The 115343-nt window shown below is 68.4% G+C and carries 100 protein-coding genes, 2 tRNA genes and 1 riboswitch (2 of these 103 cut by a window edge); of the genes, 42 read left to right on the top strand and 60 right to left on the bottom strand.

The genetic code is table 11. From position 1 onward, the window contains the following. The 4 genes from trpC to HD592_RS06410 form a co-directional block, all read left to right on the top strand. Positions 1-367, top strand: partial view of an indole-3-glycerol phosphate synthase TrpC gene (trpC, locus tag HD592_RS06425; RefSeq protein WP_184452663.1) — the final stretch only. It extends 518 nt beyond the left edge of the window; the window shows 367 of its 885 coding nt (coding positions 519-885); its start codon lies beyond the left edge, outside the window; it ends in the stop codon at positions 365-367. A gap of 9 nt (positions 368-376) precedes the next feature. After that, positions 377-1351, top strand: coding sequence for a prolipoprotein diacylglyceryl transferase (gene lgt, locus HD592_RS06420; protein WP_184452661.1), 975 nt, complete (start codon positions 377-379; stop codon positions 1349-1351). Positions 1352-1360: 9 nt separating this feature from the next. Beyond that, positions 1361-2806 (top strand): pyruvate kinase, encoded by a 1446-nt coding sequence (gene pyk, locus HD592_RS06415; RefSeq protein WP_184452659.1) that lies wholly within the window; start codon positions 1361-1363, stop codon positions 2804-2806. 248 nt (positions 2807-3054) lie between these two features. After that, positions 3055-3270, top strand: a complete 216-nt coding sequence (locus tag HD592_RS06410) for a hypothetical protein (RefSeq protein ID WP_184452657.1) — start codon at positions 3055-3057, stop codon at positions 3268-3270. 64 nt (positions 3271-3334) lie between these two features. Here the strand turns inward: HD592_RS06410 and HD592_RS06405 are convergent, their stop codons facing one another. Together HD592_RS06405 and HD592_RS06400 are read right to left on the bottom strand one after the other, a co-directional pair. Continuing rightward, a complete protein-coding gene (locus HD592_RS06405) occupies positions 3335-3523 on the bottom strand; it encodes a hypothetical protein (protein ID WP_184452655.1) in 189 nt (62 codons plus the stop codon). Between the two features lie 40 nt (positions 3524-3563). Next, entirely contained in the window at positions 3564-4157 is a 594-nt protein-coding gene (locus tag HD592_RS06400; RefSeq protein ID WP_184452653.1) for an ANTAR domain-containing response regulator, read from the bottom strand. A gap of 64 nt (positions 4158-4221) precedes the next feature. Between HD592_RS06400 and HD592_RS06395 the strand changes: the two genes are divergently transcribed. Further along, positions 4222-4295: transfer RNA gene (locus tag HD592_RS06395), tRNA-Leu, on the top strand. A gap of 52 nt (positions 4296-4347) precedes the next feature. On the opposite strand, the gene HD592_RS06390 is transcribed toward HD592_RS06395, so the two are convergent. Continuing rightward, entirely contained in the window at positions 4348-4830 is a 483-nt protein-coding gene (locus HD592_RS06390; protein ID WP_246429996.1) for a PaaI family thioesterase, read from the bottom strand. A gap of 19 nt (positions 4831-4849) precedes the next feature. On the opposite strand from HD592_RS06390, the gene polA reads away from it, so the two are divergent. The 6 genes from polA to HD592_RS06360 all read left to right on the top strand — a co-directional run bounded on the left by polA (position 4850) and on the right by HD592_RS06360 (position 15694). Beyond that, positions 4850-7564 carry a DNA polymerase I gene (polA, locus tag HD592_RS06385; protein WP_184452651.1) on the top strand — a complete coding sequence of 905 codons (2715 nt, stop codon included), beginning with the start codon at positions 4850-4852 and terminating at the stop codon, positions 7562-7564. Positions 7565-7726: 162 nt separating this feature from the next. Further along, positions 7727-9166: a 30S ribosomal protein S1 gene (gene rpsA, locus HD592_RS06380; protein ID WP_184452649.1), complete on the top strand. Its 1440-nt coding sequence runs from the start codon at positions 7727-7729 to the stop codon at positions 9164-9166. A gap of 92 nt (positions 9167-9258) precedes the next feature. Next, entirely contained in the window at positions 9259-9984 is a 726-nt protein-coding gene (gene coaE, locus HD592_RS06375; RefSeq protein WP_184452647.1) for a dephospho-CoA kinase, read from the top strand. A 19-nt stretch (positions 9985-10003) separates the two neighbouring features. Next, positions 10004-12067 (top strand): excinuclease ABC subunit UvrB, encoded by a 2064-nt coding sequence (uvrB, locus tag HD592_RS06370; protein ID WP_425503121.1) that lies wholly within the window; start codon positions 10004-10006, stop codon positions 12065-12067. A gap of 215 nt (positions 12068-12282) precedes the next feature. Beyond that, positions 12283-13296, top strand: a complete 1014-nt coding sequence (locus HD592_RS06365) for a TerC/Alx family metal homeostasis membrane protein (protein ID WP_184452643.1) — start codon at positions 12283-12285, stop codon at positions 13294-13296. A gap of 28 nt (positions 13297-13324) precedes the next feature. Continuing rightward, positions 13325-15694, top strand: coding sequence for an HAD-IC family P-type ATPase (locus tag HD592_RS06360; RefSeq protein ID WP_184452641.1), 2370 nt, complete (start codon positions 13325-13327; stop codon positions 15692-15694). 33 nt (positions 15695-15727) lie between these two features. Here the strand turns inward: HD592_RS06360 and HD592_RS06355 are convergent, their stop codons facing one another. Continuing rightward, positions 15728-16009: a YciI family protein gene (locus tag HD592_RS06355; RefSeq protein WP_184452639.1), complete on the bottom strand. Its 282-nt coding sequence runs from the start codon at positions 16007-16009 to the stop codon at positions 15728-15730. Positions 16010-16075: 66 nt separating this feature from the next. Continuing rightward, positions 16076-16393 (bottom strand): YciI family protein, encoded by a 318-nt coding sequence (locus HD592_RS06350; protein WP_184452637.1) that lies wholly within the window; start codon positions 16391-16393, stop codon positions 16076-16078. Positions 16394-16477: 84 nt separating this feature from the next. Here HD592_RS06350 and uvrA point away from each other — a divergent pair, with 84 nt between their 5' ends. Further along, positions 16478-19336 (top strand): excinuclease ABC subunit UvrA, encoded by a 2859-nt coding sequence (gene uvrA, locus HD592_RS06345; protein ID WP_184452635.1) that lies wholly within the window; start codon positions 16478-16480, stop codon positions 19334-19336. A 19-nt stretch (positions 19337-19355) separates the two neighbouring features. On the opposite strand, the gene HD592_RS06340 is transcribed toward uvrA, so the two are convergent. From HD592_RS06340 to glnA, 4 genes are all read right to left on the bottom strand, one after another. Continuing rightward, the gene (locus HD592_RS06340) at positions 19356-20060 is read right to left on the bottom strand and encodes an SDR family oxidoreductase (protein WP_184452633.1); all 705 of its coding nucleotides are present in this window, start codon (positions 20058-20060) and stop codon (positions 19356-19358) included. After that, positions 20060-21970 carry an AMP-dependent synthetase/ligase gene (locus tag HD592_RS06335; protein WP_184452631.1) on the bottom strand — a complete coding sequence of 637 codons (1911 nt, stop codon included), beginning with the start codon at positions 21968-21970 and terminating at the stop codon, positions 20060-20062. The genes HD592_RS06340 and HD592_RS06335 overlap by 1 nt, the downstream gene beginning before the upstream one ends. Beyond that, positions 21967-23805 carry an AMP-dependent synthetase/ligase gene (locus tag HD592_RS06330; protein WP_184452629.1) on the bottom strand — a complete coding sequence of 613 codons (1839 nt, stop codon included), beginning with the start codon at positions 23803-23805 and terminating at the stop codon, positions 21967-21969. Before HD592_RS06330 ends, HD592_RS06335 begins: the two co-directional genes overlap by 4 nt. 181 nt (positions 23806-23986) lie before the next feature. Then, positions 23987-25411: a type I glutamate--ammonia ligase gene (gene glnA, locus HD592_RS06325; protein ID WP_184452627.1), complete on the bottom strand. Its 1425-nt coding sequence runs from the start codon at positions 25409-25411 to the stop codon at positions 23987-23989. 245 nt (positions 25412-25656) lie between these two features. Here glnA and gltB point away from each other — a divergent pair, with 245 nt between their 5' ends. From gltB to secG, 11 genes are all read left to right on the top strand, one after another. Next, positions 25657-30210 carry a glutamate synthase large subunit gene (gene gltB / locus HD592_RS06320; RefSeq protein WP_184452625.1) on the top strand — a complete coding sequence of 1518 codons (4554 nt, stop codon included), beginning with the start codon at positions 25657-25659 and terminating at the stop codon, positions 30208-30210. Continuing rightward, on the top strand, positions 30203-31660 hold the full coding sequence (locus tag HD592_RS06315) for a glutamate synthase subunit beta (protein ID WP_184452623.1): 1458 nt from the start codon (positions 30203-30205) through the stop codon (positions 31658-31660). The genes gltB and HD592_RS06315 overlap by 8 nt, the downstream gene beginning before the upstream one ends. 57 nt (positions 31661-31717) lie before the next feature. Beyond that, entirely contained in the window at positions 31718-33751 is a 2034-nt protein-coding gene (uvrC, locus tag HD592_RS06310; RefSeq protein ID WP_184452621.1) for an excinuclease ABC subunit UvrC, read from the top strand. Between the two features lie 18 nt (positions 33752-33769). Further along, complete coding sequence (gene purT, locus HD592_RS06305) at positions 33770-35008, top strand: formate-dependent phosphoribosylglycinamide formyltransferase (protein WP_184452619.1); 1239 nt, start codon at positions 33770-33772, stop codon at positions 35006-35008. Continuing rightward, entirely contained in the window at positions 35005-35958 is a 954-nt protein-coding gene (gene rapZ, locus HD592_RS06300) for an RNase adapter RapZ (RefSeq protein WP_184452616.1), read from the top strand. The genes purT and rapZ overlap by 4 nt, the downstream gene beginning before the upstream one ends. Beyond that, entirely contained in the window at positions 35958-36962 is a 1005-nt protein-coding gene (locus HD592_RS06295) for a gluconeogenesis factor YvcK family protein (RefSeq protein WP_184454507.1), read from the top strand. Before rapZ ends, HD592_RS06295 begins: the two co-directional genes overlap by 1 nt. Before the next feature lie 14 nt (positions 36963-36976). Further along, a complete protein-coding gene (gene whiA / locus HD592_RS06290) occupies positions 36977-37960 on the top strand; it encodes a DNA-binding protein WhiA (RefSeq protein WP_184452614.1) in 984 nt (327 codons plus the stop codon). A gap of 197 nt (positions 37961-38157) precedes the next feature. Beyond that, on the top strand, positions 38158-39165 hold the full coding sequence (gene gap / locus HD592_RS06285; protein WP_184452612.1) for a type I glyceraldehyde-3-phosphate dehydrogenase: 1008 nt from the start codon (positions 38158-38160) through the stop codon (positions 39163-39165). A 118-nt stretch (positions 39166-39283) separates the two neighbouring features. Further along, positions 39284-40474: a phosphoglycerate kinase gene (locus HD592_RS06280; RefSeq protein WP_184452609.1), complete on the top strand. Its 1191-nt coding sequence runs from the start codon at positions 39284-39286 to the stop codon at positions 40472-40474. 3 nt (positions 40475-40477) lie between these two features. After that, the gene (tpiA, locus tag HD592_RS06275; protein WP_184452607.1) at positions 40478-41254 is read left to right on the top strand and encodes a triose-phosphate isomerase; all 777 of its coding nucleotides are present in this window, start codon (positions 40478-40480) and stop codon (positions 41252-41254) included. 139 nt (positions 41255-41393) lie between these two features. Beyond that, positions 41394-41639, top strand: coding sequence for a preprotein translocase subunit SecG (gene secG, locus HD592_RS06270; protein WP_184452605.1), 246 nt, complete (start codon positions 41394-41396; stop codon positions 41637-41639). Positions 41640-42125: 486 nt separating this feature from the next. Here the strand turns inward: secG and HD592_RS06265 are convergent, their stop codons facing one another. The 3 genes from HD592_RS06265 to tkt all read right to left on the bottom strand — a co-directional run bounded on the left by HD592_RS06265 (position 42126) and on the right by tkt (position 45845). After that, on the bottom strand, positions 42126-42710 hold the full coding sequence (locus HD592_RS06265) for a hypothetical protein (RefSeq protein ID WP_184452603.1): 585 nt from the start codon (positions 42708-42710) through the stop codon (positions 42126-42128). A gap of 226 nt (positions 42711-42936) precedes the next feature. Continuing rightward, positions 42937-43563 (bottom strand): DUF6318 family protein, encoded by a 627-nt coding sequence (locus HD592_RS06260; protein WP_184452601.1) that lies wholly within the window; start codon positions 43561-43563, stop codon positions 42937-42939. A gap of 203 nt (positions 43564-43766) precedes the next feature. Next, a complete protein-coding gene (tkt, locus tag HD592_RS06255) occupies positions 43767-45845 on the bottom strand; it encodes a transketolase (RefSeq protein WP_184452599.1) in 2079 nt (692 codons plus the stop codon). A 173-nt stretch (positions 45846-46018) separates the two neighbouring features. Here tkt and HD592_RS06250 point away from each other — a divergent pair, with 173 nt between their 5' ends. From HD592_RS06250 to cmk, 7 genes are read left to right on the top strand one after another with little or no spacing between them, the layout of a single operon-like run. Beyond that, the gene (locus HD592_RS06250) at positions 46019-46969 is read left to right on the top strand and encodes a tyrosine recombinase (RefSeq protein ID WP_184452597.1); all 951 of its coding nucleotides are present in this window, start codon (positions 46019-46021) and stop codon (positions 46967-46969) included. Between the two features lie 14 nt (positions 46970-46983). Continuing rightward, the gene (locus tag HD592_RS06245) at positions 46984-47847 is read left to right on the top strand and encodes a ParA family protein (protein ID WP_184452595.1); all 864 of its coding nucleotides are present in this window, start codon (positions 46984-46986) and stop codon (positions 47845-47847) included. Next, a complete protein-coding gene (locus HD592_RS06240; RefSeq protein WP_184452593.1) occupies positions 47831-48664 on the top strand; it encodes a segregation and condensation protein A in 834 nt (277 codons plus the stop codon). The genes HD592_RS06245 and HD592_RS06240 overlap by 17 nt, the downstream gene beginning before the upstream one ends. Then, positions 48657-49229 carry an SMC-Scp complex subunit ScpB gene (scpB, locus tag HD592_RS06235; RefSeq protein ID WP_184452591.1) on the top strand — a complete coding sequence of 191 codons (573 nt, stop codon included), beginning with the start codon at positions 48657-48659 and terminating at the stop codon, positions 49227-49229. The genes HD592_RS06240 and scpB overlap by 8 nt, the downstream gene beginning before the upstream one ends. After that, entirely contained in the window at positions 49226-49975 is a 750-nt protein-coding gene (locus tag HD592_RS06230) for a pseudouridine synthase (protein ID WP_184452589.1), read from the top strand. The genes scpB and HD592_RS06230 overlap by 4 nt, the downstream gene beginning before the upstream one ends. Continuing rightward, the gene (locus HD592_RS06225; RefSeq protein WP_184452587.1) at positions 49972-51111 is read left to right on the top strand and encodes a prephenate dehydrogenase; all 1140 of its coding nucleotides are present in this window, start codon (positions 49972-49974) and stop codon (positions 51109-51111) included. The genes HD592_RS06230 and HD592_RS06225 overlap by 4 nt, the downstream gene beginning before the upstream one ends. 35 nt (positions 51112-51146) lie before the next feature. Then, positions 51147-51878, top strand: coding sequence for a (d)CMP kinase (cmk, locus tag HD592_RS06220; protein WP_184452585.1), 732 nt, complete (start codon positions 51147-51149; stop codon positions 51876-51878). A gap of 25 nt (positions 51879-51903) precedes the next feature. Here the strand turns inward: cmk and HD592_RS06215 are convergent, their stop codons facing one another. Next, entirely contained in the window at positions 51904-53079 is a 1176-nt protein-coding gene (locus tag HD592_RS06215; RefSeq protein WP_184452583.1) for an aminotransferase class I/II-fold pyridoxal phosphate-dependent enzyme, read from the bottom strand. Between the two features lie 56 nt (positions 53080-53135). Beyond that, on the bottom strand, positions 53136-54995 hold the full coding sequence (locus HD592_RS06210) for a glycoside hydrolase family 2 protein (protein ID WP_184452581.1): 1860 nt from the start codon (positions 54993-54995) through the stop codon (positions 53136-53138). A gap of 110 nt (positions 54996-55105) precedes the next feature. On the opposite strand from HD592_RS06210, the gene HD592_RS06205 reads away from it, so the two are divergent. Next, a tRNA-Pro gene (locus HD592_RS06205) sits at positions 55106-55179 on the top strand. 290 nt (positions 55180-55469) lie between these two features. On the opposite strand, the gene HD592_RS06200 is transcribed toward HD592_RS06205, so the two are convergent. The 3 genes from HD592_RS06200 to HD592_RS06190 form a co-directional block, all read right to left on the bottom strand. Next, positions 55470-57116 carry an ABC transporter permease gene (locus HD592_RS06200; RefSeq protein ID WP_184452579.1) on the bottom strand — a complete coding sequence of 549 codons (1647 nt, stop codon included), beginning with the start codon at positions 57114-57116 and terminating at the stop codon, positions 55470-55472. Beyond that, entirely contained in the window at positions 57113-58039 is a 927-nt protein-coding gene (locus HD592_RS06195; protein ID WP_184452577.1) for an ABC transporter ATP-binding protein, read from the bottom strand. Before HD592_RS06195 ends, HD592_RS06200 begins: the two co-directional genes overlap by 4 nt. A gap of 123 nt (positions 58040-58162) precedes the next feature. Next, positions 58163-58666, bottom strand: a complete 504-nt coding sequence (locus HD592_RS06190) for a methylated-DNA--[protein]-cysteine S-methyltransferase (RefSeq protein WP_184452574.1) — start codon at positions 58664-58666, stop codon at positions 58163-58165. A gap of 153 nt (positions 58667-58819) precedes the next feature. Here HD592_RS06190 and HD592_RS06185 point away from each other — a divergent pair, with 153 nt between their 5' ends. From HD592_RS06185 to HD592_RS11910, 3 genes are all read left to right on the top strand, one after another. Beyond that, positions 58820-60205 (top strand): ferredoxin reductase family protein, encoded by a 1386-nt coding sequence (locus HD592_RS06185; RefSeq protein WP_184452572.1) that lies wholly within the window; start codon positions 58820-58822, stop codon positions 60203-60205. A gap of 150 nt (positions 60206-60355) precedes the next feature. Then, positions 60356-60496, top strand: a complete 141-nt coding sequence (locus tag HD592_RS12600; protein WP_184454505.1) for an FMN-binding protein — start codon at positions 60356-60358, stop codon at positions 60494-60496. Next, on the top strand, positions 60489-61343 hold the full coding sequence (locus tag HD592_RS11910) for an FAD:protein FMN transferase (RefSeq protein ID WP_407822373.1): 855 nt from the start codon (positions 60489-60491) through the stop codon (positions 61341-61343). The genes HD592_RS12600 and HD592_RS11910 overlap by 8 nt, the downstream gene beginning before the upstream one ends. A 52-nt stretch (positions 61344-61395) precedes the next feature. On the opposite strand, the gene der is transcribed toward HD592_RS11910, so the two are convergent. Then, the gene (der, locus tag HD592_RS06175) at positions 61396-62868 is read right to left on the bottom strand and encodes a ribosome biogenesis GTPase Der (RefSeq protein WP_184452570.1); all 1473 of its coding nucleotides are present in this window, start codon (positions 62866-62868) and stop codon (positions 61396-61398) included. Positions 62869-62931: 63 nt separating this feature from the next. Next, positions 62932-64515, bottom strand: a complete 1584-nt coding sequence (locus HD592_RS06170; RefSeq protein ID WP_184452568.1) for a UDP-N-acetylmuramoyl-L-alanyl-D-glutamate--2,6-diaminopimelate ligase — start codon at positions 64513-64515, stop codon at positions 62932-62934. Between the two features lie 81 nt (positions 64516-64596). Here HD592_RS06170 and pepN point away from each other — a divergent pair, with 81 nt between their 5' ends. The 7 genes from pepN (at position 64597) to HD592_RS06135 (ending at position 71012) form a co-directional block, all read left to right on the top strand. Beyond that, a complete protein-coding gene (gene pepN / locus HD592_RS06165) occupies positions 64597-67152 on the top strand; it encodes an aminopeptidase N (protein ID WP_184452566.1) in 2556 nt (851 codons plus the stop codon). Continuing rightward, positions 67149-67988: a DUF881 domain-containing protein gene (locus HD592_RS06160; RefSeq protein ID WP_154477617.1), complete on the top strand. Its 840-nt coding sequence runs from the start codon at positions 67149-67151 to the stop codon at positions 67986-67988. Before pepN ends, HD592_RS06160 begins: the two co-directional genes overlap by 4 nt. 1 nt (position 67989) lies before the next feature. Then, positions 67990-68322: a small basic family protein gene (locus HD592_RS06155; RefSeq protein WP_184452564.1), complete on the top strand. Its 333-nt coding sequence runs from the start codon at positions 67990-67992 to the stop codon at positions 68320-68322. A 1-nt stretch (position 68323) separates the two neighbouring features. Further along, positions 68324-69085 (top strand): DUF881 domain-containing protein, encoded by a 762-nt coding sequence (locus HD592_RS06150; protein WP_184452562.1) that lies wholly within the window; start codon positions 68324-68326, stop codon positions 69083-69085. Between the two features lie 78 nt (positions 69086-69163). After that, positions 69164-69592 carry an FHA domain-containing protein gene (locus tag HD592_RS06145; RefSeq protein WP_154477623.1) on the top strand — a complete coding sequence of 143 codons (429 nt, stop codon included), beginning with the start codon at positions 69164-69166 and terminating at the stop codon, positions 69590-69592. Further along, complete coding sequence (ftsR, locus tag HD592_RS06140; protein WP_184452560.1) at positions 69589-70347, top strand: transcriptional regulator FtsR; 759 nt, start codon at positions 69589-69591, stop codon at positions 70345-70347. The genes HD592_RS06145 and ftsR overlap by 4 nt, the downstream gene beginning before the upstream one ends. Before the next feature lie 155 nt (positions 70348-70502). Further along, positions 70503-71012: a MerR family transcriptional regulator gene (locus HD592_RS06135; RefSeq protein WP_221437964.1), complete on the top strand. Its 510-nt coding sequence runs from the start codon at positions 70503-70505 to the stop codon at positions 71010-71012. Between the two features lie 69 nt (positions 71013-71081). On the opposite strand, the gene HD592_RS06130 is transcribed toward HD592_RS06135, so the two are convergent. Then, complete coding sequence (locus HD592_RS06130) at positions 71082-72596, bottom strand: Hsp70 family protein (protein ID WP_184452556.1); 1515 nt, start codon at positions 72594-72596, stop codon at positions 71082-71084. A gap of 78 nt (positions 72597-72674) precedes the next feature. After that, positions 72675-73454 (bottom strand): phosphatase PAP2 family protein, encoded by a 780-nt coding sequence (locus tag HD592_RS06125; RefSeq protein ID WP_320657598.1) that lies wholly within the window; start codon positions 73452-73454, stop codon positions 72675-72677. A 217-nt stretch (positions 73455-73671) separates the two neighbouring features. Between HD592_RS06125 and HD592_RS06120 the strand changes: the two genes are divergently transcribed. Then, positions 73672-74037 carry an RNA polymerase-binding protein RbpA gene (locus HD592_RS06120; protein ID WP_184452554.1) on the top strand — a complete coding sequence of 122 codons (366 nt, stop codon included), beginning with the start codon at positions 73672-73674 and terminating at the stop codon, positions 74035-74037. Positions 74038-74125: 88 nt separating this feature from the next. Here the strand turns inward: HD592_RS06120 and lnt are convergent, their stop codons facing one another. The 39 genes from lnt to pafA form a co-directional block, all read right to left on the bottom strand. Further along, on the bottom strand, positions 74126-75769 hold the full coding sequence (lnt, locus tag HD592_RS06115; protein WP_320657597.1) for an apolipoprotein N-acyltransferase: 1644 nt from the start codon (positions 75767-75769) through the stop codon (positions 74126-74128). Continuing rightward, positions 75766-78525: a DEAD/DEAH box helicase gene (locus tag HD592_RS06110; RefSeq protein WP_184452552.1), complete on the bottom strand. Its 2760-nt coding sequence runs from the start codon at positions 78523-78525 to the stop codon at positions 75766-75768. The genes lnt and HD592_RS06110 overlap by 4 nt, the downstream gene beginning before the upstream one ends. Next, complete coding sequence (locus tag HD592_RS06105) at positions 78522-79460, bottom strand: helix-turn-helix transcriptional regulator (protein ID WP_184452551.1); 939 nt, start codon at positions 79458-79460, stop codon at positions 78522-78524. The genes HD592_RS06110 and HD592_RS06105 overlap by 4 nt, the downstream gene beginning before the upstream one ends. Continuing rightward, complete coding sequence (locus HD592_RS06100; protein WP_184452549.1) at positions 79453-80379, bottom strand: WYL domain-containing protein; 927 nt, start codon at positions 80377-80379, stop codon at positions 79453-79455. The genes HD592_RS06105 and HD592_RS06100 overlap by 8 nt, the downstream gene beginning before the upstream one ends. Positions 80380-80417: 38 nt before the next feature. Next, a complete protein-coding gene (gene hisG, locus HD592_RS06095; RefSeq protein WP_184452547.1) occupies positions 80418-81263 on the bottom strand; it encodes an ATP phosphoribosyltransferase in 846 nt (281 codons plus the stop codon). A gap of 7 nt (positions 81264-81270) precedes the next feature. After that, positions 81271-81534, bottom strand: a complete 264-nt coding sequence (locus HD592_RS06090) for a phosphoribosyl-ATP diphosphatase (protein WP_184452545.1) — start codon at positions 81532-81534, stop codon at positions 81271-81273. A gap of 61 nt (positions 81535-81595) precedes the next feature. Next, a complete protein-coding gene (locus tag HD592_RS06085) occupies positions 81596-82621 on the bottom strand; it encodes an ABC transporter substrate-binding protein (RefSeq protein WP_184452543.1) in 1026 nt (341 codons plus the stop codon). A gap of 10 nt (positions 82622-82631) precedes the next feature. Further along, positions 82632-83405, bottom strand: a complete 774-nt coding sequence (locus tag HD592_RS06080; protein WP_184452541.1) for an ABC transporter permease — start codon at positions 83403-83405, stop codon at positions 82632-82634. Positions 83406-83457: 52 nt separating this feature from the next. Further along, positions 83458-83582: riboswitch (FMN riboswitch) on the bottom strand. Between the two features lie 66 nt (positions 83583-83648). Continuing rightward, positions 83649-84311 carry a ribulose-phosphate 3-epimerase gene (rpe, locus tag HD592_RS06075; RefSeq protein ID WP_154477641.1) on the bottom strand — a complete coding sequence of 221 codons (663 nt, stop codon included), beginning with the start codon at positions 84309-84311 and terminating at the stop codon, positions 83649-83651. Positions 84312-84349: 38 nt separating this feature from the next. After that, positions 84350-85819 carry a transcription antitermination factor NusB gene (locus tag HD592_RS06070; RefSeq protein ID WP_154477643.1) on the bottom strand — a complete coding sequence of 490 codons (1470 nt, stop codon included), beginning with the start codon at positions 85817-85819 and terminating at the stop codon, positions 84350-84352. Further along, positions 85819-86760 (bottom strand): methionyl-tRNA formyltransferase, encoded by a 942-nt coding sequence (gene fmt, locus HD592_RS06065; protein WP_184452539.1) that lies wholly within the window; start codon positions 86758-86760, stop codon positions 85819-85821. Before fmt ends, HD592_RS06070 begins: the two co-directional genes overlap by 1 nt. Before the next feature lie 32 nt (positions 86761-86792). Continuing rightward, on the bottom strand, positions 86793-88754 hold the full coding sequence (locus HD592_RS06060) for a primosomal protein N' family DNA-binding protein (RefSeq protein ID WP_184452537.1): 1962 nt from the start codon (positions 88752-88754) through the stop codon (positions 86793-86795). 37 nt (positions 88755-88791) lie between these two features. Further along, entirely contained in the window at positions 88792-89394 is a 603-nt protein-coding gene (locus tag HD592_RS06055) for a vitamin K epoxide reductase family protein (RefSeq protein WP_229770359.1), read from the bottom strand. Beyond that, positions 89391-90584, bottom strand: a complete 1194-nt coding sequence (gene metK, locus HD592_RS06050) for a methionine adenosyltransferase (RefSeq protein ID WP_184452535.1) — start codon at positions 90582-90584, stop codon at positions 89391-89393. The genes HD592_RS06055 and metK overlap by 4 nt, the downstream gene beginning before the upstream one ends. Then, a complete protein-coding gene (gene coaBC, locus HD592_RS06045) occupies positions 90581-91804 on the bottom strand; it encodes a bifunctional phosphopantothenoylcysteine decarboxylase/phosphopantothenate--cysteine ligase CoaBC (protein ID WP_184452533.1) in 1224 nt (407 codons plus the stop codon). Before coaBC ends, metK begins: the two co-directional genes overlap by 4 nt. A gap of 3 nt (positions 91805-91807) precedes the next feature. Beyond that, positions 91808-92074 carry a DNA-directed RNA polymerase subunit omega gene (gene rpoZ, locus HD592_RS06040; RefSeq protein ID WP_154477649.1) on the bottom strand — a complete coding sequence of 89 codons (267 nt, stop codon included), beginning with the start codon at positions 92072-92074 and terminating at the stop codon, positions 91808-91810. Between the two features lie 45 nt (positions 92075-92119). After that, positions 92120-92677: a guanylate kinase gene (gene gmk / locus HD592_RS06035; RefSeq protein WP_154477651.1), complete on the bottom strand. Its 558-nt coding sequence runs from the start codon at positions 92675-92677 to the stop codon at positions 92120-92122. 28 nt (positions 92678-92705) lie between these two features. Then, positions 92706-93017 (bottom strand): integration host factor, actinobacterial type, encoded by a 312-nt coding sequence (gene mihF / locus HD592_RS06030; protein ID WP_154477653.1) that lies wholly within the window; start codon positions 93015-93017, stop codon positions 92706-92708. Positions 93018-93102: 85 nt separating this feature from the next. Then, entirely contained in the window at positions 93103-93948 is an 846-nt protein-coding gene (pyrF, locus tag HD592_RS06025) for an orotidine-5'-phosphate decarboxylase (protein ID WP_184452531.1), read from the bottom strand. Further along, complete coding sequence (gene carB, locus HD592_RS06020; protein WP_184452529.1) at positions 93945-97244, bottom strand: carbamoyl-phosphate synthase large subunit; 3300 nt, start codon at positions 97242-97244, stop codon at positions 93945-93947. The genes pyrF and carB overlap by 4 nt, the downstream gene beginning before the upstream one ends. After that, positions 97244-98440: a glutamine-hydrolyzing carbamoyl-phosphate synthase small subunit gene (gene carA / locus HD592_RS06015; RefSeq protein ID WP_425503085.1), complete on the bottom strand. Its 1197-nt coding sequence runs from the start codon at positions 98438-98440 to the stop codon at positions 97244-97246. Before carA ends, carB begins: the two co-directional genes overlap by 1 nt. Then, positions 98440-99732 carry a dihydroorotase gene (locus tag HD592_RS06010; RefSeq protein ID WP_407822372.1) on the bottom strand — a complete coding sequence of 431 codons (1293 nt, stop codon included), beginning with the start codon at positions 99730-99732 and terminating at the stop codon, positions 98440-98442. Before HD592_RS06010 ends, carA begins: the two co-directional genes overlap by 1 nt. Positions 99733-99751: 19 nt before the next feature. Next, positions 99752-100744 (bottom strand): aspartate carbamoyltransferase catalytic subunit, encoded by a 993-nt coding sequence (locus tag HD592_RS06005; RefSeq protein ID WP_184452525.1) that lies wholly within the window; start codon positions 100742-100744, stop codon positions 99752-99754. A 1-nt stretch (position 100745) separates the two neighbouring features. Further along, positions 100746-101315 carry a bifunctional pyr operon transcriptional regulator/uracil phosphoribosyltransferase PyrR gene (gene pyrR / locus HD592_RS06000; protein ID WP_184452523.1) on the bottom strand — a complete coding sequence of 190 codons (570 nt, stop codon included), beginning with the start codon at positions 101313-101315 and terminating at the stop codon, positions 100746-100748. 189 nt (positions 101316-101504) lie between these two features. Then, positions 101505-102452, bottom strand: coding sequence for a transketolase family protein (locus HD592_RS05995; protein WP_184452521.1), 948 nt, complete (start codon positions 102450-102452; stop codon positions 101505-101507). Beyond that, positions 102449-103288 carry a transketolase gene (locus HD592_RS05990; RefSeq protein ID WP_221437830.1) on the bottom strand — a complete coding sequence of 280 codons (840 nt, stop codon included), beginning with the start codon at positions 103286-103288 and terminating at the stop codon, positions 102449-102451. Before HD592_RS05990 ends, HD592_RS05995 begins: the two co-directional genes overlap by 4 nt. Before the next feature lie 50 nt (positions 103289-103338). After that, entirely contained in the window at positions 103339-104616 is a 1278-nt protein-coding gene (locus HD592_RS05985) for a TRAP transporter large permease subunit (RefSeq protein WP_184452519.1), read from the bottom strand. Continuing rightward, positions 104609-105256 (bottom strand): TRAP transporter small permease, encoded by a 648-nt coding sequence (locus HD592_RS05980; protein WP_184452517.1) that lies wholly within the window; start codon positions 105254-105256, stop codon positions 104609-104611. Before HD592_RS05980 ends, HD592_RS05985 begins: the two co-directional genes overlap by 8 nt. Next, on the bottom strand, positions 105253-106296 hold the full coding sequence (locus tag HD592_RS05975) for a TRAP transporter substrate-binding protein (RefSeq protein ID WP_184452515.1): 1044 nt from the start codon (positions 106294-106296) through the stop codon (positions 105253-105255). Before HD592_RS05975 ends, HD592_RS05980 begins: the two co-directional genes overlap by 4 nt. Positions 106297-106331: 35 nt before the next feature. After that, the gene (locus tag HD592_RS05970) at positions 106332-107108 is read right to left on the bottom strand and encodes an SDR family NAD(P)-dependent oxidoreductase (RefSeq protein ID WP_184452513.1); all 777 of its coding nucleotides are present in this window, start codon (positions 107106-107108) and stop codon (positions 106332-106334) included. A 290-nt stretch (positions 107109-107398) separates the two neighbouring features. Continuing rightward, a complete protein-coding gene (locus tag HD592_RS05965) occupies positions 107399-108040 on the bottom strand; it encodes a GntR family transcriptional regulator (protein ID WP_184452511.1) in 642 nt (213 codons plus the stop codon). A 220-nt stretch (positions 108041-108260) separates the two neighbouring features. Further along, positions 108261-108869, bottom strand: coding sequence for a transcription antitermination factor NusB (gene nusB, locus HD592_RS05960; protein WP_184452509.1), 609 nt, complete (start codon positions 108867-108869; stop codon positions 108261-108263). Further along, the gene (gene efp / locus HD592_RS05955) at positions 108869-109432 is read right to left on the bottom strand and encodes an elongation factor P (protein ID WP_184452507.1); all 564 of its coding nucleotides are present in this window, start codon (positions 109430-109432) and stop codon (positions 108869-108871) included. The genes nusB and efp overlap by 1 nt, the downstream gene beginning before the upstream one ends. 9 nt (positions 109433-109441) lie before the next feature. Continuing rightward, positions 109442-109990: a shikimate kinase gene (locus HD592_RS05950; RefSeq protein ID WP_184452505.1), complete on the bottom strand. Its 549-nt coding sequence runs from the start codon at positions 109988-109990 to the stop codon at positions 109442-109444. Beyond that, complete coding sequence (gene aroB, locus HD592_RS05945; RefSeq protein WP_184452503.1) at positions 109987-111576, bottom strand: 3-dehydroquinate synthase; 1590 nt, start codon at positions 111574-111576, stop codon at positions 109987-109989. The genes HD592_RS05950 and aroB overlap by 4 nt, the downstream gene beginning before the upstream one ends. Then, complete coding sequence (gene aroC, locus HD592_RS05940; RefSeq protein WP_184452502.1) at positions 111573-112781, bottom strand: chorismate synthase; 1209 nt, start codon at positions 112779-112781, stop codon at positions 111573-111575. Before aroC ends, aroB begins: the two co-directional genes overlap by 4 nt. Before the next feature lie 42 nt (positions 112782-112823). Continuing rightward, entirely contained in the window at positions 112824-113597 is a 774-nt protein-coding gene (hisF, locus tag HD592_RS05935) for an imidazole glycerol phosphate synthase subunit HisF (protein WP_184452501.1), read from the bottom strand. A gap of 9 nt (positions 113598-113606) precedes the next feature. After that, positions 113607-114605, bottom strand: coding sequence for an FKBP-type peptidyl-prolyl cis-trans isomerase (locus HD592_RS05930; RefSeq protein WP_246429995.1), 999 nt, complete (start codon positions 114603-114605; stop codon positions 113607-113609). Beyond that, positions 114602-115343, bottom strand: partial view of a Pup--protein ligase gene (gene pafA, locus HD592_RS05925; protein ID WP_184452500.1) — the 3' portion only. Its footprint extends 647 nt past the window's final position; 742 of the gene's 1389 nt are visible here — the last part of the coding sequence; the start codon falls outside the window, past its right edge — the gene reads right to left on this strand; it ends in the stop codon at positions 114602-114604. The genes HD592_RS05930 and pafA overlap by 4 nt, the downstream gene beginning before the upstream one ends.

Below are 115343 nucleotides of genomic sequence, written 5' to 3'. Positions count from 1 at the left end.
GGTCCTGCGCGCGCTCGACGCCGGGGCGAAGATCATCGCGGTGAACGCCTGCGACCTCACGACGATGGACGTGGATCGCGATGTGATCGAGCAGGTCATCGACATCATTCCCTCCGATGTCGTCGCGGTCGCCGAGTCGGGGGTGCGCGGCCCTCATGACGTGTTCGAGTACGCGAAATGGGGGGCGGACGCGGTGCTCGTGGGTGAGGCTCTCGTCACTTCGCGCGATCCTCAGGCGTGCCTGTCCGATATGGTGAGCGCCGGATCGCATCCCGCGCTGCGCACCGATCGCAAGGAGCGCGTTCGGTGGGCGCTGGAGGGCGATGCGGAGCGCCGTCCCCACGGCTCGAAGCCTCCAGGCACTTAAGGAGCACACATGTTCGTCGCATCCATTCCCTCTCCCGATCGGGGCGTGTGGTACATCGGCCCGGTTCCCCTGAGGGCCTACGGCCTCATCATCGTCACCGGGATGATTCTCGCCGTGTGGTGGACGGCGAAGCGTTATGGCAAGCGCGGGGGAGACCCCGAGCTGCTCTACGACGTCGCGATGTGGGCGATTCCCATGGGCATCGTGGGCGCCCGCCTCTACCACGTGGTGACCACGCCCGAGAACTACTTCGCATCGCCCGAGTCGATGCTCCGCATCCTCAAGATCTGGGAGGGCGGGCTCGCCATCTGGGGCGGGGTCTTCTTCGGGGCGCTGGGGGCCTGGATCGCGGTGCGCCGCGCGGGACGACGCTTGGGCCCGATCGCGGACTCCCTGGCGCCGACGCTCCTCATGGCTCAGGGCATCGGCCGATGGGGCAACTACTTCAACCAGGAGCTCTTCGGTTCGCCGACGACTCTTCCCTGGGGCCTGGAGATCGATGACGCGCACCTGCCGGCGGGTTACGCCTCGGGGACCCTCTTCCACCCGACCTTCCTCTACGAGTCGCTGTGGAACTTCTCGATGGCCGCCCTCATCGCCTGGGCGGATCGCCGTTTCCGTTTCAAGGCGGGCCAGGTGTTCGCCCTGTACCTCTTCGCCTATCCGGTGGGGCGCATCTGGATGGAGACGATGCGACTCGATGCGGCGCGCGAGTTCCTCGGGATCCGCCTCAACGCCTGGACGTCGATCGGCATGCTCGTCCTCGGCGCGGCGATCTTCATCATCGCGGGCAGGCTCGGTCGTTCGACGCGGCTCGTCGGCGATGAGAGATTCGTCCCCGCGTCTGAGGGGGATCCGGGTGCTGAGGGCGGGGCGGCGCCCTTCGAGGAGCCTCAGAACGAGGCGGCGGGCGCAGGGCTTCATGGCGACCATCACGACGCCGACGCCGAGTCGGCGGGGGTGGGACCTTCGTCGTCACGCTAGAATGGCCCCATGCGCCGAGCAAAAATCGTCTGCACCATCGGACCCGCGACAGATTCCGCCGAACAGATTCAAGCTCTGGTCGACGCCGGAATGGACGTCGCCCGGATCAACCGCTCTCACGGCAGCGCCGCTGAGCATGAGGCGGTCATCGAGAAGGTGCGCCGCGCGTCGGCGACTTCCGGTCGGGCCGTTGCGATCCTCGTCGATCTCCAGGGCCCGAAGATCCGTCTGGAGACCTTCGCGGAAGGGCCTCAGGCCCTCGAGGTGGGGGATACCTTCACCATCACGACTCGTGACGTCCCGGGCACGAAGGAGCTCGTGGGGACGACCTTCAAGAGCCTGCCCGGTGATTGCGCCCCCGGCGATCGCCTCCTCATCGATGACGGGAACGTCGCGGTGCGCGTCATCGAGGTCACGCAGACCGATGTCGTGACGCGCGTCGAGGTCCCCGGCGTCGTCTCCGACCACAAGGGCCTCAATCTTCCCGGCGTCGCGGTGTCGGTCCCCGCCCTGTCCGAGAAGGACAAGGAGGACCTGCGCTGGGCGCTCGAGCAGGAGGCCGATTTCATCGCCCTGTCCTTCGTGCGCTCGGCCGCGGACATCGAGGACGTCCACGCGATCATGGACGAGTACGGCCGTCGCCTCCCGGTGATCGCGAAGATCGAGAAGCCGCAGGCCGTCGATGCTCTCGCCGAGATCGTCGAGGCCTTCGACGCGATCATGGTCGCCCGCGGCGACCTGGGCGTCGAGATGCCCCTTGAATCGGTTCCGCTGGTCCAGAAGCGCGCGATCGAGTTGGCCCGCCGCGCGGCGAAGCCGGTCATCGTCGCGACCCAGGTGATGGATTCGATGATCAAGAATCCGCGTCCGACTCGGGCCGAGGCCTCGGACTGCGCGAATGCGATCCTCGATGGCGCCGACGCCGTCATGCTCTCGGGCGAGACCTCGGTCGGCGCCTTCCCGATCGAAGCGGTGCGCACCATGGCCCGGATCGTCGAGTCGACCGAGGAGAACGGCGGCGAGATGATCGCCTCCCTCAACGGCTTCTACGCCCTTGACCGGGCCTCTGTGATCTGCGAGGCGGCTGCGGGCATCGCCGAGCACCTCGATGCGCGCTACCTCGTGACCTTCACCCAGTCGGGCACTTCCGCGCGCAAGATTTCGAGGCTCCGCCGCCCGATCCCGATGCTCGCCTTCACGCCTCTTGAATCGACGAGGCGCCGTCTCGCCCTCTCCTGGGGCGTTCAGACCTACCGGGTGCCCGAGGTCCGTCACACGGACGACATGGTGTGGCAGGTCGATCAGGTCGCGCAGTCCTCGCATCTGGCTGAGATCGGCGATCAGCTCGTGATCGTCGCGGGCATGCCGCCGGGGACGGAGGGCTCCTCGAACATGCTGCGGATCCATGAGGTGGGCGACGAAGTCGACTACCAGATCGGCGGAACGCACCGCTGAGGCTGAGATCCTGTGGACGCCGGGCCCGTTGGGCCCGGCGTTCCTGCGTTGCGCCGATGAGCGCCGCCGCCCTCTTGCACTTGCGCGAGCGGGCGCACATGGATATGCTTGCATCTTCGCCGAGATTCGGAGCGCGCTGAAGATGCTGCGCACGACGGCGGACACACCGACTTCGGCCCACATGGGTTGCCTGCGCGACCGACGCGCATACCCCAAGGGCTCGGATGAATGAATGATGGAGAAGTGAAATGAATACGAATACCCGGACCGTGTCGGTCCATTCGACCCTGTTCGATCGTCAGGCGAACAACCTGGACCTGGAGGGCCTGTCGCAGGCCGTGAGGCCCTGGTTCGATGAGCTCGCCGACGCTGAGATCGCTCGTGCGATCGACAACCTCGATGTTCCCAAGTCGCGGTGCGCGGCTGCGCGCTTCCTCGGCCTGGAGCTCATCCCCGTGGCCTGATGCCAAGGGAGAGGGCGCTGAGGATCATTCCTCAGCGCCCTTTCTCATATGATCGCGAGCCCCTCTAGAAGAAGCCCTGCCGCGCGGCCTTCCCCCGATCGATGTCCCGCTGGATGTCCGCAAGCGCCTCCCGCTCCTCGCGCGGGGCCTCGTGCATGCGCGCATCGATCCGCCGCCTAAGCGAGAAGCGCCATCGCAGGGCGACGCACACGACGGCGAGGGAGCCGAAGAAGATCCAGGAACCGATGTCCACGCCCCCATTATCGCACGAGGGCAGGCGCCGGTCCGGGGTTTCAGTCGTCGACCTGGTCGATGACCGCGTCGGCGACCTCGCGCATGGAGAGGCGACGGTCCATGGAGGTCTTCTGGATCCAGCGGAAGGCCTCGGGCTCGGTCATGCCCATGTTCTTCATGAGGAGGCCCTTGGCGCGGTCGACGCGCTTGCGGGTCTCGAAGCGATCGGACAGGTCGGCGATCTCCTCCTCCAGGGATTCGATCTCCTGGTGGCGCGACAGGGCGATCTCGACGGCGGGGATGAGGTCGGCCGGGGTGAAGGGCTTGACCACGTAGGCCATGGCGCCGGCGTCACGGGCGCGCTCGACGAGCTCCGTCTGGGAGAAGGCGGTGAGCATGACGACGGCGCAGGAGAGCTCGTGGAGGATCTTCTCAGCCGCCGTGATCCCGTCCATGCGGGGCATCTTGACATCCATGACGCACAGGTCGGGCTCGAGCTCGAGGGCGAGCTGGACCGCCTCCTCGCCGTCCGCAGCCTCCCCGACGACCGTGAACCCCGCAGCGGTCAGGGTCTCGACGATATCGAGACGAATGAGACCCTCGTCCTCGGCGACGAGTACGCGACGCGGTTCGTTGCGGTTCTCAGCAGTCATGGCACATCCTCGTTTGGTGGTTCAAGCACCGCTATCATAGTCTGGTCGTGCGTTTTCGCGCGCTGCCCCGATAGCCCAACTGGCAGAGGCGGTCGGCTCAAACCCGGCTTGTTGTGGGTTCGAATCCCACTCGGGGTACTCTATCAAGCCCGTTCGGAGGATCCGCGGATCCCCGGCCGGGCTTTCGTGTTCATTCCCCTCGCGTGGCGCGCGTGCGCCTCGCGAGGATGCGATTCGTCACGCGCGCCGTGGAGACGAGCCCGCCCTCGGACGTGCGGATCTCGACGAGGTGGACGGTCTGCGATCCGCCGAGCCGCACGGCCTCGGCGACGGCGCGGACGCGACCCGAATCGACGCTCGAGATGTGGGAGATCGACAGCTCGGTGCCGACGGCGAATCCGCGTTCGGGGCCGAAGACCCGACGCGCGTGGATCTGGGCGGCGAAGGAGGCCGCCGTCTCGGCGAGGGCCGCGGAGGCGCCGCCGTGCAGGATGCCGAGCGACTGGGTGTTCCCCTCGACCGGCATCTCGATGACGGTGCGCTCGGGGGAGTGCTCGAGGACCTCCATCCGCATGGCCTCCATGAGGGAGCCGGGCCAGTGCGCGCCGACGAAGCCGCCGACGCGCGCGGGATCGGGAGCGGGGGATGAGGATTGCGGGACGGAATCGTTCATGGGCTCTAGGGTTACACCTATGACGGACACTCTGCTCATCATCGACGGACATTCGATGGCGTTCCGCGCCTTCTTCGCCCTGCCCGCCGACAAATTCGCCACGAAGACCGGTCAGCACACGAACGCCGTGTACGGTTTCGTGTCGATGCTCGTCAAGCTCATCGAGCAGGAGCGCCCGGACAGGATCGCCGTCGCCTTCGACGTCTCGCGCCGCTCCTTCAGGACCGAGGAGTACCCCGAGTACAAGGGCACGCGGGACGAGACCCCCGAGGAGTTCAAGGGGCAGGTCGAGCTCATCTCCCAGGTCCTCGGGGCGATGGGCATCGTCTCCCTCCGCAAGGAGGGCTATGAGGCCGACGACATCCTGGCGACCCTCGCCAAGCGCGGCGCCGATGAAGGGATGGAGGTCCTCGTCGTCTCGGGGGACCGCGATACCTTCCAGATGGTCAATGAGCGGGTGACGGTCCTCTATCCGGGGCAGGGGCCCGGCGATCTTCGCCGGATGACGCCTGCGGCGGTCGAGGAGAAGTACGGGGTGCCGCCGCAGCGGTATCCCGAGATCGCCGCCCTGGTCGGTGAGGCGAGCGACAACCTGCCGGGCGTGCCCGGAGTCGGCCCGAAGACCGCCGCGCAGTGGATCACCTCCTTCGACGGTCTCGACAACCTGCTCGAACGCTCCGCCGAGGTGAAGGGCAAGCGGGGCCAGGCCCTGCGCGAGCACCTCGAGGACGTGCGGCGGAACCGTCGCCTGAATCGTCTTCTCACCGATCTCGACCTCGGGGTCGGCCTCGACGATCTCACTCGCGGGGCGACGGATTCCGGCGAACTCTTCACCCTCTTCGACGCGCTCGAATTCGGCGGTCTGCGTTCGCGCGTCATGGCGATCTCGGGGGACGAGGGCGCAGCCGTCCGCTCCTCGGGCGCTGAGGAGGAGGCCCTCGCGGTTTTCGACTTCACGGCGGAGTTCGAAGCGGATCCCGTCGATGCGGATCGCGACATCGCCGAGTGGATCGAGGCTTTCGGGCCGATCCGGGCGCTCTGGGCCGAGGGGTCCGGCGCTCCCGCGAAGGGCAGGACGGACCTGCTCGCCCTCGTCGCTCAGGACCGGGTGCTCGTCGTGGACCCGACCGAATTGTCCCCCGGGCAGGAGCGGGCCCTGGGCGAGGCGCTGGGCGAGGCGCGGGACCTCATCGTCCACGACGCGAAGGCGCTGAGCCACGCCCTGAGGGCCCAGGGGTGGGCGACGCCCTGGCCGAGCCGGGACGCCCACCTCGCCGCCTACCTCGTGCGCCCCGATTCGAAGTCCGTGGAGCTGCCCGTGCTCCTCGAGCGCTATCTGGGGGTCGACCCGAAGGAGCTCGAGCCGAAGGAGGACGTCCTCTTCGACGTGGGCGGGCAGATCTCGCTTCGCGCGCTCCTGGCCGCCCGGAAGGCCCGGTCGCTACCCGCGCTGTGGGAGCGCCTCGAACCCGAACTCGTCGAGGCCAAGGAGGCGGAGCTCCTGGAGACGATGGAGCTCCCGGTCGCCCGGGTCCTCGCGACGATGGAGGACACGGGGATCGCCGTCGATGAGGACGCCCTGAGGCGGCAGTCGGAGTCCCTGGGCGCCGAGGTCGAGTCGGCGCGGGCAGGGGCGATCGGGGTCATCGGCGAGGACGTGAACCTGTCGAGCCCGAAGCAGTTGCAGCGCATCCTCTTCGAAGTGCTCGACCTGCCCAAGACGAAGAAGACGAAGACGGGCTACACGACGAACGCCGAGGCCCTCCTCGATCTGCGCGAAAGGACCCGCGGGCAGGCCGGGCCGGGCTTCGTCTTCCTCGACAACCTCCTCATCCACCGCGATCGCATCAAGCTCAAGCAGATGGTGGACTCGCTCATCGCGAGCATCGGCGACGACGGGCGCATCCATTCGAGCTTCTCGCAGGTGGCCGCCGCGACGGGGCGCTTGGCGTCCTCCGATCCGAATCTTCAGAACATCCCCGCCCGCACGCCCGACGGAGTGCGGATCCGCTCCGGCTTCGTACCCGGTCCCGGCTACTGCGCGCTCATGAGCGTCGACTACTCGCAGATCGAGATGCGGATCATGGCGCACCTGTCGAAGGATCGGGGGCTGATCGAGGCCTTCGCCTCCGGCGAGGACCTCCACCGGACGATGGCGTCGATGGTCTTCGGCGTTCCCATCGACGAGGTCACCCCGGAGCAGCGCTCGAGGATCAAGGCGACGTCCTACGGCCTCGCCTACGGCCTGTCGCCCTTCGGCCTGTCGCAGCAGCTGCGCATCCCGGTGCCCGAGGCCTCCGCGCTGCGGGACCGCTACTTCGAGCGCTTCGGCGGGGTCCGGGACTACCTCGCCGCGATCGTCGACGACGCGCGCGCCCGGGGCTATACCGAGACCATGTTCGGCAGGCGCCGATACCTGCCCGACCTGACCTCCGAGAACCGTCAACGGCGTGAAATGGCCGAGCGAGCGGCGCTCAACGCGCCGATCCAGGGCAGTGCCGCGGACATCATCAAGATCGCCATGGTGAACGTGGTCGACTCCCTGGAGGCGGCGGGCCTGGACTCGCGGGTCCTCGTCCAGATCCACGACGAGCTCCTCCTCGAAGTCGCGCCGGGCGAGGCCGAGGCCGTCGAAGCGCTCGTCCGGGAGCAGATGGCGCAGCCCGTCCGGATGAGCGTCGCGCTCGAGGTCTCGGTGGGCATCGGGGAGAACTGGATGGCGGCCGCGCACTGAGGCCCGGGGCGAATCGAGACGGGGGCCACGAATTCACCCCGTCCCGGACTTCACTTTTCGCGCGCGACGCCTGATAGAGTAGTTCGCGGTGGTTTCGGGCCTGCGCGCCCGGATCGCCGGTCCATTCACCTACTATTCAGTCCGTTTCGGAGACACAACTACATGACCACCAACACGCCGCAGGTCGCGGTCAACGACATCGGTTCCACCGAGGACCTGCTCGCCGCCATCGACGAAACCATCAAGTACTTCAACGATGGCGACATCGTCGAGGGCACTGTCGTCAAGGTCGACCACGATGAGGTCCTCCTCGACATCGGCTACAAGACTGAGGGCGTGATCCTCTCTCGCGAGCTCTCCATCAAGCACGACGTGAATCCCGACGACGTGGTCGCCGTCGGCGACAAGGTCGAGGCTCTCGTCCTCCAGAAGGAGGACAAGGAAGGCCGTCTGCTCCTGTCGAAGAAGCGCGCCCAGTACGAGCGCGCCTGGGGCCAGATCGAGAAGGTCAAGGAGGAGGACGGCGTCGTCACCGGCACCGTCATCGAGGTCGTCAAGGGCGGCCTGATCCTCGACATCGGCCTGCGCGGCTTCCTGCCCGCCTCCCTCGTCGAGATGCGCCGCGTCCGCGATCTCCAGCCCTACATCGGCCGCGAGATCGAGGCGAAGATCATCGAGCTCGACAAGAACCGCAACAACGTGGTCCTGTCCCGTCGCGCGTGGCTCGAGCAGACCCAGTCCGAGGTCCGCACGAACTTCCTCCACACCCTGGCCAAGGGCCAGGTCCGCACGGGCAACGTCTCCTCGATCGTCAACTTCGGCGCCTTCGTCGATCTCGGCGGCGTCGACGGCCTCGTGCACGTCTCCGAACTGTCCTGGAAGCACATCGACCACCCCTCCGAGGTCGTCGAGGTCGGTCAGGAAGTCACCGTCGAGGTCCTCGACGTCGACATGGATCGCGAGCGCGTCTCCCTCTCGCTCAAGGCGACCCAGGAGGATCCGTGGCAGGCCTTCGCGCGCACCCACGCGATCGGCCAGGTCGTGCCGGGCAAGGTCACCAAGCTCGTCCCCTTCGGCGCCTTCGTGCGCGTCGAGGACGGCATCGAGGGCCTCGTCCACATCTCCGAGCTCGCGCAGCGCCACATCGACCTGCCCGACCAGGTCGTCAAGGTCGGCGACGACGCCTTCGTCAAGGTCATCGACATCGATCTCGAGCGCCGCCGCATCTCCCTGTCGCTCAAGCAGGCGAACGAGGGCGTGGATCCGACCTCCGAGGAATTCGATCCCTCGCTCTACGGCATGGCCGCCGAGTACGACGAGAACGGCAACTACAAGTACCCCGAGGGCTTCGATCCGGAGACCCAGGAGTGGATGGAGGGCTACGAGGCTCAGCGCGAGGCCTGGGAGGCCCAGTACGCCGAGGCCCAGGCCCGTTGGGAGGCCCACAAGGCCCAGGTCCTCAAGGCTCAGGAAGAGGATGTCGAGGCGGTTCCCTCCGTCGAAGAGCAGGCCTCCTACTCCACCCCCGTGGACAACTCCGGCACTCTCGCCTCGGATGAGGCCCTGGCGGCCCTCCGTGAGAAGCTGACGAACAACAACTGAGTCCGATCCGGGTTCATCCCGCTTCGATCGCTCAGGGGGCGCGCCCCGCGAAGAGATTCGCGGGGCGCGCCCCTTTGGTGGAGGATGGGGGCATGAGCCCCTACGATCTCGACTCGGCGCCGCGCTCCCTTGAGGAGGGCGGGGCGAGGGCCCGCCTGCTGCGCCCCTTCGACCGCCCGCGATCAAGGGCGCTGAGGATCGGCCTGACCGGGGGCATCGGGTCCGGGAAGAGCACGGTCTCCTCGGCGCTGGAGGGGATCGGCGCCACGCTCGCCGATGCCGACCGCATCGCGCGCGAGGTCGTCGAACGGGGGAGCGGGGGCCTTCAGCGGCTCGTCGACCGCTTCGGGCACGGCATCCTCCTCAGCTCCGGAGAGCTCGACCGCGCCGCCCTCGCCGCGATCATCTTCGCCGATCGCGAAGCCCGGGAGGAGGTGGAGGGGATCCTGCATCCGCTCATCGCCGAGCGCGCCGCCGCGATCCTCGCGCGGGCGCCCGAAGACGGACTGGCGGTCTACGACGTCCCCCTCCTCGTCGAAGCCGGACTCGCCGGGCGATTCGACGCGGTCATCGTCGTCGGGGCCCCCGTGGACCTGAGAATCGAGCGCCTGGAAGCCCGGGGGATCCCCCGTGACGACGCCCTGAGGCGCATGGCCGCCCAATCGGCCGATGCCGATCGCGAGGCCCTCGCCCATATCCTTGTCGACAACTCCGGCACCCGTGAGGACGTGATCGGCCTCGTCGAGGCGATCGATCGCTCCTGGCTGCGGCCCTCAAGGCCCCCGGCGGGCGATCGGGCCCGGAAGCGTCTACGGTGAAGGCGTGAACGAACGGACGATCCTGCGCCAGGAGCAGCCCTTCGAGGTGATCTCCGAGTACACGCCCTCGGGCGATCAGCCGACGGCCATCGCCGAGCTCGCCCGCAGGCTCAACGACGGCGAGCAGGACATCGTCCTCATGGGCGCGACGGGCACGGGCAAGTCGGCGACCGCCGCGTGGCTCATCGAGCGGGTTCAGCGCCCCGCCCTCGTCATCGAGCCGAACAAGACCCTCGCCGCCCAGCTCGCCGCCGAATTCCGCGAACTCCTGCCGAACAACGCGGTCGAGTACTTCGTCTCCTACTACGACTACTACCAGCCCGAGGCGTACATCCCGCAGACGGACACCTACATCGAGAAGGACTCCTCGATCAACGACGAGGTCGAGCGCCTGCGCCACAGCGCGACGAACAACCTGCTGACGAGACGGGACACCGTCGTCGTCGCCTCCGTCTCGTGCATCTACGGCCTGGGCACGCCCGAGGAGTACGTCGCCCGCATGGTCGAGCTCGAGCGCGGCATGCGGATCGACCGCGACGACATGCTCCGCGCCTTCGTGCGCATGCAGTACGTCCGCAACGACATCGCCTTCACGCGCGGCACCTTCCGGGTCCGCGGGGACACGATCGAGATCATCCCCGTCTACGAGGAGCTCGCGATCCGCATCGAGATGTTCGGCGACGAGATCGACGCCCTCGCCGTCCTCCACCCGCTCACCGGCGACGTCATCTCCGAGGTCGATCACGTCTACCTCTTCCCCGCGTCGCACTACGTCGCGGGCGAGGAGCGGATGAAGCGCGCCATCGCCTCGATCGAGGCCGAGCTCACCGAGCGCCTCGCATGGTTCGAGTCCCAGGGCAAGCTCCTCGAGGCCCAGCGCCTGCGCATGCGCACGACCTACGACCTCGAGATGCTCCGGGAGATCGGCTCCTGCGCGGGAGTCGAGAACTACTCGCGCCACATCGACGGCCGCGAGCAGGGGACGCCGCCGCACACGCTCCTCGACTACTTCGCCGACGACTTCGTCCTCATCATCGACGAGTCCCATGTCACCGTCCCCCAGATCGGCGCCATGTTCGAGGGCGACATGTCGCGCAAGCGCACTCTCGTCGATCACGGATTCCGACTGCCCTCCGCGATGGACAACCGGCCCCTGAAATGGGACGAGTTCGTCGAGCGGATCGGCCAGACCGTGTACCTCTCGGCGACGCCGGGGGACTACGAGCTCGAGCGCTCCGACGGCGTCGTCGAGCAGATCATCCGCCCGACCGGCCTGGTCGATCCGAAGATCGTGGTCAAGCCGACGAAGGGGCAGATCGACGATCTCCTCGAGGAGGTGCGGGTCCGCGTCGACAAGGACGAGCGCGTCCTGGTGACCACCCTGACGAAGAAGATGGCCGAGGACCTGACGACCTACCTCGCTCAGCGCGGCGTGCGGGTCGAGTACCTCCACTCCGACGTCGATACGCTGCGCCGCGTCGAGCTCCTGCGCGAGCTGCGCATGGGCGAGTTCGACGTCCTCGTCGGCATCAACCTGCTGCGCGAGGGCCTCGACCTGCCCGAGGTCTCGCTCGTGTCGATCCTCGACGCCGATAAGGAGGGATTCCTCCGCTCGACGCGCTCCCTCATCCAGACGATCGGTCGCGCCGCCCGCAACGTCTCCGGCGAGGTCCACATGTACGCCGACCGGATCACCGACTCGATGGAGTCGGCGATCTCGGAGACGGAGCGCCGACGCGCCAAGCAGATCGCCTACAACGAGGAGCACGGCATCGACCCGAAGCCGCTGCGCAAGAAGATCGCGGACGTCACCGACATGCTCGCCCGCGAGCAGATCGATACCGAAGAGCTCCTCGAGGGCGGCTACCGCAAGGAGCGCAGCGCATCGGCCCGTGCGTCGGCGACCGCACGGGGGGCGCGATCCGCGGCGGGCGCCGAGGACGAACTCGTCGCCCTCATCGAAGAGCTCTCCGAGCAGATGATGACGGCGGCGGGCGAGCTCCAATTCGAAGTCGCGGCCAGGCTGCGCGATGAGATCAAGGACCTCAAGAAGGAGCTGCGCCAGATGCGGGCGGCCAACTGACGGCGGCGGCGAGGTGAGGAATCCCGCCGTGCGCAGGCGGGTTCGAGGGGCGCTTCGGGCCTGCTCGGGGGTAGAATGATTCCCGAGGGGAGTAATCCCAAGAAGTGCTGGTTCGTCACCACGGCGTTGGAGACGAGCAATGCTCGGACCAGCCGCCCATTCGGGTGGGAAGAGACCTCATCCGATCGCTCGTACCTCTAAGGGGTTCCCACACCGTGCATGTTCACGCCCTCGGCTGGTTCGGTCTGGCCGTTGTCATCCTCGCGCTCATCACCGTCGACATCGTCGGCCACGTCCGCAAGCCCCACGCCCCCACGCTCAAAGAGGCCACCTGGTGGTCGCTCGGCTACGTGCTCCTGGGTCTCGGCTTCGGCCTCATCATCTGGTTCGTCTACGGCGCCCAGTACGCCGGCGAATACTATGCGGGCTTCCTCACGGAGAAGGCCCTGTCGCTCGACAACCTCTTCGTGTTCATCATCATCATGACCTCGTTCCGGGTCCCCCGGAACTACCAGCAGAAGGCGCTCCTCTCGGGGATCATCATCGCCCTCGTCCTGCGCCTGGTCTTCATCCTCATCGGTGCGGCCCTCATCGAGCGCTTCACCTGGGTCTTCTTCATCTTCGGCGTGTGGCTGCTGTGGACCGCGTTCTCCCAGGCGCGCGAGGGCGTCGGCGGCGAAGAGGAATCCGAGGACGAATACCGTGAGAACTCCTTCGTCAGGATGATGCGGCGGGTCTTTCCGGTCACCGACGGGTTCATGGGGCAGAAGTTCCTCCACCGGCACGGCGGCCGGACCTATCTCACGCCCATGCTGCTCGTGGTCTTCGCCCTCGGCACCGCGGACCTCATGTTCGCCTTCGACTCGATCCCCGCGATCTTCGGCCTGACGCGCGAGCCGTACATCGTATTCGCCGCCAACGCCTTCGCCCTGCTCGGCCTGAGGCAGCTCTACTTCCTCATCGACGGGCTGCTCGAGAGGCTCATCTACCTCCACTTCGGCCTGGCGGCGATCCTCGGATTCATCGGCACGAAGCTCGTCCTGCATGCGATGCACGAGAACACCCTGCCCTTCCTCAACGGGGGCGAGGGGATGCACTGGGCGCCCGAGATCGGGATCGTCCCCTCGCTCGTCTTCATCCTCGTCACGATCGCCCTGACGGTCGTGGCCTCGATCATCGGGTCGAAGGTGAAGGCGAAGAAGAAGCAGGCGGAGCTTGTGCGCGACTGATCCGCCGCGCGCCGATGGAGACGAACACGTGGAGAAACTCATCGATATTCAGCAGGGGCTGACGGCCGCCGACGTTCGCGAGCGCATCGCTCGGGGCGAGGTGAACACGACGACCTCGAAGACCTCCCGCTCCCTGGGATCGATCATCCGCGAGAACGTCTTCACCGCGTTCAACGCGATCCTGGCGACCGCGGCCGTCCTCATCCTCGTCTTCGGCCACGTTCAGGACGCCGTCTTCGCCGGAGTCATGATCTTCAACGCGGTCATCGGCATCACGTCCGAGATCAGGGCCAAACGCACCCTCGACTCCCTCGCGATCGTGGATGCGCCGCGCGCGCGGGTGCGCCGCGACGGGAGCGTCGTCGAGGTCCCGGCGTCGCAGGTCGTCCTCGACGAGGTGATCCTCATCGAGCTCGGCGATCAGATCTGCGCCGATGGGGTCGTCGCGGCCTCCGGGGGACTGGAGGTCGACGAGTCCATCCTCACCGGGGAATCCGAGCCCGTCAAGAAGCAGGAGGGCGACCCCCTCCTCGCCGGCACCTCGGTCGTGTCGGGGTCGGCGACCATGCGGGCGACGACCGTCGGCGATCGCGTCTACGCCCAGGACCTCGCCCGAAGGGCGCGCGTCTATTCGCCGACCGTTTCACAGATCCAGACGAGCATCGACCGCGTGCTCAAGGTGATCTCGGCGCTCCTGCTGCCGATGATCGCCCTCACCATCTGGTCGCAGACGCGAATCGCCGAGGGCGCGGACTGGTCGGGCGCGATCGTCCTGGCGGTGGCGAGCGTCGTGGGCATGATCCCGCAGGGACTCGTCCTGCTCACCTCGATGAACTTCGCCATCGGATCGGCGACCCTGGCGAGGCGCGGAGTGCTGGTCCAGGAGCTGCCCGCGGTCGAGGTGCTCGCGCGCGTCGACGCCCTGTGCACGGACAAGACGGGGACCCTCACGACCGGGCGGATCGCGGTGCGCGAGCTCAGCCTCTTCGAGGAGGCCCCCGAGGAAGCCGGGGCGGCTCTGGCCGCGCTGACCGCGCTCTCGTCGAATGAGACCTCGCGAGCGATCGAGCGCGCCCTCGAACAGGACCTCCCCGCCCTCGAGCCCGAGTGGAGCGTCCCCTTCTCCTCGGCCCGCAAGTGGGCCGCGATCGGGACGGGGTCGGCGAACTGGTACCTGGGCGCCCCCGAGATCCTGCTGCCCGAGGGCCCGTCCACCGAGCTGGGTAGGAGGATCGACTCCGAAGCCGCTTCGGGCCGACGCGTGGTCGTGCTCGTGGCGGCCGCGCCCTCGGCCCCCACGGAGGAGCTTGCCCCGCAGCGGCGGCCCCTCGGCCTGGTGATCCTCGAGGAGGAGCTCCGTTCGGATGCCGCAGAGACGATGGCCTACTTCGAGGAGCAGGGGATCCGCCTGCGGGTCATTTCGGGCGACAACGCCCTGACGGTGGGCGCGCTCGCGCAGAGGGCCGGCCTTCACCGGCCCGACGGGGGCGAGTTGCGCGTCGTCGACGCGCGCGAGCTCCCCGACGATCACCTCTCGGACGAGTTCGCGGATGCCGTCGAGGGGGCCGACGTCTTCGGCCGCGTCACGCCCGAGCAGAAGCGCGCGATGGTTCAGGCGCTCCAGGCGCGGGGCCACTGCGTCGCGATGACCGGCGACGGCGTCAACGACGCACTGGCGCTCAAGGACGCCGATCTCGGCATCGCGATGGGGGAGGGCGCGCGGGCGACGAAGGCCGTCGCTCAGATCGTCCTCGTCGATTCGCGCTTCTCCGTCCTCCCCGGGGTGCTGGCCGAGGGGCGGCGGATCATCGCGAACATGGAGCGCGTGGCCGCCCTGTTCCTCTCCAAGACGGTCTACGCCGCGATCACTGTCATCGCGATCGCGATCGCCGCGGCCCCCTATCCCTTCCTGCCGAGGCACTTCACCTACATCGGGGCCTTCACGATCGGGATCCCCGCCTTCGCCCTCGCCCTGGCGCCCAATGCGAGGCGCTACGTTCCGGGATTCCTCTCCCGCATCCTCTCGCTGGCCGTGCCCGCGGGCATCGGCCTAGCCGTCGCCTCGTTGAGCGCCTACCACCTCGTGGGGGTCGGCACGGTCGAAGGCCGCACCGCTGCGACGCTCGCGCTCATGATCGGCGCGCTGTGGCTGCTGTCCATCACGGCCCGGCCCCTGGTGGGGTGGAGGATCCTCCTCCTCGCGGCGATGGGGGCGATGGCGGCCCTCGGCGTCCTCGTGCCGGTGACGCGGGATTTCTTCGCCCTCGCAGTGCCGACGCCCGGGCAGTGGGCGGTGATCGTCGTCGCCGGCGTCCTCGCGGGCGCGGCGATCGAGGCCGCCTACCGGATGCTCAACCGCCGTCTCGTGAAACGGGCGGAGGAAGCCGGAAGGGCCTGAAAGACGACCTGAAAGGCGATCCGAGGAGCCGGGTCAGAACCGCGAGATCACCGGATTCCACGGATGGACGGATCGGCCGGTGACGACTCCGCAGACCTTGAAGGGATCCTCGTCGAGCAGCTCCTCGACGGTCTGAGCGGAATCGGCCTCGAAGATGAGGAGCGCATTCGGGCCATCGCCGCTCAGCGGGCCCGAGGCGACGTTCGCGCCCCGCTCCTTCAGATCCGCCAAGAAGGCGCGGTGGCGCGGACGGATCTCATCGGCGAGCTCGGATTTCGAAGGATCGTACTCGTAGAACACAGCGAAATAGGCCATGGCCCAACGATAGGCCGCCGGGCGCGGCCGCGGCGCCCGAATCGCCGGAACGGGGCCTCGGGCGGCTTAGGAGATCGGGAACTCCGTGTCGAAGCCGTCCGCCGCCATGCCGATGGTGGGCACCCATTCGCGGATCCGCTTGGAGAGGATGAAACCGTTCGTCTCGAAGGGATCCTCCGCCAGGATCTCCTCGACCCTTAGGGCGGAGGAGGCGGAGAGGATGATGAGCGCATCGTTGGAGCGGCCGTCGCGGAGGAACCCGGAGGCGACGAGCCGACCGCTTCCGTGCAGACGGCGCAGGAACTCGCGATGCGCCGGGCGGAAGGTCTGGATGAGGGAATCCAGCGTGTGGTCGTAGGTGTATTCGATCACGTAAAGGCTCATTCGCCCATCATGCCAGTGATCGCACGGAGTCCGCGATGGAACACATGTACGACGGATGGGCGCTCGTCCGGGTAGAATCGCGGTGTGCACGACTCACTCATCATCTCCGGCGCCCGCGAGCACAACCTCAAGGACGTGAAGCTCGAGCTCCCCCGCGATGCGATGATCGTCTTCACGGGCTTATCGGGGTCCGGCAAGTCCTCCCTGGCCTTCGACACGATCTTCGCCGAGGGCCAGCGGCGCTACGTCGAGTCGCTGTCGTCCTACGCGCGCCAGTTCCTCGGGCAGATGGACAAGCCCGATGTCGACTTCATCGAGGGCCTCTCGCCGGCCGTCTCGATCGATCAGAAGTCGACTTCGCGCAACCCGCGCTCGACCGTCGGCACGATCACGGAGATCCACGACTACCTCCGCCTCCTCTACGCGCGCGCGGGCACGGCGCACTGCCCGGTCTGCGGCGCGCGCATCCAGGCCCAGACTCCCCAGCAGATCGTGGACAGGGTGCGCGCGATGGAGGAGGGCACGCGATTCCAGGTGCTGTCGCCCGTCGTGCGCGGTCGCAAGGGCGAGTACCAGGACCTCATCGATGAGCTGCGCTCATCGGGCTTCACCCGGGCCATCATCGACGGCGAGGCCGTCCGGCTCGAGAACGCCCCGGTCCTGGAGAAGAAGCTCAAGCACACGATCGAGGTCGTCGTCGATCGCCTCGTGGTGCGCTCCGGGATGCGCCAGCGCCTGACCGATTCGATCGAGACGGCGCTGCGCCTGTCCGACGGGCTGGTCGTGATCGACGCGGTGGATCTCGCCGAGGACGATCCTGAACGGCGCAGGCGCTATTCGGAGAAGCGCGCCTGCCCGAATGATCACCCCCTCGCCCTTGAGGAGATCGAGCCGAGGACCTTCTCCTTCAACGCGCCCTACGGGGCGTGCCCGGACTGCACCGGACTGGGAACCCGACTCGAAGTGGATCCGGACCTCGTGGTTCCCGATGAGGAGCTCAGTCTGGCCGAAGGCGCGGTGATCCCCTGGAACTCCAATTTCACCTACCACAAGCGCCTGCTCGCCTCCTTGGCGGGTGAGCTGGGGTTCTCGATGTCGACGCCGTGGAAGGAGCTCGCGCCCGAGGCGAGGGAGGCGATCCTCTTCGGGCGCGACTACGAGGTGAAGGTGAAGTTCCGCAACCGCTGGGGGCGCGAGCGCTCCTACACGACGGGCTTCGAGGGCGCGGTGTCCTACATCGAGCGCAAGCGTCAGGAGACCGAATCGGAATGGGTGACTGAGAAGCTCGACGCCTTCATGCGGGAGATCCCCTGCCCGGTGTGCAAGGGGGCGCGCCTGCGCCCCGAGGTCCTGGCCGTGACGGTGGGGGGACTGTCGATCGCCGAACTGTCCGACCTGTCGATCACCGAGGCCAGGGCCCACATCGAGGATCTCGATCTCGAGGCCCGCGCCGCGGCCATCGCCGCCCCGATCCTCCAGGAGATCAAGGCCCGTCTCGATTTCCTCATCGACGTCGGTCTGACCTACCTGACGCTCTCCCGGGCCGCGGGCACCCTCTCCGGCGGGGAGGCCCAGCGCATCCGCCTGGCGACCCAGATCGGTTCGGGGCTCGTCGGCGTGCTCTACGTCCTCGACGAGCCCTCGATCGGCCTGCACCAGCGCGACAACCGCCGCCTCATCGATACGCTCAAGCGCCTGCGCGACCTCGGCAACACCCTCATCGTCGTCGAGCACGACGAGGAGACGATGGAGGCTGCGGATTGGATCGTCGATATCGGGCCGGGCGCGGGGGAGGCCGGCGGCTGGGTGGTGCATTCGGGCACTCTCGCCGATCTCAAGGAGAACACGCGCTCGATCACGGGCGATTACCTCTCCGGGCGCAGGGCCATCCGCACGCCGAAGGAGCGCCGTCCCGTCGATCCCGAGCGGATCCTGACCGTCAAGGGCGCCAAGGAGCACAATCTCCACGATGTGACGGTGGACTTCCCCCTCGGATGCTTCGTCGCGGTGACCGGCGTGTCCGGTTCGGGCAAGTCGACCCTCGTCAATTCGATCCTCTACCGCTCGCTGGCCTCGAGGCTCAACGGGGCCCGGCTCGTTCCCGGCCGTCACCGTTCGATCGCGGGCGTTGAGCAGCTCGACAAGGTCGTCCACGTCGACCAGTCGCCGATCGGCCGGACTCCTCGTTCGAATCCGGCGACCTACACGGGCGTGTGGGACGCGATCCGCAAGCTCTTCGCCGAGACGCCCGAGGCGAAGGTGCGCGGATACGGTCCGGGGCGCTTCTCCTTCAATGTGAAGGGCGGGCGTTGCGAGGCCTGCAAGGGCGACGGCACCCTGCGCATCGAGATGAACTTCCTGCCGGACGTCTACGTCCCCTGCGAGGTGTGCCACGGGGCCCGCTACAACCGGGAGACGCTGGAGATCCTGTACAAGGGCAAGTCGGTCGCCGACATCCTCGATATGCCGGTCGCCGAGGCGGCCGAGTTCTTCGCGCCGATCACCCGGATCGCCCGCCACCTCAATACCCTCGTCGAGGTCGGCCTGGGTTACGTGCGCCTCGGCCAGTCGGCGACGACCCTGTCGGGCGGCGAGGCCCAGCGCGTCAAACTCGCCTCCGAGCTTCAGCGGCGCTCCACGGGACGCACCGTGTACGTGCTCGACGAGCCGACGACCGGCCTGCACTCCGAGGACATCCGCAAGCTCCTGCTCGTCCTCCAGTCGCTGGTCGACAAGGGCAACACGGTGATCGTCATCGAGCACAACCTGGATGTCGTCAAGTCCGCGGACTGGATCATCGACATGGGCCCCGAGGGCGGGGCGGGCGGCGGACTCGTCGTCGCCGAGGGCACTCCGGAGTCGGTCGCGGCCGTCCCGGGTTCGTACACCGGGCGCTTCCTCGCCGAGATCCTGAAGAAGGATCCGGTCGGGGCGGGCGTCTGAGGGCCGAGGCCGAGTACGGCTAGAGCTTGACTTCCGTGGTCCGCATGTGGATCTCGTCGAGGTTCGTCGAGACGGGCAGATCGACGGCCATGCGGATCGCGGCTGCGACGTCCTCGGCCCGCATGTGCTCTTCCGGGCGATAGGACCGCCCGGCCTGCATCTGCATGCGGACCTGCATGTCGGTGTCGATCCGGCCGGGGTGGACGGAGACGACCCGTATGCGTCCGCGTTCGGATTCGCGCAGGCACTCGGTGAATGAGCGCAGCGCCCATTTGGAGACCGTGTAGGCGGCGTCGCCGGGGTAGATCCGCACGCCCGCCCCGGAGTTCACCATGACGACGGTGCCCTTGGAGTCCCTGAGGGCGGGGAGGCACAGCCGTGTGAGATCGGCGACGGCGATGAGGTTCGTCTCGAGGATCTCGCGCCACTGATCGCGGCTCGTGTCCTCGATGCTCGCCTTCCATCCGATGCCCGCGTTGTTGACGAGGACGTCGAGGCCTCCGCTTCGGGCCAGGGCGCCGCGGAGCGCCCGCGCGGTCGCGTCTTCATCGGCGAGATCGGCCACGAGGCCGAGCGCGTCGTCGTATTCCGCGCACGCCTTCGCGACGGCCTCTTCGGAGCGGCCCCCGATGATGAGGCGGTGCGTGGGCGCCAGAGCGCGTGCGATGGCGCTTCCGAGGCCGCGCGTGGCTCCCGTGACGAGGGCGACGGGGCGATCGGGCATCAGCGCTCCTTCGTACCGTCGGCGTAGAGGGCCTCGACTTCGTGGCTGAAGTCGCGCAGGACCGCGCGGCGCTTGAGCTTGAGCGACGGGGTGAGGTATCCGTTCTCCACGGTGAATGCGGCGTTGACGATCCGGTAGCGGCGGATCGACTCCGCCCTCGAGACCTTCTCGTTCGCGCGGGCGATCGCCCGATCGAGGGATCGGCGGACGATCGGCAGTTCCGCGGCGCTGGCCGGATCGGTCGCCTCGATGCCCTTGGAGGCGAGCCACAGGGGGAGCATCTCGGGATCGAGGGTGATGAGGGCGCCGATGTAGGGCCTTGCGTCGCCGACGACGACGACGGTGGAGATGAGCGGATGCGTCTGGAGGGAGTCCTCGAGCACTTCGGGCGAGACGTTCTTGCCCCCGGCGGTGACGATGAGCTCCTTCTTGCGGCCCGTGATGCGCAAGTGCCCCGATTCGTCGATGGAGCCCAGATCACCGGAATGGAACCATCCGTCGTTGAAAGCGGACGCGGTCTCCTCGGGGAGGTTGTGATAGCCGCGGGTGACGCAGACGCCCTTGAGGAGGATCTCCCCGTCCTCGGCGATGCGGATCGTGTTGCCGGGCCAGGGGAAGCCGACGGAGTCCGGCGGGAAGTCGGAGGGCCACTCGACCGCGATGGGGCCCGTCGTCTCCGAGAGGCCGTATCCCTGGAGGAGGGTGATTCCCAGGCCGCGGTAGAAGTGCGCGAGGTCCGCGGCGAGGGGCGCGCCGCCGCAGATGATGGTCTTGAGATTCGGGCCGAGGACGGATTTGACCTGGCGGAGGACGAGGGCGTCCGCGAGCTTCAGCTTCGTCTTCAGCGCGAGGCTCGGCCCGGGCGAGGGGCGCAGCGAGGGATCGTGAACGGCGGAGGTGTCGGTGATGGGCGCGTCGACGCCGGGCGCCTTTTCGATCTCGGGCGGAGCGGCGTAGGCGGAGGCCTTCGATGCGGCCTTCGCCTGCGCGGCGGCCCAGGAGAAGACCGAGGCCTTCATGCCCTTGCCGGCCTTCGCGGTCGCCGAGTTGTAGACCTTCTCGAGCACCCGGGGGACGACGAGGAGGAGGGTCGGCTTGAAGCTGCGGATGTCGGAGACGAGGTTGTGCGTGTTCGGCACGAAGGCCACCCGTCCCCGTCCGGACATGAGGGCGTACATGACGAAGCGCGCGAGGGAGTGGGCGAGGGGGAGGAAGAGGAGCGTCCGGCTCTTCGCAGAGGCGATGAGGTCGGGGAGGAAGTCGTAGGCCTGGATGAAGGACTCGATGAAATTGGCGTGCCTGAGCTCGATGCCCTTGGGCAGGCCCGTCGTGCCGGAGGTGTAGATGATCGTCGCGACGTCGTCGATGCGGACCTTCGCGCTGCGCGCGCGGACCTCCTCGACCGGGATGCCGCGCGCGGCCGCTGCGATCTCCCTCTCCGCTCCCCGGTCGAGGGAGAGGATGCGGATCGAATCCGCTGCGACGGTGCGGACGAGATCGGCCTGCTGGCTCGTGGCCGTCAGGACGAGGCAGACCTGCGCATCCTTGAGGATGTGATCGATCTGCTGGGCGGAGTCGGTCTCGTAGATGGGGACCGTGATCGCCCCGCAGCTCAGCGCCGCGTAGTCGAGCAGCGCCCAGTGGAAGGAGGTCGGTGCGAGGATCGCCACGCGGTCGCCGACGTCGACGCCCATGCCGATGAGCCCGCGCGCGGTGTCGTCGATGCGCCGGACGAATTCGTCGATGCTCATGGGCAGCCATTCGCCGACCGCTCCGCGGATCTCGATGGCGATTTCGCCGGGGTGCTCGTCGAGGCGCTTGCGGAGCATGCCCGGCAGGGTCCAGCTGGGATCGGCCTCGCGGGTCGCGGGGTTCTCCCAGGTGTTGGCGTCGATTCGACGGAGTGTCATCGCTTCTTCAGGCTCCTCTTCTGCTTGTCCCCTTCGGAGTACAGGGCGTCCACTTCGTGGGCCCAGTCGGCGAGCACGCGCGACCTCTTGAGCTTCATCGAGGGGGTCATGTATCCATTCTCCACCGTGAAGGTCGCATCGATGATCCTGAAGCGCCGAATGGACTCGGCTCGGGACACCTTCTTGTTGGCGCGGGCGATCGCGCGTTCGAGGGATTCGAGGACCCTGGGGTGCTCGGCGGCGTTGCCGGCCTCGGCGGGGTTGATCCCGTGCGAGGCGAGCCATGAGGGCGCCATGTCGTGGTCGAGGGCGATGAGCGCTCCGATGTAGGGGCGGGCTTCGCCGACGACGATGACGGATGCGATGAGGGGGTGGGTCGCGAGCGATTCCTCGAGGACCTCGGGGGACACGTTCTTCCCGCCGGCGGTGACGATGAGCTCCTTCTTGCGGCCCGTGATGCGCAACCCGTGCTTGCGGTCGATCGCGCCGAGGTCGCCGGTCTTGAACCATCCGCGGTCCAGGACGCGGGCGGTCTCCTCGGGCAGGCCGTGATAGCCCCGCATGACGGAGAGGCCCTTGACGAGGATCTCGCCGTCCTCGGCGATCTTGATCGCGTTGCCGGGCAGGACCGGCCCGACGTAGCCCGAGGCGCGGTCGTTCGGGAGCTGGACCGTGATGGGACCGGTGGATTCGGACAGGCCGTATCCCTGGAGCAGGGTGATGCCCATGCCCGAGAAGAACTGGGCGAGGTCGGGGGAGAGGGGGGCGCCTCCCGAGACGATGTAGCGGAGCTCGGGGCCGAGGAGGGCGCGGATCTTCTTGAGGACGAGCGCATCGGCGACGCTGCGGCCGATCTTCTTGGCGGGGGAGGGGCCGAGCAGTGATTCCTGCGCGACGGCGTAGGCCCTTGAGCGCTTCGCCGACCACGCGAAGATCTTGCCCTTGATGCCGCCGCCGGCCTTGGCGAGCGCGGCGTTGTAGACCTTCTCGAGGACTCGCGGGACGACGAGGAGGACGCTCGGCTTGAACGCCGCGATGTCGGGCAGGAGATTCTTGATGTCGGGCGAGAATCCGATCACGCCTCGGCCGGAGATGACCAGGTGCATGACGAATCGGGCGAGGACGTGCGCGACGGGGAGGAAGAGGAGGAGGCGGGTCGAGGGCGAGTCGATGATGTCTCCGAGGACCTGCCGGGTGGCGTAGGCGGTTCCGACGAAGTTCTGATGGGTGAGGACGACTCCCTTGGGCAGGCCGGTGGTGCCCGAGGTGTAGATGATCGTCGCGATGTCGTCGGCGCGGACTCCGCGGCGGCGGATGTCGAGTTCGCGGGCGCTCACGCCTTTGGCCGCGGCTGCGACGTCGAGGAGGGCTCCGGATTCGAAGGAGTGGACGCCGAGGAGGGAGTCGGTCGACACGGATTCGACGAGTGCGGCCTGCTGGGCGTTCTGGGTGAAGACTCGGGTGATGGAGGCGTCGGACAGGATGTGGGCGATCTGCGCCGCCGAATCGGATTCGTAGACGGGGACCGAGATCGCGCCGATGGAGAGCAGGGCGAGGTCGAGGAGCATCCATTCGTAGGAGGTCGCCGAGAGGATGGCGACCGAGTCGCCGTGGGCGACCCCCATCGCGATCAGGCCGCGCGCGGTCTCGTCGACCGAGGCCTGGAGCGCTTCGGCGGTGATCGGCCGTGTCGAGCCGACCGGTGTGCGCTGCTCGACGACGACGTGGTGGGGATGCTTGCGGGCGCGTTCGAGGAGGAAGGAGGCGATGGTGTCGCCGGGATCGACGCGGAACTTGGGCTCAGTGGAATAGGAGCCGTCGCGGTGCTTCTTCATGTGCGCTCTTCTCCGGATTCATTAATTCAAGATTTGGAGTACTTGTGTGAGCGTAGCGCGTTCCGCCCCTCCGCGCTGCGACGGCTCGCCCGCGGAGTGCGGGGCCGAGCGAGGCGCCCGGTCCCGTCCGTGCGCGACCGCGGGCCCCAGCGCCAAGCTGGGGCCCGCGACTCGAGTCGGCTCAGAGATCGTAGTACATCTGGTACTCGTAGGGGTGCGGGTAGACCCGCATCGGCGCGACCTCGTTCGTCTCCTTGTAATCGAGCCAGGTGTCGATGAGGTCCTGGGTGAAGACGTCGCCCTCGGTGAGGAACTCGTGATCCTGCCTCAGGGCCTCGAGCGCGGCTTCGAGGGAGGAGGGGAGCTTCGCGATGTCCTGGTACTCGGTCGGCGGGAGCTCGTACAGATCCTTGTCGATGGGGGCCGCCGGTTCGATGCGGCGCTTGATCCCGTCGATGCCGGCCATGAGGCAGGCGGCGAAGGAGAGGTAGGGGTTCGCCGAGGGGTCGGGGACGCGGTACTCGACGCGCTTGGCCTTCGGGGAGGTGCCCGTGACGGGGATGCGGATGCACGCGGAGCGGTTGCGCGCCGAGTACACGAGGTTGATCGGAGCTTCGAAGCCGGGGACGAGGCGGCGGAAGGAGTTGACCGAGGGGTTCGTGAAGGCGAGTAGGGCGGGCGCGTGCTCGAGGAGGCCCCCGATGAACCAGCGCGCCGTGTCCGACAGCGAGCCGTATCCGCGCTCGTCGTAGAAGAGGGGCTCGCCGTTCTTCCATAGGGACAGGTGCGTGTGCATGCCCGAGCCGTTGTCGCCGAAGAGGGGCTTGGGCATGAAGGTCGCCGAATGGTCGAATTCGAGGGCGGTGTTCTTGATGACGTACTTGAACTTCATCATGTCGTCCGCGGCCTTCTGGAGGGTGGCGAAACGGTAGTTGATCTCCTGCTGCCCGCCGGAGCCGACCTCGTGGTGGGCGCGCTCGATGTCGAGGCCCACCGCCTGGAGGTTGCGGACCATCTCATCGCGCACGTCGGCGTACTGGTCCTGGGGGGAGACGGGGAAGTAGCCGCCCTTGACGCGGACCTTGTACCCGCGGTTGCCGCCCTCCTCCTCGCTTCCGGTGTTCCACCAGGCTTCGGGCGAGTCGACCGAGAAGAAGGTGTTGTTCGGGCTCACCTGGTAGCGCACGTCCGAGAAGAGGTAGAACTCGGCCTCGGCGCCGATGAAGCACTCGTCGGCGATGCCGGTCGAGCGCAGATACGCCTCGGCCTTCGCGGCCACCTGGCGAGGGTCGCGGGAGAAGGGCTCGTCGGTGAAGGGGTCGACGATCGAGAAGTTCACGACGAGCGTCTTGGCGACGCGGAAGGGGTCGACGAAGGCTGAGGTGATGTCGGGGATGAGCTTCATGTCCGATTCGTGGATCGCGGTGAATCCGCGAACCGATGAGCCGTCGAACATGAGGCCGTTCTCGAGGGCGTCCTCGATGAACTGCTTCGCGGGGATCGTGAAGTGCTGCTGGACGCCGGGGACGTCGCAGAAGCGCACGTCGATGTACTCGACGGATTCCTCTTCGATGAACCTCGCGACCTCGGTCGAACTCGTGAACATATTTCGTCCTTCCCTCACGATGAGCGATGTGAGAAGCGGCTTCGCGGAAACGGTAAAGGATCGGTCAATCAACTACCAAGGAAATGGTAGTGCACTCTCGTGCGCTCATGCGCCTCCGCGTCCGCATGTCGATCACCAGGGTAGGCGCTGGGGTGGGGAAGTGTGATCATTGGCGAAGCTTTTTCGATACTTTGCAGAGCCTTTACCATCACTCCGCGAAGCGCGGCGTGACCCAGGGAGGGAATATGAGCGTCCTCGCTCCGAATGCCACGAGAACCGGACTCTACGATCCGGCGTATGAACACGACGCCTGCGGCCTGGCCCTCGTCGCGGCGCTGAGCGGACCCCCCACGCACGCGATCATCCGGGCCGGACTCACCGCCCTCGAGCGCCTCGACCACCGCGGCGCCGTGGGCGCCGAGGAGAACACGGGCGACGGAGCGGGCATCCTCATCCAGATGCCCGACGCCTTCCTCAGGGAGGCGATCCGACCCGATCTGCCCGCACCCGGCTCCTACGCCGCCGGCCTCGTCTTCCTCCCCGGAGCGGCCCACCAGCGCGTCGAGCTCTCCAAAGCGGTCGCCGCCGTCGAGCGCATCGCGAGGGAGGAGGGCCTCAGAGTGCTCGCATGGCGCGATGTGCCCGTCGAGGACGGCCCCATCGGCCCGACCGCCCGAGGATCGCTGCCGACCTTCCGTCACCTCGTCGTCGCCGATGCGAACTCCCAGCGCCACGGACGCGCCCTCGACATCGCGGCCTTCCGCCTCAGGCGCCGGGCCGAGCGCGAGCACGGCGTCTACATGTCGGGCCTGTCGACCGCGACCATGGTCTACAAGGGGATGCTCACGCCCCACCAGCTCCCCGACTTCTTCCCCGACCTGCGCGATGAGGCCATGACCTCCCGTCTCGCCCTCGTCCACTCGCGCTTCTCGACGAACACCTTCCCGTCCTGGGACCTCGCCCAGCCCTTCCGCATGATCGCCCACAACGGCGAGATCAACACCGTTCGCGGCAACCGGAACTGGATGGCCGCGCGCCAAGGGCGCCTCGCATCCGAGGCCCTCGGAGACCTGGCGCCCCTCATGCCCGTGACCACCGACGGCGCCTCGGACTCCGCCTCCCTCGACGAAGTGCTCGAACTCCTCGTCCTCGCGGGGCGCCCCCTTCCCCTCGCCATGGCCATGATGGTCCCCCAGGCCTGGGAGAACGACCCCCGCATCTGCGAGGACCTGCGCGCCTTCTACCGCTACCACCAGGCGCTCATGGAGCCCTGGGACGGGCCCGCGGCCGTGACCTTCACCGACGGCCGGCAGATCGGCGCCCTGATCGACCGCAACGGCCTGCGCCCCGGACGCTGGCTCGTCACCGAGGACGACATCGTCGTCCTCGCCTCCGAGACCGGCGTCTTCGACGTCCCCGAGGACCGGATCCGCTCCAAGGGCCGCCTCGAACCCGGCCGGATGTTCTTCGTCGACCTCGACAAGGGCCGGATCATCCCCGACTCCGAGATCAAAACCGGACTCGCATCAGCGGCGCCCTGGCGGGAATGGCTCGAAAAGGGCATCGTCTCCCTGAGCGACCTGCCGCCGCGCGAGCACATCGACCACTCGCGCTCCTCCGTCCTACGCAGGCTCCAGGAATTCGGCTACACCCAGGAGGACCTCGACGTCATCCTCGCGCCGATGGCGGCCTCCGGCGCGGAGGCCATCGGCTCGATGGGCCAGGACACGCCGCTGGCGGTCCTCTCGAAGCGCTCGCGCCTGCTCTTCGACTACTTCAAGGAGCTCTTCGCCCAGGTCACGAACCCGCCCCTCGATGCGATCAGGGAGGAGATCGTCACCTCCCTCGCCCAACTCATCGGCCCTCAGCCGAACCTTCTGAGCGACGGCCCCGAGCACGCCCGCAAGCTCGCGCTCGACTTCCCCGTGCTCGGCTCCGACGACCTCGCCAAACTCACGCACATCGGCTCGGCCAAGGCCGGCAAGGGCTTCTCCTCACGGACGATCTCCTGCCTCTACCGCTGCTCGGGCGGGGGAGAGGCCCTCGAGGCCGCCCTCGAGGACATCTGCGCTCAAGCGGATGCCGCGATCGACGAGGGCGTGTCCTTCCTCATCCTGTCCGACCGCGAGACGAACGCGGAAATGGCCCCGATCCCGTCCCTGCTCGCCACCGCGGCGGTCCACCACCACCTCCTGCGACGCCAGACCCGCACGCGCGTCGGCCTCATCGTCGAAGCCGGGGACGTCCGCGAGGTGCACCACGTGGCGACCCTCATCGGCTACGGCGCATCGGCGGTCACCCCCTACCTCGCCATGGAGGCCGCGGAGGAGCTCGCACGCGCAGGACGCCTCGGGCCCACGAGCGCCGACGAGGCCGTCGCCCACCTCATCAAGGCCCTCGGCAAAGGGGTGCTCAAAGTCATGTCGAAGATGGGCATCTCGACCGTCTCCTCCTACTGCGGCGCCCAGGTGTTCCAGGCCATCGGCCTCGACGAGGGCTTCGTCGCCCGCTATTTCACGGGCACGCCCTCACCGCTGGGCGGCATCGGCATCGACGTCATCGCCCAGGAGGTCGCCGAGCGCCATGCGATCGCCTACCCGCCCTCGGGGATCTCGCCCGCCCACCGGGCGCTCGACGTCGGCGGCGAATACCGGTGGCGCCGGGAGGGCGAGGAGCACCTCTTCACGCCCGAGAACATCGCCCGGCTCCAGACCTCCACGAGAACCGCGTCGCGCGAGATCTTCCGCGAATACACCCGTGGAGTCGACGACCAGGCCAAGCGCCTCATGACCCTGCGCGGCCTCATGCGCCTGCGGACCGACGAAGTCGAACCGGTGCCCCTCGAAGAAGTCGAACCGGTATCCGAGATCGTCAAGCGCTTCGCGACCGGCGCGATGTCCTTCGGCTCCATCTCCCGCGAGGCGCACGAGACGATGGCGATCGCGATGAACACCCTCGGCGCGCGCTCGAACTCCGGCGAGGGCGGCGAGGCGCCGGAGCGCCTCCGCGACCCCCTCCGCAACTCCGCGATCAAACAGGTCGCCTCGGGCCGTTTCGGGGTGACCGCGGACTACCTCTCGCACGCCCGCGACATCCAGATCAAGATGGCCCAGGGGGCCAAGCCGGGCGAGGGCGGCCAGCTGCCCGCCGCCAAGGTCTACCCATGGGTCGCCCAGGAGCGCCACTCGACCCCCGGCATCGGTCTCATCTCACCGCCGCCGCACCACGACATCTACTCGATCGAAGACCTCAAACAACTCATCTCCGACCTGAAGAACTCCAACCCCGAGGCGCGCATCCACGTCAAGCTTGTCTCCGAAGTCGGGGTCGGGACGATCGCCGCGGGAGTATCGAAAGCCAGGGCCGACGTCGTCCTCATCTCGGGAGCCGACGGCGGAACCGGAGCCGCTCCCCTCACATCCCTCAAGCACGCGGGCGCGCCCTGGGAACTCGGCATCGCCGAAGCCCAGCAGACCCTCGTCCTGGGCGATCTGCGCGACCGCATCGTCGTCCAGGCCGACGGACAGCTCAAGACCGGACGCGATGTCGTCATCGCCGCCCTGCTCGGAGCCGAGGAATTCGGTTTCGCGACCGCCCCGCTCGTCGTCTCCGGCTGCGTCATGATGCGCGTCTGCCAGAAGGACACCTGTCCCGTGGGCGTCGCCACGCAGAACCCCGAGCTGCGCGAACGCTTCACCGGCAAGCCCGAGTACATCATCACCTTCTTCACCTTCATCGCCGAGCAGGTCCGCGAGATCCTCGCCTCGCTCGGCCTGCGCTCCATCGATGAAGCCGTCGGACGCGTCGACCTGCTCGACGCCAGGGAGGCGATCGACCACTGGAAGGCCTCCGGCCTCGACCTGACGCCCATCTTCCAGAGGATCGAACCGCGCCCCGGCTCCTCGCTCCACTGCGTCAGGCCCCAGGAGCACGGGCTCGATTCGGTCCTGGACCAGCGCTTCATCAAGCTCGCGAGCCCCGCCCTCGAAAGCGGACAGGCGGTGTCGATCTCCTCTCAGATCGCCAACACCGACCGCACGACCGGAACCATGCTCGGGCACGAGGTCGCCCTGCGCTACGGAGACCACGGACTCCCGGCGGACACGATCGACATCGAACTGACGGGCTCGGCGGGGCAATCGCTCGGCGCCTTCCTGCCCCGGGGCATCACGATCCGCGTCTTCGGAGATGCCAACGACTACGTGGGCAAATCCCTGTGCGGAGGCACGATCGCCCTCGCGCCCGCGCGCCGGGCCCGCTTCGAAGCCGCGGAGAACACCATCGCGGGCAATGTCATCGGCTACGGCGCGACCTCCGGCGAGCTCTTCATCGCCGGCCGGGTCGGCGAGCGCTTCGGCGTGCGCAACTCCGGCGCCACGCTCGTCGTCGAAGGCGCGGGCGATCACGCCCTCGAATACATGACGGGCGGCGAGGCCGTCATCCTCGGACCGACCGGCCGCAACATCGGAGCCGGAATGTCGGGAGGCGTGGCCTACATCCTCGACCTCGACCCGCAGGCGATGAACGGCGCCGCCGTTGCGACGCTCACCTTCAGCGCGCTCGGGGACGAGGATCGCGAGCGGGTCGGATCGCTCCTCGAACGCCACCTCGCGCTCACCGGTTCTAGCACCGCCGCCGACCTCCTCGATGCGGGCGGTCGCGGTCTCGATCGATTCACCCGCATCGAACCTGCCCACTACGCCAGGGTCACTGAGCTCCTGGCCGAGGCCGACGCCGCCGGCACCCCGCGTGAGGACGCGGAACTCTGGCGCACGATTCTGGAGGTGTCCAATGGCTGATCCGAAAGGCTTCCTGACCATCCGCGAGCGCGAACTGCCCGGGGAGCGCCCGGTGGCCGAACGCATCCGCGACTACCGGGAGGTCCACGGCCTCCTGCCCCTGAGCGTCGTGTCGGATCAGGCGTCGCGCTGCATGGACTGCGGCACGCCCTTCTGCCACATGGGCTGCCCGCTGGGCAACGTGATCCCCGACTGGAACACGCACTCCTGGCGGGGGGACTGGCACTCGGGCATCGAGCGCCTCCACGCGACGAACAACTTCCCCGAGTTCACCGGGCGGCTGTGCCCGGCACCCTGCGAGTCCGCATGCGTCCTCGGGATCAACCAGGAGCCGGTGACGATCCGCAACATCGAGCAGACCACCGCGGACACCGGCTGGGAGGAGGGCTGGGTCACTCCGCAGATCCCGCAGCGCCTCACCGGCAGGACCGTCGCGGTCGTCGGTTCGGGACCCGCCGGGCTCGCCGCCGCCCAGCAGCTCACACGGGCCGGTCACACGGTCGCCGTCTTCGAGCGCGATGACGCCCCCGGCGGGCTCCTGCGCTACGGAATCCCCGAGTTCAAACTCGAGAAGGCCCTGCTCGACCGGCGCCTCGACCAGATGCGCGCCGAAGGCACGCGTTTCCACTGCTCGGTGAACATCGGCGAGGACCTCACGGGCGAGGACCTCCTCGAGCGCTTCGACGCGGTCGTCCTCGCCCTCGGATCCAGGCGGGGCCGCGACCTGCCGGTGGCGGGCCGCCAGCTCAGCGGCGTCCACCAGGCCGTCGACTACCTCACGGCATCGACGAAGCACGTGCTCGACGGGGTCGAAGACGCTTTCATCAGCGCGAAGGACCGGCACGTGGTCGTCATCGGGGGCGGCGACACCGGTTCGGACTGCGTCGGCACGGCGATCCGGCAGGGCGCGTCCTCCGTGACGAGCCTGGAGATCATGCCCGAACTGCCCAGGCAGAGGCCGGATTCCGAACCCTGGCCCGCCTTCCCGAGGCTCTTCAAGGTCTCCTCCTCGCACGAAGAGGGCGGGGAGCGGCTCTACTCGGTCTCCACCGTCGAGCTCATCGGCGACGAGTCCGGGAAGGTCGTCGCCCTCAGGCTCGCCGATGTGTCGATGGAATCCGGTCGGCCGACCCCGATCGAGGGCAGCGAGCGCCAGATCGACGCCGATCTCGTCCTCCTGGCGATGGGCTTCACCGGAGTCGAGAAGGAGGGCCTCGTCGCCCAGCTCGGGCTCGCAGTCGATGAACGTGGCCGGATCGAGAGGGACGGCGACTGGAAGACCTCGGTACCCGGGGTCTTCGTCGCCGGTGATGCGGGCCGGGGGCAGTCGCTCATCGTCTGGGCGATCGCCGAAGGGCGCTCGGCGGCCGCCTCGGTCGACGCCTACCTGCGCGGCCGCACCGAACTGCCCAGTCCGATCGCGCCGACGACGATGCAATACCGCCCCTGAGGCGGTCGAATACGGGAGGGACGGCGCTGCGGGCGTCCCCTCCCGTATTCTGTCGCCGTGGCAGATCCGGCTAGCTATCGACCCAAGACGAGCGAGATCCCGACCTCGCCGGGCGTCTACCGATTCAGCGACGAGCAGGGGCGCGTGATCTACGTCGGAAAGGCGAAGAATCTTCGCAACCGGCTGGTGAACTACTTCCAGGACCCGGCGAATCTGCACCCCCGGACGCGGCAGATGGTCTTCACCGCGGCTCGCGTGCAATGGACGGTCGTGCGCACCGAGGTCGAGGCGCTCGCCTTGGAATTCACGTGGATCAAGGAATTCGATCCCAGATTCAACGTGATGTTCAAGGACGACAAGACCTACCCCTACCTCGCGATCACGATGGGGGAGGAGATCCCGAGGGTCCACGTGACCCGCCAGGCGAAGAGGGCCGGCACGCGCTACTTCGGCCCCTACACGCAGGTGTGGGCGATCAGGGAGACCATCGATCTCCTCTCCCGCGTCTACCCGGTGCGCACCTGCTCGCCGGGGGTGCTCGCGAGGGCGAAGGCCCAGCGCCGTCCCTGTCTGCTCGCCGACATCGGCAAATGCGCCGCTCCGTGCGCGGGCAGGATCACGATCGAGGACCACCGTCTCCTCGCCGAATCCCTCTGCGACTTCATGGAGGGGCGCTCCGATCCCGTGGTCTCTCAGTTGAGGCAGCGGATGAGCGAGGCCGCGGCCAAGCTCGACTTCGAAGAGGCCGCCCGGCTCCGCGATGACCTCAAGGCGATCGAAACGGTCCTGGCCAAGAGCGCCGTCGTCCTCGACGAGGGCACCGACGTCGACGTGTTCGCCCTCGAGGCCGACGAACTCGACGCCGCCGTTCATGTGTTCCACGTGCGAGGAGGCAGGATCCGCGGCACCCGGGGATGGGTGATCGACCGCCTCGACGACGCCGATGAATCGGTGCTCATGGCGCGCCTGCTCGAACAGGTCTACTCCCAGCTCCCCGCCGCCGAGTCCGAGCGGAGCGGCCCGAGGAGGAGCGCCGCGCCCTCGTCGGTCGACGACATCGCCCACACGCCGACGACCGCCGTCCCGCGGGAGATCCTCGTCTCCGTCTTGCCGGAGGAGCCCGAGACGCTCACCCGCTGGCTCTCGGGGCTGAGGGGAGCGCGGGTGGGCCTCCGCGTGCCGCAGCGGGGGGCCAAGGCGGCCCTCATGGGGACCGTCGCCGAGAACGCCCGCCAATCCCTCGTGCTTCACCGCACCCGCAGGGCGTCCGATCTCACGGAACGCTCGAAGGCCCTTGAGGAGCTCGCGGAGTGCCTCGGCCTTGAGGCCGCCCCGCTTCGGATCGAGTGCTACGACGTGTCCCACACGATGGGGACCCACCAGGTCGCCTCGATGGTCGTCTTCGAGGACGGGGGGCCGCGCAAGGACGCGTACCGCGCCTTCAACATCCGGGGTGAGGACGGCGCCGGCGCGGCCGATGACACGAGCGCGATGACCGAAGTCCTCACACGGCGCTTCACGCGCCTGCTCGCCGAGGAATCGGGCCTCCAGGGCGAGGACGAGGAGGGGATCGCCTTCGCATCCGGACCGATCGACGCGCACTCGGGCCGGCCCAGGCGCTTCTCCTACCGTCCCGACCTCGTGGTCGTCGACGGCGGTCCTCCTCAGGTGAACGCCGCCAGACGCGCACTCGACGCCATCGGCGTGGACGTCGCCGTCATCGGTCTGGCCAAGCGGCTCGAAGAGGTGTGGATCCCCGGCGACGAGTTCCCGGTCATCATGCCCAGGGCATCCGCCGGCCTCCATCTCCTCCAGTACCTCCGCGATGAATCTCACCGCTTCGCGATCACGAAGCACCGTTCGAAGCGGACGAAGGCGCAGACGCGCTCCGTGCTCGATGAGATCCCGGGCCTGGGCCCCTCGCGTCAGAGCGCCCTGCTCGCCGCATTCGGCTCCGTGAAGCGCCTGAGGCGCGCCTCCGTCGAGGAGATCGCCTCCGTGAAGGGCATCGGCCCGGCGCTCGCCGCGCTCATCTGCGCTGCGCTCGCACCCGCACCCTCCGAGTCCTCCTCGGCTAACCTGGGCGAGTAGCCAGTGAAGGAGCCGACGATGACACCATCGAGACCCGCATCCACCCCTCGCCGAATCCTCCTCCTCGGCTCGGGCGAGCTCGGCAAGGAGGTGGCGATCAGCCTCAAGAGGCTCGGACGCGAAGTGATCGCCGTCGACTCCTACCCGGACGCCCCCGCGATGCAGGTCGCCGATTCGCACGCCGTCATCGACATGACCGATCCCGATGCGCTGCGCGCCCTCGTGGAGCGGGTCGCCCCCGATCTCGTCGTGCCCGAGGTCGAGGCGATCGCCACCCGGGTGCTCGTCGAGATGGAGACCCGGAGCGGTCTGCGGGTCGTGCCGACCGCCAATGCCGTGCTCGCGACGATGGACCGCCAGAGGATCCGCGCGCTCGCCGCCGGACTCGAAGGCGTGAGGACCTCGGCATTCGCCTTCGCCTCCAGCGCCCAGGAGATCCGCGAGGCCCTCGAGATCACGGGGATGCCCGCTTTCGTCAAGCCGACGATGTCCTCGTCCGGTCACGGCCAATCCCGCATCACCTCGATCGATGAGGCGGAGGCGGCCTGGAGGAAGGCCCTCGACGGCGCCCGCTCGACCACCGGCCGGGTCATCGTCGAGGAGGAGGTCCGTTTCGACTCCGAGATCACGCTGCTCACGGTGCGCTCCCTCGATCCTGCGAGCGGCGAGGTCGTCACCTCCTTCGCCGCGCCCATCGGGCACCGTCAGGTCGACGGCGACTACGTGGAGTCCTGGCAGCCGGCCGAGATCTCGCCCCTCGCCCTCGCCCAGTGCCAGGAGATGGCCCGCACGGTCACCACGGCGCTCACGGCATCGGGGCCCGGCCCGGGGCTCGGGCTCTTCGGGGTGGAGTTCTTCATCGCGGGCGATCGGGCGTGGTTCTCGGAGCTGTCCCCGCGCCCGCACGACACGGGCATGACGACGATGATCACCCAGGACCAGTCCGAGTTCGACCTGCACGCCCGAGCGATCCTCGGCCTTCCCGCGGATCCGGCTGCGACGACGGCCGGCGCCTCCGCCGTCATCACCTCGACGAGGGCGGTGGCGGATCCCGAATACCGGGGGATCGGCCGGGCGCTCTCGCTCGCGGACGACCTCCGGATCTTCGGCAAGCCCGTGTCCCGGGCGGGGCGCAGGCTCGGGGTCGCCCTCGCGAAGGCGGGGACGACGGCCCGCGCCAGGCAGCGCGCCCGAGCCGGGGCGAAGGCCATCGAGGTCGTCGAAGCCGCCGCACTGACCGAAGGAGACGCCAGATGAGGACCAGCCAGCCGCTCGACGACGAGAATCCGCCCACGGTCCCGGCGGGAATCCCCCTTCTCGACGGAATCGCGCCGCCGCCGGCGCCCACCTCCAACGAGGTCTTCATCATCACCGGTTACTCCGGCGCGGGCCGCACCGGGGCGGCGCGCGCTCTCGAGGACCTCGACTGGTACGTCGTCGACAACCTGCCGCCGATGATGATCCCCGCCCTCGTGGGCATGATGTCGCCGGACGGGGGAGGTGTGCACCGTCTCGCCGTCGTCGTCGACGTGCGTTCGCGCACCTTCTTCGCCGACTTCGTCAAGGCCCTCGAGCAGTTGAAGTCCACGGGCACGAACTATCGCATCGTCTTCCTCGAGGCGAGCGTCGAGGCGCTCGTCAAGCGCTATGAGGCGAACCGGCGCCCGCACCCGCTCCAGGGGGGCGGGACTCTCCTCGACGGGATCTGCGCGGAGGAGCGCCTGCTCGCGCCGGTGAGGAGGATCTCCGATGAGATCATCGACACCACCTCGATGAACGTCCACGATCTCGCCCGTCACGTCCGCGACGTGGTCGCGAACGAGGCGGCGCGGCCACTGCAGATCACCGTCGAGTCCTTCGGCTTCAAACGGGGCATTCCGATCGACGCCGACCACGTCCTCGACGTCCGTTTCCTCAAGAACCCGTATTGGGTCGATGAACTCCGCCATCTCACCGGACGCGATCGCGCGGTGGCCGACTACGTCCTCGATCAGCCCGGGGCCAGGGACTTCGTCGTCGGCTACGCGAACCTCCTCTCGCCGATGCTCAAGGGCTACCTCGTCGAGCTCAAGCCCTTCGCCACGATCGCCGTGGGATGCACCGGCGGCCAGCACCGGAGCGTCGCCTGCGCCGAACTCATCGCGGACACCCTCAAGACGAACGGCTATTCTGTCCGGGTTCACCATCGCGATCTCGGGAGAGAATGATGACCTACCTCGATGCCGCAGGCTGGGCCCTAAGGGGCGAGGCCGGCGATCCGGTCGTGGCGCTCGGCGGGGGGCACGGCCTTTCGGCGACCCTGCGCGCGCTTCGGCACATCACTCGCTCCCTCACGGCCGTGGTCACGGTCGCCGATGACGGTGGCTCCTCGGGCCGTCTGCGCAAGGAGATGCCGATCTTGCCCCCGGGCGACCTCCGGATGGCGCTGGCGAGCCTCTGCGAAGAGTCAGAATGGGGACTGACCTGGCGCGATGTTCTTCAGACCCGTCTACGCACCTCGGGTCCGCTCGACGGTCACGCCCTCGGCAACCTGCTGATCTCCGGACTCTGGCAGCTCCTGGACGATCCCGTCGAGGGCCTCCAGTGGGTCGCCCGCCTGCTCGGGGCGAGCGGCCGCGTGCTCCCCATGTCGACCCAGCCCCTCGACATTGAGGCGGACATGGACGACGACGGCCGACGCTACACGGTCTCGGGCCAGTCGAAGGTGGCGATCGCCCCGGGAACGGTCGAAGGCGTCCGGATCACACCGGAGAATCCCGAAGTCCCCGAGCAGGTGATCGAGGCGATCTCCGAGGCCTCGTGGGTCGTCCTCGGCCCCGGCTCCTGGTACACCTCGGTGATCCCCCACCTCCTCGTCCCCTCGATCCATCGCGCCCTCGTCACCACCGATGCGCACCGGGCGCTCATCCTCAATCTCTCGCGCCAGCGGGGCGAGACCGATCGCCTCTCCACCGCCGACCACGTTCGCGCGATCTCCCGCTACGCGCCCGACTTCAAGCTGGACGTGGTGATCGCCGATCCGACCGCGACCGACGACATCGACGACCTCATCGTCGCGAGCGAGGAGCTCGGCGCCCGAGTCCTTCTCCGGCAAGTCCGGACGGGCGACGGCCAGCCCCATCATGATCCCCTGAGACTCGCCGCCGCCCTGCGCGACGCCTTCGACGGCTTCCTCGGCGAAGTCGGCCGCACCGAGACCTGGCTGCCCTGAATCCGAGGAGAACCGTGTCACTCACCACCGACTTGAAAGAAGAGCTCGCGCGCATCACGCCTGCGAGCGTCCAGGCGATGGCCGCGGAGGTCGCCGCCACGCTCAGGTTCGCGGGCGGCCTGCACCTCGTCTCCGGCAGGATCCTCATCGAGGCCGAACTCGATTCGCCGGCTGCTGCGCGGCGCCTGAGGGGCTTCCTCCACGCCTTGTACAACGCGGAGTCCTCGGTCGTCGTCGTCTCGGGGGGCACCCTGCGCAGGGGCAAGCGCTACGTCGTGCGGGTGGTGCGCAAGGCCGATGACCTGGCCAGGCTGACGGGCCTCGTCGATGCGCTGCGCAGGCCCGTGCGCGGCCTGCCGGCGGTTCTCGTCGCATCGGGTCCGGAGGAGGCGGCGGCGATCTGGCGGGGGGCCTTCCTCGCTCGGGGATCGCTCATGGAGCCGGGGCGTTCGAGCTCCCTCGAGGTCACCTGCCCCGGCCCGGAAGTCGCCCTCGCGATGGTCGGATGTGCGCGCAAGCTCGGAGCCGCTGCACGTTCGAAGGAGGTACGCGGCGCCGACCGCGTTTCCGTGAGGGATTCCGAGGCGATCGGCGCCCTCATCCGCGCGATGGACGCCGAGGAGACCCACAAGGTGTGGCAGGACCGTCGCGAGCGGCGCGAAGCCCGGGGGAGCGCGAATCGCCTCGCGAACTTCGACGACGCGAATCTGCGCCGTTCCGCCCGCGCCGCAGTGGCCGCCGGAGCACGAGTCGCGCGGGCCTTCGAGATCCTCGGCGACGACGTGCCCGCGCACCTGGAGGAGGCGGGGCGCCTGCGCCTGCAGTTCAAGCAGGCCTCGCTCGAGGAGCTCGGCAGGCACACGGACCCGCCGCTGACGAAGGACGCCGTCGCCGGACGGATCCGCAGGCTCCTGGCCATGGCGGACAAGGCCGCGCGGGAGCGGGGCGTCCCCGATACCGAAGCCGCCCTCACGCTCGACATGCTCGAAGACGACTGAGGACCAAAGTCCAGGGTGACCTCCCGGAAGTAACGGGCGCCACTGTCGAAGGCGGGGCGCCATGATGCCCGCAGATGACGCCGGGTGTAGATTAAGGGGTGCTGGAACCGCAGAGATCTGCGGGCCGCCTTCGCATCCCGCGAAGCCGGTTGCATCGAAAGAACGTGCCCGCGCAGGGCACGAGCAGGAGGACAATAGTGACCACCCGCGTTGGCATCAACGGCTTCGGCCGCATCGGCCGCAACTTCTTCCGCGCCGCCCTCGAGCAGGGCGCGGATATCGAGATCGTCGCCGTTAACGACCTCACCGACACCAAGACCCTCGCTCACCTCCTCAAGTACGACTCGATCCTCGGTCGTTTCTCCGGCGAGGTCTCCTACGACGAATCCTCGATCATCGTCAACGGCAAGGCCATCAAGGTCCTCGCCCAGCGCAACCCCGCCGACCTCCCCTGGGGCGAGCTCGGCGTCGAGGTCGTCGTCGAGTCCACCGGCTTCTTCACCGACGGTGAGAAGGCCAAGGCCCACATCGAGGCCGGCGCCAAGAAGGTCGTCATCTCCGCCCCGGCGAAGAACGTCGACGGCACCTTCGTCATGGGCGTGAACGAGGCCGACTACGACGGCGCCTCGATGAACATCGTCTCGAACGCGTCCTGCACCACCAACTGCCTCGCCCCGCTCGCCAAGGTCCTCCACGAGAACTTCGGCATCGTCCGCGGCATCATGACGACGATCCACTCCTACACCGGCGACCAGCGCGTCCTCGACGCCCCGCACGGCGATCTCCGCCGCGCCCGCGCCGCCGCCCTCAACATGATCCCGACGAAGACCGGCGCCGCCCAGGCCGTCGCCCTCGTCCTCCCCGAGCTCAAGGGCAAGTTCGACGGTCTCGCCGTCCGCGTTCCCACCCCGACCGGCTCCCTCACCGACCTCACCTTCCAGGCTGAGAAGGAGGTCTCGGTCGAGGCCATCAACGCGGCCGTGAAGGCCGCCGCCGAGGGCGAGCTCAAGGGCATCCTGGCCTACACCGAGGATCCGATCGTCTCCACCGACATCGTCGGCGATCCGCACTCCTCGATCTTCGACGCCTCCGAGACCAAGGTCATCGGCGATCTCGTCAAGGTCCTGTCCTGGTACGACAACGAGTGGGGCTACTCCAACCGTCTCGTCCAGCTCACCGCTCTCGTCGGCTCGAAGCTCGCCTGAGCTGAAACCGACGCTGTGATCGGCTGACACCGGCGCCCGTCCGCCCTTTGGGCGGGCGGGCGCCCGTGTTCTCCAGACATACGGGTGGATCATCCGCCCCTGACGAAAGGCTGGTTCTATGAGGACCATCGAATCCCTCGGGGACCTGCGCGGCAAGCGCGTCCTCGTCCGTTCGGACTTCAACGTTCCGCTCAAGGACGGTGCGATCACCGACGACGGCCGTATCCGCGCCGCCCTGCCAACCCTCACACGCCTCGTCGAGGCCGGCGCGAAGGTCGTCATCATGGCCCACCTCGGCCGCCCCAAGGGCCAGGTCGACCCGGCGTTCTCCCTGGCTCCCGTCGCGGCCCGCCTCGGCGAGCTCATCGACGCCCCCGTGACCCTCGCCGGCGATGTCGTCGGCGAATCCGCCAAGGCCACCGTCGCCGGGCTCGGCGACGGTGAGATCGCCCTGCTCGAGAACGTGCGCTACGATGCCCGCGAGACCTCCAAGGTCGATGAGGAGCGCGCCGAACTCGCGGCGGCCTACGCCGAACTCGGCGACGCCTTCGTCTCCGACGGCTTCGGCGTCGTCCACCGCAAGCAGGCGTCCGTCTACGACATCGCCAAGCTCGTGCCCTCGGCCGCGGGCCTCCTCGTCTTCAAAGAGATCGAGTCCCTGCGCAAGGCGACCGACGATCCTGAGCGACCCTACGGGGTCGTCCTCGGCGGCTCGAAGGTCTCCGACAAGCTCGGCGTGATCGCCAACCTCCTGAAGAAGGCGGACCGCCTCTTCATCGGCGGCGGCATGGCCTTCACCTTCCTCGCGGCCAAGGGCTACTCGGTCGGCAAGTCTCTCCTCGAAGAGGATCAGATCGAGACCGTCAAGGGCTACATCGCCGAGGCCGCCGAGCGCGGTGTCGACCTCGTCCTTCCCGTCGACGTCGTGGTCGCCCCCGAGTTCGCCGCCGACGCCCCCGCCACCGTCGTGGCCGCCGATGCGATCCCCGCCGACCAGATGGGCCTCGACATCGGTCCCGAGTCGCGCGCGCTCTTCGCCGAGAAGATCACCTCGGCGAAGACGGTCGCCTGGAACGGCCCGATGGGCGTCTTCGAGTTCCCGGCTTTCGCCGAGGGCACGAAGGCCGTCGCTCGCGCGCTCTCCGAAGGAGACATGTTCTCCGTCATCGGCGGCGGCGATTCGGCCGCTGCCGTCCGTCTCCTCGGCTTCGACGAAGAGACCTTCTCCCACATCTCCACTGGCGGCGGCGCCTCCCTCGAGCTCCTCGAGGGCAAGACGCTTCCCGGTATCGCAGTTCTGGAGGACTGAACCATGGCACGCACCCCACTCATGGCCGGCAACTGGAAGATGAACCTCGATCATCTCGAGGCGAATCACCTCGTCCAGGGCCTCGCGATGGAGCTCAAGGATCACAATCACGACTACTCGCGCTGCGAAGTCCTCGTGATCCCGCCCTTCACCGACATCCGCACCGTCCAGACGATCGTCGACGCCGATGAGCTCGGCATCAAGTACGGCGCCCAGGACGTGTCGATCCACGACAACGGCGCCTACACGGGCGAGATCTCGACTTCGATGCTCGACAAGCTCGGCTGCACCTACGTGGTCATGGGCCACTCGGAGCGCCGCGAGTACCACAACGAGTCCGACGAGCTCGTCGGCGCCAAGGCCCGCAAGGTCCTCGATGCCGGCATGACGCCGATCCTGTGCTGCGGCGAGGCCCTCGAGGTCCGCAAGGCCGGCACGCACGTCGAGTTCGTGCTCGGCCAGATCCGCGCGGCCCTGGCCGGCTGGTCGGCCGAGGACGTTGCGAAGATCGTCATCGCCTACGAGCCCATCTGGGCGATCGGCACCGGTGAGACCGCGACCGCTGATGACGCGCAGGAAGTGTGCGGTGCGATTCGCGCCGCCCTCGCCGAGGACTTCGGCGCCGAGACCGCTGAGGCCACCCGTGTCCTCTACGGCGGCTCCGCCAAGCCCGGCAACATCAAGGAGCTGATGGCTCAGCCCGACATCGACGGCGCCCTCATCGGCGGCGCTTCGCTGAAGGCCGACTCCTTCGCCGAAATGGCGCGCTTCTACGCCTGATCCTCAGGATCTTTCACATCGTTGGGGCCAGCCGGTGCGCCGGTTGGCCCCAACGCCCTTTCGGGAAGTAGACTTCATCCGTCAGCCCGTCGTGGCAACGGCCCCGAGCCGACGCCGACACAGAAGAATCGGAAGCCAAGTGACCGCACTCAAGATCGCCCTGCTCGTCCTCATCGTTCTCACGAGCATTCTCCTCACGCTCACGGTGCTCATGCACAAGGGCAAGGGCGGCGGCGTTTCCGACATGTTCGGCGGCGGTCTCTCGTCGACGGCGGGCTCCTCCGGCGTCGCCGAGCGCAATCTCAACCGCATCACCCTGGGGATCCTCATCGTGTGGGTCGTGTCGATCATCGGCTTCGGCCTCATGCAGAAGTGGGTCTTCTGAGGACTGGCCGTCCCTGATCGGGGCGTCTTGGACCGCCCGTGAGCCCGTTCGGACATGCGCTCCGACCGGGCTCGTCGTTTTCCGGAGGGCATCCGCGAACCCTGCTTGCTGACGGGATTGATGGGATTGACGGGATGCCTCGCCTTGCATGTGGGCATGTGGAGGGATTCGTTCTTCGCGGTCCTGCTCAGGGCTTGCTGTCGGACCGGCTCTGACGACACGGCCCGTCACCCTCGCACTTAATGCTCCAAGCCCGCAGCAAAGGGCCAACCCCGCAGTCTCGATCTTGCATGTGGGCTTAGCCCTTCAAAACCACCCGCCAACCCCGCACTCAGGGGTCCAACCCCGCATTCAAGGGTCCAACCCCGCAGCTTCCATTTTGTGTGCGGACTTAGGCGATCAATCCCTTGAAGCCCGCCTCAATCGCGCCCCCGCCGCACGCGTGGGCCTTCGTGGCGTTCCTCGTGCGACATCATCGGAGCAGGATCAGTAGTCGTCATCGACGAGGGCGATGCTCGCTTCCCTCACGTTGAAGGGGTCGCTGGACTCCACGGTGGTGACCACCCCGTTGATCGTCGCGGTCTCGCCCGTGAAGGGGCTTGTGATCGTTCCGCTCCATGTGGTCGTCAGCGTGATGACGACGTGATCCTGCGTCCTCTCATAAGAGTGGCTCAGCCGATGATCGGGGAAAGGCCGTCCCGGATCGCTCGTGATGAGGGGAGCGCTCCCGTCTCCGAAGTCGTATCTGAAGCTCGTGGCCCTCAAGCTCACGGAAACGGGCGTTCCGAAGATCTCCGTTTCGAGGACCTGAGATGCGGCCTGCGCATAGACGATCGTGGGAATGCCGGCGAGGACGTCGCTCTTCGGCTGAACGGTCAATCCCGAGCCCTGGGCGCGGACCGTCGCCGTCGCGTATTCAATGAGCTCACGCGGACTCGGCACGGGAATATTGGCACCGGGTTCGGGCCTACCGGGAGACCCGTGCTCGAGCGGCTGCGGTCCATCCGGACCCTCGATCCAGAAGTAGGACTCGCATTCGGCGACCATGGGATCGCCCAGGGCATTGGCCACCTCCCAGCAGCGCGCGAGGCCCGTCTTGGGCGGCGGGGGCGTCGTCTCACCAATGACCCAGGAGACGGGTGTAACACCGCTACCTTGAATGTAGTAGTGCCAAGCTTGAATGGCGACGTTATCTGCAGATGTTGTGGTTTCCCAATCGTCGAAAACCGGTACTGCGAGAGCTGAACGGAAAGGGATCAGGAGAGTTCCGGCAGCGAAGACGAGCAGTAGGCAACATCTATTCAATCGACTTGGCATCTTCATCAACAACTTTCCAATTCGCATCATTCCAATGGATGAATAGCGCCATGTCCAGCTCCTTAGTCGCCCGTTGATGTAATGTCCCATCTGAATAGGCAGTGCTTGCTCCTTGACTGACAATTAGTTGAACACCAAATGTGGCAGGACGGTCAGAGATTTCCTCGATACGGACTATTTCCTTCGTGACATATTTAGTTCCATCCATCCACCCGCCTGAGGCGTACAGTTCATCCACCCGGTCCGCCATGCTCTTGCATGGAGTGCACTCGTCGGTGAAGAAGGCCCGCATCGTGGAGGTGTCCCCGGTCGCCCAGGCGTACTCGGTCAGGGCGAGGAAGTGGCGGGCCGCGAGTTCGGCCCCCTCGGGGGAGTACTCCAGGGCCGCCGGATCGAGCACGGGCGCGGGCATGTCGACCTCGGGCTTTTGCAGGGTCCCGTCCTCGTTCATGACGTACCCGCCGGACATGCGCACCTCGGCAGTCGGGGGAGGCGAGGGTCGCGACTGCTCGGAATCACCCGATCCCGTCGAACACGCTGAAGCGCCAAGGGTGAGCATGCATGCAGAAGCGATGATCGCGAAACGGCGCGCGGCATTGAGCGTCATGCACACAAGGTAATCGACTCCGCCGCCCCGAGGGGAGGGATCGGCGCGCCTGTGGAAAGAACGGGCGGCGCTCGAGGCCGGATGAGGACAGACGAGGCCGGGGGATCAGCGGGGGAGGAGGCGCGCGCCCGGCGGGGATGGGGGTCGGCCCCGCCCTCGTGAATCGAGGACGGGGCCGCAAAGACGGCTCGAGCAGCCGGACCTCACTTCGCCGCGGCGAGGGACTCCTTGGCCGCTGCGACGACGTTCTCGGCGGTGAAGCCGTAGTCGGCGAAGAGGAGATCGCCGGATGCGGACTCGCCGAAGTGCTCGAGGGACACCGAACGGCCGGCGTCGCCGACGAGGGCGCGCCACGGCATCGCGATACCGGCCTCGACCGAGACGCGGGCCTTGACGGCCGCGGGCAGGACGGACTCCTTGTACTCCGCGGACTGCTCGTCGAACCACTCCATGCAGGGCACGGAGACGACCCGGGCCTTCACGCCCTCGGCCGCGAGGAGGTCCTTGGCCTCGAGCGCGTACTGGACCTCGGAGCCGGATCCCATGAGGATGACGTCCGGCTCGCCCTCGGCATCGGCGAGGACGTAGGCGCCCTTCGCGAGTCCCTCGGCGGAGGCGAGGGCGCCTTCGCCGCGCTCGGGAACCGGCAGGTTCTGGCGCGAGAGGATGAGCGCGGCCGGGTGGGCCTTCTCGAGGACCGTCTTCCAGGCGACGATGGTCTCATTGGCATCGGCCGGTCGCACGATCGCGAGGTTCGGGATGGCGCGGTAGGCGGCGAGGTGCTCGACCGGCTGGTGCGTCGGACCGTCCTCGCCCACGCCGATCGAGTCGTGGGTCCACACGTAGGTGACGGGCAGATCCATGAGCGCGGCCAGGCGGACCGCTCCGCGCATGAAGTCGGAGAACACGAAGAAGGTGCCGCCGTAGGGGCGGGTGAGGCCGTCGGCCGCCATGCCGTTCATGATGGCGCCCATCGCGAACTCGCGGATGCCGAAGTGGAGGTTGCGGCCGAAGGCGTCGCCCTGGAAGGCGCCGGTCGAGTACTCGGCGGGGATGAAGGAGGGCTGTCCGGGCATGATCGTGTTGTTCGATCCGGCCAGGTCGGCCGATCCGCCCCAGACCTCCGGGAGCGCATCGGCGAGGGAGGCGATGACCTTGCCCGATGCCGAGCGCGTGGCGACGGCCTTGCCCGCCTCGAAGCTGGGGAGCGCGGTCTCCCAGCCCTCGGGGAGCTTCTTGTCGAGGACGCGGTCGAGGAGTTCGGCGCGCTCGGGGTTGGCGGCCTTCCACTGGGCGAATCGGGCGTCCCATTCGGTGCGGGCCTGTTCGGCGCGGGCGGCGACGTTCGCGCGGGCGTGCGCGACCGCTTCCTCGTCGACGCCGAACATCGCGTCGGGATCGGCGCCCAGGGCCTCCTTGAGGCCGCGAAGGGCCTCGTCGCCGAGCTTGGATCCGTGGATGCCGCCGGTGTTCTGCTTGCCGGGGGTGGGCCAGCCGATGATCGTGCGCAGGGCGATGATCGAGGGCTTGTCGGTCTCGGCCTTGGCGGCTTCGATGGCGGCGTCGAGGGCGGTGACGTCCTCGGCGTAGGAGCCGTCCTCGGAGAGCCAGTCGACCCGCTGGGTGTGCCATCCGTAGGCCTCGTAGCGCTTGAGGACGTCTTCGGTGAAGGCGATGTTCGTGTCGTCCTCGATGGAGATGTGGTTGTCGTCCCACAGGAGGATGAGGTTACCGAGCTTCTGCGTGCCGGCCAGCGAGGAGGCTTCGGATGCGACGCCCTCCTGGAGGCAGCCGTCGCCGGCGATGACGTAGACGTAGTGGTCGAAGGGGGACTCGCCCATCGGAGTCTCGGGGTCGAAGAGCCCGTGGGAGCGGCGCGCCGACATGGCGAAGCCGACGGCGGAGGCGATGCCCGTGCCGAGCGGGCCGGTGGTGATCTCGACGCCCGCGGTGTGCCCGTACTCGGGGTGGGCCGGGGTGAGGGAGCCGCGGGTGCGCAGCGCCTTGAGGTCGTCGAGCTCGAGGGTCTGGCCCGCGAGGTACATCTGGCAGTACTGGGTGAGGGAGGAGTGCCCCGCGGACATGACGAAGCGGTCACGGCCCAGCCACTTCGGATCCTTCGGATCGATGCGCAGGTAGCGCTGGAAGAGGAGGTAGGCGGCGGGCGCGATGGAGATCGCGGTGCCGGGGTGTCCGGAGCCGACCTTCTCGACGGCGTCCGCCGCGAGGATCTTCGCGGTCTTCACCGCGCGGTCGTCGAGTTCGTCCCACTTGAGTGTCACATCGGCCTCCAGCCGGATCGGGCCCCTTCTTCGGAGCAGGGTGTTTTCTTATGAAAGTGTAGCGAAAGAAAAGCGAAAATGGAGTGGGCAGATCCAGCGCTACCTCAGTGTGATCGTACGCCCACGCACCGCCGCGCACCCATGCCCTTCGGCCTCCGCGGTATCGTCGTCATGTGAACGAGTTCGAGGAGCTGCAACGCGAGTGGCTCAGCCACCTGCGGATCGAGAAGGGCGCTTCGCCTCACACCCTCTCGAACTACCGCCGCGACCTCGACCGCTATCGCATCGACCTCGAAGAACGCGGAATCGGGACGCCCGGCGCAGTCGGCCCGCAGGACGTCGAACGCCACCTCGCCGACTTCGCCTCCGGAGTCCTCAGCGGCAAACCCGCAGCCCCCTCCACCGTCGCCAGGGCATCAGCCGCGATCCGCGGATTCCACAAGTTCCTCGTCGCCGAGGGCGTCACCGCGCACGACCCGGCGGCGGGCCTTCACGTTCCGAAGCAGGGGATGAGGCTGCCCAAGGCGCTCTCCGTCGATCAGGTCGACGCCCTCCTGAAAGCCGCCCGCCTCGGCGACGACGCATGCGCACTCAGGGACGCGGCCCTGCTCGAAGTGCTCTACGCGACGGGCGCCCGAGTATCCGAGGCCCTCGGACTGACGATCGACGACCTCGACCTCGATGACGAGACCCCCGTCGTGCGCCTCTACGGGAAGGGCCGCAAGGAGCGCTTCGTCCCGCTGGGATCGATGGCTCAAGACGCCCTGGCCGCCTACCTCGTACGGGCGAGGCCCTCCCTGGCGAGCAAGGGGAGGGGGACGCCCAGCGTCTTCCTCAATTCCCGCGGAGCCCCCCTCTCGCGCCAGAGCGCATGGGAGGTCATTCAGAAGGCGGCCGACGCCGCCGGCCTTCACGGACACGTGTCGCCCCATACGCTCCGGCATTCCTTCGCAACGCATCTTCTCGAGGGCGGCGCCTCGATCCGCGATGTCCAGGAGCTCTTGGGGCACGCTTCGGTCCAGACCACCCAGATCTACACGAAGGTCACCCCGACGATGCTCCTCGAGGTCTACCGCTCGAGCCATCCCAGAGCACTCGCGAAGGGTGAAACGCATCCTCAATGACCTAGAATCGCAATGTGACGAACGACGTACAGCTCGCATTGCCCGGTGAGATCGGTCAGAACCCCGATGACTTCCCGATCCCTGCGCCCCTCGGCGGGCACGGGCCGGCTCGGATCATCGCGATGTGCAACCAGAAGGGCGGCGTCGGCAAGACGACCACCACCATCAATCTGGGTTCGGCCCTCGCCGAGTACGGCAGGCGGGTCCTCATCGTCGACTTCGATCCGCAGGGCGCGGCCTCGGTCGGTCTGGGGATCAACACCTTGGAGATGGAGGACACGATCTACACCCTCCTCATGAATCCGAAGGCCGATGTCCATACGACGGTGTGCCGCACGAGCGTCGAGGGGCTCGACATCATCCCGGCGAACATCGATCTGTCCGCTGCGGAAGTGCAACTGGTCAACGAAGTCGCGCGCGAGTCCGCGCTCGCCAGGGTGCTCCGGCACATCGAAGACCAGTACGACGTGATCCTCATCGACTGCCAGCCTTCGCTCGGCCTCCTCGCGGTCAACGCTCTCACGGCCGCCCACGGCGTGATCGTGCCCGTTGAAGCGGAGTTCTTCGCCCTGCGCGGCGTGGCGCTGCTCGTCGAGACGATCGAGACCGTCCGCGATCGCATCAACCCCCGTCTGAAGATCGACGGCATCGTCGCGACCATGGTCGATTCGCGCACCCTGCACTCCCGCGAGGTGCTCGACCGCCTGGACGAGGCCTTCGGGGATCTCGTCTTCACCACCAGAATCGGTCGGACCGTCAAGTTCCCGGATGCGAGCGTCGCGAGCGAGCCCATCACGACCTATGCGCCCAACCACCCCGGGGCCCGCGCCTACCGCAGGCTCGCCAGGGAGCTCATCGCCCGTGGTGACGCCGCCTGAGGCCGAGGCCCGTCAAGGGGCGATCGACGACTTCCACGTCGCCCTCGACGTCTTCGAGGGCCCTTTCGACCTGCTCCTCCAGCTCATCACGCGCAAACGCCTCGACATCACCGAAGTGGCCCTGGCGGAGGTCACCGATGAGTTCATCGCGCATATGCGGATGTTCCCGGATCTGTCCAAGACCACGGAGTTCCTCGTCGTCGCCGCGACGCTGCTCGACCTCAAGGCGCAGAGCCTGCTCCCCAGCACCCAGATCGACCGCGAACTCGCGGTCGAGGACCTGGAAGCGCGCGATCTGCTCTTCACCCGGCTGCTGCAATACCGCGCCTTCAAAGGCGCATCGGCGCAGATCGCCGCCTCTCTCGAGGAGAACGCGGGATTCATCCCGCGGACCGCGCCCCTGGAACCGCAGTTCGCAGCCCTGCTGCCCGAGCTCGTGTGGACGGCGAGCCCGCTGGACCTCGTGAGGGCCGCCGCCGCTGCTTTCAGCTCGGCCGAGCCGCAGGTGGTCACCGCTCACCTTCACGATCCCGTCGTGCCCGTGCGCGAACAGGCCAGAATCGTCGTCGAAAGACTCGCCCGACTCGGCAAGATGACCTTCCACGAGCTCGTCGAGGACGCTGCGACCACGCCCGTCATCGTTTCGCGCTTCCTCGCCGTCCTCGAGCTCTATCGCAGGCGCGTCCTCGACGTCGCCCAGGACGAGCCCCTGGGCGAGCTCGTCCTCGTATGGGCGGGCGGGAACGCGCAGGACGTCGACTTCACCGACATCGATGCGACCGAGGACCCGGGAGAACAGGGGAGCGCTGATGCCTGAACCGCACGAATCCGAAGAACTGTTCGCCCCCTTGGAGGCGATTCTCATGGTCGTGAGCGAGCCCGTCGCGGCCCTCGACCTCGCCGACGCCCTCGGCATCGATGTCGAAGAGGCCGAGTCGGCGCTGCGCGCCCTCGCCGCCCTGTACCGGGGCGAGGGCGGCAGGCGCCCGGCCGGCTTCGAGCTCCGTGAGAACGCCGGCGGCTGGCGGATCTACTCCGCCCGAGAATGGGCGGGCCTCGTCGGGCGCTTCATCGTGGGCACCGCTCAATCGCGCCTGTCGCAGGCCGCCCTCGAGACCCTGGCCGTCATCGCCTACCGGCAGCCGATCTCAAGGTCGCGCATCTCGCATATTCGGGGCGTGAACGTGGACGCCGTGGTGCGTACCCTAGTGACAAGGGGACTTGTCGAAGAGGTCGGGGAATCCGACTCGGGCGCCAGGCTGTACGGCACCACGCGCGAGTTCCTCGAGAAGATGGGATTCGCATCCCTCGACGACCTGGTGCCCCTGGCGCCGTACTTACCGACCGGCGAGGAGCTGGACGAACTGGAGGAACAGCTGTGAGGAACGATCCCTACGTCGAGGGCGGAATCCGTCTGCAGAAGGCCCTGTCGCAGGCGGGCGTCGCCTCGCGCCGCGCCGCCGAGCAGCTCATCGAGGACGGCCGGGTGCAAGTCGACGGTCAGGTGGTGCGCTCGCAGGGCATTCGCATCGACCCGATGACCCAGGCGGTCCACGTCGACGGCGAGCGCGTCTTCTTCGATGAAACGCGCCACGTCGTCCTGGCCGTGAACAAGCCGGTCGGGACCGTGTCGACGATGAGCGACCCTGAGGGCCGGCCCACTCTGTCCGACCTCATCGTGGACTACCCGGAGCGGCTGTACCACGTGGGCCGACTCGACATTGACACCTCCGGCCTGCTGCTGCTGACCAATGACGGAGAGCTGGCGAACCGCCTGACGCACCCGAGCTATGAAGTGCCCAAGACCTACGTCGCCCGACTCCACGGCGAGGTCAAGCCCTATGTGAAGCGGCGCCTGATGGACGGCATCGAACTGGAGGACGGCCCGATCAAGGTCGATTCCTTCCGCGTCGTCGACACCTACGGTGAGATCACGACGGTCGAGATCGTCGTCCACGAGGGCCGCAATCGCCTGGTCCGTCGCATGATGGCCGAGGTCGGCTACCCGGTTCGCGAACTCGTCCGCACGGCCTTCGGCCCGATCCGGCTCGGGAACCTCCAGCAGGGGACCTCCCGCCGCGTCAAGGGGAACGCCCTCAAGGCCCTCTACTCGACCGTCGGCCTGTGAGCGCCTCCTCACGCCCCTTCGCCACGCGGGGGCCCGTGCTCATCATCGGCTCGGGCCTTCTCGGAGCATCCCTCGGCCTGGCACTGCGGGCCGGAGGCGTTGAGGTCATGCTCCGGGACACCTCGCCGACGGCCCTGCGGCTCGCCCAGGACATCGGCGCCGGCACTCCCTTCGCCGAAGCCGCAACCGCCGAACCTCGCCTCGTCGTCGTGGCGGCCCCGCCTGACGTCGCCGACCTGTGCGTCGTGGAGGCGCTGAGGGAATTCCCCGGCGCGGTCGTCACGGACGTCGCTTCGGTGAAGTCGGCCGTCGTCGAGGGCGTCCTCGCAGCCGCCGCGGATGACCCCTCCCTCGCGCGCCGCTACGTCGGCAGTCATCCGATGGCGGGCCGTGAGCGCTCCGGCGCGGGTGGCGCCGACGCAGATCTCTTCTACGGACGGCCCTGGGTCGTCGTCGCCCACCCGGATTGCGATCCCGCGGCCGTCCTCGCCGCGCGCACCCTCGCAACGGACGTGGGCTCCGTGCCGATCGAGATGGATGCCGCGACCCATGACGAATCGGTCGCCCTCGTCTCCCACGTGCCGCAGCTGCTCTCCTCGCTCCTGGCGGCCCGCCTCGTCGAGGCGCGCGGCGAGAGCCTCGGCCTGGCGGGTCAGGGTCTGAGGGACACGACCCGGATCGCAGCCTCCGACCCCCGCCTGTGGACGGCGATCCTCGCGGGCAACGCCGGTCCGGTCGTCGAGGTGCTCGAGCACGTGCGGAGCGACCTCGACGAGCTCCTCGTCCACCTTCGCGCGGCGGCCGAACGCGGCCCCCTGCGCGGCGGAAGCGTGGGAGCCGTCAATCGCGTCATGCAGGCGGGCAACGCCGGCGTCGCACGGATCCCGGGCAAGCACGGAGGCGCGCCGAGGCGCTATGCGGAGCTCGAGGTCCTCATCCCCGACGAGCCGGGCGAGCTCGGGCGCCTGTTCACCGAATTGGGCGAGATCGACGTCAATATCGAAGACCTGGCCCTGGAGCACTCGGCGGGCCAGGCCGTCGGCCTGGCGCGGGTCTGCGTCGACCCGTCGAGGATCGCAGCCGCCGAGGCCGAACTCGAAAGGCGCGGATGGCGCCTCATCACGCACGCGCTCTGAAGCGCCGGGCAGGAACTCCCAGGAAGGCTCAGCTCATGGACGATGCACTCAGACGGCTCAAGATCGCCCGTTCGGGCATGACGATCGCGATCGACGGGCCGGCGGGCTCGGGCAAGTCGACGATCTCCAAGGCGCTGGCCCGCAGGCTCGGGATCGGCTACCTCGACACCGGAGCGATGTACCGGGCCCTCACCTGGTTCGCCCTGGACAGGGGCATCGACCTCGACGATGAGGCGGCCGTGCGCGCAGCCGCCGATGCGATGCCCCTTGAGATGCACGCGGACCCCGACGCCCCTGTTTACCGCGTCGACGGAATCGACGTGACGCGGGCGATCCGCGAGCCGCGCATCGCCCTGGCCATCCCGAAGGTGTCCACGAATCTCAGCGTTCGCCGCTGGATGGCCGTCGAGCAGCGGCGCCGCATGATGGAGGCGCGCGAACGCGGCTCGGGGATGATCGCCGAGGGGCGCGACATCACGACGGTCGTGTGCCCCGATGCCGATGTCCGCGTCCTGCTCCTCGCCGACGAGGAGGAGCGCCTGCGCCGCCGCACGATCGAGCTGCACGGGCGGGCGACGCCGGAGCTCATGGAGGCGGTGCGCGAGCAGATCACGAAGCGCGATGAAGCGGACTCCACCGTCTCCCAGTTCCTCACCCCCGCCGAGGGGGTCGAGGTCGTCGACTCGACGGGCCTGGGGATCGACGGGGTGACGCAGGCGGTCCTCGCCCTCGTCGATCAGGACCTCGAGGCGCGCGCAGGGCGCTGACGCCCCCGCTCAGGGGGCGCGCCCGTCAGCCCGCGACGAGCGGGGCGAGGCGGGCGATGCCCTCCTCGATGTCCTCGATCGAGGCCGAGCATGACAGCCGCACGTGCGTATCCGCTGTGAGCGGCCCGAAGTCACGGCCCGGGGTGAGGGCGACGTGGCATTCTTCGAGGGCCCGCGTGCAGAACTCGTCGGCGCTCATGCCGGTCCTCGTGACGTCGAAGTACACGTAGAACGCCCCGTCCGGTGCCACGGGCACCGTCAGGCCGAGCCCGGAAAGCGCCGATGCCGCGGCGCGCCGGCGCTGCGAGAACAGCTCCCGGCGCTCCTCGCACCACGCGAGCGATTCCGGCGTGAAGCATTCGAGCGCGGCGATCTGGGCGGGCGTCGGGGCGCAGATGAGGAGGTTCTGCGAGAGGCGATCGACGGCTTCGACCATGTCCTCGGGGACGATCGTCCAGCCGAGGCGCCACCCCGTCATGCCGAAGTACTTCGAGAAGCTCGAGATGATGACGGCCCCCGGATCGATGGTGAGCGCCGTGGCCGGGCGACCCCCTCCCGGAAGGTCGTCGGCGAGCTCGAGGTAGATCTCGTCGATGACGCGCCATCCGTCACGACGCGCCGCGAAGTCGCAGATCCTGCCGAGTTCCTGAGGCGGAACGCAGGTGCCGGTCGGGTTCGAGGGCGAGGCGAGGAGCACGCCGCGCGTCTTCTCGCTCCAATTGCTCTCGACGAGATCCGCATCGAGCTGGAAACGGCTCGCGGGGCTCGTGGGGATGAGACGGACATCGGCGCCGAAGGCCGCGAGGAACTGACGATTGCACGGATAGGAGGGGTCGCCGAGGAGGACCTCGTCTCCCGGATCGACGAGGGCGGCCGAGATGAGGAGCAGGGCAGCGGAGGCGCCGGCGGTCACGCACACGCGTTCGGGCGCGATCTCAAGGCCGTGGAGCTCCCCGTACCGCTTCGCGATCGCCTCGCGGAGCGCGGGCAGGCCGAGGGCGTCCGTGTAGGGGAGGGGGCGCTGCTCCGCGCCGATCCTCTTGAGCGCCTCGAGGACTTTCGGCGGGGCCCCGGAATCGGGCTCGCCGAGGGAGAGGCGGATGACGTCGGCGCCTTCCTCGGCGAGTCGGCCGGCCCGCGCGGCCACGGCCATGGCGTAGAAGGGCTGGAAGTTGAGGGCCCGTTGGGACAGATTCGTCATGGGGGGATTCTCCCATCCGCCGCAGGCGCGGACGTGGGCCTTTCGCCGATGGCCGCTCAAGCCGGATTGGCCTGTGCGAACGCCGTCCGGAGTTCGGAATTGAGCCGCGCGACGAGCGCGGAATCGATCTTCACGATCCGACGGTCGTAGGTGACGAGCCCGTTCGTCTCCTGCTCGACGTCGGACAGCTGCGTGTACGTCGCCGCAGTGAGCCCCTTGCTCGCCAGCGGGATCAGCTGCTCGCGATAGAGGGAGGTCAGGGCCCGTGCGAGGGATTCGGCGTCGTCGTGGAAGCCGTAGCCGAAGGGGAGCAGCCCCTCGCGAGTATGGCCTTCGACGGCGAGGTTGAGCCCGCCGAACTCGGAGAGGTAGTAGGGCCTCGGATCGCGGTGCGTCGGCGCTACGAGTTTGAGGACGTACCGGTGGCGGGATCGGAAGTCGCCGCAGGAGGCGCCCTGGTCGAACCAGCCGGAAGCCGCATCGACGAGCCTGGTCGGATCATTCGCCCGGGTGAGCGCGTCGACCGCGCGCGCATCGAACTGCCCCCATCCTTCGTTGAAGGGCACCCACACGAGGATCGAGGGGTGGGCTTCGAGATGACGGATCGTCGCCACCCACTCGGAGAGGAATTCGCGCCGGTCCTCGATCCGGTTCCGCCCCGTGCGCCAGGCGAAGATCCGCGAGCGATCCGGGCTCGAGACATCGAGGGCCTGGATGACCCCGGACATCTTGATGTTGAGCGGCGCTTTGCCCCCGGAGACGGCGTCCTGGACGAGGACGAGGCCGAGCCGGTCGGCGAGGTGGTAGAAACGGCGGGACTCGACCTTGATATGGACGCGAACGCCGTTGAACCCCATCTCCTTCATCGTTCGCAGGTCGAAGGCGAGCGCGTCCTCGCCGGGCGCAGTCATTCCGGATTCGGGCCAATACCCCTGGTCGAGGGGCGCATTGAGGAGGAAGGGCCTCCCGTTGAGGAGGATGCACCGCCCCTGCCCGGACCTGCACTTCTCCTTGGAGAGCGCGTCCTTCGGGGCGGGATCCGAGATCTTGACGGTGCGAATTCCGAACCAGGATTCGGCCTCGTCGTCCTCGGTCTCGATGCGCAGACGGTAGAGGTGGGGATCGTCGGGCGTCCACGGGCGCGCATCGGGGATGCGGATCGAGCGGGGAGCGCCGGAGATGCACTCGAAGGCGAGGTCGTCGCCTTCCGGGAGCTCGATGACGCCCTTGACGGGAACGCCCTCGGATCGTGTCGTCACCAAGAGCTCGATGGTTTCGAGATCGTCGTGAGTCCGGACCCTCACGCCTGTGAGGGGGTTGTCGGGCAGGGGCTCCATCCAGACGGTCTGCCATATTCCCGAGGTCGCCCGGTACCAGATCGTCGTGGGCGCGAGCGCCTGCTTGCCGCGCTGCTGGCGTCCCGAGTCGCTCGGGTCCACGACCCCGACTCGGACCCGGATCGTTTCACGCCCGGAGTCCGGCACCTCCACTGAAAAGGGCAGGTATCCGCCCCGATGCGTTCCGACGAGCACACCGTCGATCCACACCGCGCATCGGTAGTCGACTGCCTCGAAGTTGATCGCGATCCTCCGGCCCCGCCACGCCCGGGGGATCTCGACTTCGCGCTCGTAGTGGAGGAACTCGTTAGGGTTCAGTGCGCGCTCGACCCCCGAGGCCGGGGTCTCGATCGCGAAGGGGACGAGGATGTCGCCGTCCCATGCCTCGACATGCGGTTCGGCCGCGCCCGATGATCCGACGTCGGTCATGGGCGTGACGGCGTAGCGCCACGGCCCATTGAGACAGCGCCACTGAGCGCGGCGGAGCATCGGCCTGGGGTATTCGGGAAGGGGGATTTCCGGCAGGTCCTCGCCCCACGGGGTCACGAGGCACGAGGTCGTCGACATGACTTCGATCATATTGGCTCCGAACTGCGGCGAATCAGTGAAACGGCGCGGTGCTGCCGATTGGCGTTGCACGCCCTGCCTGGGCTATCATCATCTGGTCGCGGTGAGCGACGAACTGAATACGGGCTGTGGCGCAGTTTGGTAGCGCACTTGACTGGGGGTCAAGGGGTCGTGGGTTCAAATCCCGCCAGCCCGACGATTTGCCCGGAATCTCAAGGATTGAGGTTCCGGGCTTCGTCGTTTTTCGGTCAATGGGAGGTTGACGAAACCCTCTTCCTTTCCTGCATCTCATCCCCTTCGTCGAGCTCGCGAGAGTCTGCCTCGATGGTCTGTGGAAGCCGTCCGGCTCGGATGCCTTCACCGCTGCACCTAAGCCGCACACGGGGGAAGGAGCGCGCTGATAATCGCTCAATGACGTGAACAGCCCATGACCCAGCGTCTTTGCCGGGATCGAGTGCCCCGGCAGGACATCCCGCCGGATCCGATTCAGGCGCCCGTGAGATCGCGGCGGGCGAAGCCCTCGACGCCGATGACGAGGAGGAGCAGCGCCGCGGCCGCGAGCCCGAGCAGCGCAAGAGCATCGAAGGACTCCATCGGCATATACGGCGTCGCCGCGAACGGGAGAGCGTCGAGGAGCCTCCGGGGGAGGGAGAACACCTCGCCGAACACCGTGAGGAACCAGGTCGCCGCGACGAACGACCAGGAGATCGGGACGGCGAGACGGGGGAGGAACGCCCAGAGGACGACGGCGATCCCGACGTAGACCATGACGGCCGGCCAGTAGGCGAGGGAGGCGAGCGCGAGAGCCCCCGCCTGAGAGGCGTCCGAGATCGACGCACCGTACACCCCGCCGAGAAGCCCGCCCCCGAGAAGGAGGAGCAGTGCGGAACCGCACGCGGGGATGAGGAGCCGCTCGAGCGCCCACCGGCGCCGCGATACGGCCCCCGCGAACTGCGCTTCGAGGATCCCGCCCGCCTCCTCGCCCCGCAGGGTGAGGGCCGATTGAAGGGCGAAGACCATCGTGAGGAGTCCCATCACCGAGACGAGGAGGCTGACGAGGGCCGTCACCCCGCTCCCGCGAAGGAGAGCGTCGACGTTCCCTCCCGCATTGTCGAGAAGCGAGGTCATCGATTCGACGAGCGAGCCGAAGAGTATCCCGGACAGGCCGATCGCGAGCGTCCACCCGAGGATCGCATTGCCTTGGAGGCGCAATCCGAGGCCGAGGGGCGAACCGAGGAAAGCGGGCGCTCCGGCGCGTCCGAGTCTTCCGGGGAGGAGGCCGGTGCCGAGGTCGCGCCTCGATTCGATCGTCCGCGCGACGAGGAGCAGGAATGCGGCCAGGGCGAGCATGAGGGCGAAAGGAGCCCAATCGTCGTCCGCATACGGCTGCATCCTCACGCCCCATCCGATCGGGGAGAGCCACGTCAACCACTCGGGCCCGAGGTCGCCGATCATCCGGAGGACGTAGAAGGCGATGATCGTCGCGGAACCGAGCGCGTTCGCGCCCCGGGAGGTCCTCGCGAGCTGCCCGGCGAGGGCGCCGACGCCGAGTCCCATGAGTCCGATGCCGGTCGTCGAAGCGCCGAGGACGAGCGAGCCCGAGATCCCCGTCCCCGCCGGATCGAGGCCCCACAGGAGCGACACGGCGCTCAATCCGATGCCGACGGCCGCCGCGAGGAGCGCGACGAGGAACGCATTCGCATGAGACGAGGCCCGGATGCCGAGGGCTCCCGCGCGCAGCAGCTCGGTCCGGCCGGCCTCCTCGTCGGCGCGCCCCGACCTCGTGATGAGGAAGACCGACCCGATCGCGAGCGAAAGGGCGATCGTCATCCATCCTTTCGTCCACACCGCCCCGCCGAGGGTGTCGGCCGCCTTCGACAGGCCCGTGATTGCCTTCATGGCGGGAGTCGCCGAGAGCGCAGCGTAGTCCTCGAGGGCGCGCGCAGTCGTGAAGGTCTCGGCGTAATAGGCGGCGATGTAGGCGTACATGCCGACGAGGGAGAGGAGCCACACGCCGAGCCGGACGCGGTTGCGCCGCCACGCGAGAGCGAGTGCCGTCCCGAACCCCGCCATCGCCCGATCGGGGACGCCGATGCCCGTCGTCCTCACGAGGGCGTGCGCCGGGGCGCTCATCGCGAACCCGCCGCGTTCGTGCGCGCCGTGAGCTCGTCGCCGTAGTGCCGCAGGAAGAGCTCCTCGAGCGAGGGCGGGTTCGCGACGATCGACGCGGGGCCGAGCGGCGCCAGGGCCGCGAGGACGCGCGGGATGTCGGCATCATCGACCGAGAAGGAGACGTGCGCGCCCTCGGCGACGAGGTCGTGGACCTCGGGCATCGAGGCGAGGACGTCGACGCCCGAGTCGAGCCCGACGCTCATCCGGGTGCGGGTGAGGTGGCGGAGTTCGGCGATCGAACCGGACTCGACGGTACGGCCCTCGCGGATGATCGTCACCGTATCGGCGAGCGACTCGACCTCGGAGAAGATGTGACTCGAGAGCAGCACCGAGCGCCCCTCGGCGGTGAGCTCGCGGATCGATTCCTGGAACGCCGCCTCCATGAGCGGGTCGAGTCCGCTCGTCGGCTCGTCGAGGATGAGGAGTTCGGCCCTGGACGCGAGGGCGGCGACGAGGGCGACCTTCTGCCGGTTGCCCTTCGAGTAGGTGCGGGCCTTCTTCGTCGGGTCGAGGTCGAAGCGTTCGAGCATCGCCTGTTTGCGCCCCTTCTCAAAAGGACCGGCCAAGCGCATGAGGATGTCGATCGCCTCGCCCCCGGTGAGGTTCGGCCACAGGGTGACGTCCCCTGGCACGTAGGCGAGGCAACGATGCAGACGCACCGCGTCCTTCCAGGGATCGCCCCCGAGCAGTCGCGCTTCGCCGCCGTCGGCCTTGAGGAGGCCGAGGAGGATGCGGATCGTCGTCGTCTTCCCCGAGCCGTTCGGCCCGAGGAACCCGGTGACCGTCCCCCTCGGCACCTCGAGGTCGAGGCCGCGCAGGGCGCGGACCCTCCCGAAACTCTTCACGAGCTCGTGGACGACGATCGCTGACTCAGAGTTCGGCATCGCGACTCCTTCGTTCCGGGCCGCACGGGTTCGGCCTGCAATCAATCCTAAGACCGCCTCCGTCCCGGTGAAGGCGAGTCGATCCCGCCCCGAGCCCGAATCTTCGCCCCTAAAGGGCCGGCATCAGCGGGTCGCCGCCTTTTCGAGATCGAGCAGGAAGCGCTTCGCGTCGATCCCTCCGAGGTAGCCGCCGAGGCCGCCGTCACGACGCGTGACCCTGTGGCAGGGGACGATGATCGGGAGGGGATTGCGCGCGCAGGCGCTCGCCGCCGCCCGATGCGCCTTCGGGCGCCCGGCGAGCGCGGCGAGGCGGGAGTAGGTGAGCGTTTCACCGTAGGGGATCGAGGGGAGCAGGCGTTCAACCTCGCCGTGGAATCCGCTTGTCAACGACCAATCGAGGGGGAGGTCGAAGGCTCTTCGGCCCGCCGACCAGTAGCCGTCGAGCTGGGATTCCGCCTCTGCGAATGGGCGGGCGTCCTCGACGAGCCCGGCTCCCAGAGCCCTGGCGACCCTTTCGCGCACCGCGCCGAAGCCTTCTCGTTCGAAGGCGACCCGGACGATGCCCTTCTCAGTCGCCATGAGCATGAGCTCGCCGAGGGGAGAGGAAGTCGTCGTCCAGGTGAGCATGGCAGCACTCCTCAAGGCGTTCGAGGGCTTCGCGGTACAGAGTCGAGGCTACGCCATGGGACGCCGCGCCGCCGCTCATCCCCGGCCCGTCTCATAGCCCAGTCACAGTCCACGACCCCGGGGCGCACAGGAGGGGCCCGTAGTTTTGCTCCCATGACAGCACCCCTCCCGTATTCGCCCGCGCTGCCCGATCTCGCGCGCACGGCCGGGCGCGCAGCGAGAAGGAGCGCGGGCGCCCCGCCGAAGCGCTTCGTCGATCCGCTGCTCGTCGCACTGTGCGGCGCGGGCCTCGGAATCACGCTCGGCCTGACCCTCATGGCCCTGAGCCCCTTGACCTTCACCGCCGCCGGCGTCCTCAGCGCCGTTTCGAGCCTCGCCGCCGGCGCCGGCACCTACCTCGTCCTCGTCGAATTCCTCCTCATCTCGAGAGCACCCTTCATCGAGCGCGCGATCGGCCAGGACCGCCTCGTCGCCGCCCACAAGCTGCTCGGCCCCTGGGCCCTCTGGCTCGTCGTGCTCCATGTCGTCCTCGTCATCCCCGCCTCGGTGTGGGGCGGCGACTGGATCCGCGACGGCTGGGCGCTCATCCTGTCGGATCAGTGGCTCCTCCTCGCACTCGTCGCCACGGGATGCTTCCTCGCCCTCGGCCTCGCATCGTGGAAGAGGATCCGAGGCCGCCTCGCGCGCCAGACGTGGTGGACGATCCACCTCTACGCCTACCTCGGCATCGCGTTCGCCTTCGGCCACCAGATCTTCTCAGGCGGCCCCTTCCTCTCCGGCTTCGGACGGATCTGGTGGGTCGGGCTCTACACCGCAGTCGGAGTCGCAGTCCTCATCTGGCGCGTCATCGTCCCGATCCGTTCCTCGATCGTCCACGACTTCCGCGTCGCGGCCGTCGTCGCCGAGTCCCGTGATGCCTGTTCCGTGTGGATCTCGGGACGCGGCCTCGATTCGCTCGGCGCCCGGGCCGGGCAGTTCCTCACCGTCTGCTTCTGGCACAGGGGGCTCTTCTTCGAAGGCCACCCCTACTCCCTCTCCGCACCCCCGACGGGCTCGATGCTCCGCATCACCGTCAAGGCGCTCGGAGACGCCTCCAGCCTCACGGCCGGGGTGCCCGTCGGCACCCGCGTCTTCATCGAAGGCCCGTACGGCGTCATGACCTCTTCGCAGGCGCGCTCCCCGCGCGCGCTCCTCATCGCAGGGGGCATCGGCATCGCCCCGATGCGCGCCCTCGCCGAATCCCTCGCCCCCACCCACGAGGTCGAACTGCTCGTGCGCAGCCGCGACGCCGCGGGCCTCGCATTCGGCGCCGAGCTCACCGCCCTCGATGCGCTCCCGAACGTCCGCGTCCGCACCCTCATCGGCCCGAGGACGCAGCACCCGATCGACGCGGCCTCCCTGGCCCCCTCGATCCGCGACCCCCGCTCCATCGACGTCTACGCATGCGGACCCGAGGCCCTCCTCGACTCCGTCCGCACCGCCGCCCGCGCCCTCGGCGTGCCCGCCGATCGCGTCCACATCGAATCCTTCGACATGTGAGGACATCATGACCACCGCACCGACCCCCACCTTCCGCGCGATCCTCGCGACCGGCGCGACCATCGCCGGACTCACCGCAGTCCTCAGCTTCAGCCCCGCCGGACGCCAGCTCGCCTCGTCCGCCGAGGCCGCCGAGGAGACGAGCAGCGAATCGGCCACGACGCCCTCGTCTCCGAAGCGATCGCCGCCCAGTCGGCTCAGGTCGACTCCATCAGCGGCGCCTCCTTCACCTCCGAGGGCTTCAAGGAAGCCCTCCAGTCTGCGCTCGACCAGGCGGGCTTCAATGCCTGAGACGCGCCTCGCACGCCGATTCATCGAATGCTGGGGGACCGTCATCACGGTCGACGCCCCCTACGACGCCGATAGCGCCGAGCGGATCGGCGGACTCCTCGATGCGGCCCTGCCCGGCCTGCGCGCCGAAGCGGAGCGGATCGACCGGATCTTCTCGACATGGCGGCCGGAGTCGATCGCGAGCGCACTGCGATCAGGAGCCCGCACGCCGGTGGGCCTCGATCCCGCGGACCCCGATGAAGCCGAGATGCTCGGCGTCCTCGACGCCCTCGAGCGCGCGAGGCAGATCACTCGCGGCGCGTTCGACGCTTGGACGGCCCCCGGCGGCTTCGATCCCTCCGGTTACGTCAAGGGGTGGGGAGCGGGCAGGCTCGCCGATGCCGCAGTCGACTACGGCCTCCGCGACATCTGCGTGAACGCGGCCGGTGACATCGCGACCCGCGGCCGAGGGCCCGCCGGCCCGTGGCGGATCGGCATCGAGCACCCCGACGCGCCGACCTCGCTGTGCGCGATCCTCGACTCGGCCGACCCGAACGACCTCGACGGGTCCCGCGGTGGAGTCGCGACCTCGGGATTTACCCGTCAGGACGGGCACGTCACCGTCCGCGGCCCGGCCCCGGCGAGGGCGCGCCAAGCGACGGTCGTCGGACCGGACGCGGGCCTTGCGGATGCGCTCGCAACAGCCCTCCTCATCGACGGCCGTCAGGGCGCGCGGTGGTTCGACGCCTTCGCCCGGACGGACATCCGCGGATACCGGCCCGTCACGCGATGGGGAGCCCTCCTCGTCGAGGGCGATTCCCTCATCCGGCTCGGCTCATGCGCCGCCGGGGTTGAGGCGGACGGGTGACACGAGCCCTCCCCGCCGGAAGCGGGCAGGGCCGAGGCACTGCGGGCGGCTCCTACTTGCGCTTGCGCTCGCGCACGCGCATGGACAGCTGGATCGGCGTGCCCTCGAAGCCGAACTCCTCGCGCAGGCGCCGCTCGATGAATCGGCGGTACGCGGGATCGAGGAACCCCGTCGTGAAGAGGACGAAACGGGGCGGCCTCGATGAGACCTGCGTGGCGAAGAGGATGCGGGGCTGCTTGCCCCCGCGCAGGGGGTGGGGGTGCGCGGCGACGAGCTGACCGAGGAAGGCGTTCAAGCGACCCGTCGGGATCCGCGTGTCCCATCCGGTCAGGGCCGTGTCGAGGGCCCGGGTGATCCGGTTCGTGTGCCACGAGGTCTTCGCCGACAGATTGATGCGCGGCGCCCAGGAGATCTGGACGAGTTCGCGCTCGATCTCCGCCTTGAGAGCGGATTGGCGTTCTTCATCGACGAGATCCCACTTGTTCGTGACGATGACGAGGGCGCGACCGGCGTCCACCACCTGCTGCACGACGCGCACGTCCTGCTCGGTCAGGGGCGCGGAGCCGTCGAAGAGGACGAGGGCGACTTCGGCCTTCTCGAGGGCCGCCTGAGTCCGGATGGACGCGTAGTAGTCCGCACCCGTCGTCTTGTGCATCTTCCGGCGGATGCCCGCCGTGTCGACGAACCACCAGAGCCTGCCGTCGAGCTCGACCAGTTCGTCGACGGGATCACGGGTCGTGCCCGCGAGCTCGTTGACGACGACCCTTTCGGAACCGGCCAGGGCGTTGAGCAGGGAGGACTTCCCGACGTTCGGGCGCCCCAGGAGCGCGACGCGGCGGGGGCCGCCCTCGGGCAGCGCTGAAGCGACGGAGGACTCCTCGGGCAGGACCTCCATCACTGCGTCGAGCAGATCACCGGTACCGCGTCCGTGAAGGGCCGAGACGGCGAAGGGCTCGCCCATCCCCAGACTCCACAGGCTCGCCGCATCGGCCTCCTGCATGGGGGAGTCGACCTTGTTCGCCGCGAGGACCACGGGCTTGCCCTTCGCGCGGAGCATCGACACGATCCGCTCGTCCGAGGCGGTGACGCCGACCGTCGCATCGAGGACCAGGAGGACGGCGTCGGCGAGATCGACCGCGATCTCCGCCTGGTCGGCCACCGACTTGTCGAGGCCCTTGACGTCGATCTCCCAGCCGCCCGTATCGACCACGGTGAAATCCCGGCCGGCCCATTCGGCCGGGTAGGAGACGCGATCGCGCGTCACGCCGGGGGTGTCCTGAACGACGGCTTCGCGTCGGCCGATGATCCGGTTGACGAGGGTCGACTTGCCGACGTTCGGGCGCCCCACGATCGCGAGGACCGGCAGGCCGAAGGAGTCATCGGCGCCTCCCGCGTCATCGGCGTCGCCCGAGAGGATCGCGAGATCCTCCTCGTCGAGGTCGAACTGCTCGAGTCCGCGGAGCATCGCGGACGCGCGAAGCTCATCGTCCTCGGACGCGGGGACCTGGGGAGAATCGTTATCCATCACCCGTTCATCCTACCGGGAGCGCACCTCCGGCTCGGCGTGAAGGCGGGGTCCCGGCGGATCTCACAGATGCGAGCGGACGTCGTAGGCGAGGACTTCACGGGCTACGGGCACGTCGTTGTACTCGTGCTTGATGCCCTCGATGTCCTGGTACCACTCGGCGCCCTTGCCCGTGATGATCACGGTGTCCCCGGCATCCGCCGCGAGAATCGCGCGCCGCACCGCATCACGGCGGCACGTGCGGATCTCGGTGACGTCCTCGAGCCCGGGACGGACGGCGGCCACGCCTCGAAGGAGGTAATCGCGGATCCGCTGAGGGTCCTCGGTTCGGGGATTCTCATCGGTCACCCACAGGACATCCGCCTCACGGGCGGCGATGGCGGCGAGAATCTCCCTCTTCGAGGCGTCCCGGTCGCCGTCCGTGCCGAAGACGATGTGGAGGCGCCCGGCCGTGAGCTCCCGCGTCGAGCGCAAAGTCCATTCGAGGGCCTCGGGAGTGTGGGCGTAGTCGACGATGACGAGCGGCTGAGCGCCCGGCTCGGGGTTGACCTTCTCCATGCGCCCCGGAATCTGCTCGGCCCCCTCGACGGCGCGGATGACGTCATCGACCGGGTATCCGAGCTGGACCGCCGCAACGATCGCGACCGCGGTGTTCTGGACGTTGACCTCGCCGAGAATCGGCATCGCCACCCGGTGCCCGTCCCCGTCGGGATCGACGAGGGTGAACACGGTCCTCCCGATCGAACGCTCGGGGTGGATGTCCTCGACGCGCCAATCGGCATCCCCGGTCGACAGGGCGGCGACGGTGGTCACGGGGACGCCCGCCTCCGAAGCGAGGCGGCGGCCCCACTCGTCGTCGACGCAGACGACGCCCCGAGCCGAGTGCTCGGGGGTGAAGAGGCTCTTCTTCGCCGCGAAGTAGGACTCCATATCGCCGTAGTAGTCCAGGTGATCGTGCTGCAGATTCGTGAATCCGACGACGTCGAAGACGATCCCGTCGACACGGCCGAAGCTCAAGGCGTGGGAGCTCGTCTCCACGACGGCTGCGCCGAGCCCCTTCTCGAGGGTCGATGCGAGGAACCTCTCGACGACGGGCGACTCCGCCGTCGTCTGATCGGAGCGGAACCTGAGGTCCCCGATCCGGGTCTCGACCGTTCCGCACAGACTCGCGTCGGGGTGGTGGACGCCGAGGGCGGCCCGCATGAGGAAGGAGGTCGTCGTCTTGCCGTTCGTCCCCGTCACCGCCATCGTGGTCAGGCGCGAGGCGGGCGAGCCGTAGACGGTCCTCGCGATCGCAGCGGTCGCCGAACGCGGGTCGGAGCACACGACGATCGGCAGTCCGAGGCTCATTCCCCGAGCGATGTTCGCGCCTTCGGCATCCGTGACGAGCACCGCGGCTCCCGCCGTCTTCGCCGCGTGCGCGAAGCGGACCCCGTGCTGGGTGAGGCCGGGAATCGCCACGAAGATCCAGTCCCGGTCGCAGTCGTTCGAGGAGACGGTGACGCCGCGCACCTCGACGGCGCCCGCGTCCTCGAGTGCGATGGGCTCGCCCGAAGGGCCGAACAGCGCCTCGATCGAAACGCCTTCCAGGGCCCGGGGGAGGGGGAGGGGAGCGACGGCGGGTCGGATGTCTACCACTGAAGTCATGCCCGTACTCTACCTTCGCCGTGACCGGACCCGCCCGCTTCGTACCGCGGGCGCGAAGGGTTCTTCCGTAGACTCTCAGACATGCGAGTTCTCACGATGACCGAAGCGCGTGAACGGTCCGAAGCGATCGTCCTGGATTCCGTGCGCGTCCAGATCGACCTGCGTTCAGCAGCGGACTCGAGGGCCGACGCCTACACGGTCCGCTCGACCTTCGTGCTGAGGGCCCGGGCCCCGCAGACCTTCATCGATCTCGCGGGCGAAGCGCTCGGACTGAGCGTCGACGGCGAGGCCCGTCCCATCGTCTTCGAAGACGAACGCCTCCATGTGAGTGGCCTGCCCCTCGGACGCGACGCGGTCGTCGAGGTCGTGGCCCGATGCGCCTACTCCCGTTCGGGGGAGGGCCTGCACCGCTATGTCGATCCGGAGGACGCGCGCGTCTACCTCTACACGCAGTTCGAGCCGAATGATGCGCATCGCGCCTGGCCCTGCTTCGACCAGCCGGACATGAAGGCCAGGTGGAGCTTCGTCGTCGATGCCCCCGAGGGCTGGGTCGTCTCCTCGAACGGTCAGGAGCTGTCGGCCCGCCCGATCGACGGCGGGGTGCGGCACGAGTTCTCGCCAACTCGCCCCCTGTCGAGCTACATCACCGCCGTCGTCGCCGGGCAGTGGGCCGTGGTCGACGGCGGCTCGTGGCGCGGGGGAGTCGAGGGCGAGGACCCCATCGAGGTCCCCTTGCGCCTCATGTGCCGTGCGGCTCTGGCGTCGTCGATGGATTCCGAGGACATCCTGGAAGTGACGAGGGCGGGCCTCGACTTCTACCACTCGGTCTACGGATTCGCCTATCCGTGGGGAGGCTACGATCAGGTGTTCGTCCCCGAATACAACCTGGGGGCGATGGAGAATCCGGGCTGCGTCACCTTCAACGAGACCTACCTGTCGCGGGAGACTCCGACCTTCGCGGAGCGCCAGCGCCGGGCGAATACGATCCTCCACGAGATGTGCCACATGTGGTTCGGAGATCTCGTCACTCCCCGGTGGTGGGACGACCTGTGGCTCAAGGAGTCCTTCGCGGAGAATCAGGGGGCCATCGCCGCAGCGCGTTCGACCGTCTATTCGGGGGAGCGGGCCGCCTTCGCCGTCGGCCGCAAGGCATGGGCCTACGAGCAGGATCAGATGCCCACGACCCACCCGATCGCCGCCGAGATCCCCGATGTGGGCGCGGCGAAGACGAACTTCGACGGGATCACCTACGCGAAGGGCGCGGCGGTCCTCGATCAGCTCGTCGCATGGGTCGGCGAGGAGGCCTTCTTCGCCGGCGCCAGGGAGTACTTCCGCCGCTACGCCTTCTCCTGCGCGACCTTCGACGATCTGCTCGGATGCCTCGGCGGGGCCGCGCACCTCGACCTGTCCGAGTGGGCGGACGCCTGGCTCAAGACCTCGGGCCCGTCGGTCCTCGAAGCCTCATGGACGACCGCCCCCTCGGGCGCGGTCACGGGGTTCACGCTCGTGGACGCCGCCGACTCGCCGGTCACGCGCCCCCATCGCCTCCTCGTCACCGGGTGGGCCCTCACCTCGGGCCGTCTCGAACGCCGATTCGCATCCGACCTGCGAATGGAAGGGCGCTCCGCCCTCGTCGATCCCCGGGCGAGTCTGGATCGGCCGGGCGCGGACGCCGAACTCGATCTCGTCGTCGTCAACGACGGCGACCTCACCTACGCGGTCTCGAGGCTCGACCCGCGATCGCAGGCGACGGCACTGGCCCGCATCGGGACCTGCCCCGAGCTCATGACGCGGTGCGTCGTCTGGGCGTCATTGTGGAACGCCGTCCGCGACGGCCTTCTCGATCCCTCCTCGTTCATCCGCTCGGCGCTGGCGCATGCCGAGCACGAAAGCGATGACGCCCTGGCTTCACGCCTCCTCGCCATGATCCGTGAAGCCGTCGGCTTCCTCGCCGGATCCAGGCGGGCCCCCGAGAGGGAGGACGCGCTGACGGCCGCCCTGCGCCTGTCGAGAAGCGGCGATCCGGATCGCGCCCGCGCCTGGACGAGGCTCACCATCGACCTCGCGACCAGCGCGGAGGTTCCGGGGACGGGCGATTTCCTCCGGGAGACCGCCTCGGCCCACACGCAGACCGGGTGGCTCGCCCGTGCGGCCCTGGCCGCCCGCGGCGAGGTCGACGAGGCCTGGCTCCTCGAGCGCTTCCACGAGTCGCCGAGCGGTGAAGCCGCACGGGCCCTGGTCCGTGCTCGAGCGGCTCTGCCCTCCGTCGAGGCGCACGAGGCGGCATGGAGCCTCATCACGGCCGTCGGCACAGCTAATGATCATCTCTCCGCGGCTTTCGAGGGCTTGGCGATCTCCGGCCTGGCCGACCCGGGTCGCGAGGACCGGGCCTTGGCGATCCTCGAGGAGTTCTGGAGCACCCGCACGATCGGCCTCGGCATTCGCTTCGTCACCGGCGCCTTCCTCGGGCAGGTCGACGTCGACGACCCCTCGACCGGCGCTTATCGCGTCGAATCATTGACGACCTGGCTCGACGCCCATCCCGATGCTCCCGCGCCCTTGAGGCGCCTCCTCATCGAGACCCTCGACTCAAGCGAGCGCCGCCTCCGCGTCCAGTCCCTGTGGGGTCGCCCATGAGCTCCGATCCCCGCATGACGAAGGGGCCGGCGGGCGCGGGGGAGGGGGAGGACCCCGCGGCCTCCATGTCCCTCCTCAACCAGCTCCTCGCCAATCCGCTCGACCTCGGGTACACGCACTACGAGGAGCCCGCCTCCGGGGCGCTCAAGGCCTGGCACAAGGTCCTCGTGGTCCTCTTCTCCATCGCCCTCGGCCTCGCCTCGGTGACGGCCGTGAGCGCCCTGCGGGCCGCATCCGAGCATGATGTGGCCGACGAGCTGCGCGACCAGGCGAAATCCCGCCAGTTTGCGGTCGAGACCCTCCAATCGGACCTGAGCGCCCTGTCCGCCAGGGCGAATCGGACATCGAGCTCGAACGCCTCCGCGGATCTGGCCCCCTCCCTCGCCCTCGCGAATTCCCTGAAGGCCGCGCAAGGGCCCGGCCTCGTCGTGACCCTCAAGGACTCCGAAGCGGCCCCGAAGAACGGCACCACCGCCGGTCAGGTCCGCGATATCGACCTCAACGTGGTCGTGAACGCGCTGTGGTCGGCCGGCGCGGAGGCGATCGCCATCAACGACATCCGCATCGGCCCCGGAACCTTCATCAGACAGGCCGGATCGGTGATCCTCATCAACATCACGCCGATCCAATCGCCCTATGTCGTCACCGCCATCGGCGATGCCAATCCGATGTCGGTCGCCCTCGTCAGGGGCTCGACCGGGGACTTCCTCTCGAGCGCATCATCGGTCAACGGCATCGCGCTCACCAGCGCGGCCGATTCCTCACTCAGCCTTCCCGCGCTCGACCTGCGCGTCACGCGTACAGTCCAGACCCTCGACACCAGCGAAGGAGAATGACGTGCTCGCCGTCATCGGTCTCGTCCTGGGCATCGCCCTCGGACTCTACTTCGACCCGACCGTGCCCTCATGGGTGCAGCCGTTCCTCCCGGTCGCCGTCGTCGCCGGGCTCGACGCCCTCTTCGGCGCGACCAGGGCCTGGCTCGAGGGCGCCTTCCACGACCGGGTCTTCGTCATGTCGTTCTTCTGGAACGTCGTCGTCGCCTGCCTCCTCGTCCTGCTCGGCACCCAGCTCGGCGTGGGTTCGGCCATGACCACGGCGGTCGTCGTCGTCCTCGGCATCCGCATCTTCTCGAATACGGCTTCGATCCGCCGACTCATCTTCAAGGCCTGACATGTCGACACCGCCGCCTCCGCCCGCTACCCGCGCCTCGCGCGTCACCCTGGGCACCCGATTCCGCAAGGCGCTCTTCGCCCGTCCGCGCGCGATGCACGTGCTGCTGCTCGTCATCTGCCTCATCCTCGGGTTCGCGCTCGTCACCCAGGTGCGGGCGCAGCGCATGGATCCCCTCGATTCTCTCTCCGAGGAGGATCTCGTCGTGCTCCTCTCGGAGTTGTCCACTCAGGAGGACTCCCTGCGCCAGGAGCGCAATTCCCTTCAGCAGCAGGTTCAAGAGCTCGAGAGCGCCGCCACGGAGCAGGAGGCCGCTGCCGAGGCCGCGCGCCGGACCCTCGAGCAGGCGCGCATCAACGCGGGGCTCGTCGCGGTGCACGGGCCGGGGTTCCTCGTGCGCGTCACCGATCCCGCCTCGAGGCTCGCGTCGACTGAATTCGTCATGACCCTCGGCGAGCTGCGCAACGCCGGCGCAGAGGCCGTCGAGCTCAACGGCGTGCGTCTGACGGCCCGTTCCTCCTTCACCTCCTCCGATTCTTCGACGGTCTACGTCGACGGCCAGCCGATGACCGCCCCTTACGATTGGAAGATCATCGGCGATCCGGACACGATCTCGACCGCATTGGAGATCCAGGCCGGCGCCGCGGCGCAGATGCGGGCCAAGGGGGCGCAGGTGTCGATCGTCGAGGCCGATGACGTCCTCATCGAGTCCACCGCCGCGCCGCTCGAGCCCCGATTCGCCTCCGCCGAAGGTTCGGAATAGGCATCGGCGCGCTCACGGGCCCGAAGAGCGCTTAGACTTGCCCCAGATGTTGTGTTCAACCATTGACAAGGAGGGACGATGGAGCAGTCGCCTATGATCGATCCGACTTCCACCTCGCTATTCGGTCTGACCGCCGCCGATGACACCGACGCCCCCGTCGTTCTGTCGGCCCGGGATCGTGAGGCGGTCGAGGCCCTGCCCGCCGGTTCCGCGCTCCTCATCGTCCAGCGCGGCCCCAACACGGGGGCCCGTTTCCTCCTCGATCGTGAGGTGACGAATGCGGGGCGTTCGCCGAAGTCCGACATCTTCTTGGACGATGTGACGGTCTCGCGCAGGCACTGCCAGTTCCTCGCCGAGGACGGCGGGCACGTCGTGCGCGATTCGGGATCCCTCAACGGCACCTACGTGAATCGCGAGCGCGTCGAGCAGCTCCGCCTCAACGCCGGTGACGAGGTTCAGATCGGGAAGTACCGCCTCACCTACCAGCCCTCCACGAAGAACGCATGAGCGCCCTTCGTCAGGTCGAGGCGCCCCTTGAGGCGCCCGAACCGTGGCCCCGGGACGTCGACCGCTCGCCCGTCTTGTCGATCGGGCAGGTCGTTTCGGAGCTGAAGTCCGAGTATCCCGCGATCACCCTCTCCAAGGTGCGCTTCCTGGAGGAGCAGGGGCTCGTCAGCCCGGCGCGCACGGGGGCGGGGTATCGCAAGTACTCGCGCGCGGACATCGAGCGCCTCCGCTTCATCCTTGCCGCGCAGCGGGATTCCTTCACCCCCCTCAAGGTCATCGGGGATCAGCTGCGCGCCCTCGACGCGGGGCACGAGGTCCGCCCGACCCCCAGGGCGCGCGTGGTGGCCTCCCGGGGGCGCGTCGTGCTGCCGGGCAACGCGCGTTCGATTTCGGCGCGCGACCTCGCCGATCTGACGGGCGTCGGGGTCGAGGCGCTCGAGCGCTTCGTGAAGCTCGGGCTCATCGCGCCGGATCTCGGGGGCTATTTCCCCTCCCGGACGGTGCAGATCGTCTCCCTGCTCGTGGGCCTGGAGGATTCCGGGTTCGACGTGAGGCTCTTGAGGTCGGTGCGCACCGGTGCGGAACGCAGCGCGGACATCATCGCCCAGACCGTTTCCTCGCAGTCCTCGCGTTTGCGCTCGGGGGATGCCGAACGCGCGATCGCGCGTACGGGGGAGGCGGGGGAGCTCCTCGCCGACCTGCATCGGGAGTTCCTGCGCGTGTCCTTGTCCCAGCTGCATCCTCAGGGCGGTTGAGAACTCTCAATCTCAACTTGAAGGTGAGACTCTCCGCGCGCCTCATTGACCGGGCTCCCGCCTGCGCCTAGCGTGAGAGCTGCCGTCAACACCCCGACCCTTCGAAGGAGTGCTCAGTGAGCGCCGAATCCATTGATGCCGCCCAGCGGCAAGCCATGCTCTTCGGCGACCCCTTGGAAGGTCTTGAGGGCGACGGCCTCGGGTACCGCGGGCCCGTCGCCTGCTCCGCCGCCGGCATCACCTATCGTCAGCTCGACTACTGGGCGCGCACCGGGCTCCTGCAGCCCTCCGTTCGGGCCGCGCGCGGCTCGGGCTCGCAGCGCCTCTACTCCTTCAAGGACATCCTGGTTCTCAAGATCGTCAAGAAGCTCCTGGACACGGGGGTCTCCCTGCAGCAGGTGCGCACGGCGGTCGTCCAGCTCCAGGACAGGGGAGTGGACGACCTCGCCTCCATCACCCTCATGAGCGACGGCGCCTCCGTGTACGAATGCACATCGACCGATGAGGTGATCGATCTTCTTCAAGGCGGTCAGGGCGTCTTCGGCATCGCGGTGGGGCGCGTCTGGCGCGAGGTCGAGGGCACGCTCGCCGATCTGCCGATCGAGCGCCTCGAACCGGTGGACGAACTCGCGGAGCGCCGGCGCAAGAAGCGCTCGGTGTCCTGATCGGGCGGGCCCCGGATCCCTCATCGGAACCCGCGGGGCCGCAGCCCCGCGCGCTTTCACCCTTTCGCTTCACCCCTCGCCCAGGTGGGCGGCGGCCACGTAGCCGGTTTCGAGATCCTCGATTTCGACCTTCACGATCCCGTTCTCGTCGACGAGATAGCGCTCCTCGACCAGGGGGCCGTCCTCGGTGCGCACGATGCCGATGCGGCTAAGGTCGAGTCCTTTCACGCGGAGCCCCGGGTCGAAGGGCATCAGCAGCTCACCGAAGGGCGAGACCTCGCCGCGGGGAACGCCTTCTTCATCGCGCTGACGGTACTCGACGAAGCGGTAGTAGCCGATGTTGTGCGCCGCGCGATAGCGGCGGGTGACGACGGTGGATTCTCCCGGCGTCCATCTGGCATCGGGGGAGAGGAGCGCGTCGAAGGAAACCGCTCGACCGGAATCAAGTTCCCTGAAGACTCCGACGCCCCGCGAAAGACGATCGGCGAGGGAGTAGCCCGCCGTCTCATCCGCGGCGATCGCCAGGCCGATCGCCGTCGATCCCGCCGTATGCGCCGAGCGATGCACCCGGCGCCCGAACTTCGTCCGCAGCATCCGGGCCACGAGGGGGAGTCGGGATCCGCCTCCGACGACGTAGAGCCCGGCCACCGAGTCCGGGAGGACCCGCTCGCCGTCCCCGCGACTGTCGAGCAGGGGGTCGAGGACGCCGAATGTGTGCGCAACGAGGGCCGACGCCCTCTCGTAGAAGACGGGGACCGGGATCATGACCGTGCGAGCGCGGACCTCCACGCTCATCGTCTTCGATTGCGGCGAGAGGGATTCCTTCGCGATCCGGCATTCACGGAGCAGCGCGGCCCGCTCCGACTCCAGGAGGTCGACGGCGCGCAGCCCTGCGCACTCGAGTGCGCAGGCGAGGAGCACCTCATCGAAGTCGTCACCGCCGAGCATGTTGTCGCCGCGCGAGGCGATGACCGTATGGGCGGTGCCGGCGGCTTCGACGAGCGAGGCGTCGAAGGTGCCGCCGCCGAGGTCGTAGACGAGCACCGACGTGCGCCGCGAGTTCAGAGTCCCGGCGTGGCGATGCGTGTACTCGAGCCCCGCCGCCGAGGGCTCGTTGAGCATTTCACGAACCGTCCATCCCGCCGAGCGGAAGGCCTCGAGCGTGAGGAAGCGCTGGGCGGACCAGGCGTGCGCGGGGATGCCGACGACCGCCTCGAGGGGCTCTCCCGCCCGCCCGATCGACACCGAGGACGAGGTGCGGATCATGTCGGCGATGTGGGCGAGGAAGCGGGAGACGAGTTCGAGGAGGGGGTAGTCGCGGTTGGCGAGGCGGACCGTCGATGTCGGGGACAGCTCGGGATCGGAGAGCAGGCGCTTGAAGGAGCGCAGATGAGGGGCGCCCTCGAGGGCCGCGGCCTCCGCCTCGAAGCCGAAGAGCAGGCCGTCCTCGCCGAGGGCGATCACGGAGGGCACGTAGTCGTGATCGTCTCCACTCGGATCGATGAAGGAGACCAGGGGATAGTTGCCCCGATCGACGAGGGCGACGGTCGTGCGCGTGGTGCCGAAATCTACTCCGAACTTCATGCGCCCAGACTATCGCCGCTCGGGCCGACGCGGTTCACGCCGAGCGCGGTGCGAACACCCCCAGCCTCCTGCGAACGGTCAAGTCCTTTCAGCCCTCCTCGGCGGATACGGCTCCGGGGGAGGGGTGCGCAAGGCGGTGACTGCGCCCACGATGACTGCGGCCGCGATGCAGTACGAGACGCCGGCGAAGGCGTCGAGGACGTAGTGGTTCCCGGTCGCGATGATGACCGCGATCGTCATCAGCGGGTGGATGAGCAGGAGGAGGCGCTGCCACCACTTCGTCCAGACGAAGGCGCCGAGGACGACGGCCGTCCAGACGGCCCATCCCGTGTGCATCGAGGGCATGGCGCCGTAGGGATTCGCGAGGGCCTCTGCGAACTGCGTGTAGCCCGAGCCGACGGCCGATTGGGTCGCAACGGCGTCGACGTAGCCGAGTTCCGGCATGAGACGCGGAGGGGCCAGGGGATAGGTCCAATAGGTGAGGGCGGCGCCCCCCGTCATGAGGAAGAGCGAATTGCGGGCGAGTCCGTAGCGCTCATGGCGCTTCATCCACACGATGGCCAGCGCAGTGCATGTGATCGCGAAGAAGGAGAGGGAGTAGTACGTGGAGGAGATGCTCGCGAGGAGGGGGCGGGCGTGCAGCCAGAGGTTGGCGTCGAGCTCGATGTCGATGCCGAGCGCGTGCTCGACGGCGAGGATCTGACGCGCGTTGGCGAAGGCGGTGCGGGGCAGGACCGGCGCGAGGAAGCAGAGCACGGAGTAGGCGGCCGCGCTCGCCAGGACGAGGGCGATCTCGATGATGCCGCTCCGGCGCTTCACCTGGGTCGCGACTCCGACTGCCTCAAGAGCGGTGCTCACGTGTTCCTCGATTCCCGCCGGCTATTTCGGCGTCCGGCGTTCATCGTATGCGCGGTGAGGGGAGTTCTCGAGAAACTCCGGTGCGAATCGGGGGGAATCGGGAGTGATCCCTGATACGAAAGCGACGATCTGACATAATGTACATTATCGGCTCGGCGGGCAGGGGGGGAAGTCCGCTAAAATACCGGGGGTTCCATTATCCACTGAGGAGGATGTCATGGCGGATCGCGCACTTCGAGGCATGCAGATCGGATCGAAGTCGATGGAGTCCGAGGACGGCGTCGTCTTCGCGGATCGCTACACGGTGAAGTACGCCTGCCCCAACGGGCACGTCTTCGAGATGCCCTTGTCGGTGGAGGCCACTGCGCCGCCCACCTGGGGATGCCGCTGCGGCACCACCGCGGAACTCGTCGGCGAGGCCCCCGAGGACACCGAGACGAAGCCGGCGAAGCCCGTACGCACCCACTGGGACATGCTCTGCGAGCGCCGCAGCCTCGAAGAGCTCGAAGTCGTCCTCAACGAACAGCTCACCGCCTACCGCGAAGGCCGTCTGCGCCCCGAGGGCCACTACCGCAAGAGCTGAACCCCTCGCCCTCGGGCCGAGAGCCCGGCATGATCGGCAGCCGAAAGAAGCGCCCCGGATCTGACATAATGTTGAGTCCGGGGCGTCCTCATCCCCCCGCTTCACGGATTCCCGTCCCGCCCCTCGGCGCCCCCGCCTCTTCTCGGAGGCTCGCCCGGGACGCCTGAGCGCCCGGCCGCTTCCGGCGTCGGACCGACAGCGCGCGGCCGATGAGCACCGCGAGGCTGAGGAGGGTGAAGAAGGCGCACGCCGACATGATGATGAAGGCCGGCCACTCCCCCATGCGCGCCGAGGGCGTGAGCGTGGTCCGCAATGGGAGCGATTCGATGAGATACTCCGCGCTCTGGCGCCCGGTCTTCGCTTGAATCGCACCATTCGGCCTGATCACAACGGATTCTCCGGTTGTCGAGGCCTGGACCGCAGAACGTGAGAACTCCAATGCGCGGAATCTCAGCAATTGCGCCTGCTGAGCGGATTCGGCCGAAGTGCGGAAATGGTAGTTGTTCGAGGGCGCGATGATGAGCTGACCGCCCTCGCGCACGCCCTGCCCGATCACCGAGGAGTAGGCCGATTCGAAGCAGATGCCGACCGCGACGGGGATCGTGCGAGAATCCGCGAGCCCGACGCGCATGAGCGCAGGATTATCAGCCGCGGCCATATCGACGTTGACCTGCGCGGCCTCCGTGGCGAGCGCCGAGATGAACGAGCGGAAGGGAATGAATTCCCCGAAGGGGACGGGCTTCTGCTTCGCGTACAGCTCCCCCTCGTCCACGCCCGACCCCCGGTACCAGACGCCCAGCCAGTTCCACCGGTACCCGTCCCTCATATTCGCGAATCCGAAGAGGATCGGCGCGTCGAGGACCCGCGCGGCCGAATCGAGGGAGGCGGACACGATCGAGGACTCCCGGGGATCGCGGTCCGCGGCGGTCTCCCCCCAGATCGCGAAGTCGATCGGCGCCTCGGCGTGTTCAGCGAGCTCGCGCGAGACCGCCGCATGATTCGCGGTCACCTTGCCCTCGATCGCGAAAGTCCGCGGACCGGGCAGCTCGATGTTCCCCTGGACGACGCCCACTCGCACCGATCCCGCCTCCTGGGCGGCGGCGAGGGGCGCCAGGGCGCTGCCGACGACGAAGGCCAGCGCGAAAAGGAGAAGGAAGGGGCGGGTCCACCAGTGCTTCACGTCCTCATCGGTGCGCAAGGAGAAGGCCCTGCGCACGAGCACCGCGAGCGTGACGACGACCATGGAGACGAGGACCTCTCCCCCGAAGGGGGCGAGCCTCCCCAATGGCGAGTCGACCTGGGGAATCGCGACATTGCCCCAGGGGAAACCGGACCAGGGGAAATGCCCGCGCGCCTGTTCGACGCCCACCCAGCTCAGGACGTAGACGAGGATCTGGCCCCACCAGGCCTGCGCCCAGGCCCATACCGATGCGACCCGCACGATGAGCACCCAGACCAGGAGCCAGCAGACCTGCGTCGCCGCCAAGGCGAACCACGGAAGCCTCCCTCCTGTCGCCAGGACGACCCAATCGGTGAGGGGAAGCCACCAGCACGCGCCGAAGACGAAGGCGGCCACGAGGGCCCGGCCCGTCGAGGCGTGATCGACGAGGACGAAGAGGACCGCCAACGAGGGGACGATGAGCCACCACCACGACAGGTCGGGGAACGCGGCCCACATGGCGAATCCGGCGCCGGCGGCGAGCAGGAGCCGTCGAAGACCCGACCAGCTCACGGCGCGCTCCAGGAGACGACGCCGCGGACCAGAAGGTCCTTCGCTCGACGCGCACCGACCGCGAGCCCGGGATCGTCGAGCCCGCGGAGCTGATCGAGCAGATCCACCACCTGACGGATCCAGCGGACGAAGTCGCCGCCCTGCATCTCCTCCTCGAGGAGGGCAGTGGACAGACTCGCACCATTCGCCCATGCCAAGCAGGGCCCCATCAATCCCGGATCCGGAAGCGCAGAGGCCTCGAGGCCCGCAGCCTCCTCAGCCTCGCGCACGCGTTCAGCCGCCCGGATCGTCGCATCCCAGGCGCGCGAGAGCGAGGGCGGCAGGTGCTCGGGCGGGCCCGCCGGCCCGTTCTCGGACCGCGACTCGAAGACGCAGGTCGATACGATCGCAGCGAGTTCCGGATCGTCCAGCCCCTCCCAGGCTCGAGATGCGAGCGCTTCCATGACGATGAGGTCGCGTTCGCCGAAGATCCGGCGCAGCTGCTGCCCGCGCTCGGTCACGCGATCGCCGTCGATGAAGCCCAGCTCCTCGAGGACCACGCACACCTTGTCGAAACGCTTCGCCACGGAGTGCGAGCGCGCGTCGATCTTCTTCTCGAGCGCACTCCCCTCCCGGTCCAGACGCGCCCAGCGGTACCCGGCCTTCGCGTGTTCTTCACGTTTCGGGCAGCGGTGCACCCCATGAGAGCGGAGCCTCGCTTCGAGGGCCTCAAGGTCGCAGGCCTGCGCACCTGCGACGACGGGACGGGCCTCGACGAGCCGACCGGAGCGCACGAGGCGCCGCAACTGCTCCGCGATGCGCGTGCGCTCCTTGTTCCTGCGCAGCGCCGAGCCTCCCGCGATGCTCATCCGGCCCGCCTTGCGCAGATCCGCCGCGCAGTCCTGGGCCCCGAGGGTATGGAACTTCCCATCGGTTCCGATGACCGTCGTCGAAACCCTCCCGATCGCGGTCTGGGACTGGAAGGCGACGACCGCGTACAGGCTCCTGCGCCCTCGCCCATAGGCGATGACGTCCCCCGGCCCCAAGGAGGCGAGCAGATCGGACTGGGCGACCCGCATCGCGCTCCTGCGCTCGCGGGCCGCCGCCTTCTGAGCCAGGGAGAGCTCGTCGCGCAGTCGGAAGTACTCGCCCGCATCCCCCAGATCGCAGCGCATCGCCTCGCGCAGCGCGTCCTTGTCCGACTGAAGCTCCTTGACCCGCGCCGCAAGGCGCACGAGCGAAGCATCCGCCTGGAACTGCGCGAAGGAGGTCTCCAGCAGCGAGCGCGTCTTGGCGCGGGTCGAGTGATCGAGCAGATTGACGACCATGTTGTACCGCGGGGTGAAGGCGCTGATGAGCGGATAGGTGCGCTTCGAGGCGAGCGAAGCGACCTCCTCGGGGGCCACCGAGCCGCGATGAAGGACGAGCGCGTGCCCCTCCGTGTCGATGCCGCGCCGACCGGCCCTCCCGGACAGCTGCGTGTACTCCCCCGGGCTCAGGCGCACGTGCTCGACGCCGTTCCACTTCATCAAGGACTCGATGACGACCGAACGCGCCGGCATGTTGATCCCCAGGGCGAGGGTCTCCGTCGCGTACACCATCTTGATGAGGCCCCGGGCGAAGAGGCGCTCGACGGTCTCCTTCATGAGGGGGAGCATCCCCGCATGATGCGCCGCGACACCGCGCTCCAGCCCCTCGGCCCAATGGGACACGCCCAGCACCGCGAAGTCCTCCGGCGAGATCGCCGCCGTCACCGACTCGATCTCATGACGGATCCTCCGCGCCTCCTCGGGCGAGGTGAGCACGATCCCCGCAGCGAGCACCTGATCGACCGCGGCCTCGCATCCCGCTCGGGAGAAGACGAATGTGATGGCGGGCAGGAGCCCCGCGCGATCGAGGCTGATGAGCGTCGAGGGCCTCGATTCTCGGGGCGCCCGGGAACGGGGGAGGCGCCAATTCCGTGAACCGCGCCCGCCCTCGGACGCGGAGGGGTTCGACACAGCGGCGAGGAGCTCCGGATTGAGCCGTCCCTCCTCCGCGCGCCTCCCGGGGCCGTAGAGGTCGTAGATCGTCCTGCCGACCACCATGTGCTGGTACAGGGGAACCGGCCGGATCTCGGAGACGATCACCCGGCAGCCGCCCCTGACCTCCTGGATCCACGCGCCGAACTCCTCTGCATTCGAAACCGTGGCGGAAAGAGCGACGACCCGGGCGCTCCTCGGCAGGTGGATGATGACCTCCTCCCACACCGGGCCCCGGAAGCGGTCCGCGAGGTAATGCACCTCGTCGAGCACGACCGAATCCACGTCGCCCAGATCCGAACCCGCGTAAATCATGTTCCTCAGGACCTCGGTCGTCATGACGACGACCGGAGCGCCCGGGTTGATCGAAGCGTCGCCGGTGAGCAGGCCCACGCATCCGGGGCCGAAGCGCTCGCTCAATTCGGCGAACTTCTGGTTCGACAAGGCCTTGATCGGAGCGGTGTAGAAGCTCCGCCGCCCCCTGGAGAGCGCCAATGACGTGGCGAACTCGCCGATCATGGTCTTCCCCGCCCCCGTCGGCGCGGCGACGAGGACGTTCTCCTCCGCCTCGAGGGCATCCATCGCCTCGATCTGGAAGGCATCGGGGAGGAAGGAGAGCCCGCGCACGTACTCGGCCCGATGCGTCTTCTCCTGCCTCATCGCGGCCTTGAAGAGGGCCATGCGCTCGGCCGCGCTCGGCGCCTCATCATCCGCGTCGACCGGCGCTTCACGGGAGCGCCTCCGCTTCGGACTCATCGCCCCTCCCCCGCAGTCGCCTCTTCCCAGGCCCGAAGGGCCCTGCGCGCCCGAGCGGCGCTGCGCGCCTTCGCATCCGCGGGCGCCTCGATGACGCAGGGGGCGAGGTCGAGCAGCAGGGAGTCGAACCATCCCTCGTTCCATACGGGGACTTCCAATTCGATGTCCTCGCCGGATTCCCGCGTCCTCACCGTCGCGAATTCCTCGCCGACCCAGCGCCCCCTGGCAGTGGTCCGCACGATCACCGTCTCACCCTCGTTCGCCGCGGTCGGAGCCGAGTGCATGACCCGTCCCGGGAGGAGTTCGAGATCCGACATCCGCGAGACGGCGAAGTTCCTCTCGCCCTCGGATTCACGGCACCATCCACGGAGAATCCACTCTCCCCCGTCGAGACGCGCATCCCAGGGCTCCACCTCCCTGCGCTTCGCGGGAGCGCCATCGCGCGCGTAGGTGAAGGCCACCGGGATCGCGCCGCCGATCGCCCGGGCGAGAAGGTCCAGACGCACCCGGACGTCGGCGCCCTCCTCCGCGATCACGAGCGGATCGGGGACGCCCGCACCCGCCAGGGCGCGCACGGCGAGCGCCGTCCGAGGGATCCGGGCCCTCAGCTCCGCGCCCAGACTGGGCGCGAGGGCGGCCAGCCCCACCAGGATCGCCGAGGCCTCCTTCGCGGTCAGGCGCGGCGGCAGGTCCACGCCCATCGTGGAGTGGATCCGGAGACGATCCTCGACCTCGTAAAGATCCCAATCGATCTCGAAGGACGCTCCAGGAAGAGAATCACCCACTGAGCCGAGTGCCTCGATATCGCGCCGGATCTGGCGCTTGGAACGCTGGAAGCGCGCGGCGGCGTCCGCCACATCGGCACCGGGATGCTCCCCGATCCAGGCGAGGAGGGACAGCAGACGCGCGATCGCGACGGGGACGACCTCAGGCATTGGCACCACCCCACGACTCCGCGACGCGAAGACGCTCGAGAATCTCCTCGCGCAAGTCCTCAGGTTCGAGGACGACCACGTCCTCGACCTCGCTGAGAATGCGGGACACCCACTCTCCCCTCTCCCCCGGCTCTCCCCGGGCCTCGCGCCACTTCCCGTCGCGGAGCCCATCGCCCTCATCGATGAAGCGCCGGATCCCGGCCGCCGCTGTCTCCCGGACGAGCAGCAGCGGGGCGATGAGCTGCGCCTCGAAAGGAGCCGCGAGGTCCTCCGGGACGGGCCCGGCATCGCCGGGCTCTCCCAGGAACTCGACGGGCGAATCGAATCGCGACAGCCTGAACAGGCGTTGGCCCTCACGATCGAGATCCGCCCCCCACAGGTACAGGGCCCGCCCTCTAACGACCAGTCGCCAGGGCTCGACCGCTCGGGCGAAAGCGCCGTTCACCGAACGGTACTCGAAGGACACGATCCGCCGATCCGCGATCGCCTCGACGATTCGGGCGACCGTCTCCGCACCCTCGAGCCCGAGGGTGAGGCGCCCCGCCGCTGGAGAAGCGCCCGTGGAAAGGGCCGCGATCTTCGGATCGATGAGTGAAGGATCCGCCTCGCGCGGGTTCCAGGCCGACACAGCGAGCTGGACGAGCGCCCCATCGAGATCATCGAGGGCGACCGGCGCCGACGCGAAGGAATCGGAGGAGATCGTGTAGGCGTCGTCCCCGCCGCCGACGAGTTCGACGAGGATGCCCGCATCGCGCAACGCCGACTTGTCCCTTTGGAACTGCGACTCGAAAGCGGCGCCGCTCAGACCGCGATAGCCCGGCAGCTCCCTCAGCCTCCGTTTGCTCCTCGGGCGCTCGGCACCGAGGAGCTCGATGAGGAGCCCGAGGACCCGGGTGCTCGTTGAAACGTTCTCCTTCACGGGCCAAGCCTACGACCCGGAGGCGGCACCGGCGCCGATCAGAGTCGGGATGCCTTGAGCTCGGTGACGATGATCCCGCGCGCGCCGGCCTCATGGAGACGGTCGAGCACGAGATTGATCCCCTCGACCTCGACCATGACGCGCACCGCGCGCCACTCCGAATCGAGGAGCGGGCTGATGGTTGGCGAATCGAAACCGGGCGCGATCGCGATCGTCTTCTCCAGGTCCTGCTCGCGGACGTTGAAGTCGACGATCACGTAGGAGCGCGCGACCTGCACGCCCTGGAGCCTGCGGTCCAGGGTCGCCAGGGCCGGGTCGTCGCGCAGCTCCTCACGGGTGATGAGGACCGCCTCGGATTCGAGGATCGGATCGCCGAAGACCTCGAGGCCCGCCGCCCTCAGCGTCGAACCGGTCTCGACGACATCCGCGATGAGGTCGGCCACGCCCAGGCGCACCGAGGACTCGACGGCCCCGTCGAGGTGCACGACCTCGGCCTCGATCCCCTTCGACTCCAGGTAGGAGCGAACGAGGTGATCGTAGGAGGCACCGACCCGCTTCCCCGCGATCTCGCGAAGATCGCCGATCCACCCGATCGGCGCGGCGAATCGGAAGGTCGAGCGGGCGAATCCGAGCGCCCGGTGCTCGACCGCGCGCGTCGCCGAATCGAGCAGGAGATCCCGTCCCGTGATCCCGGCGTGGATTGAGCCGCTCCCCACGTACACCGCGATGTCGCGCGGACGCAGGAAGAACAGCTCCACATCGTTGACCGCGTCGGTGAGGACGAGTTCGCGGCCCCGCCGACGCGTGCGGTACCCCGCTTCTGCGAGGAGCTCGATGGCGGGTTCGGACAGTGACCCCTTGTTGGGGACGGCAATGCGCAGCATGGTTTCCTCAGAGGTGACGGTAGACGTCGTCGAGCGTGAGCCCCTTGGCGATCATCATGACCTGGGCGTGGTAGAGGAGCTGGGAGATCTCCAGGGCGCAGTCGTCGAGGCTCTCGTACTCCGCGGCCATCCAGACCTCGCCGGCCTCCTCGATGATCTTCTTCCCGATCGCATGGACGCCCTTGTCGAGTTCGGCAACGGTCCCGGAACCCTCGGGGCGGGTCTGGGCCTTCTCGGACAGTTCGGCGAAGAGGTTCTCGAATGTAGTCACGGGCCCACTCTAGAGGCAGGGCGCACTCCGCCGCCCCGGCGCGCCGAAACTCGGAACGGGGCTACTCGCCACCCGCATAGTCGTTCGTCACCACCGCGGCGGGATCGACGCCCCCCTGGAGCAGACCGGGGATCGTCCCGAGGAAGGAGACCATCTTCGTCCAGGTGCCGGTGTCCTGAACGGGGGTCGGCGCACCGTCATCGCCCCGCCACAGGGGGATCGTCGCATCCAGCACGGACTTCGCCGTCTGCAGGGTCGCCGCATCCGACAGGGTGTCGTCCCTTAGGGCGGTCACCTCCAAGGCGTGATCCGGGAAGGAGATCGCGGCGTCGACGCCGGCGGCGATCGCCGCGACCGCCTGCTTCGCGAGCCCGGGGTTGGCCTCGGCCCACGCCCGTGTCGTGATGATCGAGGCGCCGACGAGGGGGACATCGGATCCCAGCGGGATCGAATGGACGTTCAGACCGGCGCGCTCCATCTGAACGAGGTCGTTGTTCGTGAATCCGACGACGGCATCGACCTGCCCGGCGGCGATCGCCGCCTGCTGGGTGTATCCGATCGACGCGATGGTCACGTCCTCAGTCGAGAGCCCGGCCTCGTTGAGGGCGGCGAGAGTGGCGTACCAGTTCGAGCCGTACTCGCCCGGGATCCCGATCGTCTTGCCCTTGAGGTCGGCCAGCTCCGTGACATCCGAGCCCGAGGGGACGATGACGACGCCGGGGTACGAGCGGTAGTAGGCGCCGATCGAGACGAGATCCATCCCGGAGGCCGCGCCCACGACCGCCTCGTCGCCCGAGGCGATGACCACGTCCTCGTCGCCCGCGACGAGCGCCGTGAAGAGCCCCTCGTCCGCGCCGTGGTGGCGGATGGTCGCATCGATGCCGCGTTCGGTGAAGAATCCGTCATCCGCAGCGATGTAGGCGGGTGCGAACTGGACGTTGGGGATGTAGGTGAGGCCGAGGACCAGGGGGGCCGCGTCGGCGGCCGCGGACTGCGAGGCGTCGGGCGCAGTCTGCCCGCCGCACGCCGCGAGGACGAGGGCGGAGCACGCCGCGAGGGCGGCGAGACGGGGCATGGAGTGCGTCATGAGGGCTCCTTCACTGAGCGAGGGTGTACTTGTGCGAGCGCTCGATCCGGTAGATCACGACGTACACGATCGTCGCGAGCAGGCACAGGATCCCAATGATCACGAACATCCCCGCCGTGTCGACCGCGGCCCGGGCCTGCGTGAGGACCTGGCCGAGGCCCGCCCCGCCCATCACCATCTCGCCGACCACCGCACCGGTCACCGACAGGGTGAAGCCGTTGCGGATGCCGCCGAGGATCGAAGGGGCGGCGAGCGGGAACTCGATGCCGAACACCATCGTCAGCCCCGAAGCGCCATCGAGCTCCGCGGCTTCGAGGATCTCCGGGTCGAGATGACGAAGGCCGACGGAAGTCGAGACGAGGATCGGGAAGAAGACGATGAGTGCGCAGAGCACCGTGATCGAAGCGGGCCCGTAGCCGATCCACAGAACGAGGAGCGGCGCGAGGGCGATCGCCGGAAGCGCTTGAGTGGCGCCGAGGAAGGGCTCGACCGCCGCCGATACGAGGGGCGAGCGGTAGATGAGATACGCGAGGGGAAGGGCGACGAGGGCGCCGAGCAGCGAACCCGATAGCGCTTCGCCGGCCGTCACCGCGGTCTTCGACCACAGCGAGGCGGACGAGGCCATTGTGACCAGGCGCGCCCAGGTGCCGCCGGGACTCGGCAGGCGCCACGCTTCGATGCCGGAAAGACTCGTCGTCGCCCACCATGCGAGGAGTGCGAAGACGAGGAGCGCAATGGGCGCAATGACGCTCGCGCGACGCGTCGGGCGATGTCTGCGTGCCACAGCGGTCCTTCCGGCACCGGGGTGCGCACGGCACGGGTGCGCCGAGGCGCACCCGTTGCTCCTCCCATCCGGACTTTCACCGTCGGTATCGGAATTCCACCGATTCAACCATCTGCTGGCAGATGGGTCGCGGACTGTCACCGCCGGCTCGGACTTTCACCGACCCCGGAGCCGCTCCTATCATGCCACTGCGCGCGGCGGAGGGCGAACCGCCCCTCACGAACGGCGCGCCGCGCCGGGGGCTCAGTGCATGTGCGCGTTCGCCAGGGCGCGAAGCACCTCGACCTCGGCGTAGGCGTCCTCGGCCTTGAAGACCGCCGATCCCGCTACGAAATTGTCCGCGCCGGCCTCGGCCGCCCGCTCGATCGTGGCCCTCGACACGCCGCCGTCGACCTGAATGGACAGCTCCAGTCCCGCGGCGCGCGCCGCCTCCCGGGTGCGGCGCACCTTCGGCAGCATCGACTCGATGAAGGACTGACCGCCGAATCCCGGTTCGACCGTCATCACGAGGATCATGTCGAACTCGGAGAGGATGTCGACGAAGGGCGCGATATCGGTCGCGGGCTTGAGGCCGAGCCCCACCTTGGAGCCGATGCGGTGCAGCTCCCGGGCCAGGCGGAGCGGCGCGTGCGCGGCCTCCGCGTGGAAGGTCACCGAGGCGCATCCCGCCTCCGCGTACAGGGGCGCCCAGCGATCGGGGTCCTCGATCATGAGGTGCGCATCGACGGGGAGGACGCCCGACTTCACGACCGCTTCGACGACCGGCAGACCCCATGACAGGTTCGGCACGAAGTGGTTGTCCATCACGTCGACGTGGGCGACGTCCGCCCCGGAGATCTTCTCGAGCTCCCCGCGCAGGTCGCCGATGTCGCAGTTGAGGATCGAAGGTGAGATCGTCGCGTTCATGCGCCCATGCTATCGGTTCCGGACCCGCGAAACGCCGTTCATCGACGCCTGAACAGGGAGATGAACATGAGGTCGGTGCCCATCCGGTGCTCCCAGAGCTGGAGCACCCGCCCCTTCGAAGCGCCGACCGTCCCTGCGCCCTCGGGGACTCCGAGCGATTCGGGGACGAGCGACTCCGCCAAGGCCACCGCGTCGAGCAGCTCGAGGTCGCCCCTGTCGAGAAGGCGCTCCACCTGCCCGAGGGTCTCATCGACCTGGGGCGAACAGGTGACGTAGGCGAGCACTCCCCCGGGTCGCAAGAGCTCGGCGCCCCGTGCGGCCAATGCCGCTTGGAGTGGGAGGAGATCCTGAAGATCCTCCGGCTTGCGGCGCCACCGGGACTCCGGGCGGCGGCGCATCGACCCCATGCCGGTGCAGGGGGCGTCGACCATGATCCGGTCGAAGGAGGCCAACGGCCACGGCGTCTTCGGCCCGCCGAAAGTCCTTCCGTCGGCGGAGACGACGTCGACGTTGTCGAAGGCGCGGCAGGCGCGCTCGACCAGCCGGGCCCGGTGCGGGTGCACCTCGTTCGCCGTGAGCGCAGCGCCCCTGGGGCCGGCCAGTGCTGCGAGGAGGCTCGCCTTGCCCCCGGGGCCGGCGCACAGGTCGAGCCAGGAGGCATCGGGGCCTGTGAGCCCGGCTCCCGCGAGCAGGATCGCGGCGAGCTGGGAGCCCTCGTCCTGAACCCCCGCGAGCCCCGTACGGATCGCGGTGAGGGCGGCGGGATCCCCGTGCTCGATGTGCACGGCGTACTCGCTGAAGGAGCCCGGCGCGACCCGGGTCCCGAGGACATCGGCCGCCTCATCGGCGAGCTCCTGCGCCCCTATGAGGCCGGGCCGGGCGACGAGCGTCACGAGCGGGGGTTCGTTGTCCCCCGCCAGCAGCGGCTCGAGTTCCTCGCCCGGATAGCCGTGAGCATCGAGCGCCCTGGTGAATTCGCGGACCATCCATGCGGGATGGGAATGGGTGATCGCGGCGCGCTCGATCGGGTCCGCGATCCCTTCGAGCGCCTCGTCGAGTTCTCCGGGCGCCATCCGCGTGAGCGAACGGAGCACGGCGTTCACCATGCGCGTCGGGCCGTCGGTGAGGACGTGACGGGCGATGTCGACCGTCGTCGAGACCGCCGCGTGGTCGGGGACGCGCATGTCCAGGATCTGATGCGCGCCCATGCGCAGGAGGACCCGGACTTCGAGATCCAGGTCGGCCATCGGCCGCGACAGGTGGCGAGACAGCGCCCAATCGAGGCGCCCCTGGGCCCGCAAGGTGCCGTTGACGAGCTCGGATGCGAGCCCCGCATCGCGTGAGTCGAGGCGCTCATCCGCGCGGGCGCGCCGCAGGGCCTTCGCGAGGGCGAGATTGGCGTAGGCGTCTTCGGAATAGACCTGCATGAGGACGTCGAAGGCGATGCGCCGAGCGCCGTCGACCTTCGACAGCGCCCTGTAGCCGTCCTTGTAGCGATGGGTCGCCATCAGGACCCCTCCCCTCGGCCGAGCCGCGCGCCCGGCGCGAGGCGGGCCCCGCGAGCCCATGCGCTCGCCTCCATCCACCCCTTGCCGGCAGGGGCGACCCGGCCCAGTTCAACGGAGCCGATGCCGCAGCCGACCCTCACGCATCGCTTCGCCGCTTCCACGATCCCCGGTTCAGGACCGTCCTCATCGCTCACCGTCACCGCGCCGAGCTTGAGGCGCTTGCCGTCGGGAAGGACGGTCCATGCGCCCGGGTTGGGCGACAGCGCCCGGATCCGCCGATCGACCTCGGCGGCCGATGAGAGGAAATCGATGAACCCGTCCTGCACGGAGAGCCTCCGGGCGTGGATGAGCCCCTCCCCCTCGTCCTGGGGCACGGCCACAGCGCTCCCTGCCTCGATGGCGTCGACGACCTCGAGGACCTGGCCGACGCCCAGCTCGGCCATGCGATCGAGCAGCTGCCCCGCCGTCTCGTGGCCGATGTCCACCGGGAGGCGCGAGAACACCGGACCCGAATCCAATCCCGCCTCCAGTTGGAACACCGAGGAAGCGGTGCGGGTTTCGCCGCGGAGGATCGCCCATTGAACCGGTGCGGCGCCGCGGTACTGGGGAAGATCGGAGAAGTGGAGATTGATCCACCCGTGGGCGGGCATCTCGAGCACCTCGGCGGGGATAAGGGCGCCGTAGGCGACGACCACTCCCAGGTCCGCACCGAGGCGGCGCACCCGATCGCGGATCTCGGCGTCCTTGAAGTTCGAGGCCTCGATGACCTCCAGGCTCGCTTCCGCCGCGAGCTCCCCGACGGGTGAGGGCGACAGAGCGCGCCCCCGCCCCTTCCTCGCCGGAGGGCGGGTCAAAACGGCGACGACCTCATGATCGGATCCGATGAGGCCGCGCAGGACCGGGACTGCAGGGGCGGGCGTACCCGCGAAGACTATGCGCACCGCACCAGTCTACCCGTGCGGGGCCCCGGCCCTCAGAAGAGCTCGGGCGGATTCACGGTGAGGCGGAGGGGCGGCAGGCGCTTGGAGGAGCGATGCTGCATGACGGCCCAGATGTTCGCGAAGACCTTCGCGGAGTCGGCGTGATCGCAGCGGACGAGCGCCCTCGCCCTCGGCGCCCGTTCATCGTCGGATCCGATCGGGATCGTGCCGATCACCTCGGACTGGGCGGCCTGCGCCACCGCCGCGACATCCGGGCCGGGCCCGTCGATGGCGATGAGCGTCTTCGCGGGGAAGTACCCCAGCGCCGTGCGTTCGTCGAGGAGGCGCTGAGCGTAGTCCACCGGGTCGAAACGGATCAGGGCCTGCGCCATCGCGGTTTCCAAGGAGGAGGCGACGAGGGCGGGAGCGCCCGGCCGGACGAGGGCGAGGGCGTTGAACCATCGGCGCATCGCCTCTTCCGGGGCCCAGAGCTCGGCCCGTCCCGCGATCGCCCGGGCGTCGAGGATCACCAGGGCCGCATAGCCGCCGCTCGCCTCGGGCTCCGCACCGGCGGTGGCGATCACGACCTGCGGGTCCGCGGGGATCCTCCGCGTGATCGCGTGCGTCGAAGACGAAGCGAGGACCGATGCCGTGGGCATCGCCCGGGCGATCTCCTCGGCGGTGCGCTCCGAACCCACGCGCGTATGGCGCAGCCGGGTGCCCGAGCACTTCGGGCAGCGCCAATCGGCCATGGGCCGCGAGCACCACGCGCATGCGAAATGCGAGTCGGAGGTCTTGGACACCGGTCCCGAGCAGTACAGGCAATGGGCGATCGCGCGGCACCTGTCGCAGGAGACGACGGGCACGTACCCGGAGGCCCCGACCTGGACGAGCACCGGCCCCGATGCGAGCCCCTCACGGATCGTCCGCAGCGCCCACGGGGAGATCCGCATCGCCCCGGCCGGCCCCTGGGCCTCGGCGTCGACCTCGTCGGCGACGCGCACGATCGGCGAGAGCCCGCGCCTGGCCTCGACGCCTTCGACGAGGCTCACCGCCCAGCCCGTCTCCACGAGGCGCTGGGCCTTCACGGAGCGCGAGTAGGCGGCGGCGACGAGCGCGCATCCTTCGATGTGGGACCTGGCCACGGCCACGTCGAGGGCGTCGCACCTGGGCGCGCGCTGCTCCCTCAGGCGATCATCCCCGTCATCCCAGACGAGGATGAGGCCGAGGTTCGCCAGAGGCGTCCACACGGCCGAACGAGTGCCGACGACGATGCGGGTGAAGCCCTTCATGGCCTCGAGGTGGACGCGGTACCGGTGGGCCGGGGTCGATTCGGAGTCGATGAGGCGGACCTCGGCGCCGAGGCTCCGGGTGAGGAGCTCCGCCATCGCCCGCGCCTGGGCCGAAGTGGGGGCGATGAGGAGGACGCCCCGCCCGGCATGGGCGGCTGCGGCGACCAGCTCGACGATGCGCGCGTCCCGCTTCGGGCCGAGAGCGGTCCAGACCGCGCGGGGGACCCGTCCCGCACCGATGCGCTCGAGGAGGGCCGGAGCCGCCGCAACGCCCTGCCAGGGCGCCGCATCGGGCGCCCTGCAGGCGGCGAGCGCCGGAAGCGGCGAGGCCAGCACGTCCTTCTCCGTTGTCGCGTGGCGGACGGGGATCGCCAGGGACAGCGTCTGCGACAAAGTGGCGAGATTGCGCTGCGCGATCCTGCGCGCGACATCGATGAGCCCGGGCGTGAGCACCGGGGCGCGCGAGACCACGCGTTCGATCGGGGCGAGCGCCGTGAGAGGCGAAGCGGACTTCACCTCCACGACCCAGCCGAAGCGGCGCTTGCCGGCGAGGCTCACCCGGACGATCCTTCCGGGCTCGACCTCGCCCGCGAGGGCATCGGGGACGGAGTAATCCAGGGGACGATCGAGGTGGGGCAGATCGATATCGACGAGCACGGCCGCCACCGGCGCCGCTTCCGCCGACGCCGGTGCGAATCCCTCAAGGGCTATCTGCTCGTCCACGCTCCTATTGCACCACGAGCCGCGGGCGTCTTCGTCCTCAGCCGAGGAGAGCGACCCCGTATCCGGCGACGAGCATCGCGAGGATGATGAAGAGCAGCAGTCCCGTGATCGTCCAGTCGTAGCCGCGGGCGACGAAGCGCCGGACGCCGGGCGACGAGGCGATGACGCCCTCCCGGACGTTGATCCTCGTCAGCCCTGCGAACACGAGCGTCGTCGTCACCGTGATGAGCAGGCACCACGGGCACAGCACGTGGATGACGAAATACGACTGGAGGAACAACCAGTAGGCGAAGCAGATCGCGATGAGGTACATAAGGTTCGCGCCGAGCATGTACCACCGCGGGAAGCGGACACCTGCGAACAACGCGACCGAGATCGCCAGGACGACCGCCTCGAAGAGGATCCCCAGGAAGGCGTTGGGGAAGCCGAGCACGTGGGCCTGCGGCGTCAGCGCGACCGTCGAGCAGGACAGGACGGAGGAGACATCGCAGGCGAAGTTCGCCGAGGCGTCCTTGGCGAGCTGCCAGGCCTCGATCGACAGCACGAAGGAGGCGATCAGGCCGATCGCGCCCGAGACCGCCATCTCCAGGCTCGTCCGTCGCCGCCAGCGCAGGTCGAAGCCCTCGTCGGGCGCGTTCATGACACCACCGCTTTCAGGGCCTCCACGCGGTTCGTCTCCTCCCAGGGGAAACCCGGACGGCCGAAGTGGCCGTACGCGGAGGTCTCGGCGTAGATCGGGCGCAGGAGGTCGAGGTCGGCGATCATCCCCGCGGGACGCAGGTCGAAGACCTCGCGGATGGCCGCCCCGATCCGGGCGTCCTCGACGGCGCCCGTGCCGAAGGTCTGGACGTACAGCCCCACGGGATTCGCGCGTCCGATCGCGTAGGCGAGCTGAAGCTCGCAGCGCTTCGCAAGACCGGCGGCGACCACGTTCTTGGCGATCCACCGGGCGGCGTAGGCCGCCGAGCGGTCGACCTTCGACGGGTCCTTCCCGGAGAAGGCCCCCCCGCCGTGGCGCGCCATGCCGCCGTAGGTGTCGACGATGATCTTCCGGCCCGTCAGGCCCGCATCGCCCGCGGGGCCCCCAATGACGAAGCGCCCCGAAGGATTGACGAGGAGCTTCATCGCCGAGGTGTCGAGGTCGAGCCCGCTCTCTTCGAGCACGGGGGCCACCACGAGCGACTCGATGAGGTCCGTGAGCTCCGCCCGGCCCAGGGACTCGTCATGCTGGGACGAGACGAGGACGGTGTCGATGCCGACGGGCCGATCGCCCTCGTAGGCGAGAGTCACCTGGGTCTTGCCGTCCGGGCGCAATCCCCGCGCGAAGCCCGAGTGGCGGACCTCGGCGAGGCGCTTGGCGAGGCGATGCGACAGCCAGATCGGCGCGGGCATGAGATCCGGCGTGTCGTCGCAGGCGTAGCCGAACATGATGCCCTGATCACCCGCGCCCTGGGCGTCGCGCTCGTCGCGCGCCGACCCCTCGCGGGCCTCGAGCGCGTTGTCCACGCCGCCGGCGATGTCCGGGCTCTGCGAATCGAGGGAGACCGAAATGCCGCACGACGCGCCGTCGAATCCCATCCTCGATGAGTCGTACCCGATCTTGAGGATCTCGTCGCGGACGATCTGGGGGATCTCCACATAGGCCTCGGTCGTCACCTCGCCGGCGACGTGGACGAGCCCCGTCGTCACCATCGTCTCGATCGCGACCCTCGAAGCGGGGTCCTTCTCGAGGAGGGAGTCGAGGATCGCATCCGAAATGCGATCGCACACCTTGTCGGGGTGGCCCTCGGTGACGGATTCGGACGTGAAAAGCTGGAGCGCAGATGTCATTGGGCCATCCTATCGAGTCTCTTCGCGATCATGCCGACGAGGAAGCGGGCGACCTCCGCCTTCGATCCGCTCTCGCCGCCCAGGCGCCGCCCTGCCGAATCAAGCAGGAGGACCTCGTTGTCCACGTCCCCGAATCCGAGGCCCTCGCCCACCCGGTTCACCGCGAGGAGATCGGCGCCCTTGCGGCGCGCCTTGTCCCTTCCGAAGGCCTCGACCTGCTCCCGGGTACCCGTTTCGGCCGCGAAGCCGACGACGAGCGCGGGGCGGGAATCGGAATCGCACACGGCTTTGAGGACGTCGACGGTCCGTTCGAGGACGAGCGTCGGCGCCTCCGAGGAGTCCGGGTCCTTCTTGATCTTCGCCGTCTCGACGCTGACCGGCCGGAAGTCGGCGACTGCGGCGGTCATCACCACCGCGTCGAGGTCCGCCAGTCCGCCCAGAACGGCCGCTTCGACGTCGGCTGCGGTCGGGGCGTCGATGATCCGCATCCGTCTCGCCAGGGGCGCGAGCAGGGCCTCCTCGATGTTGGCCGCGACGAGGACGACATCGGCGCCCTCGTCCGCAGCGGCCCTCGCGATCTCGATCCCCTGCCGCCCGGAGGAGCGGTTCCCGATGAAGCGGACGGGATCGACGGGCTCGCGGGTCCCCCCTGCGGAGACGAGGATCCGTCTGCCCGCGAGGCGCCGCTCGCCGCCGCCCAGGCATTCGAAGGCGCGCGCGGCGATGTCGGAGGGATCCGGAAGGCGCCCGATGCCCGAATCCCCCGAGCCGAGGGCGCCGACCTCGGGCTCGATGACCGTGAATCCTCGGGCGCGCAACTCGCGGACGTTGTCCTGCGTCGCCGGATTCGTCCACATCGCCGAGTGCATCGCGGGAGCGAGGAGCACGGGGCATGAGGCCGCGAGGATCGTGGTCGTGAGGAGGTCGTCCGCGATGCCTGCCCGGACCCGGGCCATGAGGTCGGCGGTCGCGGGGGCCACCACGACGAGGTCGGCGCGCCGGGCGAGCTCGACGTGGTCGGATCCGGGGTGGTCGAAGACGCCCACGTGGACGGGGCGCCCGGTGAGCCCCTCCCATGTCGCCTTGCCGACGAATTCGAGGGAGCGGGGGGTCGGCACGACATCGACCCGCGCGCCGGAGCGGATGAGCTCGCGTACAAGAATCGCCGCCTTGTAGGCGGCGATTCCGGCTCCGACCCCGACGACGATCGAGGCGGTCATGTCTCAGGCCTTTGACGAGGCTTCGAGCGTGAGCAGGCCCTCGTTGATCTCGCGCAGGGCGATGGCCAGCGGCTTCTCATCGGGCTCGGTCTCGACGACCGGCCCGACGTACTGGATCATGTTCTGCTCGAGCTGGAGATTGTACGAGTTGATCTGCCGGGCGCGACGGGCCGCGAAGATCACGAGCGCGTACTTCGAGTCGACGTGCTCGAGGAGATCGTCGATCGGCGGGGACGTGATGCCTTCGGGCTGCGCGACGATTCCGGACATTGACTCCTCCTGATTTCCTCGGCCGTTCGGCCACGAGCAGCCAGTCTACTCCAGGCCCATGACCTGGGCCAGTTCCGAGACGGTGCGATCGAGGTCGTCGTTGATCACAGTCGTGTCGAATTCCTCCTCGGCCGCGAGTTCGATCTTCGCGGTCTCCAGGCGCCGCAGCCGCTCCTCCTCGTCCTCGGTGCCCCTGCCCACGAGTCGGGCGACGAGGGCGTCCCAACTCGGCGGGGCGAGGAAGACGAACTGGGCTTGGGGCATGCTCGCCCGCACTTGGCGCGCGCCATCGAGATCGATCTCGAGGAGGACACGCTCGCCGCGCGCCAGGGCCTCCTCGACGGGGCCGCGGGGCGTTCCGTAGCGGTGACGGCCGTGGACGGTCGCCCATTCGAGCATCCCATCTGAGGCGATGAGTTCATCGAACTCATCATCGCTGAGGAAACGGTAGTGGACGCCGTCGACCTCGCCGGGCCTGGGCGGGCGCGTCGTCGCGGACACCGAGACGACGAGTTCTGGATGAAGTTCGCGAAGCGCCTGGACGACGGTGCCCTTGCCGACGGCCGTCGGCCCCGCGAGGACGGTGAGACGAGGGGGTGTCATGCCCCCAAGTCTGCCACCGACCCTCCGATCAGCCGAATCGTTCGATGAGGGCCTGCGTCTGGACGTGCCCCAGTCCGCGCACCCGGCGGGTTTCGGCGATGCCGTACTCGTCCATCAGCTTCGCGGCGGTGGTGACGCCGACGCGCGGCAGCGATTCGAGGAGCGAGAGGACCCGCATCTTCGCCACCGCCTCGTCCGACTCGGCCAAGCCGAGGACCTCGGAGAGCGTCATTTCCCTGTTCTTCAGCTTCGTCTTGATCTCAGCGCGGCGTCGCCGCGCGACCGTCGCCTTCTCGAGCGCTTCAGCGCGCTGCTGCGGGGTCAGTTGAGGTAGCGCCATTGCCGCCCACTCCTTTGCGTCGGGTATTGCGTGTGCATCCTATCGCCAAGATCACACATCCGGCTGGGGAATGGGCGGCGATTCACTATTCGGCCAGGCCCCGCACGGCCGCGTCGTAGGCCCGCCTCAATCCCTCCGGATCCGGCCCCGCAGCGAGGATCGCCCTCGATGAGGAGGCGAGCACGGCATGCTTCGCCGAAGCGAACACCACGTCGAGCTCTGCGGGCCCCGCGCCTTGAGCGCCGACGCCGGGCGCCAGGATCGGGCCTTCGAGGGCCTCGAGGTCGATGCCCAGGTCGTGCACGGCGCGTCCGACCGTGGCTCCGACGACGACTCCCGCCGGGCCGAGGCGCCCGTGGGGAACGCTCCGGTTGAAGGCCGCCAGCTCCGAGACGACGCCCGCGGCGACGCAGGCCCCCCGGGCCGAACGGGCGTGCTGGATCGACGCGCCTTCCGGATTCGAGGTGAGCGCGAGAACGAACACTCCGCGCCCGGTCTGGGCGGCGAGCTCCAGCGCGGGCGCCAGCGCCCCGACGCCCAGGTAGGGCGACAGGGTCACCGCGTCGCCGGCCAAGGGCGAGCCCTCGGCGAGGAATGCGCCGGCATAGCCGCGCATCGTCGAACCGATGTCACCGCGCTTGGCGTCGACGATGCACAGGGACTGCGCGCCCCGGCAGGCGTCGATCGTCTCCTCGAGGACCGCGATCCCCGCCGAGCCGAAGCGCTCGAAGAAGGCGGCCTGGGGCTTGAAGGCGCCGACCCGGCCGCCGAGGGCCTCGACGACGCCCAGGGAGAAGCTCCGCAGCCCCGCGGGATCATCCGGGAGGCCCCATGCGGCCAGCAGTCCGGGATGGGGATCGATGCCGACGGCGAGCCCGCCGTGCTCGGACATGGAATCGGCGAGCCGATCGCCGAAGGAACGCGGGCTCATCGTCCTGCCGCCTCTCGCTCGGCGTCCCATTCCTGGAGGGAGCGGACGCGGTAGGCGCCGCGAGTCCTCACCTCGATCGCCTGAACCGCGGCGTTGAAGGCCTGAAGGGTCGTGATGATCGTCTTGTCGTTCGAGGTCGCCGCCTGTCGGATCTGGAATCCGTCGTGCCGGTTCTCGGATGTCTGCGGCGTGTTCACGACGATGTCGATCACGCCCTCGGCGATGAGATCGACGACCGTCGGCTCGCCCTTCGGACCGCGCCCCTCGGAGGACTTGCGCACGACCTGGGCCTCGATGCCGTTGCGCCTCAGAACGGAGGCGGTTCCCGCCGTCGCGAGGATCGCGAAGCCGAGCTCGTGCATGCGGGCGGCCGGGAAGACGATGGCCCTCTTGTCGGTGTCGGCGATCGAGATGAACACGGTGCCCTCGGTGGGCAGCTCCCCGAAGGCCGCGGACTGCGACTTCGCGAAGGCCGTCGGGAAGTCGCGATCGATGCCCATGACCTCGCCCGTGGATCGCATCTCCGGCCCGAGGATCGTGTCGACCATCCCGCCGTCGGCGCGCCTGAAGCGCCTGAAGGGCAGGACCGCCTCCTTGACCGCGATCGAGGAGTTGTCGAGGATGACCCGCGCGTCCGTCCCGGGGAGGATCCCGATGGAGCGCAGGTCGGCGATCGTCTCCCCCACCTGGATGAGCGCGGCCGCCTTCGCCAGGGGCACTCCGGTCGCCTTCGAGGCGAAGGGCACGGTGCGCGAGGCCCTCGGGTTCGCCTCGATGACGTAGAGGGTGTCGGAGAGCAGAGCAAATTGGATGTTGATGAGGCCCTTCACGCCGACGCCGCGGGCGATGGCCTCCGTCGAGGCGGTGATCCTCGCCAATTCGCGTGCGGAGAGCGTCATCGGCGGGAGCACGCACGCGGAATCGCCCGAATGGATCCCGGCCTCTTCGATGTGCTCCATGATGGCGCCCATGAAGAGCTCCTCGCCGTCGAAGAGGGCGTCGACGTCGATCTCGATCGCCTGGTCGAGGAAGCGGTCGATGAGCAGGGGGCCCCGCTCGAAGAGCGCGTCGAGGTCCTCGCGGCCGAGATAGGCGTCGAGCGCCGCCGGATCGTTGACGATCTCCATGCCCCGGCCGCCCAGGACGAAGCTCGGCCGGACGAGAACCGGGTATCCCACGTGCTCGGCGACGGAGTGGACCTGAGAGGGCGCGTGCGCCACGTCGTGGGCGGGTGAGGGGCAGCCCGCCTGAACGAGGACCTGGGCGAACTCCTCGCGGTCCTCCGCCAGATCGATGGAGGCGGGCGAGGTGCCGAGGATCGGCACTCCGGTGTCGGCGAGGTCATTCGCGAGGGACAGGGGCGTCTGCCCGCCGAGCTGGACGAGCATGCCCTTGACCGGCCCGGCCTCGCACTCGGCCCGGTACACCTCGAGGACGTCCTCGAGGGTGAGGGGCTCGAAGTAGAGGCGATCGGAGATGTCGTAGTCGGTGGAGACCGTCTCCGGATTGCAGTTGATCATGACGGTCTCGAAACGATCGCGCAGGGCCATCGCCGCGTGGACGCAGGAGTAGTCGAACTCGATGCCCTGGCCGATTCGGTTGGGGCCCGCGCCGAGGATGATGACGGCCTCCCGTTCGCGCGGGGCGACTTCGGTTTCGGCGTCATAGCTGGAGTAGTGGTAGGGCGTGCGCGCCGCGAACTCGGCCGAGCAGGTGTCCACCGTCTTGTAGACCGGGCGGATCCCGAAGGCGCCGCGGACCTCGCGGACCGTCGTCTCGGTGAGGCGGCGCATCAGTCCGATCTGACGATCGGAGAAGCCGTGGCGCTTCGCCTCCTCGAGAACGCCGCGCGTCAGGGCCGGTGCGGCCAGGATCCGATTCGCCACCTCGTCGAGGAGGACGATCTGGTCCAGGAACCACGGGTCGATCCCGGTCGCCTCGAAGAGCTCCTCGATGGACGCCCCGCCGCGGATCGCGCGCTGGACCTGCACGAGGCGGCCCTCCGTGGGCGTCGCGGCGGCGGCGACGAGGGCGCGGGTCTCCTCCGGCGTGGGCGCGGGCGTCGACCAGTCGAATTGGACGCCGCCCTTGTCGATCGATCGCAGGGCCTTCTGGAGGGCCTCGGTGAAGTTGCGGCCGATCGCCATGGCCTCGCCGACGGCCTTCATCGAGGTCGTGAGGGTGGGGTCGGCCTGGGGGAACTTCTCGAAGGTGAAGCGCGGGACCTTGACCACCACGTAGTCGAGCGTCGGTTCGAAGGACGCGGGCGTCGAGCCGGTGATGTCGTTCGGGATCTCGTCGAGGGTGTAGCCGGTGGCGAGCTTGGCGGCGATCTTCGCGATCGGGAAGCCGGTCGCCTTCGAGGCCAGCGCCGAGGAGCGCGAGACGCGCGGGTTCATCTCGATGACGATGACCCTGCCCGTGTCGGGCTCGACCGCGAACTGGATGTTGCAGCCGCCCGTGTCGACGCCGACGGCGCGGATCACGGCGATGCCGATGTCGCGCAGGCGCTGGAGTTCACGGTCGGTGAGGGTGAGCGCGGGGGCGACGGTGATCGAATCGCCCGTGTGAACGCCGACCGGGTCGAGGTTCTCGATCGAGCAGACGACGACCACGTTGTCGGCCGTGTCGCGCATGAGCTCGAGCTCGTACTCCTTCCACCCGAGGATCGACTCCTCGAGGAGGACCTCGGTGGTGATCGAGGCCGCGAGGCCCTGGCCCGCGATGCGATCGAGGTCCTCGGGCGTGTAGGCGAAACCGGAGCCCAGACCGCCCATGGTGAAGGAGGGGCGGACGACCAGGGGGTATCCGAGTTCGGCCGCGGCCGCGTGGCATTCCTCGAGGCTGTGGGCGATCACCGATCGGGCGACCTCGGCTCCGCACTCCTCGACGATCCGTTTGAACTCCTCGCGCTCCTCGCCCGCCCGGATCGCGTTGATCGAGGCGCCGATGAGTTCGACGCCGTAGCCTTCGAGGACGCCCTGTTGCGCCAGGGCGATCGCCGTGTTGAGGGCGGTCTGGCCGCCGAGTGTCGGCAGGAGGGCGTCGGGGCGCTCCTTCTCGATGATGCGCGCGACCACTTCGGGGGTGATCGGCTCGACGTAGGTCGCGTCGGCCATCTCCGGGTCGGTCATGATCGTCGCCGGGTTCGAGTTGACGAGGATGACCCGCAGGCCCTCCTCCTTGAGGACGCGGCAGGCCTGGGTGCCCGAGTAGTCGAATTCGCAGGCCTGCCCGATGATGATCGGGCCGGAGCCGATGACGAGGACGGAGCGGAGATCCTTCCTTGCGGGCATCAGTCGTTCTCGCTTTCTCCCTCGGGGGCGCCCGTGGAGGCGCGGTCGAGGATCATGGTGCAGAAACGGTCGAAGAGGTGCTCGCCGTCATGCGGGCCCGCGGCGGCCTCGGGATGGTATTGGACGGAGAAGGCGGGGATGTCGAGGGCGCGCAGGCCCTCGACGACGCCGTCGTTGAGTCCGACGTGGCTGACCGCGACACGGCCGTAACGGCCCGAATCGAAGGGCGCGATCGAGGGCTCGCCGATGGGCGCATCCACGGCGAAGCCGTGATTGTGGGCCGTGATCTCGACGCGGCCCGTCTGGAGGTCCTTGACGGGTTGATTGACGCCGCGGTGCCCGAAGTCCAGTTTGTAGGTGCCGTAGCCGAGGGCGCGCCCGAAGAGCTGGTGCCCGAAGCAGATCCCGAAGTACGGGATTCCGGCATCGAGGACCGCGCGCAGCAACTCGATCTCATGATCGGCGGATGCGGGGTCGCCCGGTCCGTTCGAGAAGAACACGCCGTCGGGGTTGAGCGCCGTGATCTCGGCGAAGGTGACCGTGTTGGGCACGATCGTCACCTCGATGCCGCGTTCGGCGAGCTGCTCGGGAGTGCGCGACTTGATGCCGAGGTCAACGGCCACGATCCGCGCGCGCCTGTCCCCTACGGCTTCGACGACGTAGGACTCGTTCGTCGAGACCTCCTGGGCGAGGGCGGCCCCCGACATCGAGGGCTGGTCGACGACGATCCTCACGAGCGCTTCGCGGACCTGCTCGCCCAGGTGCTCGGCGCCCGCCGGAAGCGCGTCACCGGAGAAGATCCCCGCGCGCATGGCGCCCTGGGAGCGGATGTGGCGCGTCACGGCGCGCGTGTCGAGCTCGCAGATGCCGACGATCCCCTGCGCGCAGAGCTCCTCGTCGAGGGAGCGCGTCGAGCGCCAGTTCGAGGCGCGCCTGGCGGGGTCGCGGACGGCGAAGCCCGCCACCCAGATCCGCTTCGATTCCGGATCCTCGTCGTTCACGCCGGTGTTGCCGATGTGGGGCGCCGTCATCACGACGATCTGGCGGTGGTAGGACGGATCCGTCAGGGTCTCCTGGTATCCGGTCATGCCGGTGAAGAAGACGATCTCGCCGAGGGTCCTGCCGCGCGCTCCCCACGCGCGCCCCGGAAATACGCTTCCGTCCTCGAGTACGAGAAGGGCGAGTTCGCTTCGCATCAGCGGTCCTCCTTGGCGATGGGGCTTCCTTCGCGCACGGTCGAATCGCCCCTGTGGAATGTGTAGAGCACGTGTCCCGGCAATTCCATGCCCCGATAGGGGGTGTTCGTCGAACGGGTCCACTGGGCGGACGGGTCGACCGTCCTTCGGACCGCCGGATCGACGAGGGTGATGTTCGCCGGCGCGCCGACGACGAGGCCCCTCCCCTGGCTCGCGACTCGGCCGATTCGCGCCGGCGCCGTCGAAAGCACTCGGGCGACGTCCTTCCACGTCATCCGCCCGGTGTTCACCATCGTCTCGATGACGACGGGCAGCGCCGTCTCCAATCCGGTCATGCCGAAGGCGCCCGCCTGCCATTCGCAGTCCTTCGATTCGAGCGGATGGGGCGCGTGGTCGGTGCCGACGATGTCGATCGTCCCGTCGGCGAGGCCTTCGCGCACCGCTTCGACGTCCTCGGCGCTGCGCAGCGGCGGGTTCACCTTGTAGAGCGGATCGTAGGTTCGCGCGAGCTCCTCGGTGAGGAGCAGATGGTGCGGGGTCACTTCAGCGGTGACGTCGACCCCCATGCGCTTGCCCCATCGGATGAGGTCCACCGACCCCGCCGTGGACAGGTGGCAGACGTGGAGCCTGGAGCCCACGTGCTTGGCCAGGAGGATGTCGCGCGCGATGATCGCCTCCTCGGCCACGGCGGGCCAGCCGGCGAGTCCGAGTTCTCCCGACAGGGCGGACTCGTTCATCTGGGCGCCCTCGGTCAGACCGGGGTCCTGGGAGTGCTGTGCGACGACGCCGTCGAAGGCCTTGACGTATTCGAGGGCGCGACGCATGAGGACCGGGTCGAACACGCACTTGCCGTCGTCGGAGAAGACCCTGACCTGCGAGCGCGACTTCGCCATCGCGCCCATCGAGGACAGGTGCTCCCCCGCGAGCCCCTTGGTCACGGCTCCGACGGGACGGACTTCGACCCATCCGGCTTCACGCCCGACCTCCCACACCTGATCGACGACCGAGGCCGTATCGGCGACCGGCGTGGTGTTCGCCATCGCGTGGACCGCCGTGTATCCGCCGATCGCCGCGGCGCGCGTGCCCGTTTCGATCGTCTCGGCGTCCTCTTGGCCCGGTTGGCGCAGGTGAGTGTGCAGATCGACCAGGCCGGGAAGGGCGATGAGCCCGTCGGCGTCGATGCGCCTCGCTTCCCCTGCGCCGTCGCGCGCCTCCTTCCCGAGGGCGACGATCACGCCCTCGCGGACGAGGATGTCGGAGCGCCCCTCACCGCAGATGTCGACCGAGGAGATGAACCAGGAGCGAGAGGATTCAGTCACGGGGGTTTCCTTCCGGGGCGAGGAGAAGATAGAGGGCGGCCATGCGGACCGAGACGCCGTTGGCGACCTGTTCGACGACGACCGATCGCGGGGAGTCAGCGGCTTCGGCGCTGATCTCGAGACCGCGGTTCATCGGACCGGGATGCATGATGATCGTGTCGGGGCCGAGGGCGTCGAAGCGCTGCCGGTCGAGGCCGTAGGCCAGGTGGTATTCGCCGGGGGACGGGAAGAAGCCCCCTCCTGCCGCGCTCATGCGCTCGCGCTGCACGCGGAGCATCATCACGGCGTCGGGCTCCTGCGCGAGTGCGCGATCGAAGTCGTACTCGACCTCGCAGTTCCAGGTCTCCACGCCGACGGGGAGGAGCGTCGGCGGCGCGACGAGGGTGACGGAGGCGCCGAGCAGGGTGAGCAGGTCGACGTTCGAGCGGGCGACCCTGGAGTGGAGGACGTCGCCGACGATGACGACGCGCGCACCGGCGAGGTCCGTCCCGGGCGCGAGGGGCTCGACCTCTGGGTCGGTCGGGTCCCGGTGGAAGTGGCGGCGCAGGGTCATCGCGTCGAGGAGGGCCTGAGTCGGATGCTGGTGCGTCCCGTCGCCCGCGTTGAGGACCGGCAGGTCCATCCACCCGGCGTGCGCGAGCCGGTGAGCGGCGCCCGACGAGGAGTGCCGGACGATGACGGCGTCCGCGCCCATCGCCTGGAGGGTCAGGGCGGTGTCCTTGAGCGACTCCCCCTTTGAGACCGATGAGCCCTTCGCGGAGAAGTTGATGACATCGGCGGACAGGCGCTTGGCCGCGGCCTCGAATGAGAGGCGGGTGCGGGTGGAGTCCTCGAAGAAGAGGTTGACGACCGTCCTGCCGTGAAGCGTCGGGAGCTTCTTGACGCGCCTGAATTGGGTGGCGGCCATCTGCTCGGCCGTGTCGAGGAGCAGGAGGGCTTCGCGGTAGTCGAGGTCGCGGATCGAGATGAGATGGTCGAGGCTCATGTCAGTCCCTCTTCCCCAGCAGGACCGCATCGCGGCCGTCCGTCTCCTCCAGCAGGATCGTCACGGTTTCGTGGCGCGATGTCGGCAGGTTCTTGCCGACGAAGTCGGGGCGGATCGGCAGTTCGCGGTGGCCGCGATCGACGAGGACCGCGAGTTGCACGGCGGCAGGACGGCCGAGGCCGCCGAGGGCGTCGAGGGCGGCCTTGATGGTCCGGCCCGTGTAGAGGACGTCATCGACGAGGACGACGGTCCGGGCGTCGATCCCCGAAGCCGGGATCAGCGTCTCCTGGGGGACTCTGAGCGGCTGTGATCGCAGGTCGTCCCGGTACATCGTCGTGTCGATGATGGCGAGTCCGGCCGAGCCCCCGCCGACCTCCTCGATCCGCGAGACCAGGCGTCGCGCGAGCGTCGCCCCCCTGGTCGGAATGCCCGCGATCACGAGGCCCTCCGCCCCGGAGTTGCGTTCGATGATCTCGTAGGCGATCCGGGTGAGCGAGCGGGAGATGTCGCCCGCGCCGAGCACTTCCTTGCCGCCCGCGCCTCGCGCCTCGATTGAATGCACTGATCCCATGCGGATCTCCTTCCCCGCCTCTCTGGACGGTCCTTAAAGGAATGCTTCCGCGTCTGAGCCTACCGCTTCTTCGCTTCGCGCTCAGCACTGTCCATCACGGGCGCGAAGGCGCCGCCGCGCGCTCAAGCCCGTCTTCGCACCGGGTTGGAGAGCGGTGCGAAGGCGGGCTCGGGCGAGGAGGAGGGCGTATCAGTCCAGGAGCGACTTCGCGGCCCCGAGGATGCCCTCCACCGTGATGGAGTTCATCTCGAGCAGTTCCTCGTAGGTCGCGGACTGGCCGAACTGGTCCTGGATGCCGATCTGCGCGACGCGCGCACCGCCCTCGGCCGCTACGACCTGGCTGACCGCAGCCCCCAGGCCGTGCATGATCGTGTGATCCTCGACGGTCACGATCCGTCCGGTCGTCATGCAGCGCCTCACTTCGTCGACGTCGAGGGGCTTGATCGTGTGCATGTCGACGACGCGCACCGAGACACCCTCGCTTTCGAGGGCATGAGCGGCTTCGATCGCGAGGCGGAGGGTGTCGCCGTTGGCGATGATCGCGAGGTCGTCTCCTTCGGAGAGGAGCTTGGCCTTGCCGATCTCGAAGGTCTCGTCCGGCCCGTAGATCTCCGGAACGGCATCGCGGGTGAATCGGAGGAACATCGGCCCCGCCCAATCGGCGGCCTCGCGCACCAGCTTGCGCGCCGAGTTGTAGTCGGCCGGCATGACGACCGTCATTCCCGGCAGGCCGCGCATGGTCCCCATGTCCTCGATCGCCTGGTGCGAACCGCCGTCATTGCCCGGGGTGAGTCCGCCGTGGGAGCACGCGATCTTCACGTTGAGCTTCGGGTAGCAGATCGATTGGCGGATCTGCTCCCCCATGCGCAGGGAGCCGAACACGGCGTAGGTGACGACGAAGGGGATCTTCCCGGTCGTGGCCAGGCCGGCTGCGACGCCCGCGCCGTTCTGCTCGGCGATGCCGACATTGACGTGCTGGGCCGGAAGCTCCTTCGAGAAGGCCGTCGTCTGGCAGGACTTCGCGATGTCGCAGTCGACGACGAAGATCTCCGGACGGTCTCGACCGAGCGCGAGGATCTCGTCGCCGAAGCCCGTGCGCGTGGGCTTCTTGTTCGTGTAGTCAACGGTGAGGCTCATCGATCCAGTCCCTTCTCGAGTTCGGCCATGGCCTGCGCGTACTGCTCATCATTCGGCGCGGCGCCGTGCCACCCCGCCACGTCCTCCATGTACGACACCCCCCTGCCCTTGATCGTCTTGAGGATCAGGGCCTTCGGTTTGCCGTTCTTCATCTCGCGGAAGGCGTCGAAGGCGTTCGAGATCGCCTCCATGTCGTGTCCGTCGATACGGATCACGTCGTAGTCGAAGGCCTCGAGCTTCTTCACGAAATCGAAGTTCGGGCTCACCTCATCGCAATGCCCGTCGATCTGGAGGTTGTTCTCGTCGATGATCACGGTGAAGGCGTCGAGTTCGTAGGTGCGGGCGCATTGAATGGCCTCCCAGACCTGCCCTTCCTGGGTCTCGCCGTCGCCGAGCAGGGTGTAGACCCTCGCGTCCTTGCCATCGCGCTTGAGGCCGATCGCCATGCCGACTGCGGCGGAGATGCCCTGCCCGAGCGATCCGGTGGAGATCTCGACGCCCGGGCACTTCTTGGAGTCGGGGTGCCCCTGGAAGGCGGAGCCCTTCTTCCTCAGGGTGTGGATCGTCTCCATCGGGACGAAGCCGGTGATCGCCAGCGCCGAGTAGAGCACCGGCGCGACATGGCCCTTGGAGAGGACGAAGCGGTCGCGGTCCTCCCACTTCGGGTCCGCCGGGTCGTAGCGCATCTCCCTGAAGTACAGGTTCGCCACGACATCGGCCGCGGAGAGGGAGCCGCCCGGGTGTCCGGACTGGGCCTCGTAGATCATCTGGACGGATGTCATGCGGAGCTGCTTGGCGCGCTCCTTCAATTCTTCGGTGGTGACTGGTTGCACCATGATCTTGTCCTTCGTCTTGTGCGGATGCGTGTCGGTGAGGTCTGCGGAGCTCAGCTCGTCGGGATGAGCATGAGGCCCGGGGCGTAGGCGATGATGAGCACGAACGCGATGATGAGCACGTAGAAGAGCAGGAGTTCGCGGGTCACCTTGTTGATGCCGACGCGGCCGATGCCTGCGGAGATGTACAGGGTCGTGCCGACGGGCGGGGTGTACAGGCCCATGGCGAGCGTGCAGACCATGAGGATTCCCAGCTGGACCGTTCCCATGCCGATCGCCGAGGCGAGAGGCAGGAGAACGGGCGTGAGCAGCAGGATCGCCGGCGCCATGTCGAGGAACATTCCCGTGATGATCAGGATGATCACGATGAAGAGGATGATGAGCGCAGTCGAATCCGTCTGCGAGAGCAGTGCGGAGGCGAGCTTCTGGGGGGCTTCCTGGATCGTGAGCAGCCAGGACAGCGCGGCGGAGAACATGATGAGCACCATGACCACCGCCGTCGATGCCGCCGACTCCGTCACGGAGCGCATGAAGGACTTCCAGGTGAGGTCTCTGTACATCGTCGTGCGGATGAGCAGCGCGTAGACGGCTGCGAGGATCGAGACCTCCGTGACAGTCGCGGTGCCTGTGAAGAGGAAGACACGGATGAGGATCACGGGGATGAAGATCGCCGGCGTCGCGATGAGCAGGTCGATGAGGAGCTTCTTCATGGTGAGCTTCGCCCGCACTCGCGGATAGTTGTTCTTGAATGCGAGGAACCAGCACCCGAACATGAGGGCCGCGGCCATGACGATGCCGGGGATGAGGCCCGCGTTGAACACCGCTGCAACCGAGGCTCCCGAGGCCGCTGAGAAGAGGATCATCGGGATTGAGGGCGGGATGATGACGCCGAGGACCGATGAGGAGGCGTTGACGGCCGCGGCGTACCGCGCCGGGTAGCCGAGCTTCTTCGTCCAGGGGATCATGACTTTGCCCAGGCCGGTCGCGTCAGCGACGGCCGAGCCCGAGACGCCGGCGAAGACGGCGTTGGTGAGGACGGAGGTCATGCCGACTCCGCCTCGGAAACGTCCCACCACGCGGGTGGCCAGGCCGATGACCTGCGCGCCGAGCCTGCCCGAGAAGAGGAGGTCGGCGGTGAGGATGAAGAAGGGGATGGCGAGCATCGAGTAGTCGGTCGCTCCGCCGAAGGATTGAAGGGCGAGCGCCTCCATCGGAAGGGATCCGATCGCGAAGAGGCCGACGACGGTTCCGGCGATCACCGAGAAGGCGACCGGGACTCCGAGGAGGAGGAGAGCGATGAAGACGATGATTGCGACGGCGACTTCAAACACCGTGGACCTCCTTCACGGCGTCCTCGGCCTCGACCGGGGAACCGATGTCAATGCTGCGGACCGCACCCTTGCGGTAGAAGAACCACGCCCTGACCGCGGCCTGAATGCTCAGGCAGGCTGTCATGACGATGAAAGCGGCGAAGCTGCCGATCTGCGGCCATCCCATGATCGGGGTGATCTGGGCGGACATGGGGCCGGCCATGTATGCGCCCAGGTAGGTGAGGTAGGCCATCAGGATCGCGACGAAGATCCAGATCGCGATGGAGGCGATCTCGAAGGCCCTGCCGTGGAGCTTCTCGAGGAAGAAGTTCACTCCGACGTGCGCCATCTGCGCCTGGGCGACGATCGCACCGGCGCAGATCAGCCAGGGCAGGAGGTAGCTCGGCCCTTCGGCGGCGAGGTCGATCGACGAGTTGAAGACGTATCTCATGACCACCGAGAGCGTCACGAGGACGAGCATGATGATCGTGATCGCGCCGGCGGCCCATGAGGCTGCCCTGAGGAACTTCTGGTTGATCGGATCGGTCGCTTCGAGCGGTTCGTCGAGGACGGATTGAGTATCGAGGGCGGCGATGTCGTCCTCGGTGATGACGGTGCCGACGGCCGTCGTTCCGTCTGCTGCGTGAGGTGGCTTCGTCACTTGGCCTCATCCCCTTGTGTGTACTCGGGACGGAGCTCGTCCGCCGTGGAGGTGATCGTTGCGAAGAACTCCGGGAACTTCGCGGACCAGGAGTCGTAGACCGGAGCGCTGAGGGTGCGGAAGGCCTCCTTGTCCGGGTGGGTGACGGCGAGCTTTAGCTCGAACTCCTCGTAGATCCGCTTCGTCTGAACGCTCATCTCCTCGCGCTGGGATGCGCGGGCCCCGTCCGCCGCTTCCTGGAGAATGGACCGCTGCTCGGGCGTGAGCCTCGACCAGCGCGCCGTCGAGATGACGAAGGGATTCGCCTCGTACTTGTGACCGGTGACCGCGAGATTCGGCTGGACCTCGTCGAGTTTCGAGCTCTTGATGTTGACGACGGGATTCTCCTGGCCGTCAACGGCACCGGTCCTGAGCGCGAGGTAGAGTTCCCCGAATGCCATCGGTGTGGGGTTCGCGCCGAGTTCGTTGAAGATCGAGATCGTCATCGTGTCGTCGGGGGTGCGGATCTTGAGGCCGGCGACGTCTTTAGGGGTTTCGATCGGGTGCTTGGAATTCGTGAGATCACGCATGCCGTTATCCCAGAATCCGAGGAGGTGGAAGCCCCGTTCTTCAGCCTTCTCGGCGAGATATCCGCTGATCTTCTTCGAGTCGATGACCGCGTAGGCGTGCTGGGAGTTCTCGAAGAGGAAGGGCAGGCCGATGAGCGCGGCCTCGGGGACGTAGGTCGCGAAGGGGCCCTGCGAGTTGATCGTCATGTCGAGGGTGCCCGATGCGACCGAGATCATCATCTCGGAGTCCGATCCCACGGTCTCCTGACCGAGGATCTGGATGTCGATCGCGTCATTCGACTTCTCCTCGACGAGCTTTTCGAAGAGGAGCGCCGCATTGGAGCGCGGATTCCCGGGAGCCGCGCCGTGCCCCAGGATGATGCGGATCGAATCGGTGTTGCGGGGGCCTGTACCGCCGGCGCAACCGGCGAGGAGTGCGGTCACAGCCGCGGCCGTAATCGCACGTCGTGCGATCTGGCGAGAGCGAGGCATGTGTTTCCTCCTATCTCATGGTGATGGGATGGGGGTCAGCAGATGTAGGTTCCGCCGTTGATGGAGTGGGTGATGCCGGTGATGTATGCGGAGTCCTCCGAACTCAGCCAGCACACCAGCGCCGCGATCTCCCAGGGCTCCGCTTGACGGCCGAGCGGCACCGCCTCGGCGAGGGCCAACTCGTTCTCCTCGGAGTTCCCGGAACGGATATCGGTGTTCACGACGCCCGGGGCCACCGCATTGACGGTGATGCCGTACTGGGCGAGTTCACGGGCCATTCCCCGCGTGAGGCCGATGACGCCCGCCTTCGCCGCCGCGTAGGAGGTCTTCGAGAAGACGCCGCCTCCGTGCTGGGCCGTCACCGAGGACATGTTGACGACGCGCCCGTATCCTCCTTCGATCATCATCGGCACGAGGGCCTGCGAGAGGAGGAAGCAGCCCGTGAGGTTGATGGTGATGACGCGATTCCATTCGGCGAGCGTCAGATCGAGGAAGCGCGCGGGAGAAGGGACGCCCGCGATGTTCGCGAGTGCGCCGACGGGGGGCAGATCGGAGCCGGTGATCGCTTTTGCGACGGCTCCGACCGACTCCGGGTCGCCGACATCGGCGACGAATGAGGCGACCCGGGCGCCTGGGACGCGTTCGCGCACCTGCGCGGTTGCTCTTTCGACTCCGGCGGCGTTGATGTCGAGCATCGCCACCGCCCATCCTTCCTGCGCGAAGCGAAGGGCGGCGTGAAAGCCGATTCCCTTCAAAGACGACGCCCCCGTGACGACGGCGGTCCTTGTTCCGATGCCTGTGCCGTAGCTCATTGATCCTCACTTCTTCGTGATGACGAGCACCCTTGCTCGTTATTGTTAACAGTAAGCAGTTAACCTTCTACTGTCAATCAGATCACACGATTCATATAAGGAACGGGAGCCGCGCGGCGCGCGACGAGCCTGTCCGGAGGAAAGTCCGAACTTCGGAAGAACTGCTCACAAGGCACGCCTCGGCGACGCAGCATGAACACGCATCTGACGCGGAGATCTTCAGCCCCGGAGAAGGAGCCGCCTCCGAAGCCCGCACCGGACCGAGCACCGATGCCGTTGAGACGAGCGGACTAGTCCCGGCGGCTCGCCCAGGACTCCGCAGCACCGTGCATATGCTGCTCCATCGTGATCCGCGCCTGTTCAGGATCACCCGATCTCAAGGCGTCGACGATCGGCTGGTGATAAGCACTGCCGAGGAACTGCGAACTCAGCGCCTCCGGATCGGTCATGACCGCGATGCGCATACGATCTTGCAGATCGTGCCACATCTCCAGAAGCGTCGCATTGCCCGCTTCACGACACAGGGCCTCATGGAAACCGAGATCGATGTCGAGGACCTCCGCCAGGCTCGCGGTTCGCTCGGGTTCGGGGAGGCGCTTCTCCAGGCGCTCGGCCACATCCTCACCGCGCCCGCTCTTCACGATGGTCGTAGCGGCGAGCCCCTCGAGGGCCGCCCTCACATCGAAGAGCTCCCGCAGTTGACGCGAGTCGAAACGGGCGACGCTGAGCCCCGCCCGATCCTCGCCTTCGACCAGGCCGGACTGCTGGAGCCTTCGCAGCGCTTCGCGCACCGTCCCGCGACTGACCCCGAGGCGCTCCGCCAATTCGACCTCGCCCAGACGCGCGCCCGCGGGAAGGGTGCCGTCGAGGATCTCTTCTCGCAGAGTCGCCCACACCTGCTCGCGCAGCGTGAGTCGAATGATGCCCGGCATCGCAGATCCTCCACCTCGACGACTGGGCACGCGCCAGCCGTTGACAATCGACAAATTCAGGGACACTCTACTCCGCAATCCTCACGACAGCCACGGCGCACGTGCAGAAACGCTCCGGCCGGCCCTCCGCACCGCCCTCCTCCGAGGAGGAAGCAGAAGAGCCCACCGCCCCGGCGACGCGCGGTTTGCGCATCACCGGGGCGGTGGGCCCGTCTTCGTATCAGTACTCCCCAAGCAGCTCGTCGAGCTCCTCAAGGTCCTCGACCGACATCTCCTCGGCCGAGGTCGCCACCGGCGTCTCGGCGCCGTCCTGGACGGCCTCCCCGATCGGCCCGTCCCCGGCCGAGGACGACGCGCCCCCGCTTTCAGAAGACCTGCGCGACCACGCGGGAGCCTCGATGTCCTTGCGGATCGCATCGAGAACCGCGTTCACGAAGGAGGGGGCAGACTCCGTCGAGAGGGACTTCACGATCGAAATCGCCTCGTCGATCGCGATGACCGCCGGCACGTCCTCGGAGTTCTCGAGCATCTCCCACACGGCCACGCGCATGACGGCCAGGTCGACCGCCGCGACCCGGTCGAGGCCGGCGACCTTCGCACGGGCCGAGATGAGATCGTCGATCCTGCGGAGGTGATCGGCCACGCCCTCGACGATCCGCACCGAATACTCGGGCAGCGGCGTCTGGGCCGCGGTCACCGCGCGGCGCTGGCGGAGGATGTCGCGCAGAACCTCAGGATTGCGGCCCATCCCCCGCTGGTCGGCCTCGAAGACGACATCGGCCGCGCGCTTGCGCGCCTTCGTGCGGGAAGTGAAACGGAACTTCGACATCAGTCGGTGACGCGGCCGGAGTAGGAGCCGTCGCGGGTATCGACCTTGACGCGAGTGCCCTCTTCCATGAAGAGCGGCACCTGGATCTCATAACCCGTCTCAAGGGTCGCCGGCTTCGTGCCCGCCGAGGAGCGGTCGCCCTGCAGCCCGGGTTCGGTGTGCGTGATCGTGAGGACCACGGTCGCGGGCAGCTCGACGAAAAGGACGTTGCCGTCGTGCAGCGAGACGATGACGTCCTGGTTCTCGACCATGAAGTTGCGGGCGTCGCCGACGGTCTCACCCGGAACATTGATCTGCTCGTAGGTGGACTGATCCATGAAGACGTAATCGGCGCCGTCCTGGTACAGGTAGGTCATATCGCGACGATCGACGGTCGCCGTCTCGATCTTGATACCGGCGTTGAAGGTCTTGTCGACGGTCTTGCCGGACAGGACGTTCTTGATCTTCGTGCGAACGAAGGCCGGGCCCTTGCCGGGCTTGACGTGCTGGAACTCGACGACCTGCCAGAGCTGGCCCTCGATGACCATGACAAGGCCGTTCTTCAGATCATTCGTCGTTGCCACAGATGTACCTCAATCTCGGTTGTTCGGGGAATCGCCCGCTAGTCTACACTCCCCCAGCACCCGATCGGCCACGAGGGCGGGGTCCGCGCCCCCCGTTGGCACTGACGAATCCGCCACATCCGCATAGCGCTCATGGAGGGCGGCGATCATCGCGGTCAGCATCGCCCTCGGCGCTCCCAGGCCCACCGATCGAGGGCGGTTGAGGCCCGTGCGCCGGGCGACCTCCGCAGTATCGGCGACGAGCTCGACGACGAAGGCCCCTCGCGTCTTGGCCTCGCGAATGCCGTCGACGGTGTCGGCGTCCTCGATCTGGCTCGCACCGAGGGCCACGACCGCGCCGGGGCGCGCGAGCGCCCGCCGCGCGGCCGACCGCCTCAAGCGCTCCAGCCGCGGGTCCCGCGCGATGACGAGCTCGGCGAGCGGCGCGCCCGCCTCCTGCGCGACCAGGTCATCGGCATCGACGAAATCCGCGCCGAGGCGCTCGGCGAGGATCCTGCCCGCGCTCGTCTTGCCGGCCCCGGAAACGCCGAGCAGCACGATTCTGGGAGCACCCGTCATCGCTTCACCCCGATCCGCGATGCGGGGAGCGCGAGCTCACTCGGATCGATCCTCACGGTCCGGGGATTCCCGATCCCCTCGAGCAGGACGAAGCGCAGCGCGCCCGCCCGCACCTTCTTGTCCGAGAGCATGGCATCCGTCAGATCGCTCAGAGCCGCGCCCGAGTAGGTCGTCGCCAATCCGGCCTTCGTGAAGGCCGCGATGTGCCGCTCGACCTCGGCGGGGGTGAGCATGCCCCTGGCCTGGGCGAGACGGGCGGCGAAGACGCAGCCGATCGCGACCGCCTCGCCGTGCCGCACCGAGTAGTCCTCGCAGCGTTCGATCGCATGCGCGAAAGTGTGGCCGTAGTTGAGGATCTCCCTCAAGCCCGATTCCTTGAGGTCCGCGGACACGACCTTCGCCTTGACTCCGATCGCGCGGCCGATGAGCTCGGCGACCTCGGGGGACGCGGGGTCGATGAGGGCCCCCTCATCGGCCCTCCCGATGATCTCGAGAATCGCCTCATCGGCGATGAACCCGCACTTCACCACCTCTCCCAGGCCCGCGCGGAACTCGGCCTCGGGCAGGGTCTTCAGGTATTCGAGATCGCACAGGACGCGCCGGGCGGGGTGGAAGGAGCCGATCAGGTTCTTCCCCGCGGAGGAGTTGATGCCGGTCTTGCCGCCGACCGCCGCATCGACCATGGCGAGCAAAGTCGTGGGAAGCGAACAGAAATCGATGCCCCTCAACCACGTCGCGGCGACGAATCCCGCCATATCCGTCGTGGCTCCGCCGCCCATTGCGATGATGGCGTCGGCCCGCCCGAGCTTGAGCTCGCCCGCGAGCCCCCACAGGCCCTCGACGACCTCGAGGGACTTGGCCGCCTCACCCCGGGGATGGGAGGCGAGATGGACGCTCAGCCCCCCTGCGCGCAGGTCCTCGGCCAGAGCCCGAGCGGGGCCATCGAGTTCGGGGGCGTGAACGATGAGCGCGCGCGTCGCCTCCGGCCGCAGCGCCTCTCGCACGAAGCGCGAGGGGATGGCCCTGCCGATGAGCACGTCATAGGGGGCTTCGCCTTCGACCGGCACAGTCGTGAAAACGCCTTCGACCATGCGGAAGATCCTCTCCGCCACCTCGACGGCGGGCCCCGAATCCGAGGGGACACGAAGCTTCTCGACCTCGCGGTAATACGGCTCGCGCTCGCTCCTCAAACGCCGGAGCGCCCCCTCCGGATCCTCGCGCAGGAGCGGCCGATGCGACTCGCGGGTCACGCGCCGCAGGAGCTCGTCGTGCTCGACGTCGATCGTCACGACACTCGCATCGGCGAGGAGGGCGCGCACACGCGGGGTCGTCACCGCCCCTCCCCCCAGGGAGACGACGGCGTGCAGGGACAGGGCCCGTTCGACGGCGCGCGCCTCCCGGAGCCGGAAGGCCTCCTCCCCCTCCTCGTCGAAGATCCGCGCGATCGGGACCCCCGCCTCGGCCACGATGAGATCGTCCGTATCCACGTGCTCCACGCCGAGCATCTTCGCGAGGATGCGTCCGACCTTCGACTTGCCCGACCCGGGAAGGCCCGCGAGGACGATCGGCAGTTCCAGGCCCCTCATGCGCGTTCCGCCACTCGCTCGAGGTAGGCCGTCAGATTGCGTTTCATCTCGGAGACGGAATTGCCCCCCGCGTGCGCGAAGAGCGCGTCGGCCAGGACCAGGGCGAGCTCCGCCTGAACGATGAGCGCACCCGGCACCAATTGACAGGTGTCGGAGCGCTGATGAAGTCCGCGGGCCTCCTCGCCCGTCGCCAGATCCACGCTGCGCAGGGCCCTCGGAACCGTCGAAATCGGTTTGAAGGCCGCGCGCACCACGATCGCTTCGCCGTTGGAGGTGCCGCCCTCGATCCCGCCCGCCCGATTCGAAGCGCGGTGGAGGCGCCCATCGGCGCTCTTGAGGATCTCGTCATGCGCCTGCGAACCGAGCAGGGCCGCCTGGGCGAAGCCGTCCCCGATCTCGACGCCCTTCACCGACTGGATCGACATGACCGCCTGCGCGATCGCGGCATCGAGTCGTCGCGCGGCCGCGACGTGCGAGCCCAGTCCGACGGGCACGCCCCAGGCGACGACCTCGACGACGCCGCCGATGGTGTCGCCCTGCACCTTCGCCTCGTCCACGAGATCGACGAAGGCCTGATCCGTCAGAGGATCGAGGGCCCGCATCCGCGCCCCGTCGAGCGCCTCCGCGTCCTGCGGGCGCGGGAGCTCGCCCTCGGCGCGCAGGGGGCCGACCGCGACCACGTGCGCGACCAGTTCGATCCCGCCCGCCTGCGCGAGGAGCGCCTCGGCGATCGCCCCGAGCGCGACGCGCGCCGCGGTCTCGCGAGCGCTCGCCCGCTCGAGGACCGGGCGGGCCTCCGGCAGGTCGTAGGAGAGCATCCCCGCAAGATCGGCGTGACCGGGGCGCGGGCGCGTGAGCGGACGGTTGCGGGCGATCTCGCGCTCGTCCCCCGTGCCCGCGTCGATGAGGAGCTCCGCGGGATCGACGGGGTCGGCCGCCATGACCGTGCGCCACTTGGGCCATTCGGAATTCGCGATCTCCACCGCGATCGGGGATCCGATCGTGCGCCCGTGGCGCACCCCCGAGAGGATGCGGACCTCGTCGCGCTCGAAGGCCTGGCGGGCGCCCCGGCCGTAGCCGAGCCTGCGGCGGGCCAGGGCGCGCTCCAGGTCGGCGGTGGTCAGTTCCAAGCCGGAGGGCACGCCGTCAATCACAGCAACGAGGGCGGGGCCGTGCGACTCGCCCGCAGTCATCCACGTGAGCATGGGTCCAGTGTCCCACAGGCGCCCCGGGCTCTCTTCGCGCGTTCAGATCCTCACGTCGAAGCCCTCGCGATCGAGGGCGAGCTTGACCTCGTCGATCCCCACCGTCCCGAAGTGGAAGACGGACGCGGCGAGCAGGGCGTTCGCGCCGGCGCGCGCCGCCTCGACGAAGTGCTCGGCCGCGCCCGCCCCGCCCGAGGCGATGAGGGGGACCTTCACCTCGGAGCGGAAGAGACGGAGCATCTCGATGTCGAAGCCCCGGCGCACGCCATCGGCGTCCATCGAGTTCAGGAGGATCTCGCCCGCCCCGAGCGCCTCGGCGCGCTTGGCCCACTCGAGCGCATCGATGCCCGTCGAGCGCTTCCCGCCGTGGGTCGTGACCTCGAAGCCCGATGCGGTGCTCACGCCCCGGGGGCAGCGCCTCGCATCGACGGACAGGACGATCACCTGATCGCCGAAACGGTCCGAGACGCGGCTGAGCAGATCCGGATCCGTGATCGCCGCCGTATTGATCCCCACTTTGTCGGCGCCGTGCGCGAGCAGGCGCGCCACATCGTCGACGGAACGGACGCCTCCTCCGACCGTCAGGGGGACGAACACCTGTTCAGCGGTTGCGGACACGACGTCGAGCATCGTCGCGCGGCCCTCGACCGAGGCGGAGACGTCGAGGAAGGTGATCTCGTCTGCGCCCATGCCGCCGTAACGGCGGGCGAGCTCCACCGGGTCCCCGGCATCGCGGAGGTTCTCGAAATTCACCCCCTTGACGACACGGCCGGCATCGACATCGAGGCAGGGGATGATGCGCAGAGCGACAGACATGGGCCGATCCTACTTCGACTGCGCGGCCTCGCCGGGCGCGCTCTCAGGATCCGAGGAGGACCTCGGCTCCGTTCCCAGGATGTCGATGACGACGATGAGGGTGTCGTCCCCGGAGGCGAAGTCCGCGGGGATGGTGATCGCCAGACGCGATCCGACGCGCCGGTCCGTCACCCCCTGCACGAGTCCCTTCATCGCCTCGGGCAGTGCGATGACCTCCGGCATTCCCGTGCGCCACGTCGACGAGCGGACCGCGCCGTCCGTCCACCCCACCACCTGGTACTGGGCGACGATGGAGTCGTCGACTCCGACCTGGGGGCCATCGCCGACGATGAGGCTCTGAACCGTCAAACCGTCCGGCGCCTTCTCATCGTGGGAGACGATCGGGCCCGTCGGGCTCATCGCCACCGATACCGCGCCGAATTCGTTGACGGTGTCCTCTGCGCCCTTCGCGGTCGTCCAGAGGATGTCGACGACCACGACTTCACTGGCCGTCCGCCCCGATTCCTGGGAGACCGGGTGGATCGCGAGGAGGCGCTCCCCCTCCTTTCGGCCGATGACGAGAGACGCGAGATCCGCACCCAGCTCCTCCGGCGTCGCCGTGCCCACGAAGAGATCGGGCCGTGCCGATTCGGCCAGGTTCTCTCCCGTCGTTGCGTCGAAGGCGCTGATCGACAGGAGGACCGGGGTCCCCTGCTCGATCTCGCGGCCGTCACCGGCGATGAGCTCGCGGACCTTGACCGCCGAGGTCCGGACCGGTCCTAAGAAGTCGACGACGGGCGTTGCTCCCACGCGGCCGGAGACGGAGATGCGGTCGAAGGGGCCGATCAGCTCCTGAAGGGTCCCTTCGACGCCGTTCCTCGAAGGCAGGAGGCGCCAGACGCCCGCCGCGGCCGCCAGTGTCACGGCGAGGACCACGAGCAGTACGAGCGGCCTGAAGCGCCTGCGCGGGCGAGGGGGTTGAGCCGTGCGCCGCGAGGGGAAGGAGGGGGGAAGCCCGGGTCCGCTCATGCTGGAAGCACCGGCGCCGATGATGAGATCTTCTCGATGAAGGCGTCCACGCGGGGATCTTCACTGGCGAGAGGGTCGTTCAGGGTGAGCGGCGGGGTCGACTGATCGTCCAGGCGCGCATGCACCCAATCGACCGTGACATCCGTCCGCGCGGCCTCTCCCGCGGCGACGATCCGTCCTCGAAGATGCGCGCGCGTCGTGAGCGGCGCCCTCGTCATCGCGTGCCTGACGCCCTCGTCGGTCGTGAGCCGGCGAACAAGACCGGCCTTCTCCAGTTTCTTCACGATCCCCGCATCCGTGATATCGTGATAGGACATGTCGAGACGCCGGATGCGCGCATCCGCCAGGCCCGCGCCCAGGCGCGCCGCATAGGTCTCGAGGAGCTTCTTCTTGATCGCGATGTCGAGCTCGGTATCGATGCCGGACCAGTCCCCCGACTCGAGGGCCGCGATCCCGCGCCCCCACAGATCGGCGACGTAGGCGTGCATCTCGTCGAGGCTTCCCGGAGCGAGCGAGGCGAGGACGCGATCCCGGATCTCCTTCTGGATCGCGGTCGCGCTCATCCTCCTGCCGTCGGCGAGTTCGACCTCGGTGCGGCCGCTGAGGTCGAGCGAGACCTCGCGGATCGCCCGCATCGGGTCGGCGAGGGCGAGGTCCTCGATGCGCAATCCGTCTTCGACCGCCTGGAGGAGCATCTCGGTCGCGCCGATCTTGAGCGCGGTGGTGGGCTCTGCGACA

It is taken from the genome of Schaalia hyovaginalis (genome assembly GCF_014208035.1).
In the GTDB taxonomy this organism is placed as follows: Bacteria; Actinomycetota; Actinomycetes; order Actinomycetales; family Actinomycetaceae; genus Pauljensenia; species Pauljensenia hyovaginalis.
This window is presented reverse-complemented; position numbering and strand designations above follow the sequence as displayed.

Bases quoted from the DNA above. Each gene is read 5' to 3' on its own strand.
- HD592_RS06215 (WP_184452583.1), bottom strand. From the start codon at position 53,079: ATGACGAATCTGTCCCAACGGGCCCTCAACTTCCAGCCCTTCTACGCC.
- coaBC (WP_184452533.1), bottom strand. From the start codon at position 91,804: ATGACCGCCTCGATCGTCGTCGGGGTCGGAGCCGGAATCGCCGCCTAC.
- HD592_RS06185 (WP_184452572.1), top strand. From the start codon at position 58,820: ATGACAGCACCCCTCCCGTATTCGCCCGCGCTGCCCGATCTCGCGCGC.
- HD592_RS05950 (WP_184452505.1), bottom strand. From the start codon at position 109,990: ATGACGGGTGCTCCCAGAATCGTGCTGCTCGGCGTTTCCGGGGCCGGC.
- aroB (WP_184452503.1), bottom strand. From the start codon at position 111,576: ATGAGGGGCCTGGAACTGCCGATCGTCCTCGCGGGCCTTCCCGGGTCG.
- pepN (WP_184452566.1), top strand. From the start codon at position 64,597: ATGCGAGTTCTCACGATGACCGAAGCGCGTGAACGGTCCGAAGCGATC.
- HD592_RS05930 (WP_246429995.1), bottom strand. From the start codon at position 114,605: ATGAGCGGACCCGGGCTTCCCCCCTCCTTCCCCTCGCGGCGCACGGCT.
- HD592_RS06190 (WP_184452574.1), bottom strand. From the start codon at position 58,666: ATGCTCACCTGGACGACGACTTCCTCTCCCCTCGGCGAGCTCATGCTC.
- hisF (WP_184452501.1), bottom strand. From the start codon at position 113,597: ATGTCTGTCGCTCTGCGCATCATCCCCTGCCTCGATGTCGATGCCGGC.
- der (WP_184452570.1), bottom strand. From the start codon at position 62,868: ATGGATAACGATTCTCCCCAGGTCCCCGCGTCCGAGGACGATGAGCTT.
- gltB (WP_184452625.1), top strand. From the start codon at position 25,657: ATGAGCGTCCTCGCTCCGAATGCCACGAGAACCGGACTCTACGATCCG.
- HD592_RS06085 (WP_184452543.1), bottom strand. From the start codon at position 82,621: ATGACGCACTCCATGCCCCGTCTCGCCGCCCTCGCGGCGTGCTCCGCC.
- HD592_RS06330 (WP_184452629.1), bottom strand. From the start codon at position 23,805: ATGAAGAAGCACCGCGACGGCTCCTATTCCACTGAGCCCAAGTTCCGC.
- metK (WP_184452535.1), bottom strand. From the start codon at position 90,584: ATGACATCTGCGCTCCAGCTTTTCACGTCCGAATCCGTCACCGAGGGC.
- HD592_RS06400 (WP_184452653.1), bottom strand. From the start codon at position 4,157: ATGACTGCTGAGAACCGCAACGAACCGCGTCGCGTACTCGTCGCCGAG.
- HD592_RS06105 (WP_184452551.1), bottom strand. From the start codon at position 79,460: ATGCCTGAGGTCGTCCCCGTCGCGATCGCGCGTCTGCTGTCCCTCCTC.
- polA (WP_184452651.1), top strand. From the start codon at position 4,850: ATGACGGACACTCTGCTCATCATCGACGGACATTCGATGGCGTTCCGC.
- HD592_RS06120 (WP_184452554.1), top strand. From the start codon at position 73,672: ATGGCGGATCGCGCACTTCGAGGCATGCAGATCGGATCGAAGTCGATG.
- HD592_RS06295 (WP_184454507.1), top strand. From the start codon at position 35,958: ATGACCTACCTCGATGCCGCAGGCTGGGCCCTAAGGGGCGAGGCCGGC.
- HD592_RS06130 (WP_184452556.1), bottom strand. From the start codon at position 72,596: ATGAAGTTCGGAGTAGATTTCGGCACCACGCGCACGACCGTCGCCCTC.
- HD592_RS06145 (WP_154477623.1), top strand. From the start codon at position 69,164: ATGGAGCAGTCGCCTATGATCGATCCGACTTCCACCTCGCTATTCGGT.
- HD592_RS06055 (WP_229770359.1), bottom strand. From the start codon at position 89,394: ATGAACGCGCCCGACGAGGGCTTCGACCTGCGCTGGCGGCGACGGACG.
- mihF (WP_154477653.1), bottom strand. From the start codon at position 93,017: ATGGCGCTACCTCAACTGACCCCGCAGCAGCGCGCTGAAGCGCTCGAG.
- HD592_RS05990 (WP_221437830.1), bottom strand. From the start codon at position 103,288: ATGGTGCAACCAGTCACCACCGAAGAATTGAAGGAGCGCGCCAAGCAG.
- rapZ (WP_184452616.1), top strand. From the start codon at position 35,005: ATGAGGACCAGCCAGCCGCTCGACGACGAGAATCCGCCCACGGTCCCG.
- nusB (WP_184452509.1), bottom strand. From the start codon at position 108,869: ATGTCGAAGTTCCGTTTCACTTCCCGCACGAAGGCGCGCAAGCGCGCG.
- HD592_RS05975 (WP_184452515.1), bottom strand. From the start codon at position 106,296: ATGCCTCGCTCTCGCCAGATCGCACGACGTGCGATTACGGCCGCGGCT.
- carA (WP_425503085.1), bottom strand. From the start codon at position 98,440: ATGCGAAGCGAACTCGCCCTTCTCGTACTCGAGGACGGAAGCGTATTT.
- lgt (WP_184452661.1), top strand. From the start codon at position 377: ATGTTCGTCGCATCCATTCCCTCTCCCGATCGGGGCGTGTGGTACATC.
- rpoZ (WP_154477649.1), bottom strand. From the start codon at position 92,074: ATGTCCGGAATCGTCGCGCAGCCCGAAGGCATCACGTCCCCGCCGATC.
- HD592_RS06350 (WP_184452637.1), bottom strand. From the start codon at position 16,393: ATGAGCCTTTACGTGATCGAATACACCTACGACCACACGCTGGATTCC.
- pyrR (WP_184452523.1), bottom strand. From the start codon at position 101,315: ATGGGATCAGTGCATTCAATCGAGGCGCGAGGCGCGGGCGGCAAGGAA.
- HD592_RS05995 (WP_184452521.1), bottom strand. From the start codon at position 102,452: ATGAGCCTCACCGTTGACTACACGAACAAGAAGCCCACGCGCACGGGC.
- HD592_RS06260 (WP_184452601.1), bottom strand. From the start codon at position 43,563: ATGACGCTCAATGCCGCGCGCCGTTTCGCGATCATCGCTTCTGCATGC.
- HD592_RS06135 (WP_221437964.1), top strand. From the start codon at position 70,503: ATGCTCTTCGGCGACCCCTTGGAAGGTCTTGAGGGCGACGGCCTCGGG.
- HD592_RS06355 (WP_184452639.1), bottom strand. From the start codon at position 16,009: ATGGCCTATTTCGCTGTGTTCTACGAGTACGATCCTTCGAAATCCGAG.
- scpB (WP_184452591.1), top strand. From the start codon at position 48,657: ATGCCTGAACCGCACGAATCCGAAGAACTGTTCGCCCCCTTGGAGGCG.
- aroC (WP_184452502.1), bottom strand. From the start codon at position 112,781: ATGCTCACGTGGATGACTGCGGGCGAGTCGCACGGCCCCGCCCTCGTT.
- HD592_RS06210 (WP_184452581.1), bottom strand. From the start codon at position 54,995: ATGATCGAAGTCATGTCGACGACCTCGTGCCTCGTGACCCCGTGGGGC.
- HD592_RS06315 (WP_184452623.1), top strand. From the start codon at position 30,203: ATGGCTGATCCGAAAGGCTTCCTGACCATCCGCGAGCGCGAACTGCCC.
- HD592_RS06170 (WP_184452568.1), bottom strand. From the start codon at position 64,515: ATGACTTCAGTGGTAGACATCCGACCCGCCGTCGCTCCCCTCCCCCTC.
- HD592_RS06280 (WP_184452609.1), top strand. From the start codon at position 39,284: ATGAGGACCATCGAATCCCTCGGGGACCTGCGCGGCAAGCGCGTCCTC.
- HD592_RS06070 (WP_154477643.1), bottom strand. From the start codon at position 85,819: ATGGCGACCCATCGCTACAAGGACGGCTACAGGGCGCTGTCGAAGGTC.
- HD592_RS06005 (WP_184452525.1), bottom strand. From the start codon at position 100,744: ATGAGCCTCGACCATCTCATCTCGATCCGCGACCTCGACTACCGCGAA.
- HD592_RS11910 (WP_407822373.1), top strand. From the start codon at position 60,489: ATGCCTGAGACGCGCCTCGCACGCCGATTCATCGAATGCTGGGGGACC.
- HD592_RS06335 (WP_184452631.1), bottom strand. From the start codon at position 21,970: ATGACACTCCGTCGAATCGACGCCAACACCTGGGAGAACCCCGCGACC.
- coaE (WP_184452647.1), top strand. From the start codon at position 9,259: ATGAGCCCCTACGATCTCGACTCGGCGCCGCGCTCCCTTGAGGAGGGC.
- HD592_RS05970 (WP_184452513.1), bottom strand. From the start codon at position 107,108: ATGAGCTACGGCACAGGCATCGGAACAAGGACCGCCGTCGTCACGGGG.
- tpiA (WP_184452607.1), top strand. From the start codon at position 40,478: ATGGCACGCACCCCACTCATGGCCGGCAACTGGAAGATGAACCTCGAT.
- gmk (WP_154477651.1), bottom strand. From the start codon at position 92,677: ATGACACCCCCTCGTCTCACCGTCCTCGCGGGGCCGACGGCCGTCGGC.
- HD592_RS06340 (WP_184452633.1), bottom strand. From the start codon at position 20,060: ATGCCCGATCGCCCCGTCGCCCTCGTCACGGGAGCCACGCGCGGCCTC.
- hisG (WP_184452547.1), bottom strand. From the start codon at position 81,263: ATGCTGCGCATTGCCGTCCCCAACAAGGGGTCACTGTCCGAACCCGCC.
- cmk (WP_184452585.1), top strand. From the start codon at position 51,147: ATGGACGATGCACTCAGACGGCTCAAGATCGCCCGTTCGGGCATGACG.
- carB (WP_184452529.1), bottom strand. From the start codon at position 97,244: ATGCCCGCAAGGAAGGATCTCCGCTCCGTCCTCGTCATCGGCTCCGGC.
- pyk (WP_184452659.1), top strand. From the start codon at position 1,361: ATGCGCCGAGCAAAAATCGTCTGCACCATCGGACCCGCGACAGATTCC.
- HD592_RS06160 (WP_154477617.1), top strand. From the start codon at position 67,149: ATGAGCTCCGATCCCCGCATGACGAAGGGGCCGGCGGGCGCGGGGGAG.
- HD592_RS06200 (WP_184452579.1), bottom strand. From the start codon at position 57,116: ATGAGCGCCCCGGCGCACGCCCTCGTGAGGACGACGGGCATCGGCGTC.
- ftsR (WP_184452560.1), top strand. From the start codon at position 69,589: ATGAGCGCCCTTCGTCAGGTCGAGGCGCCCCTTGAGGCGCCCGAACCG.
- HD592_RS06390 (WP_246429996.1), bottom strand. From the start codon at position 4,830: ATGAACGATTCCGTCCCGCAATCCTCATCCCCCGCTCCCGATCCCGCG.
- HD592_RS06195 (WP_184452577.1), bottom strand. From the start codon at position 58,039: ATGCCGAACTCTGAGTCAGCGATCGTCGTCCACGAGCTCGTGAAGAGT.
- rpsA (WP_184452649.1), top strand. From the start codon at position 7,727: ATGACCACCAACACGCCGCAGGTCGCGGTCAACGACATCGGTTCCACC.
- HD592_RS06150 (WP_184452562.1), top strand. From the start codon at position 68,324: ATGTCGACACCGCCGCCTCCGCCCGCTACCCGCGCCTCGCGCGTCACC.
- HD592_RS06110 (WP_184452552.1), bottom strand. From the start codon at position 78,525: ATGAGTCCGAAGCGGAGGCGCTCCCGTGAAGCGCCGGTCGACGCGGAT.
- glnA (WP_184452627.1), bottom strand. From the start codon at position 25,411: ATGTTCACGAGTTCGACCGAGGTCGCGAGGTTCATCGAAGAGGAATCC.
- HD592_RS06410 (WP_184452657.1), top strand. From the start codon at position 3,055: ATGAATACGAATACCCGGACCGTGTCGGTCCATTCGACCCTGTTCGAT.
- HD592_RS05965 (WP_184452511.1), bottom strand. From the start codon at position 108,040: ATGCCGGGCATCATTCGACTCACGCTGCGCGAGCAGGTGTGGGCGACT.
- rpe (WP_154477641.1), bottom strand. From the start codon at position 84,311: ATGAACGCGACGATCTCACCTTCGATCCTCAACTGCGACATCGGCGAC.
- pyrF (WP_184452531.1), bottom strand. From the start codon at position 93,948: ATGAGCCCGCGTTCCTTCGGCGATCGGCTCGCCGATTCCATGTCCGAG.
- purT (WP_184452619.1), top strand. From the start codon at position 33,770: ATGACACCATCGAGACCCGCATCCACCCCTCGCCGAATCCTCCTCCTC.